Below are 112,780 nucleotides of genomic sequence, written 5' to 3' on the forward strand. Positions count from 1 at the left end.
CGGCCGTGCTGCCCTCGGTGGCGAAGAGGTCGAACTGCGTGGTGTCGTTGCCGCCGCCCATGGCCCAGCGCACATAGTCGCGCGTAATGAGCTCGGTATAGGGCAGGATGCGGTCCGGCGTGGGATAGTGGTCGCCCGTGATGCCGTCCACGAGCTCCCAGGCGAAGTCGTCTTCGTCCACGCTGTAGGTGTTCACCATGTAGCTGAAGAACTCCACCAGCACGCGCGCGCCCACGTCGTCTTTATGGGCGGTGAGGAACTGGTGCAGCCGCTCGCCGCAGCCTTTCTTGACCGGCGAGGCCGCGATGCCGATGGCCGTGTCGTAAGAGATGCGCTCGCACTCGTCCATGGCGAACTGGCCGAGCAAAAAGAAGGCGCGGCGCGGCCACGAGAGCAGCCAGTTGGGATTGCCGCGTCCGGCGTTGAGGAAGGTCTGGCTCGAAACCTTGGCCTCCTCTTCGGCCATGTCGATGAGCGTGTTCTTGATCTCGAAGGGGCTCATCTTGTCCAGTTCCTGCTCGAACTTGCGCGTTTGCTGGGGGGTCTTTGCGTTCATTGTCTGCTCCTGCGCCATGTGCGCGGGTATATGGTTGTGAAGGAAGTTTGGCCGTCCTTCCGCACGATCAAAGGAAGAGGAGCACCATGGCCACGCCCATGAGGATGAGCACCGTGTTGCCCACCGCATAGGTGACGGTATAGCCGAGCGCCGGGATGGAGCTGTCAAGGGCGGAAGTGATGGCGCCGAGCGCCGCCGTGGTGGTGCGGCCGCCGGCGCAGCAGCCGAGGTTGATGGCCGGGTGGAACTTGAACACCTTGTCGCCGAGCCACATGCCGATGAGCAGAGGCACCGACGTGGAGATCATGCCCATGAAGAAGAGCATGATGCCCACCTTTTCGATGCCGGGGATGAACACCGGGCCGCACTGGATGCCGATGACGGCGATGAACATGTTGAGCCCGAGATTGTTCATGAACCAGATCACGGCATTGGGGATATAGCCCACGGAAGGCCGCTTGGTGCGCCACCAGCCGAAGAAGATGCCGGCGATGAGCGCGCCGCCCGCCGTGGACAGGCTGATGGGCACGTCCTTGATGGTCAGGGTCATGGCGCCCACGAGCGCGCCCAGGAAGATGCACAGCGCGAGGAAGACCACGTCCGTCTGGTCACTGGGCTTTTCCTCATAGCCGATCTCGGGGCAGGCCGCCTGCACTTCCTGCGGCAGGCCCTCGATGGTGAGCATGTCGCCCTCCATGAGCTTGGTCTGCGCGAGCACCGGGATCTCGATGCCGCCCGAGCGGTCGATGGCACCGATCATGATGCCGTACATCCACGGCTTGGCGCGCAGCTCGTCCACCGTGAGGCCCGCGGCCTTCTTGGAGACCATGACGCGCGTCTTTTCCACGGCGAAGGTCATGAGCTTGGCGTCGTCGATTTCCGGCCCGATCCAGCTCTCGTCCTGGATGATGTATTCATGCCGGCCGCTCAGGACCACCTCGTCGCCCAGCTTGACCACCATGTCCGGCGTACTTTCCTGGATCTTGCCGTTGGTGTCGCGCACGCGCTCCACGAAGATGCGGCGCCCGAGCGTCTGGAAGTGGGCCTGGATCTGCGTGACTGTCTGCGGGATGGAGAAATGCTCCGCCGTGACCTTGTAAGCGCGGAAGACGATGGGCTGGTTGCCGTCCACAAAGGCAGGGTCATTGGGCAGGCTGGAGTGGTCGAGCTGCTGTTCGAGCTCCTTGGCCTGGGCGCGCACCTTGTCGAGCCCGCCGAGCAGCATGGGGCCGAGGTTGCCCAAGATCCACGCCGAGCCGATGGTGCCGAACACATAGGTAACGGCGTAGCACACGGGCATCATCTCGTCCCAGCTCTTGGCCTCCTCGGGAGTGATGGAGCCCGCGTTGAGCACGGACTGGATGGTGTCCGCGCCGATGCCGATGACCGCCGAGATGGTCTGCGCGCCGGAGAAGAGCCCTGTGGCGATGCCGGCATTATAGCCCATGACCTTGGCGCAGGCCCAGGTCACGACCAGGCACAGGCCGCAGAGCACCACGGCGAAGATGACCTGCTTGATGCCCTGGCCGCGGATGGCGCTCACGAACTGGGGGCCGCAACGATAGCCGATGGCGAAAAGGAAGAGGAGGAAGAAGAGGGACTTGAGCGGCGCGCCGATGGGCACATGGAAGACCGCGCCGACAACCACGCCGATGAGCAGCACGGACGTGACCACGCCGAGGCTCAGGGACTTGTAGCGGAACTTGCCGAACCAGAAGCCCAGGCCGAGGGTAAGAAAAATGGGGATCGAGGGATATTCCCTGAAGGTCGCCTGTATCCACTCCCAGAGCCAGTCCATATATTACCTCGTTGACCTGTAGGATTTTTCAGCAGGGCGCCGCCCGGGAGAGATGCAGAAGTGGGTTGACGGCGCCGGCATTTGCCGTTATGGAAGTTCCAGAAAAATTCGTCCTCCTCATTGGGGCGCCCTTTCTCGGGCTTGCCGGGCGGCAAGCCGGGCCGGGGCCGGGTCTTTCGGGCCGCTCTGCCGCAATTCCTGCGGGTCTTCTCTTGCGGCCAAATCCAGTCTGCGCTTTTTCGTCAGCGAATGCAAGGTTTCAATGCCCGGGCTTTGCGGCCGAAGGCTCTTTCGCGCGCTGCCCTGCGCCGGAGAAGCCGCGCCCCGCAAGGGAGGGAAGGGGCTTGGGCCGCACAAAAATTTCTTTTGAGAAGTTGAGGGGAAACGATCTGACCGGGGCGTCGGGGATGCGAAGGTTGTAGCCAGTGCCACTGGTGCCGGGGAAAGCGACCACCAGCAGGCGCCGGGGAAAAGGGCCGCATTCTTCCGCAGTGATTTTTATAGTTCCCGATAGTAAAAAGATTTGCGAGACAGAGCGCGCTGCGAGCCTGATGCGCAAAACCGCAGTTCAGGGAAGCTGAAACGAAGTTCCGCTGAAGTTTATGGACTGGCGTGAAAAATCCCGGGTTGGCGGTCTTGGCCTGAAAGATTCCGGGCGGTTCCGGGCTCTCCTGTGTGCGCGCACATAGCCACCCCGGCGCGGACGCGCATCAGCTTCCGTCCCGGCGCGCCCCGCGCCGTCCGTATTCCTCGTGCCGGGGAGGGGCGAAGCGCAGCCCCCTCCCGCGCAGCTCTCCATATTCAGGAGCCTTCCCGCACGGGCGTCCTCTCCCGCTTCGCCCAGAGGGCATAAACACCTCTCACAACGCCACGGCCGACATGGCCTCGGTTTTCATCCCTCCGGCCTCTCCATGGCCGCCACAGCCTTGCCCCAGTAGCCCACCTGCATGATGACCGGCACGGCCGTCTCGCCCGCCGGTGTCAGGGAATATTCCACGCGCGGCGGGATGACCGGGAAGATCTCGCGGGCGACAAGACCCTCCTTTTCGAGGGCGCGCGCCGTCTGCGTGAACATCTTGCCGGAGATGCTGCGCATCCGGCGCTGAAGCTCGGACGAGCGGAGAGCGCCGTTGCGCAGGTGATAGAGGAGCATCATCTTCCACTTGCTGCCGATAAGTTCCAGCGCGAGCTCAAGGGCGCAGAAATAGGTGCGCCCGCCAAAGACAACGCCGGTCTTGAGCTCCCTAAACTGTTCTTTCTCCATAAAAATTCCCTTTTGGTATCTATCTCACACTGAAGTCTCTAGCGCACATTTCCGTCAATACTTGTGAGCGTAGTGAAAAGAGTAATAGGAGGCAAGTAGAATCCTCTCCGAATCGGCTCCACTGTGACCTCATGCCTGTGGCGGAAGAGGTCCGCTGCATTGGAGTGTGCCTTGGTGGTTAGGGGCAGGCGCCCGGGCGGGCATGGGGGCCCGGCGTCCTTTTTCCGTTCGGCGGCAGAAGAAATCTCACTCTTTCAGGAGCTACCACCGTGAAAGAACTTTTCCAGCCCTTCGAGGCCCGCAACCTGAAAGCAAAAAACCGCCTCGTGCGCCTGCGTGTTTACCCCAACCCCGAAATGGCTATGCGAAAACTGATCAAGGTGCAGACACGTCGCGGCGTCCAGCTCGACGGCGTGCTCTTCAGCAACGGCGGGGAGCAAGGCGTGGTCATCGTCATCACCGGCATCCACGGCAACTTTTACTCCAATCCTATGTACTACAATATCGGCGACACGCTCTCCGACAACGGTATCGCCTTCGTCTACGCCCAGACCAACGATGCCTTCAATAAAATGGAGACCTTCAACACCAAAACCGGCGGCACGGAGATCATCGGCTCCTACAACGAGTGTTTCGATGACATCTGCGATGATATTTCCGCCTATGTGGGCGCCGCGAAAAAGGCGGGCTACGCGCACATCCTCCTCGCCGGGCATTCGCTCGGGGCCAACAAGGTGATCCTCTATCTCGCCAATGCCAAGGAAACACCTGTGGAGCACTATATCCTGGTGAGCCCGGCGAACATGAAATACATGCTCGCCAACGTGCCCAAGGAGGAGCGCGCCATCATCCGCGCCTATGTGGAGGCCGGCCGCGCGGGCGAGATGCTGCCCTTTCCCTTCATGGGCTGGGCGCCCATGGTGGCCGGGACGGCGTGGCAGTGGCTCTTCAAAAACCCGCTGGACAATGTTCACTCCGACCCGGAAGGCGATTTTTCGGAGGTGGCGCGCATCCGGCAGAGCGGCGCCCTCATCATCGGCACCTATGACCGCTTTTCTTACGGCGAGCCGCGGGCCTTCATCGAGCTCATCAACGCCCACACACAAGCCCCGGAAAAAACGCGGTCATCTTCGTGGAAGGCACGGGCCATGTCTACTCGCAGCGCGAACAGGTGCTGGCCGACATCGTGCTCCGCCTCGCGCGGAAATGGCAGGCAGAAGAAGACCTCGGGCACGGATAAAAGGCGACTGGAATGCCACATGGCCAGCCGCGCTGCGTATCCGCGCAAGAATGAGTGGCAGCCGCACAGCCCCACAAGGCATGTTGTCCTGGCGGGGCTTTCTTCTGCCTGCGAATGGGGGAGCAGGGAGGCTGTGCCGGGCCCGAATTTTACCCGGCACAATGGGAGCTGGCCAGAGCCATCAGCCACGGACCATCTGCTGCATCACCTTGCTCCTCGCTGCTCGCCACATGATGCGCGCGGCCGTGATGTTACGGCCGCACTCCTCGGGCCCATATACCGGCCCTTCAAGTGAAGAGCGCCGGATGTCATCAGCGTCGCATACGCAGTTTTTGGAGGGATGATAATACCCCTTATTTCTTGACTTCGCAGCATTTGGGAGTTTATGTATTAATGTATATTTATGTTCATTTTCGACTTCCCTTCAATGGGTTTAAAAAAGGGGAGAGGCATGAAAAAAATTTCAGGAAAGTTGCAAAAATGGGCTGAAATATGCTATCATCTTGCTGCTGCATTTGCGCTTATATATGGTGCTTATGCTGTGAATAGCCTTGTGACAAAAGATAAACAAGTGGATATTGCCCAAAAGATACGTTTGGATAGAATAGAATTGTACAAGGAAGCATCGAATTTGGTGACAAGGCGTATGTACGATCAGCAGCGTCTTGTGTGGAAAATTCAAGACGCAAGTAATGCGGTTGAAAATACTTCTAAAAAGGATGAACTTGACAGAATGTTCAATAGTTATATGGAATCTGTACGTGAATATAATATCAATGTAAGGATAGTTCTCAACCAAATCAAGCATATTTTTAATGGGGATCTTTCGAAGATATTTTGTAATGATGATCCCAAGGATACTTCAAATATTACCGCTTCATTTCTCCAAATTCATAGAAAAATACTCAAATTGAGGGAAAACTCCTGGAGCAAGCTCGACAAAAATTTTGTAAATGCAACGGTAAACGAGAGTGATAAGTTATTCAAAAAAATCGATCTCTATCTCAAAGAGATGGCGGAGATCACCTTTTCAAAAGATAAGGATCTGGAAAAGCATGCGATATAGGAGGAGCGAGCCCCTCATGTCCCTGAGCTGCCCGCGGGGAGCGTGTCGTTCCTTTACTTCCCGAACCCCGTAAACCGTTTTGTGGGCCGTACCGCCCACTCCGTGTTCCACTTGTTTCGTTCCGTTGGCGCGCGAACCTGTCCGCTATCGGCGGGAAGAAGGGCAGGGAGAGCGCCTGACCGCTATTGCCGGGCTGAAGCGCGGCCAGAAAGGGGGAGGATCGGGGCCGCATCATGGCGGTCATAAGGGGACTTTCTTTTGCAATACCTGTTTTCTCCTCCACTTCTGGAAGAATGCGAGTATGCCCGTCAGTAGGTGTGCCCAAAAGCCATCGATAGAGGGGGTGGGGGCGCAGGCTTTGAAAAAATACATTTGGCAAAGGACCTCGTTCTTTTGACAGTTGAGAACAGCAGGAAGCGTCTTCGATTGGAGCCGTCGGTTCTGCGCGGACGGGCGAGGGCGGCACCGGGAACAAAATCTGTCTCACAAATGGAGCTAAACGAATGCCACCGGAACCCTATTCTCTTACGCGGATATTCCATCCCATTGGTCAGGGAGCTTTTTATTCGGAAACACATCGTATCGGGGATGGACCCAAGATCACTGTCGTCTATGATTGTGGGTCAAAAACATGTAAACCGAAGATTAAAGAATCCATTGATGAATATCTCCAGGATAACAGAGTCACCATCCTTTTTATCTCTCATTTTCATTCTGATCACTGTAATGGTATTGATTTTTTGAATCCAAAATATATTGTACTGCCCATGCTAAGTGAATATGAAAAAGTACTCTTATGGATTGAAAATACTCTGAATGAGTCCGAATTAGATATGAATTATGAAAGAACCCTAAGGGATAGATTTCCAGAATCAAGATTTATATTTGTCAGGAAAATAAACGATGAGGATGAGGGAGAGAGTGAGCCCCTAAACCTTGAGAATTTCCCGGGTGAAAACATAGCAAGTGGTACTCCACTGCGCATAGGGCATACTTCGTCATGGGACTATATTCCAGTCAATCCAAAACTTGATCCAGCATTAATTAAAGAGTTCAAACAGCGTTTGGCGGGTAAAAATATCGACTATGCGAAGTTGTGCGCCTTTGACTATGCCTATTTTAACACCTGCAAGGAAGAACTTCAAAAAATATATAGAGAAATACGAAGCCCAAACGAATATTACATGGCTGTGTACTCGGGGCCTGGCATACCGTATCATGACTTCTGGGAAAGAACTTTGCGATATTGGAACGAAAGTTGTTTTAGTTTCACTCATATTGGGTGGTATCCTCAACGAGGGGATGGTCCGTTTTGCGGATGCCTCTATCTTGGAGACCTGAATCTTAAAGAGAAAGGCAATGCTAAATCAAAGATACTAAAGAAAATATATAGTTTACTTCCAGCCACAGTTTTTGACTGTTTATCCACCATTCAGGTTCCGCATCATGGTTCCTTTAAGAATTTTAACAATGCCCTGCTTTCATGGTATGATAAGAGCAGAGACAGTTGGAATCCTTGGTATGCACCCATGCTGTACGTCATTTCCGCGGGAGATCCTAGCCCATATCACCACCCATCCCCGAGAGTACTGGAAAAGCTGGTTCATCACCGTATTGTCACCCAACAGCCGGAATCACGATTAGTAGAAAGTTTTAGATTTTTTTGAGTGTTCAATACTTGACTGGAATGGGCTTTTTCTCTCGTGAGACCGCCCGGATTCGGCGGTTGCTGACACTAAACCCTGACTTTGGGCCCAAGCACGGGAGGCAACCCCGTGTTTCACGCATGGAACGCCAGCCCTCCAAAAGCCGGAGGCGCCTCTCGTTGTTTTTGCACAGCTGTCATGCGCCACGGCACGAACCCTGGGGAGCTGCGCTTGTCCCGCTTATTCAAGGTTGAAAACTCTTTTTCGCAACCGATTGAGCAGAGGTGCTCCAACAGTTTATCCAACAAAAAGCGGGCTCTCCCGGCGCCCACCCGAGTCCTCACAGGACGCTCGATGTCCCCAAAAGCGAAGCCCCGCAAGGCTTTTTTACCTTGCGGGGCTTCGCGGGATATTTGGCTGGTGCCGAGGGACAGAATTGAACTGCCGACACGGGGATTTTCAGTCCCCTGCTCTACCAACTGAGCTACCTCGGCCCGCGTGAGGGCATTCATATGCCTCCGCCGTGAAATTGGCAAGCACTTTTTCGCGCCGCCACGGGGACCGCGCGCGGGCGCCCCCTATTCCTGCGTGAAGCGGTAGAGGCGCACGGCGAGCGGCTGGGAATTCTCGCTTTCCATGGCCGAGACCACATAGGCGTAATCGAGGGCCTTGGTGCCGGGCGGGCAGGGGCCGCGATAGTGGCGGGTGAGCGCGCCTTCGGGGATGACGCCTGTGCCGTCTTCCACCCAGGTGCCCCCGCCGAAGAAGCGTTCTTCCTCGGTGCCGTATTCGATGAGCCTGATGTCGTAGAATTTCGTGCCTTTGGGCGCATAGGCCACCGTGATCTCCGGCGAGACGCGCGAGCAGCGGTGGATCTCGCTCAGGTCGACAGTGATGGTCATGCCTTCCTCGGGCGGCGTAGTTTCGTCCCTGGCCGCGCAGGCCGCCAGGAGGAGCGTGGCGAAGAGGAGCGGCAGGAGCAGGGTCGGGGCGTGGTGCGCGAGCTTCATCATATCCTCCAAAACAGAACTGCCGGCGCGTCTGTACGGCCGCGGGGCGGGCGCGGGGCTGTGATTGCAATCCGGCCCTTTTCGGGACTATACTGCGTTTCTCCATCAAAGACAATCATCTGGAGTTTCCCATGTCTGTCCTTGCGAAGAATGTGGCCGCCGACCTCGCCAACGCCTCCTGGGTGCGCCGGATGTTCGAGGCCGGCATCCAGCTCAAGGCCAAGTACGGCCCGGAAAACGTCTATGACTTCAGCCTCGGCAATCCCGACCTGCCCGCGCCCCCGACCGTGCAGCAGGGCCTGCGCGACTTCGCCGAGCACGCCGGCGAGCCCTTCGCCTTCGGCTACATGCCGAATGGCGGCTTCCCCTGGCTGCGCGAGAAGCTGGCCGTCCAGCTTTCGGGCGAGCAGGGCGTGAAGCTGGGCGCCGAGGATGTGATCCTCACCTGCGGCGCGGCGGGCGGGCTCAACGCCTTTTTGCGCGCCGTGCTCGAGCCGGGCGAAAAGGTGCTCACCTTCGCGCCCTATTTTGTGGAATACGGCTTCTATGTGTCCAACCACGGCGGCACGCTCGAGGCCGTGCCGAGCAAGCCCCAGGACTTCGCGCCCGACCTCGCCGCGCTGGAGCGCGCCATTGACGAAAAAACGCGCGTGGTGCTCATCAATTCGCCGCACAATCCCACCGGCGCCATCTACAGCCGCGCCGACCTTACGGCGCTGGCGGCGCTGCTCGAAAACAAGAGCCAGCAATACGGCGGGCCCATCTGGCTCGTGGCGGACGAGCCCTACCGTTTTCTCGCCTATGACGGCGCCGAGGTGCCCTCGGTGCTGCCGCTCTATCCCTACGCCGTGGCGGTGAGCTCGCTTTCCAAGAACCTGTCGCTGCCCGGGGAGCGCGTGGGCTATGTGGTGCTCGCGCCGCAGATGCCGGAAAAGGGCGAGCTCATGGCCGCGCTCACCTTCACCAACCGCATCCTCGGCTTCGTGAACCCGCCGGTGGTGGGCCAGCACATCATGGCCGCCGCCCTCGGCAGCGCCGTGGAGCGCGAGGTCTATGCGGCCCGGCGCACGGCCATGGCCGAAGTGCTGAGCGAAGCGGGCTATGAGTTCTTCATGCCGCGCGGAGCGTTCTACTTCTTCCCCAAGGCGCCCGGCGGCGACGACGTGGCCTTTGTGGGCCGGCTCATGGAAGAGCGCGTGCTGGCCGTGCCGGGCTCGGGCTTCGGCTGGCCCGGGCATTTCCGCCTCGCCTTTTGCGTGGATGAAAAGGTCATCCGCGACGCGGCGCCCGGTTTTGCCAAGGCCGCCCAGGCCGTGCGCGAAGGGAAGGACGAGGGGGCGAAGGCATGACGGGCTTGCGCAGATGTGGGCGGCCGGCGCCGCTCTTCGTTCTGGCTTTGGCCGTGCTCGCGCTTGCCCTGTGGGGCCCCGCCCCCGCCTGCGCGCGCGACGCGGCCCCCATGGCCGCGGATCCCGCGGCCATCAAGTGCCTGCCCGCCCCGGGCGACATCAGCGTGGGGCAGGCGAAGGATCTGCTCGCCGCTCCTCCGGCCGGCCTTGTCATCCTCGATGTGCGCACCCCGCAGGAGTTCCGCCAGGGGCATCTCCCCGGGGCGCGCAACATGGATTTTTTCGGCGGCAGTTTTGAGCGCCAGACCGAGGCGCTTCCCAAGGACGCGCCGGTGCTCCTCTATTGCCGCACCGGCAAGCGCTCGGCCGCTGCCGCCGAGACCCTGGGCGAGGCGGGCGTAAAACACATCTACCATATGCACCAGGGCATCGAGGCCTGGCAGCAGGCCGGTCTGCCGCTGGAGAAATAGGAAGCGGGGGCGGGCGCCCGCCAACGACCCGGAACAGCCCGACTGCCCGGATACGCTGGCACGAATGCTGCTTTATATGCGGCGGTGAGGAAAAATTTTCCCCGCCGCCGCATTTTTTCCCGGAGGCAGCAGCGTGAACTCGTCGCTCTATATCGGCGCCACCGGCATGAAGGGCCTGGCCCAGGGCATGCAGGTAACGACCAACAACCTCGCCAATGTCAGCACCATCGGCTACAAGCAGCAGGGCATCCTCTTTTCGGACATGCTCTCGCAGGGCCAGGCCTGCATGGGCAACTGGTGGAACGCCCAGGAGGACTCGCGCGTTGCGCTCGGGCAGGTGGGCATGGGGCTCCAGGTGGAGTCCATCCGCACCATGTTCCAGCAGGGCGGCCTCGAGTCGAGCAATACCGTCACGGACATGGCCATCAACGGCAAGGGCTTCTTCCAGGTGACGGACGACAAGGGCGGCACGTTCTACACGCGCGCGGGCGACTTCAGGCCCGACAACGAGGGTGTCTGGCGCACGCCCACGGGGCTTGCGCTCATGGGCTACCAGATTGGCGCGGACGGCAGCCGCGGCGAGCTTTCCGCCGTGCAGGTGGACAGCTTCGCCACCATCCCGGCCAAGACCACCAGCAAGGTGGAGCTGACCCTCAACCTCAATTCCAAGGCGGACAAGAGCACAGGCGGCGAAAATCCGTATTTCTCCCTGCTCGACCAGTATGACGGCCGGGGCAGCAAGGTGCTCGCCAACGATGCCTACACCTACAGCCAGCCCATGACCGTCTATGACGCTGAGGGCAATGCCCGCACGGTCACGGCCTATTTTGACGGCGCGCCTTCCGATTCGCCCAACCGCTACATGGAATTCATCATCGCGGCCGACACCGAGCTCCAGTACGACGCGGACGGCAACGCCATCATGCCCAAGCCGGGCGACGGGCTGCTCATGAGCGGCGTGCTCCAGTTCGATTCGGCGGGCAATCTCAAGAGCATGGCCGCCTTCACCCCCACCACCGAGGGCAGCAAGGATCTCAAGGACTGGGTGCCGGCCAGTCTTTCCGGGGGCCTGCCGCAATTCACGCTCGACGGTGCGCCCATGACCCTCGACCTCGGCATCCGCGCATCCGGCGGCTGGCAGAACGCGCCGGCCACCGCGGCGGATGTGGGGAGGGACATGCACCTTCTGCCCACCATGGGCGAAAGCGCCATTTTGTCCCAGTATCCCACCACGGCCTTCGCGAGCAGCGGGCCCACCAGCACCTACACGCAGGACGGCTACAGCGAGGGCTTTTTGAGCAATGTGAGCATCCGCAACGACGGCACGGTGGTGGGGCTCTTCTCCAACAGCCAGAGCATCGATCTGTGGCAGATACCCATCGCCCGCTTCACCAGCGAGGACGGCCTGCGCCGCGAGGGCAGCAACCTCTTTTCCGCCACGCCCGAGTCGGGGCAGATGGAGCTCGGCATGGCCGGCACCGAGAATTACGGCACCGTCCAGGCCTACAATATCGAGCTCTCCAACGTGGACATGGCCACCGAGATGGTCAACATGATCGTCACGCAGCGCGGCTTCCAGTCCAACAGCAAGGTCGTGACCACGGCGGACCAGATGCTGCAGAAGGCCATGGAGCTCAAGCGGCAGTAGGGCGCCCGCCTGAAACGCGGCGCCGGCGCTTTTGCCCGGGGAGAAAAATTTTCCTCCCCAGGGGCGCGTGGTGCGTGCCGCGCTTTCGCGCGGGCCGCGCATGTTTGCCTCGCCTGCGGGCGCCCTTTCCCCCGGGCGTGCTCGCGGGCTGCAAAATCTTCCCTTTCGCCTTTCCCCATCCCCTTTTTTCCCCCTTCGGCGGCGCCGCGGGCGCCCTTTGGCGTGCCCTGGGGATTTCCCGGAGCCGATTGACGCATTGCCTTGCCCGTGCTAGAGTGCGCGGGAAAGGCACACATGCGGACGGCCTTGTGCCGGGCTTTTCCGGGCGCACCTCCGCCATGCCGGGAGCGCGGGTGTCCTTCAGGGATATTTTGGGCCAGCAGCGGGACGGCATGCGCGCCATGGCCACCACGGGCGTCATGGGGCTGCACCTCGTGAGCGGGCCGCTGGTGGGCTTCGCCATCGGCTACGGGCTGGATGCCTGGCTCGGCACGAGCCCCTGGTGCAAGATCATTTTTCTGCTGGTGGGCATTGGCGCGGGCTTTCTCAATGTCTACCGCGACACGCAGGAGCTCTTGCGCAAGCTCGAGAAGGAAAGCCGCCGCGGGCGCCCGGGGGCGCCGTTGGCGGCTCCGGGAGGCGATCCCGCCGGAGCCCGGGCCGCGCCCAAAGGCGCGCATGAGGCCCCGGCGAAGGCCGGGTCCAAGGGCACGGACGGAGGGAAATGAGCCGCACCAAGTTCCAGCCCCTCGCAGCCCTCCATGCGGCGCTGGACGCGTGGCTCTGGCGCCGGGGCATCCGCCAGCCGGCCATCCGCGGCCTGTTGTGCTTCGAGGCCGCTGCCTGCGCCCTCGCGCTGGCGGCCGGGGCAGCGCTTCTGGTGGTGACGCCGCTGCTCTTGTGGTTCGGCGCGGGGCTGGCCGGCATGGCCTGGGTGTTTTGGGGCTGGGCGCGCTTTTTCTCTCGCGGCGCCGGGAGCGTGCAGCCCGGGGCGCTCATGGGCGCGCTGTTGCGCTGGGGCTGCCGGATGCTGGTGTTCGCCCTGGCCCTGTACGGGGCGCTGCGCCTGGGCGCTTCGCCCATCGCTCTCGCGGCGGGCGTGGCCTTCGGGGTGGCGGTCGGCTTTGCCGGCTATGCGCTCCTTACGCGCAGCCCCGGGGCTCGCGGCAGCGGGGCAGGCGGCACGGGGGCCTGAGAACCCCGGCGCACAGATTTTTCAGGCATGGTCACGGGCGCGGGCGCTTCCGCGCTGTTCCAGGAATGGCCGCACAGGCCGACGAGGAGGCTCATCATGGCAGGCAGTTTGCCGGAACCGGTATTGCTCTCCACCTTTCTCGGGATGGATGAAATCACCATCGGCGGCCAGCTCGTACCCTTCAAGCACGTCTTTTATTCCTGGCTGTGCATGGCCGTGCTCTTCGGCGTGGCCCTCATCCTGCGCCGGCGCCTGACCCTGGTGCCCGGGGGCCTGCAAAACTTCTTCGAGGCGGTCATCGACACCACGGAGCGATTTATCTGCTCCTCCATGGGCGAGGTGGGCAAGAAATATGTGCCCCTGCTCGCCGGCATGCTCATCTACATCTTCGGCATGAACATCCTGGGGCTCATCCCGGGCTGCGACGCGCCCACCGCCAACCTGAACACCACGGCGTGCATGGCGATCTTCGTCTTCTTCTACTACAACTGGGTGGGCCTCGCGCGCTGGAAGGCGCACTATATCAACCAGTTCCTCGGGCCCTCCAAGTTCCTCATCCCGCTCATGTTCCCGCTCGAGATCGTCTCGCACCTCTCGCGGCCGGTGTCGCTTTCCCTGCGACTTTTCGGCAACATCCGCGGCGAGGAGATCGTCATCATCCTGTTCTTCATCATGGCGCCGCTGCTCGGCACCCTGCCCATCTACGGGCTCTTCCTGCTCGGCAAGTGCATGCAGGCCTTCGTGTTCTTCATGCTGACCATGTTCTACATCGCAAGCGCCCTTGAAGGGCCCGAGCACTAGGCCGCACCAGCGCAATATCGGGGGAATGGTCGCACGCGACCCAACAATACAACGTGGAAGGAGTGTTCCATGCGCAAGATTCTGCTGATTGCCCTCAACACCGTCGCCCTGCTCGGCATGGCCGGCATGGCCTTCGCCGCCGAAACGCTCAATTCCGACTCGCTCGGCTTCACCTGCCTTGCGGCGGCGCTGGGCATCGGTATCGCGGCCTGCGGCTGCGGCATCGGCATGGGCTTGGGCCTCAAGGGCGCCAGCGAGGGCGTGGCCCGCAATCCTGAGGTGAGCGGCAAGATCACGGGTACCATGATCCTGGCCTTCGCCTTCATCGAATCGCTGGCCATTTACGCGCTTGTCATCAGCTTCATCCTGCTCTACGCCAACCCCTACGCGTAGCCGTTTCCGCCGCCATGCGGGGCCGGGCCATCCGGCCTCGCGGCGGCATGGGGGCCGTGGCCCGCGTACGCGCACGCCCGGCCGCTTCCCGCCTTGGGCCGGGGCGCGCCTCCCCGCGGGCTCCGGGTAGAGATTGCCCCCCATGCGGAGGCGCAATGCCTGAATTTTCCCTCCTCATCGCCCTGCTTGCCCTGTGGCTCGCGGCTGCCTGTGCGGCGGCCGGGGCCATCAACTTCTTTTGGGAGACGGGCTTCCGCCGCGCCTTCGGCTACGGCGCCTTCATTTCCGGCGTGTTCCTGCTGTTCTGGGCGAGCGGCCTGTGGGAGGGCGCCTCGCGCCATTCGTGGGGCGTGCTCGGGCCGGCCTTTTTGCTCATGCTGGTGCTGGCGTGGCTCGCCATACAGGTGGGCTTGCGCCTCTGGCGCTGGCGGGAGCGTCGGCGGAGCCCTCGGGAGTGAAAGCCCGGGCGTCCGCTGCAGCGTTCACGTGCAAACCCGGTGCAAAAGGATGTTTTGTAAAAGGCATCTTTGGAAGAATGCCCTTCTGGCCGGGTATTGCCCGGGAAAGTTAATGAAAATCCCCGTTTTCAGCATATCATAGAAAATCAGGACAGTATAAATATTCGTGAACCACTGGCGCTTATCTTAGAAATCTGCCATGCAGCCGGAAGTGTTCCTCCAGGGGCTGATGCTTGGCCTGGCGTATGCGGCCCCCATCGGAATCCAGAATATGTTTGTCATCAACGCTGCGATGACCATGCAGCGGCGCAGGGCATTCGTATGCAGCCTGATAGTTGCATTCTTCGATTGCACGTTGGCTTTGGCATGTTTTTTCGGCGTTGGAACTTTCATTGACATATACCCGGCCGTAAAAACCTCAATAATGATCGTCGGGGGAATAGTACTGGTTTACATGGGCGGCAAAATGCTGTTCACAGCACATGTGCACGGCAGTACAACAGAGATTTTTGCCCCAAAGTTTATAACCCTGATATGGACCGCATTTGTGTTGACCTGGTTCAATCCGCAGGCGGTCATCGACGGAACAATGATGTTGGGCGCAATGTATGCAAGCTTTGCGGCAAATCAGCGTTTTCCATTTATTATCGGGATGTGTGCCGCGTCCTTGTTGTGGTTTGCAGTGCTCGTAACAATAATATCGATATTTAAATCTCATATTTCCGGGAAGGTTCTTCGGTATATTAATGTCCTCTGCGGCGGTATTATCCTGCTTTTTGGGGCAAGATTGATTTTCAGGGCAATATGACCCGCCCATGGCGGGGCATCGGGCGTGAAAGGCGCCGGCTATGGTTTTTCCGGCGCCAGCGGTGATTTTGTCAGGCGCGCTCCAAAGCCTCGCACTTACATCTGGTACAGGAAGGCCGGCGCGAGGCCCCGTTCCACCAGATGCGCGGCGCCCGCAAGCTCCAGCGCATCCGAAAGGCCCAGGGCTTCCGTTGCGGCGCCGAGCAGGCGCCTGAGCAGCGAGGCCGGGGCCTGATCCTTCTTGCGCAGCAGAGGCCGCGTGGCCGGGACGCCAGTTTTCTCCGCCAGCCAGTCGAGGGCCGCGTCCTGGCCGCCCATGGCGTCCACAAGGCCCAGCGTTTTCGCCTCCTGCCCGGTGAAGATCTTGCCGTCCGCGAGCTTCAGGGCCTGTTCGCGCTCCATGTGCCGCCCCTTGGCCACGATGGCCACGAACTGCTCGTGCATGTCCATGAGCACATGCTCGAGATAGGCACGGTCCTTGGGCGTGAGCGGATGCAGGTAGGAGGCCGCGTCCTTGTAGGGCGCCGTCACCAGGGTTTCCTGCCCCACGCCCACCTTGTCCATGAGGCCCTGAAGTTGCGGGATGTCCATGCGCACGCCGATGGAGCCCGTGACCGTGGACGGGTTGGCGTAGATGCGCGCCCCGGCCATGCTGACCATGAGGCCGCCCGAGGCCGCGGTGGCGCCCATGCTCACAACAACGGGGACCTTGCGGGCAAGGCGCTCCAGCGCGGCGTAGATTTCCTGCGAGGCCGCGGCCCCACCGCCGGGCGAGTCCACGCGCAAGAGCACGCCCTTCACCCGCTCGTCCTGCTCCAGCTGGCGCACCCAGGCGAGAGTGGGCGCCGGGTCGAGGATGGGGCCGCGCACGGTGACGAGGGCCAGGCGTTCGCCCGGTGCGGGCAGCGCGGCAAGCCGCCCGACGGCGGCGGCAACCACCAGCGCGAGCACCAGAAGGCCCCAGAAGAGCACGGGATGCCGCTTGCGAAAGGGCGGCCGCAGGAAGGCGCGCCATACGGATGCCGGGATGCGGCTAAGCGGGCAGCCGCCACAACCACTGTCAGCCTCACGCCGGGGGCCGGCGGCTTCGAGGGTGAAGTCAGGCGAGCCGCCGGGCGCGCCACTGGTCTGGCCGCCGGGCGTTGGGGCAGCGTCGTGAGGTGCGGTATCAGCCATCCTGGCCTCCCGGTGATGTTTCGGCGTTGGTGGCCGCTTTGGGGGCGCCCTTTGCAGAGTCCGGCGCTTCCGGCGGCGCCTCGGGCCAGCGCTTGGCCGCCTCCTCGCGCAAGAGGTATTTCTGGATCTTGCCGCTGGCCGTGAGCGGGAATTTCTCCACCACGGCCACATGGCGGGGGATCTTGTGCCAGGCGATCTTCCCGCGGCACCACTGGCGCACGGCCTTGGCGTCCGGCGCCGCGCCGGGCCTGGGGAGGATGAAGGCCGCCACTTCCTCGCCGTATTTGCGGCTGGGCACGCCCACCACCTGCACGTCCATGACCCCGGGCATGCCGAGGAGGAATTCCTCTATCTCGCGCGGATAGATGTTTTCGCCGCCGCGGATGATCATGTCCTTGATGCGGCCGGTGATGGTGAGGTAGCCGGCCTCATCCATAACCCCGAGGTCGCCCGAGCGCAGCCAGCCCTCGGGCGTCACGGCCCGCGCCGTCTCCTCGGGCATTTTGTAATAACCCTGCATCACATTGTAGCCCCGGCACAGGATCTCGCCGGGCGTGCCGCGCGTAAGCTCCTCCACACCGTCCGGCGCGGCCACGCGCACCTCGATGCCCGGGAGCGCCCGGCCCACGGTCGTGCAGCGGGAGGGGAGCGGGTCATGGATGTCGGACTGGGTCATCACCGGCGAGGCCTCGGTGAGGCCGTAGCAGATGGTGATCTCGCGCATGTGCATGTCCTCCACCACGCGGCGCATGAGCGGTTCCGGGCAGACGGAGCCCGCCATGATGCCCGTGCGCAGGGAGGAGAGGTCGAACTGGTGAAAGCGCTTGTGCTCCAGCTCGGCGATGAACATGGTGGGCACGCCGTAGAGGGCCGTGCATTTTTCGCGCTCCACGGCCTCGAGCACATGCAGGGGGTTGAAGCTCTCGAGCATCACCATGGCCGCGCCGTGGTTGACGCAGGCCATGACCCCGAGCACGCAGCCGAAACAGTGGAAGAGCGGCACGGGCAGGCACACGCGGTCGCGCTCGGTGAAGCGCTGGCGCCGGCCGATCCAGTAGCCGTTGAGGCCCACGCCCAGATGCGTGAGCATGACCCCGCGCGGGAAGCCCGTGGTGCCCGAGGTGTACTGCATGTTGATGGCGTCCTGCGGGGAAAGCTCGGCCTGGCGCGCCCTGTAGGCGCCTTCGTCGGTCATGGCCGAGAGCGCCAGGATCTCGGGCATGGAGAACATGCCGCGGTGCTTTTCCGCGCCGAGAAAGCCCACGCGCCGCAAGTGGGGCAGCGCCTTGCTGCGCAGGCCGCCGGCGCGGGGCTGGGCGCGCAGCTCCGGCGCGATGGCGTAGAGGGTGTCGAGAAAGCTGTGGTCGCGCAGGCTGTCGATAAGGAAGATGTTTTCGCATTCCGACTGGCCGAGCAGGTAGGTAAGCTCGAGCTCGCGGTAATTGGTGTTCACCGTGAGCAGCACGGCGCCGATGCGCGCCGTGGCGAACTGGAGCGCCACCCACCATGGCACGTTGGTGGCCCACACGGCCACTTTTTCGCCCTTTTTGATGCCGAGCGCCATGAGGCCCCGGGCGAGGCGGTCCACCAGGGCGCCGAACTCGCGCCAGGTGAGGCGAAAGCCGCGGTCGGGATACACCAGGGCGTCGTTGTCCGGGAAGCGGGCGACGGTTTCATCCAAAATCTGCCCGAGCGTGCGCTCGCGCAGCTCAAAGGTCTCGTCATCGGGGAGAGGGGTGGCGCGGCTCATGGATTGTAGGCCACCCCGAGGATGCGCACCGGCTCCCCGTCCAGCGCGGTGAGCGCGTGGGGGACGATGGAATTGTAATAGACGGTCTCGCCGGGGGAGAGCTCGTAGCTTTCGCGGCCGTAGCGCAGCCTGAGGCGGCCGGCCAGCACGAGGATGAATTCCTCGCCCTGATGCGAGGAGAGGTGCGGCTCCTCGCCTTCCGCCGGCGGGAAGAATTCCACGCAAAAAGGCTCCATGTTGCGGTCGCTCTTGCCCTTGCCCAGCACCTGATAGATGTAGCCGGGCCGGCGCATGTCCGCGGCCGGTTCCGCGCTGCCGTCAGCGTGCGGGGCGCTCGCGGCTTCCTGCGGCGCCGCCATGTGGCGCCCGTCGGGAAAACCCTCGATGCGGGCTCTGACAGGATCGGCCGATTCCTCGCCGTCGAGAAAGGTGCCGAGGCGCACGTCAAGGGCGCGGGCCACCTTTTGCAGGGTGCCGATGGGCGGATACACGGCGCCGTTTTCGAGGCCTTCCAGAAAGGCCGGGGAGAGGTTGGTGGTCTCGGCGAGGGCGGAAAGATCCATGCCGCGCGCTTCCCTGAAGGCGCGGACGCGGCCGCCGACGGCATTGTCCCGCCTGGGCGGGGGGGCTGTGCCGGGCATTCGGTCTCCTTGGAAAAAGGGGAAAAGCGGGAACCGGCTTCGTGCCCGAAACCGGAGTATCGGGCACTATAGCGGCAAGCGCGCGGCGAGGCAAGCGCGGGCGGGGGAGGGCGCCCGGACCACGGGGAGCCCCCGGGCGCACATCCCGGCCATTTCCGGCGGGCGCCCCTTGCCATCCACGCAAGACAATGCCACTCTCTGCGGAGCGGGCGCACGCCCCGCATCCCCACGCCCCGCACCGCCATGCAAAAACCAACGCCCACGCTGGCGCGCCGTTACGGCTTCAAACTTTTGGCCAACATGGCCTCCGTTCCGGTCTACCTCGCCATGGAGGCCATCCTGCCGCGCGCCCTCGGGCCGCAGATGTACGGCAACTACAGCTTTGCCACCAATCTTTTCCAGCAGCTCTCGGGCTTTCTCGACATGGGCACCTCCACCTGTTTTTACAATGCCCTGTCGCGCCGCCGGGACGAGACGGCACTGGCCGGCTTTTACCTGCGCGTGAGCCTCGCCGTGGCCGTGGTGAGCGGCCTCTGCGCCCTGCTCATGCTCTGGCCGCCCGTGGGGGGCCTGCTCATGCCCGGGGTGCCGCTCTGGCTCGCGCCGCTGGCCGCGCTCTGGGCTTTTCTGACATGGTGGGGGCGCGTTTTGCGCTCCATGAACGACGCCCTCGGCGCCACCATCCCGTCGGAGCTCGCGCGCACCGTTATCTCGCTCCTCGCCGTGGGCCTGCTCGGCGTGCTCTTCTGGGGCAACTGGCTCACCATCGGGAGCCTCTTCGCGCAGCAATACCTCATGCTCGGCGCCACGGCTCTGGCCTTCTGGCTGGTGAGCCGCCGCCACTGGGAGGAGCGCGGCGTGCCCCTGCGCCTCAGGCCCGACAAGGCCCAGATGCGCGCCTATGGCCGCGAATTTTTCGATTACAGCCACCCGCTCTTCGTGCAGGCCCTGCTCTCCTTTTTCATGCTCACGGCCGAGCGCTGGCTGCTCCAGTGGTTCGACGGCAGCGCCCAGCAGGGCTTTTTTGCGCTGTCGCAAAAGGTGAGCATGGCCTGCTTCCTCTTTGTCTCGGCCATGACGCCGCTCGTCATGCGCGAGCTCTCCATCGCCTGGGGCGAGAAGGATGTCAGGGCCATGGGGCGCCTGCTTACGCGCTTCGCGCCGCTGCTCTATGCAGTGGCCGCCTATTTCTCCTGCTTTACCCTCGCCGAGGGCGCGGCGCTGGTGGATTTTTTTGGGGGCGCGGAATTTGCGGCCGCGCTCTTGCCGGTGCAGATCATGGCGCTCTATCCGCTGCACCAGGCCTATGGCCAGCTTGCGGGCTCGGTGTTCCACGCCACGGGGCGCACGCGCGTTTTGCGCAACATGGCGGCGCTGGAGTGCGTCTACGGCTTCGCGACCGCGTGGTTCCTGCTGGCCCCGTCGCATCTCGGCGGCCTCAACCTCGGGGCCACGGGCCTCGCCGTCAAGACCGTGGCCGTGCAGTGCGTGACCGTGAATGTCTATCTCTGGCTGGCCTCGCGCTTCATCCCCTTTGATTTCTGGCGCAACGCCGCCCATCAGGTGCTGTGCGTGGCCGCCCTGCTGGCGCTGGCCTTCGGCGCGCGCGAGGCCACGTCTTCGCTGGCGGCGCTGCTCGGTGGCACCGGGAGCGGCCCGCTGGACGGCATCGCCCGCTTCGTCCTCTCCGGGGTGGTCTATACCTTTCTCACCGGCGGGCTCTGCCTCTTGGCGCCCGGCCTGCTCGGCCTCACGCGGCGCGAGCTCGCCGAGCTCGTGGTGCGCTTCCGCATAGCCGTGCTCAGGCGTTGAGGCCGGCCTTTCCGGGATGCCGGCCGCTTGCAATCCCCCCTGCCAAGGCTTAGGATGCGGGTTCGGGCAGCGCTTGCGGCGTGGCCCCGGAACCCGGGAGACAGCATGGAACTCATCATCAACGGCACGGCCGAAAAAGGGGACTTTTCCACCGTGCTCGCCCTGCTCGAGGCGCGCGGCCACGCCCCCAAGGCCGTGGTCGTGGAGCTCAACGGCGAGATCGTCCCCGCGGCGGAGTTCGCCGGCCGCGCCCTCGCCGACGGCGATACGGTCGAGATCGTCCAGTTCGTGGGCGGCGGCTAGGTTCGCGCCCCGGCCCCCGCGCGGGCCGCTTTCCCCTCTGGCATCCGGCTCCTTTTCTTCCCTCCCCCAACGCACACTCTGGAGGCGCCGCCTCGGGCGGCGGAGGCACTATGCGGGACGATCCCCTGGTCATCGGCGGCGTGACCCTGAAAAGCCGCCTGTTCATCGGCACCGGCAAATACGGTGACGACGCCCTCATCCCCGCCGTGGCCGAGGCCAGCGGCGCGGAGGTCATCACCGTGGCCATGCGCCGCGTGGAGCCGGGCCAGAAGGGCGTCATGGGGCACATCCCGCCGCACATGCGCCTTCTGCCCAACACCTCGGGCGCCCGCACCGCGGAAGAGGCCGTGCGCCTCGCGCGCCTCGCCCGGGCCGCGGGCTGCGGCGACTGGATCAAGATCGAGGTCATCTCGGACACGCGCCACCTGCTCCCCGACGGCTACGGCACGGCCAAGGCCACGGAACTGCTCGTCGCCGAGGGCTTCACGGTGCTGCCCTACATCAACCCGGACCTCTATGTGGCCCGGGCCTGCGTGGACGCCGGCGCCGCGGCCGTCATGCCGCTCGGCGCACCCATCGGCACCAACCGGGGCCTCCAGACCCGGGAGATGATCGCCATCCTCATCGAGGAGCTGGACATCCCCATCGTGGTGGATGCGGGCATCGGCCTGCCCTCCCAGGCCTGCGAGGCCATGGAGATGGGCGCGGCCGCGTGCCTTGTGAACACGGCCATCGCCTCCTCGGGCGACCCGGTGCGCATGGCGCGGGCCTTTGGCGCGGCTGTGGCGGCAGGGCGCGACGCGTGGCTGGCCGGCCCGGGCGCGGTGAAGAAGCGCGGCGAGGGCGCCGAAGCCTCGTCCCCGCTCACCGGCTTTTTGCGCTGAGTTTTTCAGGCCCCGGCGAGAAGCCGGGGCGACCTTTTTTCCAGTCCAGGTGCATGATGGAAACGTTTCAGGAATTTTTGCAGAACTGGCCGGCCGGCCGGCGCAGCGAAACGGCCGCCCGCGCCACCTCGGCGGATGTCACGGCCGTGCTCGACAAGCTCGCGCGGCACTGGCTCTCGCCTGAGGACTTCCTCGTCCTCCTCTCGTCGGCGGCGGCCAAACACCTCGAGGCCATGGCGCAAAAGGCGCACGAGCTCACCCTGCGCTATTTCGGGCGCGCGGTGAGCATCTTCACGCCGCTCTATATTTCGGATGTCTGCACCAACCAGTGCCGTTACTGCGGCTTCAACGCGAAGAACAAGCAGCCCCGCCGGCACCTCAGCGTGGACGAGGCCGCGGCCGAGGCCTTCGCCATCGCCGATTCGGGCTTCCAGCACATCCTCCTGCTCACGGGGGACGCGCCGAAAATTTCCTCCCCGGAATATATCGCCGACGTGGTGCGCCGCATCAAGCCTCGCTTCGCCTCGGTGGGCATCGAGGTCTATTCCCAGACCGAGGAAGAGTACCGCATGCTGGTGAAAGCGGGCGTGGACTCCATGACCATGTTCCAGGAGACGTACAACCCGGAGCTTTATGCCTGGCTGCACCCGGCGGGCCCCAAGCGCGACTACGCCTTCCGGCTGGCCGCGCCGGAGCGGGCCGCGCGCGCGGGCATGCGCTCGCTCGGCGTGGGCGCGCTGCTCGGGCTGGACGCCTTCGAGCAGGACGCCTTCGCCACCGGCCTCCACGCCTGGTGGCTCCAGCGGCACTTCCCCGGGGTGGAGGTGAGCGTGTCCATCCCGCGCATCTGCCCGCACGAGGGAGAATTCGAGGTCACGCACGGCGTCACCGACCGGGAGCTCGCCCAGTATGTGACGGCCCTGCGCTGCTTTTTGCCGCGCGCGGGCATCATCTGCTCGAGCCGCGAGAGCGCCTTCATGCGCGACCACCTGGTGCCGCTCGGCGTCACGCGCGTCTCGGCGGGCGTGTCCACGGCCGTGGGCGGCCGCGCCACCGAGGACCTGCACAATCCCGGCCAGTTCGAGATCACCGACCACCGCAGCCTCGAGCAGATGATGGCCGACCTCGCGGCCCACGGCTACCAGCCCGTGCTCAAGGACTGGGAAGACCCGGCGGCATGAGCGGAGGCGAGGCGCGGGCACCTGCGGCGGCCAATCCCGACACCCTGCGCGAAGGGCTTGCCCGCTATTTCACTGCGGACGAGCTCGCCCGGCTCCGCGCCGCGCGCGTGGGCATCGCCGGCGCCGGGGGCCTCGGCTCCAACGTGGCGCTCATGCTCGCGCGCTCGGGCGTGGAGGACATGCTCATCATCGACCACGACGTGGTGGACGCCTCCAACCTCAACCGCCAGCAGTTCTGGCCGCGCCATGTGGGCCGGCCCAAGGTGGAGGCCCTTGGCGAACTCCTGCGCGAGCTGAATCCGCACATCCGCCTCGAGCTTGTCAACGCGCGCCTGGACGAGACCAACCTGCCGGCGCTTTTGCCCGCGTGTCCCCTCTGGGTGGAGGCGCTGGACGCTGCGGACACCAAGACCCTGCTCGTGGAGCAGGCCCTGCTCGCCGGGCGGCGCATCGCCTCGGCCTCGGGCGTGGCCGGCGTGGGCGGGGCGCCCATGCGGCGCCGGCGCCTCGGTGATCTCGTCCTGGTGGGAGATTTTGCAACGGATGTGGCCGACGCGCCGCCGCTGGCCCCGCGCGTTACCCAGGCCGCGTCACTTTTGGCCGACGCCGTGCTGGAGTGGATCCTTAACTGAGCGGGGGCGCAACGGCCGCTGCGGTGCCCTCCGGCTTCTGCAATTCCCGCACAATATCCGCATCCGCCGGAAGGAAGGCCATGGTGGCGGCTTCTTCGGGAGTCACCCAGGCGAGCGCCTGCCCCTCGCGGGCCACGGGCTCGCCGTCAAATTCCGTCACATGGAAGAAGTGGAGCCGCACGCGCATGCCCCGCGCAGGATAAGCGTGCTCCGCCACGCGCCAGAACGTGGCCTCGCGCACCGTGACGCCCAGCTCTTCGGCAAGCTCGCGGGTAAGCGCCGCTTCCGCGCTTTCCCCGGCTTCGAGTTTGCCGCCGGGCAGTTCCCAGAAGCCCGCCAGCGGCTTGCCCTCGGGCCTTTGCGCGGCGAGCAGGCGCCCCCCGCGCCAGAGGATGCCCGCGGCCACGTCAATGAGCGGCAGGTCGTCGCACGCGGACTTGACGCCCCCGCTCATGCGTCCTTCTCCGCGGCCGCGGCGCCGTGACGGGCGCGGACCTCATCCAGCTTTGCCTCCAGCTCGGCCATTTCTTCCACCAGGGTCTCGCCGCGGCTGCGGCACTCCTCGAAGCGCTTGAGCAGTTCGCCGGAGCGGGCGTGGTCGGCATAGACCTCGGGGTCGGCGAGCTGGGCTTCCGCCGCGCCCTGCTCCTCGAGCACGCGGGCGAGCTCGGCCTCCAGCTTTTCGTATTTCTCCTGCAGGGGCTTGAGCGCCTTGTGCAGGGCGTTGCGCTGGGCCGCCTCCTCGCGCTTGCGTTTTTTCTGGTCCTCACGGGAGAGGGCCGCCATGCGCGGCGCAGGCTGCGCGGCTTCCGCCGGGGCGTCACCGCCGTCGAGGGTGAGCAGGGCGCTCGCCGAAACCCCGGCCAGCCGGGCCTTGCGCGCCGCGTCATAGGCCGCGAAATCGGGGTAGACCGTGATGCCCCGGCTGTCCAGCTCCCACGCCTCGGCGCCCACCTGCGAGAGCAGCCAGCGGTCATGCGCCACCATGAGCAGGGTGCCGTCGAACTTTTGCAGCGCCCGCGCCAGGGCCTCGCGGCTTTCAAGGTCGAGGTGGTTGGTGGGTTCGTCCAGGAGGAGGAAATTGCAGCGCTTCAAGAAGAGGCTCGCCAGCACGAGGCGGCTTTTTTCGCCGCCGGAGAGCGCGCTCACCTGCCTGTCGAAATACTGCTGCCCCAGGAGGAAGAGCCCGAGCACGCTCATGAGCTCCTCCTCGGTGGTGCGCGGGTCGGCAAGGCGCCGGAGCTCGGCCAGCACCGTGGTGTCGGGCCTGAGCGTCTCCATCTGGTGCTGCGTGTAGTAGCCGAGGCGCGTGAGCGAGCCCGTGACCAGCGAGCCTCCCGTGCGCTCGAGGCTGCCGGCCAGGAGCTTGAGCAAGGTGGACTTGCCGCAGCCGTTGTGGCCCACGAGCGCGATGCGCGCCCCCCGGTACAGGGTGAAGGTGAGCGGCGGCCACATCGTCTTGCCGTCCGGGAAGTGGAAGGCCAGCTCCGCCGCCGAGAGGACGACCTTTTCCGAATGCGGGGCCTCGGGCCAGACGAAGTTGAGCTCGCGGCGCTTGGGCTCCGGGCGGTAATCCTCCAGCTCTTTTTCCAGCTTTTTCGCCATCTTCTGCCGCGATCCGGCCTGCCGGGCCTTGGTGGCCTTGGCGCGGAAGCGCTCCACAAAGGCCATCTTGCGGTCGAGCTCGTCCTGCAGGGCCTTGGCCTCGCGCTCGCGCTGGGCGTTGTATTCCTCCTGGAGGCGCAAAAACTGGCTGTAGGTGGCCTTGCGGTAGACAGGCCTGGAAAGCCCCAGATAGAGGACATGCGTGCCCACATTGTCCATGAACACGCGGTCATGGGCCACAAAGACGAGGGCGCCCGAGAAGTCGCGCAAAAAGCCCTCCAGCCACTCCACGGCCTCCATGTCGAGGTGGTTGGTGGGCTCGTCGAGCAGGAGCACGTCCGCCCCGGCCACGAGCACGCGCGCGAGCTTGGCGCGCTCGCGCCAGCCGCCGGAAAGCTCGCGCAGGGTGCGGCCCCACTTGGCCTCGGAAAAGCCGAGGCCCGAGAGCACGGCCTTGGCGCGGTGCTCCGGGTTGTAGCCGTAGACGGCCTCGAGCTCGGCCTGGCGCTCCATGAGGCGGCCGAGGCGCGCCTCGTCGCCGGCCTTGGCGGCTTCCTCCCACTGGGCCCAAAAGTCGTTCCAGTCGTGGAGCACGTCGAGCACATAGGTGAGCAAGGGCGTATCCAGCGCCTCGTCGGAAAGCTCCTGCTCCACATAGCCCAGGCGGCAGCCTTTGGGCAAAAGCACGCGGCCGCCGTCCGGCGCCTCCACGCCCGCGAGCAGCCGCAACAGGGTGGACTTGCCCGTGCCGTTGGGCCCGCAGACGCAGAGCCGCACGCCGGAATCCACCTCCAGCGAGAAATTGTTGAAGATGTCCCGGCCGCCAAAGGCCTTGGAGAGTTCCTGAACGGCGATCTTCACAGCCAGCCCTCGCGGCGGTAGCCGGCCACGGCCTCGGCCATGCCGGCCTCAAGGTCCATGCGCGGCGCGAAACCGAGCTCGTCGCGGATGCGCCGGGCGTCGCAGAGCCAGCCGGGCGCCCGCGCCTCGCGGTATTTGTCGAAGTTCCAGTTGGGGGCGCGCCGGGGCGCCCCGACGCCGCAAAGGCGCGCAAGGCGCGCGATGGCCGCCCCTGCGAGGCTTGCGAGGGCCGCGGTCACGGCCATGAGCGGCAGGGGGAGGTGCAGGATATGCACGCGCTCCCGCCCGAGGGCCTTGCCCATGGCCCGGCAGAAGGAGGCCATGTCGTGGCTTGCGCCGTCATCGAGATAATAGGTGCCCCGCGCCGCCGGGTCGCAGGCGAGGAGGATGGCCTGCGCCGCGTCGTCTGCATGGATGACGGAAACGGGAAAGCTGCGGAAGAGTCCCGGGCTTACGGCCACGCCCCGGGCGACACCCTTGAACACCGGCAAAAGGCCCTTGTCGCCAGAACCGTAGATGATGGGCGGCCGGAGCACCACCAGGCGCCCGCCGAGGGCGCGGCCGAGGATCTCCTCGCTCAGGAGCTTGGACCAGCCATAGGCCGAGACCGGGCGGCAGGGGATGTCCGGGGAGCCGGGGCTGCCCGGGGCTTTCGCCGGGTCAGCCGCCGGGCCGGCCGCGGCAAGGCTGGAGACGAGCACGAAGCGCCGAAGCGCGGGGGAATCTTGCGCGGCCCGGGCCAGTTGGGCGGCCGCGCGGCCATTGGCGCGCAGGTAGTCCTGCCAGCCGAGCCCAAAGAGCAGGGCGGCCATGTGGATGCAGATTTCCTGCCCGGCCATGGCTTCCGCAAGTCCCTCGCCAGTGCCGCAGTCTCCCCGGGCCACGGCCACGCCGGCGGGCAGGCGGCTCACGTCCGAACCGTGCCGCGCGAGGCAGGTCACCTCGGCGCCGGTCGCGAGGAGCTGCGGCAAAAGGTGGCCGCCCAGAAAGCCGGTGCCGCCGGTGAGGAGCACGCGCTTGCCCGCGAGCTGCGCGGGGGCGTGATGGGGGGAGGGTGCCGCGGCGTCCGTCATGGCTCGTTGATCTCCCGGCGGTAGATGCGGTAGCGCTTGACGATGCGGCCGGAAAAATCCTCGATGAGGTCGTCGATGGCCACATTGTCCTCCAGCACCCAGGAGCCCTCCACCCACTGGAAGTCGGGGCGCCGGCGCGCCGTCTCGAGCATGGCGTCGAGCAGCAGCAGCGGCAGCCCGAGCAGGCGGTATTCGGGCCGGATGCCGAAGAGCATGATGCGGTAGCCGCCGCGGATCTCCGCGCGGGCGCGCCACCAGTGCCACGGCGCCGAGAGGCCGATCTTGCCGTTCAGGCGCTTCAAGAGCGGGTTCATGTCCGGCAGGGCCACCATGCCCGCGGCCGGCTCGCCCTTGTGGAAGAAAAGCAGGAAGAAATCCGGGTCGAGGATGGTCTTGAGCTCCTTCACGTGGCGCTCGGCCTCGCCGGGCGAGAGCGGCGAAAAGCCCCAGTTGTCCGCCCAGGACTCGCGGTAGATCTCGAGCATGGCGCGGATGTCCTCCGCCATGGTGGCCTTGCTCGAGGTGCGCGCCGTGAAGCGGCCTTCGGCCTTGAGCCGCGCCACCTCTTCGGTGAGCCAGTCGGGCAGCACGAGGCTCTTGCGCTCGATGAGGTAGGCGAAGAGGTCTTCCTCCTTGCGCAAGTGCCAGCTTTCCAGAAGGCGGGTGTACCACGGCGGGTTCCACGGCATCATGATGGCCGGCGGCCGGTCGAAGCCGTCCACCAGGAGGCCGCAGGTGTAGTTGGTGGAGGGGTTGAGCGGCCCGCGAAGGTAGGTCATGCCCTCTCCGCCAAGCCAGTCCCGCGCGGCGGCGAGCAGGCCGTGCGCGGCCTCGGGGTCGTCCTCGCAGTCGAAAAAGCCGAAGGCCCCGCAGGTCTGGCCGGCATAGGCATTGTATTTCTCGTCCACGATGGCGGCGATACGGCCCACGGGGCGCCCGTCGCGCCATGCGAGGAAAAGCTCGCGCCGCGCGGTCTCCCAGAAGGGGTGCTTGCCGGGGGTGAGCAGGGCGCGGTCCTCGCTTTTCAGCGGTGGCACCCAGAGCGGGAAGCCGCCGAGGATGCGCCACGGCAGGTCGATGAAGGCGGAGAATTCCTCGCTCGTGCTGACGGGCCGGATGCGCGGGGCCATGCTAGTCCGTCACCAGCGCGCCCGTGAGCTCGCGCGGGGAAGCGGCGCCCGCGCGCTCGCAGGCGGCGGGAAGCTCCGCCACGAGGGCGAAGGCCGCGTCGGGACGAAGGAAGTTGGCCGTACCCACCTGGATGGCGCTCGCGCCCACGAGGAGGAACTCCAGCGCGTCGTCGGCCGTGATGATTCCGCCGAGCCCCACCACGGGGATGCTGACGGCCCGCGCCACCTGCCACACGCAGCGCAATGCCACGGGCTTGATGGCAGGCCCGGAGAGCCCGCCCACGATATTGGCGAGCGCCGGGCGGCGCCTTGTGAGGTCCACGGCCATGCCGAGCAGGGTGTTGATGCACGAGACGCTGTCCGCCCCGGCGTCCTCCACGCTCTTCGCCATGAGGGCGATGTCCGTCACGTTGGGCGAGAGCTTGACCATCACGTGCTTGTCCGGGGCGCCCTCGCGCACGGCGCGGGTGACGGCGTGGGCGAGTTTCGGGTCCTGCCCGAAGAGGGCGCCGCCCGCGGCCACATTGGGGCAGGAGACATTGACCTCGAGGGCGGCGATGCCCGGCTCTCCATTGAGGCGGCTCGCGAGCTCGCGGAATTCCTCCGGGCTGGTGGCGTAGAGGTTGGCGACGATGGCCGTCTCGCGCCAGGGCAGGTGCGGGAGCTTGAAGTTGAGGAAGGCCTCCACCCCGTCGTTCTGCAGGCCCACGGCGTTGAGCATGCCGGCCGTGGTCTCCACGATGCGCGGCTGCGGGTTGCCCTGGCGCGGCTTGAGTGAGAGCCCCTTGACCACGATGCCGCCGAGGGAGGCGAGGTCGCCGTAGGGCGCGAATTCAAGGCCGCTCCCGAAGGTGCCCGAGGCCGTGAGCACGGGGTTTTTCAGCGTGAGGTCGCGGCATTGCCCCTTGAGGGTGACGGAAAGGTCCATATCAGAGCTCTACCTGGTTGGCCCAGAACACCGGCCCCTGGGTGCAGACCTGCACGGGCGTTTCGCGTGTGGCGGCCACGGGCCACGCGGCCGTGGTGCGCGTCACGCAGCCGAGGCAGGCGCCCACGCCGCAGGCCATGCGGTTTTCGAGCGAGAGTTGGGCGCGCGCGCCGAATCTGGCGGCCAGCTGCTGCACGGTCAGGAGAAAGGGCCGCGGCCCGCAGGCGAGCACGAGGCCGTGCTGCTCCGCATTGTCGCGGATGCGCTCCTGCAGGGAAAAGAGGAAATCGTCGAGGTCGCCGGATTCGGGCTCGCGCAGGGTGTCCACGGGGATGCGCTCGTTGATGCTGTCCACGGGGTAGCAGCCCAGGGGCTCGCGGTGGCCGAAGAGCATGGTGAGGTTCCACGGCTGCGGGTGCCGGTTCACATAGCCCACGAAAGGCACGATACCCATGCCGCCGGCGAGCAGCAGGGTGGGGGTGTCCTCCTCCATGGCGAAGCCGTTGCCGAGCGGGCCCCAGACGCGCACTTCGTCGCCGGGGACGAGCTTGGCCATGCGCTGCGTGCCGCGGCCGTGGACCTGGAAAAAGCAGATGAGGTGCCGGGCCGTCATGTGGCAGATGCCGAAGGGCCTGGCCCACGGGATCTCAAGGCCGAAGGAGAGCGGCCGCACCATGACGAACTGGCCGGGGCGCCAGCGGTTCCAGTCGGGCCAGTCGGGGCGGGAAAGGCGCAGGGCGAAGAAGCGGTGCTCCGGCCCGGTCTGGCCGAAGGGCACCAGATCGAGGACCGTGAGCAGGCTCGAGGATGGAGTGGACATGGCGTTGCTATACTCCGGGAGGGGCGGCACGGTCAACCGAGGGCCGGCCGGGGCCTGCGGGCCGGGGCTTTCCCCCGGGGGCTTTGCGCGCTAGCATGCGCAAGCAGAGGAGGGGAACATGGAAACACTGGCAGGCGAGGAAAGGGAGAACGGCATCACGCCCGAGGCGCGCGCGAACTACGCGGCCCGGCGCGACAGGCTGCGCGGCCTCATGGCCGAACGCGGGCTGGACGCCCTTCTGGTGAGCCGGGCGCCCAACCGCTTCTATCTCTCCGGCTTCGAGCTGCATGACCCGCAATGCAACGAGAGCGCGGGCTCGCTCGTCATCACGGCCGACGGGCGCGACTGGCTGGCCACGGACGCGCGCTACACCGACGCGGCCGCGCGCCTCTGGGATGAGGACCGCATCTTCCGCTACGGCGGCGACGCCGCGCGCGACCTCGTGGGCCTTTTGCGGCGCTCGGGGGCGCGCGCGGGCTTCGAGGCCAAGGGTGTGAGCTTTGCCTTCGGGCGGGAGCTCATGGCCCATGCCGGGCGCTTCCCCGCGCTTGAGGGGGCCGACGGCCTGGTGGAGCGGCTTCGTCGCTGCAAGGAGCCGGCCGAGATCGCGGCCATGGAAAAGAGTTTCGCCCTCAACCACAGGCTCATGCGCCATGTGGAGGAGGGCCTTGCCCGCGGCGAGTGGCGCGGGCGCGAAGAACGGGAACTGGCGTGGGAGATCGAGCGCTTCTTCCGCGAGAACGGGGCCGAAGGCCTCGCCTTTGCGAGCATCGTGGCAGCGGGGCCCAACGGGGCGCTCCCGCACGCCATCCCCGGGAGGACGCGCATCCCGGCCGAGGGGCCGGTATTGGTGGATGTGGGCTGCCGGGTGGACAGCTACTGTTCTGACCAGACGCGCACGTTCTGGGCCGGGGACGCGCCGGGCAAGGAATTTTCGCGCACGCTTTCGCTGGTGCGCGAGGCGCAGTCCGCGGCCATGGCCGTCATGAAGCCGGGTGCGGCCTTCGCCGAGGTCTATGCGGCGGCCGCGGCCGTGTTCGCCGCCGCCGGGGTGGAAAAGCGCTTCACCCACGGCCTCGGGCACGGCGTGGGCCTCGAGACGCACGAGGCGCCGAGCCTGTCGCCGCGCGCCACGGGCGCGCTCTTGCCCGGCATGACCGTCACCGTGGAGCCGGGCCTCTACTACCCCGAGTGGGGCGGCGTGCGCTGGGAGCACACGGTGCTCGTCACCGAAGACGGCATCCGGCCTTTCTGAGGCCGCAACCCTCCCAACCCGGTCCCGGGGACGGCCCTACTGTTTCAGGCAGTGCACGGAGGCCGGGGGCAGCGGCAGCACGGGCGAGCGCAGATCCTCGCGGAATTCGCGCCAGCTGCGGCTCACGTTGAGCGCGTCTTCGGCCACGTCGCGCAGGGCCACATAACTTTCCGCCAGGGTGAGGCGGTCGGTGTCGATAACGGCGTCGGCGCGCAGCGGTTCGTCAAAGGCGTCGGCCACGCCGGTGAGGCGCTCGAGCTCGCCGCGGGCGGCGCGGGCGTAGAGGCCCTTGGTGTCGCGGTCGACGAGGGTCTTGAGGGCGCAACGCACCCAGATTTCGCGGTAAAGCGGGATCTGCTCGCGGTTTTTGCGGCGCATGCACTCATAGGGCGTGATGGCGGTCACGATGCAGACCTTGCCCTGGGCGTGCAGCTGGAGCGCATGCTCGCGCATGGCGTCGATATTGCGGATGCGGTCGGCGGGCGTGAAGCCGGTGAAGCCGAACTGCCGCCTGAAGGCGTCGCCGTCCACATGAGCCACATTGTGGCCCTGGCTTTCAAGATGCAGCCGAAGCAGGGAGCCGAGCGTGGTCTTGCCGCTGCCGGAGAGTCCAAGCAACCAGATAACGGGCATGATGCGAACCTCGTTTGCCGTCGGCGGCGGGGCCGCCGGGCCATGGCTTTGCGCCGTTGATGTTTGCCCGGACATCTGCAAGAAGCCGGCCAACCCTTGCGGCACAAGGCTTTTGCGCGCCCCGCGTGAGCTTTTTGACGCCGGCGCCCCGGCGCCGGGCGCTGTACAGGCGCGTCAAAGCGGGATAGGCTCGCCTTCCGCCCTCAGCCTGGGGGCGCGAGTGAAGGCCGGGAGGGACGATGCTCGCCATTGTGGATTACGGAGCCGGAAATCTGACCAGCGTGCGCCGCGCGCTCGAGCATTGCGGTATCCCCAGTGTCGTGACCGCGAACCCGGATGAATTGCTCGCGGCGGAGGGCGTCATCTTCCCCGGGGTGGGCGCGGCCGGGCAGGCCATGAAAGCCCTGGCGGACGCAGGCCTCGAGGCGCCGCTGCGCGAGATCGTTGCGGCCGGGCGCCCCTTTCTCGGCATCTGCCTCGGCTGCCAGATATTGCTTGAAAAAAGCGAGGAGGGCGATGTCACGACGCTCGGCCTCGCGCCCGGCGTGTGCCGCCGCTTCCCGCCCGCCATGCTGGAGGAGGACGGCACGCCCGCCCCGGTGCCGCACATGGGCTGGAACCGCCTCGAGGTGGTGCGGCCCACGCGCCTTTTGGCGGGCATAGCCCCGGAGGCGGAATTTTATTTCGTCCACAGCTATTATGTGGATACCGAGCCGGCCCTCGAGATCGCGCGCACGCGCTACGGCCGCGAGTTTTGCTCGGTCTACGGGCGCGACGGCTTCTGGGCCGTGCAATTCCACCCCGAAAAGAGCGGCCGGCCGGGGCTTCGGCTGCTGGAAAATTTTTACGCCTATTGCCGGGAGGCCGCATGCTCTCGAAACGGGTCATAGTCTGCCTCGACGTGCGCGACGGGCGCCTCACCAAGGGCGTGCGCTTCACCGGCAACGAGGACATCGGCGACCCCGTGGAAAGCGCGCGCCGCTATTATGAGGAAGGCGCGGACGAGATCGTCTTTTACGACATTACGGCCTCGGCCGAGCGGCGCGGCATCTTTCTTGATGTTGTGAGGCGCGTGGCGCGCGAGATCTTCATTCCCTTTTCCGTGGGCGGGGGCGTGGCCAGTGTGGCCGACATGCGCGCGGTGCTGCTGGCCGGGGCGGAGAAAGTCTCGGTCAATTCCGCGGCTGTGCGCGACCCGGAACTGGTGGCGCGCGGGGCGGACGCCTTCGGCTCGCAGGCCATGGTGGTCGGGATGGACGTGCTTGCCGTGCCGCCCAGCGAGGCGATCCCTTCCGGCTATGAGATCGTGGTCCATGGCGGCCGCAAGCGCACCGGCCTCGACGCGCTGGCCTGGGCGCGCCGCTGCGAGGGCCTGGGCGCGGGCGAACTTTGCGTCAATTCCATCGACGCCGACGGCACGCGCGACGGCTACGAGCTCAGGCTCACCCGCGCCATCGCCGACGCCGTGAACATCCCGGTCATCGCCTCGGGCGGCGCCGGCGAGCCCCGGCACCTCTTGGAGGCCGTCACCGAGGGGCGGGCCTCGGCGGCGCTCGTGGCGTCCATCGTGCATTTCGGGCAGTACAGCATCCGCGCGTGCAAGGAATGTCTCGCCGAGGGCGGCGTGCGCACACGGCTCACATGGTAGGGGCTCACCTGACAGGGACTCGCATGGCAGGGGCTCGCGTGGCAGGGGGGCTCGAGGCGAAGGCCGCGCGCCTGCGCGAAGTGCTTTCCGGCATCCCGCGCATGGCCGTGGCGTTTTCCGGCGGGCTGGACAGCCGCTTTCTCTGCCACGCGGCGCAAGGGGCCGGTTGCGACCTCCTGCTCATCCATGGCGCGGGCCCGCATGTGCCGCCGGAGGAAAGCGCCGAAGCCGAAGCCTGGGCGCGCGCCCGCGACATCCCCATCGCCGTGGAGCGGCATGACCCCTTGCTGCTCCCCGAGGTGGCGGCCAACAGCCGCGAGCGCTGCTATGCCTGCAAGCGGGCGCTCATCGCCAGCGTGCGCGCGGCGCTCGAGTCCTGCGAGGAGGAGAATCTCGTCCTCTGCGATGGTGGAAATCTTGACGACCTCAAGGCTTTCCGCCCGGGGCTCAGGGCCGTGGCCGAGGCCGGCGTGCGCTCGCCGCTGGCCGAGGCCGGCCTTGCCAAGGCGGATATCCGCGCGCTTGCGGCCGCCACGGGCCTTGACCGCCCCGACCAGCCGGCGCGGCCCTGCCTGCTCACGCGGCTCGCCTACGGCATGGAACCCACGGCGGGGCTTTTGGCGCGCGTGGCCCGTGCCGAGGCCGCCCTCGCCGCGCTGGACGCCGCCGACAGGGAGGCCCAGGGGCAGGACGGCGGTTTCGGGGATTTTCGCCTGCGTCTCAAGCCAGCGCCGGTCTTTCAGTGCAGCCGCCTGCCCGCGCGGCTCACGGCAGCCCTTGAGGAAATCATGGCCGCGCACGGCTTCGCGCCGTTCACCTTGGTCACGGGCGAGAAGGTGAGCGGCTTTTTTGACGCGGGAACACGCTGATATGCGGCCTCGCGGGCTGGACTTTCCCGCGGGGATGTCCTATTCATAAGCACTTCTGCTGCGACCGCACCGCGGGCGGCACAGAAGACCATTTCTGGAGGAGAAAAGACCCATGGCCCACAAGAAGATCGAGCGCAAGAAAGAGCTGGACCGCCGCCGCAAACGCCGCGCCGAGCGCATGAAGCTCCGTTTCCGCGAAGCGCGCAGCGGCCTCAAGGCCTGAGTGCGTCCGCGCCGGCTGCGGGTGAGCCCGGGGCAGGCGCGGCACGGGTTTTCCGCCGTGGAGGGCGGCGGTTTAGCGTCAGTGGTCGAGAAGGACGGCCGGCGCGCGCTTTTGCGTGCCCGGCGTTCTGTGCGTTTTTCAGGCCGCGGGCCGAGAGCGTGGCCGGCGGCATAACCTCAAGGGAGACGGCTTCGGCGTGCCGCCGGGCCGCAGTTCTTCGCCATGCCGATTTACGAATATCAATGCCCCAAGTGCGGCAACATCTTTGAGGAATGGGCCAAGGCTTCCGAATCGCACAAGGAGGAGCCCTGCCCCCAGTGCGGCACGCCCTCGCCGCGCATCATCTCGCGCACGTCCTTCGTGCTCAAGGGCGACGGCTGGTATGTGAGCGATTACGGCTACCGCAAGGGCATCACCGAGGACGGCGGCGGGGGCGCGGCGGTGCCGGCCCCGAGCACGCCCACCACGCCGGCCAAGCAGGGCGAGAAGGCCCTTGCCACGACGGACGCCAAGCCCGCCAAGGCCGAAGCCCCCGCGCCCAAGGCCGAAAAGGCCGCCAAGCCCGCCAAGGCCAAGGCCGCGGCCAAGCCCGCCAAGAAGGCGTGACCCGCCCCGCGAGGAAGGCATGATCGAACGCTATACCCGGCCGGAAATGGGCCGTATCTGGACTCTGGAAAACCGCTACCGGGCATGGCTCGCCGTGGAGCTCGCCGTGTGCGAGGCCTGGGCCGAGCTTGGCCGCGTGCCGGCCGAGGCCGTGGCCGTCATCCGCGAAAAGGCGGATATCGACGTTGACCGCATCCTCGCCATCGAGGAAGTGACGCGCCACGATGTCATCGCCTTTTTGACCTCGCTGGAAGAAAAAGTCGGCCCGGAGGCGCGCTTCATCCACCTTGGCTGCACCTCGTCCGACATTGTGGACACGGCCAATGCCCTGCTCCTCCAGCAGGCCGGGGCGCTCATCCTCGAGGACATCGACGCCCTGCTCGCCACGCTGAAGGACCTCGCCGGGCGGCACAAGGGCGTGCTCTGCATGGGCCGCACCCACGGCATCCACGCCGAGCCCACGAGCTTCGGGCTCAAGATGGCCGGCTTTTACGCCGAATTTTCCCGCCATCGCCGCCGCGTGCGCGAGGCGCTCGAAAATGTGCGCGTGGGCAAGCTCTCCGGCGCCGTGGGCACCTACGCCTTCGTGACCCCCGAGGTGGAAAGGCTGGCCCTCGAGCGCCTGGGCCTGCGCGTGGACCCGCATTCCACCCAGATCGTCCAGCGCGACCGCTATTCGCAGTTTTTCTGCGCGCTCGCCATCCTCGGGGGCGGCATTGAGCGCCTTGCCGTGGAGCTCAGGCACCTCCAGCGCACCGAGGTGCTGGAAGCGGAAGAGGGCTTCGGCAAGGGGCAGAAAGGCTCTTCGGCCATGCCGCACAAGAAGAACCCCATCTCGGCCGAAAACCTCTGCGGCCTCTCGCGCCTTCTGCGCGGCAACGCCCTCGCCGCCCTGGAGGACCAGGCCCTGTGGCACGAGCGCGACATCAGCCATTCCTCGGTGGAGCGTGTCATCATGCCCGATTCCACCATCATGGCCGACTACGCGCTGGCGCGCCTCAACCGGGTGCTTACGGGCCTCGTGACGCACCCGGAGCGCATGCGGGAAAATATGGACCGCTCCTTCGGGCTCTATTTCTCGCAGCGGGTGCTCACCGCGCTCATCGCCACAGGCATGCCCCGGCAGGAGGCGTACGAGGCCGTGCAGCGCCTCGCCATGGAAAGCTGGCAGAGCCGCCGCCCCTTCCCGGAACTGGTAAAGGCGGACGCGGCCATCGGCGGGCGCCTCGGCGCGGAACTCGACGGCCTTTTCGACCCAGCCTATTACCTGCGCCACGAAGACGCCATTTTCGCCCGCGTCTTCGGCCCGGACGCGGAAAACTAGCGGAGGCCCCATGCAGCAGGAGCAAAAGCGCCGCCTCGCCCGCATCCTCAAGGAAAAATCCTACCGCGAGGGGGATTTCGTCCTCGCCTCGGGCCGCAGGAGCGACTATTACTTCGATTGCCGCGTCACCGCGCTCTCGGCCGAGGGCTCGTGGCTCATCGGTTCGCTCTTCAACGACCTTCTTGCCGACCTCGCCATCCGCGGCGTGGGCGGCATGACCCTGGGCGCCGACCCCTTGGTCACGGCCACCACGGTCATCTCGTGGGAGCGCGGCCGGCCGCTGCACGGGCTCATCGTGCGCAAGGAGGCCAAGGGCCACGGCACGGGCCAGTTCGTGGAGGGGCTCGGCAATTTCGCGCCCGGCGACGCCGTGGCCATGCTCGAGGACGTGGTGACGACAGGCGGCTCCCTGCTCAAGGCCTGCGAGCGCGTGCGCGACGCGGGCCTCGAGATCGCGGCGGTCTGCGCCATCCTCGACCGGGAGGAGGGCGGCCGCGAGGCCATCGCCGAGGCCGGCTACAACCTGCTCTCGCTCTTCACCCGCAAGGAGCTTGTGGACCTTGCCCGCTGAACGCGCCAGAGGGCCGCGTGCGCGCATGCTCATGGCGTGCGCCCTGGCGGCGTGCCTCCTTTTCGGGGGCGCCCTGACTGCGCCGCCCGTGCTGGCCGACAACTGGCAGGCCACCCTGCGCAACGAGGGCCTGCCCGGGAAGCTCGTGGGCGTGGACAAGAAGCACAAGACTTTCCATTATTTTGAAAAAAAGAGCCCGCTCAAGCTGCGCTATTCCTACCCTTGCGTGACGGGCCAGCTTGACGGCGACAAGCAGCAGGTGAACGACCTGAAGACGCCCGAGGGCGTGTACTTTGTGGAATACAAGATCGCGGGCGGCCTGGACTTTCGCGAATACGGCGGTATCGCCTATACCCTCAACTACCCGAACCCGGTGGACCGCCTGCGCGGCAAGACCGGCCACGGCATCTGGATCCACAGCAAGGGCTTCGACCTCGTGCCCACCAAGGGCTGCGTGGCCATCGGCCTCAAGGACATCGCCGAAGTGGGCCCCCTGCTCACGCCGGGTACGGCCGTGGTGCTCGCCGAGGAATTCGACGCCGCCCGCCAGCCCGCGCCGGACGACGGCACCGCGGCGGAGCTGCGCGGCCTCATGCGCGACTGGAGCGACGCCTGGGCCGCGCGCTCCGACGCGCTCTTCGATTTTTACGACGCCCCGGCCTATTCCCGCGCCACCGAGGACTTCGGGGCCTTCCGCCGCAACAAGGAACGGCTCTTCAAGATTCTGAGCTTCATCAAGATCTACAACCGCGAGATCCATGCCCTCGAAGGCCCCGGCTACTGGGTCACGTGGTCGGAGCAGTTCTACACGGCCTCCAACCTCTCCACCGAGGGCATCCGGCGCCTCTACTGGCAAAAGGGCGACGACGGGAAGTTCCGCATCGTAGGCATGGAGTGGACGCCGCGCGACGTGGGCATGCAGGCGGATTTCAAGCAGGGCCGGCTCGTGGCCGAGGCGCCGCGCAATGTGCGCACGGACGCCGGCGGCGCGGACCCGGAAATGCCGGTGGCCCCCAGGCTCGACATGCCCGAGGCCCCGGCCGTCGGCGCCGTGGCCGCTTCGGCAAAACCCGTTGCGGCGGCCTCGGAACAGCAGCCCAAGGCCGGCCCGGCCATCGCGGCGGCTGCGGGCGAACAGCTCGTCGCCATCAGCGACCCGCTCGTGCCGCGCAAGACGCCCGTGGCGCCGCCGGCGGAGATCACCTGGGGCAGCGGCAGGAGCATGGACGCGCGCCAGGGCGCGCCCGGCGCGGAGAATGCGGCCCCGGCCGTTCCGGCGCCCCCCGCGCCTGCCGAGACGCCCGCGACCCCGCCGCAGGAGCCGGCACCCGCTGCCGCAACCCCGCAGGCCCTGACACCGGCCCCGCAAGCCGCCCCGGTACAGGAAGCGCCCCCCGCGCAGGAAGCGGCGCCCGAAGCCTTCACCGCCGAGGACAAGGCCGCGCTCGCCCGGGATGTGCGCGCCTGGAACAAGGCCTTTGCCGAGCGCTCGGCCGACATCGCCGATTTTTATGACCGCAAGGAATATAACCGCCTGCCGCATGCGCTGGGCGTGCCGCGCGGGCCATCCTATGACAGCACCATGCGCGCCCTCCAGCGGGAGTTCCGACAGCCGTGGATGCGGGTGGTGGAGCGCGAGCCCGTGCTCGAATACCACTACCCGGTAGCAGTGAGCCGCTGCGAGCAGATGGTCGTGGGGCCCGAGGGCGCGGTGCAGGGCCTGCGCACGCTCTGGTGGTGCAAAGATGCCGACGGTGAGTTCCGCATCGTGGGCTCGGAGTTCAAGCACGGCGAATACGGGCTCGCTGCCGATTATCTGGAGCTCGTGAGCGGCGAGGTGAGCCGGGCCGTCGAGGCCTGGCGCAAGGCCTGGGAAGGCGCCCGCGTGGACGACTACATGGCCTATTACACGCCGGACGCCGTGCAGGGAGGCCGCGCGGGCAGCCGCACCATCCGCAGCCAGAAGGAAGGCCTGTGGAGCCGGGTCAAGCCGACCATGGTCAACCTTTCGGGCCTGCGTCTCGCCATGGACAGGCGCGGCATCCGCGCGGACATGACCCAGGCCTATGCGGACAGCGCCGGCCGCAGCGACCGCGGCGTGAAGACGCTGCTTCTGCGCTATGACGGCCAGGGCTGGCGCATCCAGCGCGAGGACTGGGCCCCCGAGGCTCCGGCGAGGTAGGCCGTGCGCTACCGCGAACAGCTCGGCATCATCCTCATGCGCGACAATGGGCCGCGCCGCAGCTTCCGCTTGAGGCGGAGCCACTTTTTCGCGCTCGTCATTTTTTTCGGCTGCATGCCCGTGGTGTGCGCCGTGCTCGCGTGGCAGTGCTGGCAGCTCTGGCAGGAAAACGCCAGCCTGCGCGCCAACATGCAGCGTTTCGAGATGGACTGCCAGACCGCTCAGGCCACGGCCGAGCGCTTGCAGAATTTTGAGGAACTCTTGCGCGAGGAGGGCGTGCAGGGCCGGGAGCTCCTGCTCCGGCGCCTCGCGCGCACGGGCGGGGACGCCCAGGCGCAGGAGGGGGCGGCGAGCGCCGAATCCTCCCAGGCTGCGGCCGCGTCATCACCGCTGGGCGACGGCCCAGGTCACGAAGACTTCCCCGAAGTGGACACGGGCCGCGTGAAGGTGGCCAATGTGCAGGCGCGGGCGCTCAGGGGCAATGGCCTGCGTATCGGCCTCGACCTGCGCAACACGGAGACGCAGAAGCTCCTCGCGGGCACGGTTTCCGCCACGCTCGTGACGGCCTCCGGGCAGAAGTGCCCGCTTTCCTTCGACCCCGAAGACGTGGGCAATTTCCGCATCAGCCGCTTCAAGCGCGCGGTCATGGTGGCCCGCGTGCCCGACCAGTACAGCCTCGTCAACGCCCAGGTCATCCTCGAGGTGACGGAGCAGGACTCGGGCCTCATCTACCGCAATATCTTCGCCGTGGAACGGTAAAGGAAACACGCGCATGAACCTTTTAGCGAAACCCCAAGCGAACTCATTATCCGTGTCCCATTCCTCGCTCACGTTCATTCTGCCTGCGTTAGCTATTCTTGTCCCTTCAATTCTTACAGCTTTCAAACAAGCACAATTTATTCATTCTGATATTATCCTTTTTCAAATCATGTCATTACATAATCCTACGTTATTTTACTGGGGCCAGAATAGGCTTCTTAATGTAATTCCATTTCTTTTGCAATTTATTACTTCGCCTAAATTAAATATGTTTTTCGTAGCCTTCTCATGCGCAGCATCTTTTTTTGTTCTTCTCTGGGTTATAAGTTGTGTTTCACAACGTATTATTTCAGGTGGATCTAATAAAATGATAACTTTTATTATATATACATTTAATTTTTTGATATGTATCTGTTTATTTGTTCGAGGTTGCTGGAATGAGACGACACTATCTCATCCTGAATATAGTCTTGCCCTAAATTTTGGAATTTTGGCTGTCTATTTCTTTTACTATTTTCCACATAAATATAGCATTTTCGCTCTTGTATGCGGATTCATTGCAATTGGCATCAACCCAAGTGTTATTCTTCTCTTTGCTTTTTTTATGTTTTTCAAGTGTCTCTATATGCATAAAATTTCAAGAGGTGATGCGTTTCTTTCAATTTTAATGACGATTTTTTTTCTTGTATGGCTTGCTATAAGCATGCAATATGGGATTGTTGAGACTTACTATGATTTAGATTTTTCCATGATATTGCAAGGTATTAAATCATTTTTTACACAATTTATAATGAGGTATTTTTTTAGTTATTCTCTATGCTTCATTGGGATACTTTTTTTTATATTCATGATTGTAGTCATCACATCTACAAAATTAACAACGGCTCAAAGAAAAAAAATAATATATATCTCTCTGACGACACTCGTTTCAATTTTTATATACGCGTTAATAATTTCAAGCGTACCACATTTTCATGCTAATCTCTGTGCTTCGAGATATTTTATATTTGTAGTATTTATGATTATATTTATTATGTCTATTAATTTTACCGCCTATATTGCCTATTTTATTAATATTCCAAATAAGCTATTCATGCTCTTCCTGTTTATTTTTTGTTGCGTTCTGCCATTTCGTTTTCCAAATGATTTTAATATTCGTCATGCTAATGTGTACAAAAGCTGCGATGAGATCATTCCTTCCGGGACGCATGTCTATGCCGGAGATTATTGGAAAATCTGGTCGTGTATGAGCCGGGACTTGATTGACGGTTATGATTCTCGTTCGTTGGGTTTCAGGTCGATCTCCGATAAGCAAAATATCCAGAAAAAGCTGCGCTCCTCCTCACACTCGGGTGTTCTTGACATCTCATGTCTTAATGCGGAAATAGAAATGTGCAAAAGTCAAATAGGTGACTTTTATTCAAAATATAATATCAAAGAAATTCAACAAATTAATCCCCAACATATCAATCTGGTAATAGACGATCTGGTGGAAAATTTGTGAATGGCATCTTTATAGAAAGCCAGGAACAAGTATTTCCGAGCGGAACCAAGGATACCAAGCGTGGCGATGCCTGCACAGGTGATAACGGCTGCTATGAGCGAGTTCCCAGTCCTTGCCCGCGGCGTCACCCTTGGGCTAGTCCAATATGGACTTCACTAAAGTGGGCAACGGCGCCTCAGGAGGGCCAGCGCACTGGCCTGGCGTTAAGAGAAAATGGCGTTGCCCATCGACCTAACCTAAGCGATGTGGCTCCCCAGACGCTGCTTTCCGACGTGGTTTACGCCACTCTCAGGGCAGCCACTGACCAGAAGTTCCAGCTCACCTTTGTGTCCAAGAGTGAGCAATTTCCGTATCGGCTGTTTCAAGCGTCCGGTCATGGTGGCCCATTTCCCGACCGGTACGACCTGGTCAACGGCCCTGCATCATGGGGTTCACTGCACAGGTTTCGGGACACATCTGCCATATTATCTTCATTACTTAGAGACAGGAGAGACACGACATGCGCGATTTGACGATCTCCCAAAGCAAACCGTTTGTGGCATGCCTCACTTCCATCGCGCTCCCCACATTGGCTATCCTCTTTCCTGCGACACTGGCCGCCTTTAAACTGGCGGAATTTCTCCACTCAGATGGGATTCTTTTTCAAATAATGTCTTTGCATAACGCAACATTATTTTACTGGTGGCAAAATAGGCTTCTTAATGTAATTCCATTTATTCTGCAACCAGCAACATCACCTCTTTTAAACATTTTTCTCGTCATTTTTTCTTGTTCATTATCCTTTTTCTTGCTTCTATGGCTTATCAGTTGTATGGCTCAACGTATCATCATAAATACAAAAAATTCATTATTTACTTTTATTGTTTATACATTTAATGTGGTCATTTGTATTTTTTTTCTTACGGAGCGCGGATGGGTATCAATGGCTTTATCACATCCTGAATATAGCCTAGCCTTTGCATTAGGAATTTTAACCATTTTTTTATTTTATCTTTCTCCATATAAATTTAGTGTGCCAGCTCTTATCGTTGGCTTCCTTTCGCTTGGGATTAATCCTGCAGTGATTCTTATTTTTGGTTTTTTTATTTTTTTTAAATGGTCTATATTTCATAAAATTTCTCGAAAGGATATTATTTTCTCTGCATCATTGATATCTTTTTTTCTTATATGGATTTTTATAAGTATGCAGTATGGATCTGTTGATAATTACTATCATTTGAATTTATATAAAATACTACCTGGTTTTAAAAAGTTTATTATAAGATTTACAGAAAGTTTTATTTCTTCTCACCCGCTCTATATCGTTGGAATCTATATTTTATTATTCTTAATAGCTATTCTTTCTTCAAAAAGATTGCCGAATGTGCAGCGAAGCGAAATAGTTTATGTATCCATAGCCGGAATTTTATCCATCTTCATTTATTCTTTAATAATTTCATGTGTACCTCATTATAACGAAGGTGGTTTTTATCCAGATTACTTTATATTTGATTGGTTTATATTTCTCTTTGTTTTATCTTTTAATTTTGCGGTTTTTATCAACCATTCATCCACTAAAATTAATAAAATTTTTATACTTTGCTCTTTAATTTTTTGTTGTTCTTTGATATTTTTCTATCCTAAAGATTTTAACATACGTAATGCCAATGTATACAAAAATTGCGATGAGATCATCACATCTGGGACACATTTCTATGCTGGAGATTATTGGAAAATCTGGGCGTGCATGAGCCGGGACATGATTGACGGTTATGATTCTCGATCACTGGGCTTCAGGTCACTCGCTGATAAACAAAATATCCAGAAATAGCTGCGGTCCGCCTCTAATTCCGGAGTTCTTGATATCTCATGTCTTGATGCCGAAATGGAAATGTGTAAAAGCCAGATTGGGGACTATTATTCGAATTATCATGTCAAAGTAATTAAAAGAATTAATCCACATTACATTAAGCTTGAGATTGATGACTTAGTTGAAAAATTCTGAATTGAGCATTTTGGGTGTGACGGGAGCTGACAGTGGTGTCATCGGGCTGCCCATGCCTCCCGGCAAAGGGCCACATCCCTTGATTCCTTGCTTATGAAGGGCTATACTTCCGGCTAAGGAGAGACTGTGAGGAGATGGCATTGTCCGGCAATGTGCGCGCCTCCGCAGGACAGGCCTGTCAATCCTTTGGTAGCGCCAGCCCAAGACGACTATGGAATTCCTTTCAGTGGTTCACTAGGAAAGCCGACTCCGCCGTTGCGGGGCTGTGAGGCAGGGGCGCATTCGTTGTAGATGTGTGTACTTACGTACGTGGTTTCAGGAGACGGCGAGTATGAGAATATGCGTCACCGGGGGTGCCGGCTACATCGGTAGCCATGCCTGCAAGGCCCTGGCGGAAGCCGGGCATGAGGTGATAGTCTATGACAATCTCTCCACAGGGCACAGGCGTTTTGTGCGGTGGGGGCCCTTTTGTCATGGCGACATCAGGGATACTGTGCGTTTTCGCGCCTGTCTGCGCGAATTTCGCCCCGACGGCATCATCCATTTCGCCGCCAGCGCCTATGTTGGCGAATCTGTCATGGATCCTGGAAAATATTTCTCCAACAATGTGGGCGGCACGCTGAGCATTCTCGAGGCCATGCGCGATGAAGGCTGCCCGGCCATCGTCGTTTCTGGCACATGCGCCGTCTACGGGCAGCCGGGAGCAGTGCCCATCGCCGAGACTTGTCCGCCAAATCCCATCAATCCTTATGGCGCGTCCAAGCTCTTCATGGAGCGCATGCTGGCGGATTTCGCCACGGCGCACAGCTTGCGCTGGATGAGCCTGCGCTACTTCAACGCAGCAGGCAGCTCGGCGCAGGGCGAAATCGGCGAGCTGCATGAGCCGGAGACCCACCTTATCCCGCGAGTCATGTTCGCCGCGTTGGGGATCATCGACGCAATCGACATCTTCGGCACCGATTACCCCACCCCGGACGGCACCTGCGTCCGCGACTACATTCATGTGGAGGATCTGGCGCGGGCTCACATCCGGGCGCTGGAGCGCCTGCTTGCAGGCGGGGAGAACATGGCGCTCAACCTGGGTACGGAGCGGGGAGCGTCCGTGCGCGAGATCATCCAGGGCGTGGCGGAAATTGCCGGGCGCATGGTGCCCTGTCGCGACAGGGAGCGGCGTTCCGGCGACCCCGCCATCTTGGTCGCAGACGCCGCCCGCGCGCGAGAGGTGCTGGACTGGAGCGCGCAAAAGAATCTCTCATCCATGTTGCAGGACGCGTGGAGCTTTTTTGCGGCTCAAAAAGGTGCATAAGCCGTTCCGGATATTTTTGCACCAGTTTTGCCCTCCGCGCAGATATCCCGGCGATTTATTAACATCACGTGAGTTAGCGCGAAGGCTGGGCTCTCATGTTCAAGATATTTCTGTACTTACTTGCGAGCGGGGCAGCTGCGCTCGTCAACTTCGGCTCACGGTTCATGTACAATCTTTTCATGGATTTCTGGGTTTCCGTCATCGCCGCTTACTTTACCGGTATGCTGGTGAACTATGTGCTCTCGCGAAAATATGTCTTTTCCTCCTATGCTGGGGCAACCACAGCGAAAACACTGTCAAAATTCGCCATTATTGCGTTCTTGGGGCTCGGCGTCACCACAGTGGTGTCGCTTCTTGCGCTTGATCTGTTTCAGGAGCGCTTCGCAGTCGGCGAATCAATGGCCAAGCCCCTGGCGCATTGCCTGGGCATCGGCACGGCCTTTGTGGCGAGCTTTCTGGGGCATAACTTTCTGACGTTTCGGGCGACCGGGTTTTCCCGATTGTTGAAAAGGGGCTGAGTATGAAAGTGGGTATTATCGGGGCTGGCCCGGCGGGTCTTGCCTGCGCGCTGGCGCTTACGCGGGATCATGTGGATGTCACTCTGTTTGAAGCCGGGACCGGCCCCGGCGGCTTGTGCCGCAGCTTCGAGCTGTGGGGCATGGAAGTTGACCTGGGGCCGCATCGCTTTTTCAGCATGGATGCGGGGGTAACGGATTTCTGGCGCGGCCCATTGGGCGACGACTTTGTGCTCGTGGACCGGCTGACACGCATCTTCTACAAGAAGAAATTTTTTGCCTACCCCATCAAGCCCCTGGACGCCTTGACCAAGCTCGGATTTGCCGAATCAGTGCATTGCGCCGCCAGCTATCTCGCGGCGCAACTGCTCCCGGCCGGCGTCGAAGAAAAGACCTTCGCCCAATGGGTATCGCGTCGCTTTGGCAAGCGGCTGTTCGAGATTTTCTTCAAGTCCTATTCCGAAAAACTCTGGGGCATCTCCTGCGACGAACTGGACAGTTCCTTCGCCGCGCAGCGCATCAAGGGGCTGAGCCTCTATGAGGCGGTCAAGAATGCGCTCTTCACGGGCAAGACGAAGCACAAGACCCTGGTGGAGCAGTTCGCCTATCCCACTCTAGGTGCCGGGCTCCCCTATGAAAGGATGGCGGAAGAAATTACGCGCGGAGGAGGGCGGATTTTCTACAACTCAAAAGTGTTATCCGTTGAACCCGTGGATGGGGGGCATGCGGTGGAGGTGCGTACCAGCACGGGGACGGAAAGATTCGATCATGTGGTCTCGACGATGCCCCTTACGGACGTGGTGGAAGGCTGTTCCGCCTTCGGCGAAAACGTGAAAAAGGCAGCGCGAAAACTCCACTATCGCAATACGATCATCGTCTATTTGCTCATCAATCGGGAAGCCATCTTTCAGGATAACTGGATCTATGTGCACGCCCCGTTCCTTCAGACAGGCCGCATCACCAATTTCCGCAATTGGTCGAAGCACATGCTGCATGGTTCGAAGAAAACGATCCTCGCCATGGAATACTGGGCCAATGATGATGACGCGCTGTGGAAGAGTTCAGATGCAGAACTGGAAGAGCTGGCGACGCGCGAAATCGTGGAGACCGGGCTGGTCGAACCCGAAATGGTGGAGGGAGCCCGCGTTGTCCGGCTCCACCGTTCCTATCCCGTCTATGCCAACGGCTATGCAACGCATTTGCAGAAAATCCAGAATGCAGTGGACGAACTCCCCTGGCTGACCTGCATCGGCCGCAATGGCGCCTTTAAATACAACAATCAAGACCACAGCATCCTCATGGGCATGCTGGCGGCAGAGAATATTGCTAAAAACAAGCGGCACCCGCTGTGGAAAATCAATACGGATTATGACTACCATGAGGGCGAAGGCACCCTCCCCGGACAGGAATCCGTGGCCTAGCGTCTGCGTCCTGGGGTCAGGGACGCGCTCTCGGCCGCCTCAGCGCGCGGACTCGATGACCTCCACGCCGTCCATGTAGGGCACGAGCACCTTGGGCAGCACCACGCTGCCGTCCTTCTGCTGGCCGTTTTCCAGGATGGCGGCCATGGTGCGCCCGGTGGGCAGCCCGGAGCCGTTGAGCGTGTGCACCCAGGCCGCCTTGCCTCCCTTGGGTTTGAAGCGGATATTGGCGCGCCGCGCCTGGAAATCCGTGCAGTTGGAGCAGGAGGAGATCTCGCGGTAGGTGTTCTGCGAGGGCAGCCAGACCTCCACGTCATAGGTCTTGGCGGCGCTGAAGCCGAGGTCGCCCGTGCACAGGGTGATGACGCGGTACGGCAGTTCCAAAAGCTCCAGCAGGTGCCGCGCGTGGCCGGTCATGAGCTCGAGCTGGGCCATGCTGTCGTCGGGATGGGCGAAGCGCACCATCTCCACCTTGGTGAACTGGTGCATGCGGATGATGCCGCGCGTGTCCTTGCCGGCGCTGCCCGCCTCGGAGCGGAAGCAGGGCGTGGCCGCGCAGTAGGCCAGCGGCAGCTCGGCCTCGTCCAGCGTCTCGCCGGCGTGCAGGTTGGTGAGCGGCACTTCGGCGGTGGGGATGAGGTAATAGTCCCAGTCGCGCACCTTGAAGAGGTCTTCCTCGAACTTGGGGAGCTGCCCGGTGCCGGTCATGGTCACGCGGTTGACCATGTAGGGCGGCGAGATCTCGATATAGCCCTCGTGTTTCGTATGCTGGTCGAGGAAGAAGTTGGCCAGCGCCCGGTCGAGTCGGGCGGCCCAGGCGCGCTCCACCACGAAGCGGCTGCCCGTGAGCTTCGCCGCCCGGGCGAAGTCGAGACCGCCGAGGCGCGTGCCGAGCTCGCCGTGCTCCTCGGGGGTGAAGTCAAAGCTGCGCGGCGTGCCCCACCGCGCGACTTCCACATTTTCCTTTTCATCCGCGCCCTGCGGCACCGAGGCGTCCGGCAAATTGGGCACGGAGAGCAGCCAGGCCTCCTCCTCGGCCTTGACCCCGGCCACTTCGGCGTCAAGCTTTTTGATGCGCTCGGAAAGCTCGCCGAGCTCGGCGAAGCGGCCGCTGGCGTCGCCGCCGGCGCGCTTGATGGCGGCCACTTCGTCCGAGGCCGTGTTGCGCTGACCCTTCAGGCCCTCCACCTCGGCGAGGAGGGCGCGGCGCTGCTCGTCAAGGGCGCGAAATTCCCGCATATCGAGTTTGGAATGGCGCTCCCTGAGCGCTTTTTCCACCACTTCCGGCTGCTTTTGCGCCAGCTTGAGATCGATCATCGCCTGCTCCCCATGTGTGCCGGGATCTGTTCGCCGCCCGCACGCCGGGCGCCGCCCCGTAGGTAGCACGGGCGCCAGTGCCTTGCAAGATGCGGCCGTTGCGTGTATCTCTAAACAGATTCTAGAATCAACTCCACATCCCGTGAGGCAGCCATGCAACACCGCCGCTCAATGCCCGTCGTCCTGCTTGCCCTCCTTGGGGCGGTTCTCCTGCTTTCGGCCTGCGGGCCCAGCAATACCGTGCGCCTGCTGCCGCCCCCGCCGCTGGACGCCTCGGTCTTGCCCGCGCCCAACGCGCCCAGCGTGAGCGTGGTGAATTTTGAGGACAAGCGCGTGGACACCGCGTCCATTGGCGTGCGCCGCGACGGCAGCGCCTTCACCACCAGCGGCGACGTGGCCGAGTGGATCAGCCGCGCGCTGGCCGACGAGCTCGCGCGCAGCGGCTTCCAGGTGACGTTCGCCGCCAACGTGAACCAGGCCCGCAGCGGCAACCCCGACTATCTCGTCACCGGCCAGGTGGACGAGGTCTGGCTCAAGGAGAATTCCTCCATGGAGATCTCCTCCCAGATGCGGGTCAAGTGCGCGCTCGCCAACCGCAAGGGTCGCCTCTGGAGCGAGTCCACCAACGCGAGCCAGAGCCGCAGCGGCCTGCCCTCGGGGTCCACGGCGGACAACCTTTTGCTCGACACCCTGCGCGACCTCGTGAAGCCCATGGCCCAGAAGATCGTGCAGACCATCGACGCCAAAAAGAACTAGGCCGTGGGGCTCACGCCCGCAAGCGCGGCGCCCGCGCCGTGGCGCTTCTGGGCCCTGTGCGGGGCGCTCTTCTGTCTCCTCGGGGCGGCGTGCCCAGCGCTTGCGGGGGCAGCTCTCTCGGGCGCATCCCCGCCGCCCGGCGCCGTGACCGAGGTGATGGAGCGGCCCTTCCCGCTCCTCGTGCCGCTGTCCTACCGCTGGGCCAGGGGCGCGGCGTGGATGAGCGCCCTCATCACGGGCGCCCCCGCGCTTGAGGCCGGGGCGCGCCGGGGCCTCGCGGACGCGGGCCTCGCCGACCGCGGCGGCCTGCTCGCGCTCAGCGCGCGGCTGCACAGCATCGGCCACCTCACGCCCGATGATTCGCCGGAGCTCGCGGTTGCGGTGCGCCTTGCGCCCGCGCCCGACATGCCGCAGGCCCTGGCCGGCGCCCTGCGCGAGGCCGAACTGCTCGCGCTGCTCAGGGCGCTCCTGCTCGACATGGAATCGACACTCCTCGCCGTGCGGCGGTCGTGGCCTGCCACCCTCGCCGAAGCGCGCAAACACGCACCTGAGCTCGACGCGGCCTCCCAGCGCCTGGAGGCGCTCTGGCGCGGCGCCATGGCCGCGCGGGAGGCCCCCGGCGGCTGGATGTGCGCGCCCGAGGCGCTCCCCGCGCTGGAGCGTGCCGTCCGGGGCGCGCCGGACAATGCGGCCTTGTGGCTCCTGCTGGCCGAGGCGCGCCTGCAAGGCGACCTGCCGCAGGGGGCGGTGACCGCCGCCGGTGAAGCCCTGGGCCTGCTCGCCGGGGCTGCCCACCCTGCGGACGCGCGGCTGGAGGCCCGGGCGCGCTATGTGCGCGGGCTCGGGCACTGGCGCCTCGGGCAGCCGGCGCTCGCCGAGGCTGACTTGGACGCCGCCCTGCGCGACGCCCCGCCCGAGAGTGCCCCGCAGGGTGCGGAACTGACGCGCCGCCTGCGCGCGCGGGGGGCCGTGCGTCTGTTGCGGCGCAATGCGGCCGGCATGTGTGAAGATTTTGCCGCGGCCTGCGCCCTGGGCGACTGCGAGGGCCTTGCCGCCGCCCGGGCGCGCGGGCATTGCCGCGGCGGCGCCGATGGCGTGGACGGCACGGGGACCATGCCATGAGCCAGCCCGTGTTGCTCAAGGTCTACGGCAATCTTTTCCCGGCGGACGAGGCCGACCGCGAGGCAGTGGCCCAGGCCTGCGCGGGGCGCGTGCCAGCCGGGGACGGCGAGGCCGTGCTGCGCGAGGGTGACCTTGTGCGCATCTCCTTCGAGGGCCTGTACTTCCCGGTGGAGGACGTGCTGGAGACCATCGCGGCGCGGCTTCGGCCGGGCCAGCAGGGGAAGCTCGACGTGCTCGACCTCGAGGCCTGGCGGCTCACGCGCCACCTCTTCGCCGAGGGGCGCATCACGTCCCGCGCGGCGCCGCTCAACAATGTGCTGGACTTTTCCGGGCATTAAGCATTTCTTTTGCTGACGGCCGCAGGTGCCCCGCGGGCGGAAAATCTTTCACCTTCTTTAGCACGGACAGGACATCCTCATGGCGGCAACTCCCGGAAAAGGCGGCGTGGGCAACTTTCTCCTCGGCAACGGCTGCATCCTCCTGGCGACCATCTTCTGGGGCATCAACGTGCCCGCCACCAAGGTGCTCATCCCGGAATGGATGACGGCCGACGGCGTTTCGGCCGTGCGCCTCGTGGGCGGCTGCATCCTCTTCTGGCTGGCTTCGATCTTCTTCAAGTGCGAGCCCATCCAGAAGGGCGACTGGCTCAAGATCATCCTCGGCGGCGCCGTGGGCCTGTTCCTCTTCATCTTCCTCTTCGTGACCTCGCTCAAGTACGGCAACGCCATCGACATCTCCATCATCATGACCCTGCCGCCCATGTTCGTGGTGCTCATGGAAGTGATCTTCATGCACCAGCGGCCTTCGCTCGCCGAGTACCTGGGCCTTGTCATCTCCTTTGCGGGCGCGGTCATCGTCATCGTGACCGGCGCGAGCCACACCCAGTCCGGCTCCAATATCCTGCTCGGCAACGCCATCGCCGTGCTCTCCACCATCTGCTACGCCTTCTACCTCGTCATCCTGGAGAAGCCCACCCACACCTACCGGCCGCTCTCGCTCCTGCGCTGGGTCTTCCTGTTCGCGGCCATCCCGGGGCTGTGCCTTGTGCCCGGCATGCAGGACATGCCCATCGTCCACGCCGAGACCGCGCGGCCCTGGATCTGGATCGGCTTCATCCTCTTCTGCCCCACCTTCATCGCCTATTTCCTCGTGCAGCCGGCCATCAAGAAGATCGGCTCCGAGCTCGTCTCGCTGTATCAGTACCTCCTGCCTGTGTGCGCGGCCATCGCCTGCGTCGCCATCGGCATCGAGGAGCTGCACTGGACGCAGTGCGCGGCCATGGTGGTCATCGTCATCGGCATGGCCGTGACCAATCTCGGCAAGCGCAAGCGCGTGAAGAAGGCCCACGAGGCCGCCAAGGCCGCGTAACAGGAGAGAGCAATGCCACGCATCCTGCCCGGCGAGACCGACATCTACGCCCTGACGGACAGCCGCCTCTCCCTCGGGCGCCCGGTGGCCGAGGTGGCCCGCGCCCTGCTCGACGCGGGCGTGCGCCTCATCCAGTACCGGGAAAAGCGGCTCCCGGCCGGCGCCATGCTGGAGGAATGCCGCGCGCTTCGGCGCATGACCCGCGAGGCCGGGGCCTGCTTCATCGTCAACGACCATGTGGACATCGCCATGCTCGTGGACGCGGACGGGGTGCACGTGGGCCAGGACGACCTGCCCGTGCCCGAGGTGCGGCGCCTGGTGGGGCCGGAGAGGATCATCGGCCTCTCCACCCACTCGCCGGAGCAGGCGCGGGCCGCGCTTGCGGCCGGAGCGGATTATATCGGCGTGGGGCCCATCTTCGCCACGCAGACCAAGGAGGACGTGGTGGCGCCCGTGGGCTTTGCCTATCTGGACTGGGTGGGCGAACACATGCGCCTGCCCTTTGTGGCCATCGGCGGCATCAAGGCGTGGAATGCCGCCGATGTGGCGGCCCATGGCGCGGATTGCTGCGCCCTCGTGTCCGCTCTCGTGGGCGCGGAAGACATCGGCGCGGCCGTGGCCGAGGTGCGAGAGGCCATCCGGGCCGGGAAGGCCGCCCGGGGCTGCTGAGGGAAAAATCACCCACGCGAAAAACGCCCGCCATCCTCACGGATGACGGGCGTTCTGCTTCCCTCGCGGTCAAACTTGGGGGCTCATTGCAGGGCATAGCCCACCGACTGATGGTAGCCCCGCATCCGGCGCTGCTCCTGTCGGGAATGGTTCAGACTGCGGCGCACTTCGTCGCGCGCGCGGCCGGCCATGCCGGTGAGCTCTTCCTGGAGCCGGGCCTGCTCGGCGAGACGGCTGCGGTACTCCTCCGCCGAGGCCTCGTCGAGCATGCTCCAGGCCATGTCCGTGAGCTCGCCACGCCGCCCGGCGAGCTCGATGGCTTCCTCATAGTTGGCATTCTCCAGCGCGGCGCGCTCCTGACGGGCGAGCACCAGCGCCTCGTCGAGCAAGGCAATGCCCTGGCACATACAAACCTCCCGGGGCCTACTGCTGCCGAAGCCCGGCAAGCTGGCGGTGGATGGTCTCGCCGGCCACGCGCCATTCCTCGCAGAGGGGCGCGAATTCAAATTCCAGAAGGTCGGCCAGCAGCACCCAGTCCTCGCTCTCCATGACTTCGCTCATCTCGGAGATGAGGCTGGAGAGTTTTTCGGTGCGGGCCAGGAACTCCTCGTCCACGCCGCCGAGATAGCGGTCGCGCAGGTGCGTCACCATGCCCATGAAGTCGCGGGTCACGTCCAGCTCGTCCTGGAGCAGTTCCAGGGCGTCGGCGTCCTGCGCCTCGCGGAACAGGCGCGCCACGTTGCGCGCGCCGCTCTCGAGCATGCGCGCCACCTTGCCGAGCTCGCCGGCCATCTCCACCGCGAGCTCCGCGGCGGGCTGCGAGCGCACCTCCACCGAGGTGATGGAGTCGCAGCTCATGTCCTCGGCCTGGTGCGGATAGATTTCAGAAAAGCTCTCGTTGTTGACGAAAACGTCGGTCACGATGCGGCCGTCCATTTTTTCGTCGTCCATCACATTGGCGAGCACTTCCTCGAGATTGGCAAAATTGGAAATGTGCTGTTCACTGCGGCAGCCGTCAACGATGATCATATGTCCCTCCTCGTCCCCACAGGGAAGTATTTGCTTGCGCCCTACGGCGTGTCCTGAAAAATGCAATAGCCATGCCAGAAAGATGGCTCACGCGGCCGCCTCGCCGAGCCTCGCCGCGAAGCCGCGCATGTGCCGCCCGAGGATGGCGAGCGAAGGCAAAAGCTCGTCCATGCCGCCGCCGCGCGTCTCACGCAGCTCGCGCCAGAAAGCCCCGAGGGAGGCCAGCGGCGCGCAGCCGTCCAGGATCTGCTGGAGGCGTTCGCAGTTGCGGAGAAATAGTTGCCCGGCCTGCGGGCTCTTGCCGGCGAGGGCGCCGGCGGCCGCGAGGGCGTCCAGCAGGGCCGCGCCCTGCGTCAATGCGGCGGCGGCCTGCGGCGCGCCGGCCAGAGCAGCCGCGGGAAGCGGCATCGCGGCAGGAGCCGCGCCCTCAACGCCGCCGAGATCGTCAAGAAGCTGACGCCAGAAGCCGCGCAATTCATACAGCCACACGCTGCGGGCCTCCTCCCCGTGGCCGGAAAGAGAACGCACGGTTGCGAAACCGTCCGCGTCAAAGCCCGTCTGCCAGACGCGCACCTGGGCGCAAAGCTCCGGCGAAAGGCCGGCCTCCCACCTGCCCGCAGTGAGATAGCCAAGGGCGAGCCGCGCCACCGGGCCGGCCTCGGGGAGGCGCCGGCAGCGCTCGCCCTCCGTGCAGGCGCGGCCGAAGGCGCAGGGGTGGCAGGCCAGCGCCGGCTCGAGGCAGCAGCAGCCCTCAAGATACGGCCCGGTGTCCCAGGGCTGGGCCGTGGCGAAAAAGAAGGCCAGGGAGCGCACGCCGAGGCCCGCGGCAAGGTGCATGGTGCCCGTGTCATTGGTGACGAGCAAGCGCGAGCGGCGGAGCAGCGCGGCCAGTTTCGGGATGTCCGTGGCGCCCACGGCATTGGCGAAAGGGTGCTTCGCCGCGCGGGCATAGGCCTCGGCCAGCGGCGCCTCGGCGGCCGAGCCCAAAAGCAGGGGCCGGATGCCGGCCTCGCGCCAGAGGATGTCGCCAAGGGCCGCGAAGTGCTCCGCCGGCCACTGGCGCCGCGCCTCGCTGGCGCCGAGCTGGAAGGCCACATGGCCCCCGGGCGGCGTGTCGCCCGCAGCTGTAAGAAAGCTGTCGGCCCAGGCCAGGGCCTTTTGCGCGGGCTCGCGCAGGGAAAAAGGGCTTGCGGCATGTGCGCCGCCCCCCAGGAGGGGCTGGCCGGTCATGCGGAACATGTCCACCACATTAAAAGGAGCATTGAGCCGCTGGCGCGTGGCGACGCCGAGAAAGGTGGCCCAGAGGCCGTGGTTCACGCCGAAGCCCTCGGCGTCCAGCCCGAAGCCCAGCGTGTCGTCCGGGCGTGCTGCGAGGAGGCGCGTCAAAAGGCGCGCGGGCAGCGTGGGCGTGAGGTTGAGCACGCGGGGGCAGCCGGACTCCTCGCGCACCTTGCGCGCGAAACCGATGAGGTCGGCGGCGGCGCCCTGCCAGGAGCGGTCGAGGCTGGCCATGAGCCGCGCGCCCGGCAAGGTCCACACGGCGTCCACATCCCTGAGCAGCGGCGTGGCGGCCGCGAAATTTTCCAGGCACAGCAGGCCGACCCGGTGGCCGGCCGCATGAAGGGCGCTCATGAGGGGCTGGCTCTGCAGAAGATCCCCAAAGCGCGTCAGGTTGCAGACGAGAACGTCAACGCCCATGCGTCAAACCCGCTGGCCGCGCTCAGGCGAGGCTGGCGCGTTCCGAGCCGCCGTCGAGCATGTTCAGGGCGAGCTCACGCTCCTGGCGGAAGCGGTTGCGCACGGCCTGCTGCACCTGCGCGGTGGAGGAGCCGAACTGCCCGGCGCGGATCTTGTAGACATTGCTGATGAGCTTGCGCTCGTAGCCGGCCTCCTCGGGCTTGCCGCTCACGTCGTCGGCGCGGTCGAAGATGCGCGCGGCGCCCGCGGGCCCGTGCTGCACGGCCGTGCTCCAGATGACTTCGCGCATGGCGGGCGAGAGGCTGTCGGCCTCAAGGCCGGTGCGCTTGACGATGGCCTCGAGGGCCGGCCGGTAGTGGCTTTCGCGGATGAAGGATTCCTGCAATTCCTCAAAGCGCTCGGGCTGCTCGGCGGCAATGGCGCGCCAGGCGTCGGGCATGCCGCCCTTGCGGCTCCCGGTGTCGGCCGGGCCGGCCTTGCGCAGGCGCTGGGCGATGTCCGGCGCCTCGCCGTCGAGGAAGTTGAGAAAGCTCTTCATGCTGCCCACGCGCGAGGCGATCTGGTACTTGCCGTAGGAGGTGCCCCCCGTGCGGTCGTAGCCGATGGCCGCGATGCCGTCCCCGCCGGATTCAAAGCGCGCCGAGAGGCGCCCCATGCCGGTCTCGGCGGCGGCCGCGCTCTTGCGGCTGCGCTTCACGCCCTGCGCCCCGGCCGCGCCATCGGGGCGCGACACGTTGCGGGTGTGGATGAAGTCGGCCGAGGTGAGCGCGAAACCACGGCCATTGTTGGCCGCCGCGCGGGTGAGCGAGCGCAGCTGCCGGGCCGCGCCCATGTTGCGGGCCGCGTCCAGCGCGCTTCCGCCGGAAAGCCCCTGCATGAGGCCGTCCATGGCGCGCGTCTGGGCGATGTCCGCCTGGGCCTTGGTGAAATTCTGCGAGCGCAAGAGGTCGCTCGGGCTGCGCCCGGCGAGCACGGTGTTGCGCAGGGGGAGGGTGGTGTTGTCCTCGGGCAGGCGCGCCACCTGCGGCTGGAATTGCGCGGAACGCGCGGCCTTGCCGGCGGTATTCTGGGCAGCGGCGCTCTGGGCCGCGCCAGTCTTGCCGGCAGCATTCTGGCCCGCGGCCTGTGCGGCTTCGGCGCCCTTTTCCCCGGCCATAAGCGCGGCAAAGCGGGCCTTGTCGGGGCTCGCCTGGGCCTTCTTGCCGGCTACGGTGCCGCTTGCCGGGACCTGCGTCTTTTGTTCTGCGGGGGGCCGGATGAGCCATGCGGAATGTGACATCTTTCTCCTCCTGGCGGCACAGTGCCTGCCATGCGCGGAGGAATAAGCAAGGAAGATGCCAAGCGTGAAAAGGCGGCGGCGGCGCGCTCTTGCGGGCGCCGGCGAAGGGGCTGGCGCCCCTGCGCCAAAATGCCGACAGGGCGGTCTACTGGCGCCCCAGGGCCTCGTCGAGCTCGTGGGCGAGGGTACGGGCAAAGGAGGAGGGCAGCGCATTGTGCCTCGCCTCCTCATGCGGCACGAGCAGCCCGAGCCGCATCTGGCTCGAGCCCACGGCGTTGCGGCTCGTGATGTTCTTGAGCCTGGCGCGGCTCGGCCGGGCGTGGCTCGGCACCTTGCGCTGCACGAGCAGCACATCGGCGAGCAGGCCGTGCGCCCCGCGGCCCGTGAAGCGCGCCGGCGCGCCGTAGCCCGCGTTGACCATCTCCTCCAGCGCCTCCGGGCTCACCGTGCCCTCGTCGAGCAGGGAGACCTGGAGGATATAGCCGGCCTCGCTCGGGTTTTCCACAAGGGTGACGCGCGTGCGCTCGAGATTGCGGCCGGCGTTGGCGGGCAGGCGCAGGGCGCGGCCGGTCATGTCGCGCACGTCCACATACATCTTGTCGGGCACGTCGCCGTTTTCCACGGGCGCGAGCTCGCCCGAGCGGAGCACGCGGATCTCGGCGCTTTCGGCCTCGCGCTGGCGGATGCAGGAGCAGGAGAGGGCGATCGTGAGCAGGATGAGGCAGAGGAGGGGCAGTCGCGCGTGCATGGCAGTCTCCGTGAAAGGGGGCCGTCGCCGGCGCGGACGCCGCGAAACGGGATGGCCGCCCGCAAGGCGGCCGTGCGAGAGGGCCGGGGCCCGTCGCGTACTTCCTCCATAGCCCGGAAACGGCCCCGCTGTCCACCTGCCCGCATTTCCGGCCCGCGCACTTGACGCGGCGGGCGTTTGACGTATCTTGCCCCTGCGTGAGATGAGGAAACCGCAACCGCAAAGGGCAGCAGCATGGCCAGGCAACTGATCATCGTGGAGTCTCCCGCCAAGGTGAAGACCATCAAGAAGTTCCTCGGGCCGAGCTATTCGGTGCAGGCGAGCGTGGGGCACGTGCGCGACCTGCCGGCCAGTTCGCTCGGCGTGGACGAGGCCCACGATTTCGCGCCGCAATACGAGATCATCGACAAAAAAAAGGACGTGGTCAGCGCCCTGCGCGCCGCGGCCGCCAAGGCGGATACCGTCTATCTCGCGCCCGACCCGGACCGCGAGGGCGAGGCCATCGCCTGGCATGTGGCCGAGCTCATCCGCGACAAGGCCAAGGACATCAAGCGCATCCAGTTCAACGAGATCACCGAGCGCGCCGTGCGCGAGGCCCTGGCGCACCCGCGCGAGCTCAATTCGCAGCTCGTGGACGCCCAGCAGGCCCGCCGCGTGCTCGACCGGCTGGTGGGCTACAAGATTTCGCCCCTGCTCTGGAAGACCATCAAGCGCGGCATTTCGGCGGGCCGGGTGCAGTCCGTGGCCCTGCGCCTCATCGTGGAGCGCGAGGCCGAGCGCGAGGCCTTCGTGCCCGAGGAATACTGGCCCTTCCACGCGCTGCTCGCCGCGGACGAGCCGCCGCTCTTCCGCGCGGAGCTCACGAAAATTTCCGGCAAGAAGGCGCTGGTGCGCAACGCCGCCGAGGCCGAGGCCCTTGAGGCCTCCATCAAGGGCAAGCCCTTCGTGGTGGAAAAGGTGGAAGAAAAGGAGCGCGAGCGCGCGCCCCAGCCGCCCTTCATCACCTCCACCCTCCAGCAGGCCGCCAACCAGCGCCTTTCCTACGGCGCCAAGCGCACCATGAGCATCGCCCAGCGCCTCTATGAAGGCGTGGAACTGGGCGACCGCGGCCTCACCGCGCTCATCACCTACATGCGCACCGACTCCACGCGTATCGCCGACGAGGCCAGGGCCGCGGCCAAAGAGTTCATTGCAAGCACTTTCGGCAAGGACTATCTGCCGCCACGCGCCCGCATTTACCGGGCCAGAGGCGGCGCGCAGGACGCGCACGAGGCCATCCGGCCCGTGGACGTGAGCCTCACGCCCGAGATGGTGCGCGGCGAGCTGCCGCCGGAGCAATATAACCTTTACAGCCTCATCTGGTCGCGCTTCGTGGCCTCGCAGATGGCCTCGGCGCGCTTCCACGACACCACGGCCACCGTGGCCTGCGGCCACACGCACTGGCAGGCGAAGGGCGAGCGCCTGCTCTTCCCCGGCTATCTCGCGGCCTGGCCGCGCGGCAAGGAGGAGGGCGCGGCGCTTTTGCCGCCGCTCGCCAAGGGCCAGACCCTGCGCCTCGAAAAGCTGGAAAAGGAGCAGAAATTCACCCAGCCCCCGGCGCGCTACAGCGAGGCCACCCTCGTCAAGGAGCTGGAAGACCGCGGCATCGGCCGCCCCTCCACCTATGCGGCCATCATCTCCACCCTGCAGGACAGGGACTATGTGCGCCTTGAGGCGCGCCGCTTCGTCCCCACCGACCTCGGCCGCGTGGTCTGCAAGCAGCTGGTGGAGCATTTCGGCAAGCTCATGGACGTGGGCTTCACCGCGCATATGGAGGAAGGACTCGACAAGGTGGCCGAGGGCGGCGTGGACTGGGTGGACCTGTTGCGCGCCTTCGCCGCGGACTTCAACCCCACCCTGGACGCGGCCGCCAGGAACATGCGCAGCGTCAAGGGCGGGCTCCCCACCGATGTGCCCTGCCCGGAATGCGGCAAGCCGCTGGTCATCAAGTTCGGCAAGGCCGGGGCCTTCCTCGCCTGCACGGGCTACCCGGAATGCCGGTATACCAGCAATTTCGCGCGCAACGAGGACGGCAAGGTGGAAGCCGTGACACCGGAAAAGCCGCAGTATGAAAAGGTGGGCCAATGCCCGCGCTGCGGCCGCGACCTCGTCATCAAGACCTCGCGCACCGGGAGCCGCTTCATCGCCTGCACGGGCTACCCGGAATGCGACCACGCGGCGCCCTTTTCCACGGGGGTGGCGTGCCCCAAGTGCGGCAAGGGCACCCTGGTGGAAAAGAGTACGCGGCGCGGCAAGGTCTTTTATTCCTGCGACCAGTATCCCCAGTGCGATTTCGCCCTCTGGGACAGGCCGGTGCCCGGCCCCTGCCCGCGCTGCGGCTCGTCCTACCTCGTGGAGAAAAAGCGCCGCGACGGCGTGAAAGTGCTCTGCCCGGTGAAAGGTTGCGGTTATGTGCGCGATGATGATGACGAAACGGCGGATGCGGGAGGCGCGCATGGACTCCGCTGAAAAGCATTCGCTCCTGGGCGAAGCCCCGCTCACGCTCACGCCCGCCGTCGGGGATGGTGCCACGCCTGACGGCGCGGACATGCCCGTCCTGCTCCTCCTGGGCGACGGCCCCGAGGCCCGCGCCCTGGCCCGGCTTGCCGCGGAATGCGGCTTTGCGGTGGACATGGCCGTGTGGGGAGCCGGCGTGCCGCAGGGGGCGACAGACGGCGGAGAACCAGGGGAAGCCGATGCCGCGGCGCCGGACATCCCTGGCCTGCGCCGCCATATCCGGCTTTTGCCTGGCGAGAGCCCGGTGGAACGCTGCGCCGTGGGGCGGCGGCACTATGTCTGCATCTTCCCGCCGGATGAAGAAACGGCTGAGAGTGCACTGGAAGACGTACTCTCGAGCCACGCCTTCTATGTGGGCCTGTGGGCCACGCGCGCCGAGCGCGAGCTCGTGTGGGGCGCGCTCAGGGCGGCCGGCGTGCCCGATGCCGAACTTGCGGCCGTGCGCTGCCCCCTGGGCCTCGGCGACCTCGCCGACATGGGGGGCCCCATGGCCTCGGCGGTGCCCGTGCTGGCGGAACTGCTGGCCGCGCGGGCCGGCAGCCGGCAGCGCTTTCGCCTTGAGGATTGACGGCGCGGCCCTGCCGGTTTAGTGGATAGAAAATGGCCGGAGGGGCATGCGCCCTGATCTTTCCCGGCCCGGCGAGGTACGGATGGAGTACGCGCTCGGCGCCATATGCGTCATCTTTCTGATTTTTCTGCTCATGGAGTCCAAGCGCAAGGCCGCGCGCATCGTCCAGGCCGTTGCCGAGGAAAAGAGCAAGATCGCCGACGATTCCGGCATGACCGCGAGCCTCGGCGTCTTCACGCCCGACACGCAGACCACGGTCATCATCGGCGCCTCGGAAGAGCTCGGCGTCTTTTATTACCGCATGCTGCGCCAGAGCAAGGTCATCATCCGAAGCCGCATCAACCTCGCCAACCTCGCCCGCGTGGAACTGCTCGTCAACAGCCAGCCCGTCGCCATCGCCACGGGTTCGGAACAACCCACCACCTCGCTGCGCGCCACGGAGATCGCCGACAGGACCATCTCGCTCTTTTCCACCGACGCCATCCGCAACATGCAGCGCGCGGGCCTGCGCGTGGTCTTTTTTGACGAGAGCGGCACGGAAAAGAGCCTCGAGATCACCTCCCTGCGCGCCGAGGACGAGCGTCACAAGTTCGAGCGCGTGCAGCTCCTCAAGACGACCGTCTGGTGGGTGGCCTTCCTCCAGATGGCGAGCCGCCAGGCCCGGCAGGTGCGGGCGCGCCTTGCGCCTGACACGCCGGCGTAGGAGGCCGCGTCCCGGCATGCCCCGGCCCGTACGGACGCAGCCGGCGGGAAAAATTTTGTTCAGTTATTCCATAAGGTTATGTGCGGAGAATAGTGGTACGTATCCTGCTGGAATTATTTACTATTTATAAAGTTCGCTTCCGTCATCCCGCGCTTGCCTTTCCTTGCATTTTCGCCGTCGATGTGCTTAGAAAGGGGCGTTCCTTTTCAGCGCATGCCATGGAGAGCCGCCGACGGCTCCGTTGTCCTTGCTCCCCAGGGTTTTTCAGCGCGCGCAGCGCGATTTCGGAGTGACGCATGACTCGACCCCTTCCTCTTCGCACAGCCTTTCCTGCCAGCCTTGTGCTCCTGCTCGCGCTTGCGCTTGCCGGCTGTGATGACGCCAAAAAAGCCGGCCAGATGCCGCTCGTCCCTGTGGCCGTGTATGAGGTGAAAGTGGCCGACGCGCCCTGGCCCGCGGAATACCAGGCGCAGGCATCGGGCTCGCGCGCCGTTGAGGTGCGCTCGCGCGTGGAGGCCATCATCGAGAAGCGCCTTTACGATGAAGGGGACTACGTCAAGGAGGGGCAGCTGCTCTTCCAGCTCGAGCGCGACCAGTATGAGGCGCGTATGCAGCAGGCCCAGGCGCAGTACATCAATGCCGAGCGCGAGTGGCAGCGCGTGCGCCCGCTCTACCAGAAGAACGCCGTCTCCCAGAAGGAGCGCGACGCCGCCCGCGCGGCCTACGAGACCGCCAAGGCGGAACTGAGGCAGGCGCAGATCAACCTCGATTACTGCCAGGTCACGGCGCCTGTCTCCGGCTACAGCAGCAAGGAGAACTACACTCCGGGCAACCTCGTCAGCAACAACTCGCTTTTGACCTATGTGAACCAGACTGACCCCATGTATATCGACTTTTCCATCGCCGCGCCCGAGCGCATGCTGCGCCAGCAGCTCGCCGCGGCGGGGAAGCTCGAGTTCCCGCCCGACGGCCATTATACGGCGAAATTGCGCCTCCTCGACGGGCGCATGTATGACGGCGAGGGCGAAGTGACCTTCATCGACAGCCAGGTGCAGCCCACCACCGGCGTCATCCAGGCGCGCGCGGTGTTCACCAATGCGGACCGCTCCATCATGCCCGGCCAGTACGTGCGCATCTACATGTCGGGCGACGTGCTGAAGAACGCCATCCTCGTGCCGCAAAAGTGCGTCATGATCACCCAGAAGGGTGCCACGGTCATGGCGCTGGACAAGGACGACGTGGTCCAGGCGCGCCCGGTGACCATTGGCGTCACCGTGGGCGACCGCTACCTCATCGATTCCGGCCTTGAGGCCGGCGACCGCATCATCAGCGAGGGTCAGGTGAAGGCCAGGCCCGGCACCAAGGTGCGCGTGATGCCCGCCGAGGAAGTGCTCCACGCCCAACAGCAGGCGAAGCAGGCCGACGGCCAGGAACAGGCCAAGCAATAAACGGCGGACGCGCCGCCCGCCGGACATAGGTACGCGCAATGGCAGTATCAGCCAAACCGAATCTCTTTCTCCGCCGTCCCATCCTTTCTTCGGTCATTTCTATCGTCATCACGCTGGTGGGCCTGCTCGCCATGATGGCGCTGCCCATCGCGCAGTATCCTGACCTCGTGCCGCCCACGGTCAACGTGAGCGCGAGCTATCCGGGCGCCTCGGCGGCGACCATCGCCTCCACGGTGCTCGCGCCGCTGGAAGTGAACATTAACGGCGTGGAAAACATGCTCTACATGACGTCCACGGCGGCCTCGGGCTCGGGCTCCGGCACCATCAACGTGTATTTTTCGCTGGATACCGACCCGGACATGGCGCTCGTCAACGTCAACAACAAGGTCAACCTCGCCCAGACGACCCTGCCCGAGGAGGTGCGCCGCCAGGGCGTCACCGTGGTCAAGCGCTCGCCCGCCGCGCTCATGTTCTTTTCGTTCTTCTCGCCCGACGGCCGCTATGACGAGGTCTACCTGCACAACTGGATGCAGATCAACGTGGTGGACGAGCTCAAGCGCGTGTCCGGCGTGGGCGACTGCTCGGTGTTCGGCAACCGCAACTATTCCATGCGCATCTGGCTTTCGCCGGATAAGCTCGCCAAGTACGGCATTTCCACGCAGGAGGTGGCCGCCGCCATCCAGGAGCAGAACTCCCAGTTCGCGCCCGGGCGCCTCGGCGAAATGCCCGCGCCCAAGGACACGCAGCTCACCTGGCAGATCGACACCCTGGGGCGCCTCGTCACGCCCGAGCAGTTCGGCGAGATCATCGTCCGCACCGGGCCGGACAGCGCCATGCTGCGCCTGAAGGACGTGGCGGACATCAAGCTCGGCGGCCTCGACTACAGCGTGTCCTCGCGCTTTGACGGCATGCCCGCCTGCATGGGCGGCGTCTACCTGCTCCCGGGGGCCAACGCCATCGCCACGGGCGACCGCGTGTCCGCGCGCCTCGCCGAGATCGCCCAGACCATGCCCGACGGCATGGAATTCAAGCTCGTGGTGGACACCAACGACTTTGTTCTCGAATCCATCCACGAGGTCATCAGCACCCTGCTCGAGGCCATGATCCTCGTGTTCATCGTGGTCTTTGTCTTTCTCCAGAACTGGCGGGCCACGCTCATCCCCTGCATCGCCGTGCCCGTGTCCATCATCGGCACCTTCGCCGGCCTCTATGCGCTCGGCTTTTCCATCAACACGCTCACGCTCTTCGCCATGGTGCTCGCCATCGGCCTGGTGGTGGACGACGCCATCGTGGTGCTCGAAAACGTGGAGCGCATCATGAGCACCGAGCACTTGCCGCCCAAGGAAGCCACGGCCAAGAGCATGAACGAGATCACGGCGCCGGTCATCGCCATCGTGCTCGTGCTCTGCTCGGTGTTCATCCCGGTGGCCTTCATGGGCGGCCTCGCGGGCCAGATGTACAAGCAGTTCGCCATCACCATCGCTGTTTCGGTGACGCTCTCGGGCATCGTGGCGCTCACGCTCACGCCCTCGCTCTGCGCGCTTCTGCTCAAGCCGCACGCGGCCGACTACAAGCCGCCCAAGGCCTTTGTCTGGTTCGACTACACCTTCGGGCGCGTGACCCACGCCTATTTGCGCGGCGTGCGCTACCTGAAGGATCACGGCGCCAAGGCCCTCATCCTCACGGCCCTCATGTTCGTCGGCATCATCTGGCTCTTCAAGGTCATCCCCGGCGGCCTCGTGCCCAACGAGGACCAGGGCTATACCCTCGGCATGGCCATCCTCGACGACGGCGCCTCGCTGAAGCGCACGGAGACCGTGGGCGACGTGATCAACGACTACGGCCTCAAGATCCCCGGGGTGAAGCACCTCGCCAACATCAACGGCATCGACATCACCACGGTCTCGGTGAAGAGCAACTATTCCACCTTCTTCACCACCCTGGATCCGTGGAGCAAGCGCAAGAAAAAGTCGGAATCGGCCGAGGCCATTTCCGACAGGATGAAGGCCGTGACCATGATGCAGCCCGAGGCCGTGGTGCTCGGCTTCTTGCCGCCGCCCATCAGCGGCATGAGCACCACCGGCGGCTTCGAGGGCTATATCCAGATGCGCGGCGACGGCACGCTCAACGACCTCGAGAAGCAGGCCAACGCCTTCGTGGCCGAGGCCCTGAGCAGGAACGCCGACGGCACGCCCAAGTACCCAGCCATCGGCAGCGTGCAGAACCTCTTTTCCACGGGCTCGCCGCAGCTCTACGCCAACCTTGACCGCGACCGCTGCAAGGACATGGGCGTCAACATCAGTGACGTGTTCACCACCATGAGCGCCACGTTCGGCGGCATGTACGTCAACGACTTCAACTACATGGGCCGCACTTTCCAGGTGCGCCTCCAGTCCGAGTCGCAGTTCCGCCAGCTCCCCGAAGACCTCTCGGATGTCTATGTGCCCAACAACAAGGGCGAGATGATCCCGTTGACCGCGCTCATGACGCTGGAGCGGCGCACGGCCCCGCAGGTGGTGGAGCGCTACAACGTCTTCCCGGCGGCGCATGTCATGGGCAACCCTGCGGACGGCTATTCCTCGGGCCAGGCGCTCGCGGCCATGGAGGCCGTGGCCAAGACGCTGCCCAACGACTATTCACTCGGCTGGGTGGGCTCGGCCCTGCAGGAAAAGCTCGCGAGCTCGGACACCACCATGATTTTCGTGCTGGCGCTCGTCATGGTGTTCCTCATCCTGGCGGCGCAGTACGAATCGTGGTCGCTGCCGCTCTCGGTGCTCACGGCCGTGCCTTTCGGCGTGTTCGGCGCCCTGGTGGCGACGTATTTCCGCGGCCTCGAGAACGACGTGTACTTTCAGGTGGCGCTCGTGACCATCATCGGCCTCGCCGCCAAGAATGCCATCCTCATCGTGGAATTCGCGGTGGACGCCTGGCACGACGGCCGCAGCCTGGATGTCGCCGCCATGCAGGCCGCGCGCCTGCGCTTCCGGCCTATTGTCATGACCTCGCTGGCCTTCATCCTCGGCGTGGTGCCGCTCGCCATCAGCACGGGCGCGGGCGCCAACAGCCGCCACTCCATCGGCACGGCGGTCATCGGCGGCATGCTGGGCGCCACCTGCATCGCCACGGTGTTCCTGCCGTATTTCTTCAAGCTCATCATGCAGATCTCGCTCAAGCTGCGCGGCAAGACAGACCCCAATGCCGGCAAGGGCAGCCTGGACGGGGAGGTGGACGACCTATGAGTTTCAGCGCAGCCACGCCACGCACAGGGGGCCATGCCCTGAAACACCTTGCCGCAGGCATCCTTTGCTCATGCCTCGCCTGCGCCCTCGCCGCCTGCTCCTTTGCGCCGCGCTATGAAAGGCCCGAGCAGGACCTGCCCAAGGAGTGGCGCTCGGTGGACCTGGGTTCGGCCCCGCTGGACACGGACTGGTGGACGCGGTTCAACGATCCCGTGCTCACGGCCCTCATCGACGATGCGCTGACCTATAACCAGGATCTCGCCCAGTCGCTGGCGCGCATCGACTCCGCCGCCGCCCAGGTGGGCGTGGCCACCGCGGCCCTCTTCCCGCAGGTGAGCGGTACGGGCGCGGCCACGGCGCAAAGCTCCTCGGAAAAGGCGCCCAATGCCGTGCCCTTCGCGCAGAGCGGCATGTCGCGCGCGACCACGCAGTACCAGGGCGCGCTTTCCGCCGGCTGGGAGCTGGACCTCTGGGGGAAGGCCCGCAACCGGCGCACCATGCTGAGCGACGTGCTCATGAACAGCGTCATCGGCCACGAAGCCCTGCGCCTCTCCGTGGCGGCGCAGACGGCCCAGGGCTATTTCGCGCTGCTCGCGCTCGACATGCAGCTCGAAACGGCCCGGCGCACCCTCAAGAGCCGCGAGGAATCCTTCGGCATCTACACGAGCCGCTACGAGCAGGGCGACATCACCGAGCTCGACTGGCAGCGCGCCCGCGCCGAGGTGGAGATCGCCCGCGCCCAGGTGCATACGAGCACCGTGGCCGTGGACCAGGCCGAGGCCGCGCTCGCCGTGCTCATCGGCCGCTCGCCGCGCGACATCATCAACCGCGCCATGCCGCGCGGCCATGACATCGGCATCCTGCCCGCGCCGCCGGTGCTGCCCACCGGGCTCCCCTCGGAGCTGCTCATGCGCCGGCCTGACATCCGCGCGGCGGAATACCTGATTATGGCCTATAACGCCAATATCGGCGTGGCCCGTGCCCAGTTCTTCCCCTCCATCTCGCTCACGGGAGCGCTCGGCACCCTGAGCGCCGCGGTGGGCAACCTGTTCACCAACCCCGCCGGCACATGGAGCTACGGGGCCAGCGGCTCCATCCCGATTCTGGATTTCGGCAACAACTGGTACAACCTCAAGGACGCCGAGGCCCAGAAGCGCGCGGCCGAAGCCGCCTACCGCAAGACCGTGCAGACGGCCTTCGAGGACATCCGCACCTCGCTCACGGCCCAGCGCGAGGCCGGGGCCATCGTGCGCAGCATGCAGATCGAGGTGGAAAGCCTGAGGCGCGCCACGGAGATCGCCCGTCTCCAGTACGACAACGGCTATACCGACTACCTCACCGTGCTCGACGCGGAGCGGCAGCTTTTCGCCGCCGAGCTCCAGCTGGCCTCGGCCCTGCGCGACAGGCTCAACGCCGTGGTCAGCGTGTGCATGGCACTGGGCGGCGGCTGGTCGGATACGGGTGCCACGCCCGCCTTCCCCATCGTGGATACGGAAGAACTGCTGGAAGAAGAAAAGGCCGTGGGCGTGCCGGGGGCCCGTACTGGCGCGGGAACCGGAGAAGCGACCGGCGCGGGCGCGCGGCCATGAAGATGCGGAAACCCGGCCCAGGCCGGGTTTTCTTGTCTTGCGGGCGCCCGGGCGCTTGGCGCGGCATCCTGCTCCTGCTGTTCCTGCTCGGGGCGGTGCTCGTGTATGCGCCAGAGGCGCTGGCGGCCACGGCCGCACAACAGCCGTCGCAGAAGGGCAAGGCGCTGCACGGCCAGTCCTGGGCCTTCGGCCAGTCCGAAGATCGCAAGGCGGCCATCTGGCGGCGCGGCGTGCCGGCGCAGAGCCTGAAGCAAAAAGCCCTGACGGGCGCCAAGGCCCAGAGCGGCAAGACCGCGGCGAAGGGCAGCAAGAGCGCGCCTGCGGGCACGTCAGGTGCAGCCAAGGCCGCTGCGCAAAAAAGCGCCGCCAAAAAGAGCGCCGCGGGCCATGGCGCCATGGACACGGAGAGCGGCATCGACCGCGCGCTCGCCGCGGCGCAGGCCATCGCGGACGCCGAAGCGGCGGAAGCGGCCAAGGGCCAGCATGCCAAGCCCAAGGGCTCCTTAGGCATGAGCATGAAAAACTCGACCACCACCTGGAATGTCACGCCCATGCGCGAGGCCATGCGCCCGGACGAGGTGCTGGTGCGCGACAGGCACCATGTGCTGCGCGCCTTCGCTGATGTGGAGCCCACGGAAGATCTCAGCATCCGGGTCGGCCCCGAGCTCATCCTTAAAGATGAGCAGCATGGCGCCGAAAGCGCCGGCTCCAGTCAGCCGGACTCGGCCTTGGGCCTCGGCATGCAGTTCAAGCTGGATTTTTAGGCCGCGTTTTCCCGGGCAGCACGCATTTCGCCACATCCGGGCCGGGACAATGGAAAGGCGCCCACGCGGGCGCCTTTTTGTGTATTCGCCGTTTTACTTCCGTACCAGCTTGAAGGGGACGACATGGGTCTCGGCGTCCACTTCTTCCGTTGGGCCAAGTTCCCAGTCGGGTTCGCCCTGCCAGCCGAGGCGTTCGCCCACGGCGCGGGCCACGCCGCCCACATCGAGCACGGGATGGCGCTTGAACACCTGCGGCAGGCCATAAGTGAGGCTGCATTTCAGGCACTTGCCCGGACGCTGGCGAAGCTCGAAGGCGAGGCGGGCCTCCTTGTCGGTCACACTGAGGGGAACAAGGCGGATGTCATAGGCGCCTTCCTCGGCGCCGCCAAAGAGCGCGTCAAAAAAAGCGTCTGTGCGGGCCGCGGGAAAGATCTCATCCAGAAAGGGCTGGTCCAGTGCCGGCATGGGGGCTCCTTGGGGTGATGCGGTTGCGGGCGGGGCGCGGGCGGCTCAGCCGTCGTTCGGGCTCATGAGGCGCGCCATGTCTTCCTCCATAACCCGCAAATCCCCGCGCGGCAAGGCAGCGGGGGAGAAGCGGCCCACCAGCTCCCGCGGGCGCACAGGCCGCCCCCCCGGATTGATGCCGGCAAGGCGCCCGAGATAGCCGACGACAGCTTCCGGCCTGGCGCCGGCAGCCCTGAGCGCCGCGAGAGAGAGGCTGGCATGGCGCTTGGCAAGGCGCTCGCCCTCGCTATCCAGCAGGAGCGGGATATGCGCGTAGGTGGGCGGGGTGAGCCCCAAAAAGCGCATGACGAGCAACTGGCGCGGCGTGGAGGGCAAGAGGTCGCGCCCGCGCACCACTTCGGTCACGTCCATGAGTCCGTCGTCCACGGCCACGGCCAGCTGGTAGGCCACCACGCCGTCGGAGCGGCGCAGGGCGAAATCGCCGCCGAAGGCCTCGGGGCTGAACGCTTGCGGCCCCTGGAACATGTCGCTGAAGCAGACGGCCTCATCGGGGCTGCGCAGGCGCAGGGCCGCGTGCCTTCCGTCCGCAAACAGGCGCTGCCGCTCCGCCGCGGTGAGGCTGCGGCACGGGTCGGGCGCTACGGGCCCCTCCTCGCCGGCATGGGGGGCGGAGGCCAGCTGGCGCAGCTCCTTGCGGCTGCAAAAACAGGGATAGGTGAGGCCTGCCGACTCCAGCCGCGCCATGGCCCCGGCATAGATGTGGCCCCGCTGGCTCTGCACCATGGGGCCGAGTCCGGGCGCGGCATCTCCCCCTTCCGGCCCGGCGTCCCAGTCCAGCCCGAGCCAATGGAGGTCGTCCACGATGGCGGCCGCAAAGGCCGGGCGCGAGCGCTGCGGGTCCAGGTCTTCCATGCGCAGCAGGACGCGGCCTCCCTTGCTGCGCGCCGAGAGCCACGCCAGCAGGAAGGCCCAGGCGTTGCCGAGGTGGAGCAGTCCTGTGGGGCTGGGCGCGAGGCGCCCGACCACGGGCCGCGCGTCCGGGGCTCTCGTCTCTTCTGACGGTCCGCTGTCGCTCATGCTGCCGGCCTTTCGGAAGTTCGGGCAATGGTTCGATGTGGATACGAAAAAACGCGGCCTGGCCGCGTTTTTTCGCTGCTCCCCGGGGGAGGAAATTCGGGCCGCGCAAACTCAGGAACGGTTCCGGCTCTGCTTGGCGCTGAGCGAAGAAACGGTCTTGTGGCCGCTCTTGCGGGAAGCCGTGGACTTGGCCGCGGCCGGCTTGGCTGCGGCCTTGACGGGAGCCTGGCTGGCCTGGACACGGCCCTTGACCGCGTTCCTGCCGGAGGCGAGCTTCTGCGCGGAGGCCACGGCGCCGCCCTTGCCGGACTTCTTGGTGGCGGACTTCACGGACTTGCCGGATTTGGCGGACTTGGCCGTGGACTTCGACACCTTGGACTTGGCATTCTTGACGGACTTGCCCGCCTTGGCGGCCTTGCTGCCCTTGGCGGAAGCCGAAGCCACGGTGGCCGCCTTGGCGCCCTTGCGGGTCTCCCGGGCGTCGGCATAGACGGCGAGGCGGTTTTCGGCCTGGGCCACGAGATTCTCCCCGCTGCCGATGGAGACGCGGCGCGCGCCGAGCAGGGTCTTGCTGAAATAGGGGTCGGAGAGGGAATTGATACGCACGCGGGTGCGCTTGCGGGGGCTGTGGATGAACTTGCCGTCGCCCACGTAAATGCCGGTATGGTAGCCGCGCTTGGGGTGGCGGAAGGCCACGATGTCGCCCGCGCGCATGTCTTCGATATTGCGGATGCTCTCGCCCACCACGGACTGCTCGCGCGCCGTGCGCGGCAGCTTGACGCCCACGTTCCTGTAGGCCCAGTGGACGAAGCCCGAGCAGTCAAAGCCGCCCGGATTGGAGCCGCCGAGCACATAGGGCGTGCCGATGGCCGAGCGGGCGTGCTGGAGCAGCTTCTGGCCCGCCAGTTCCTGCTCTTCATTGAGGCTGGCTTCGTAGGAATGACGGAAACGCTCCACGCGCGCCTGTTCAGCGGCCTTGCCGCTTTTTTGCGCGGCGCAGCCAAAGGCCAGGCCGCAGGCGAGAATGAGCGCGCACACTTTCAATCCCTTTCCCATCCTTTTCCTTCCCCCTGTAAAAAAACAGAATGCCGCGGCCGAAGCCTGGCCGCCGCGCAAAAGGCCAATGAAGCCGAAAAGCCCCGATTTTCGCAGACAAGCCGCTCCGGCGCCATGGCGGCGCGGGCGGGCGCGAGCGAAAATCAGGCTCAGGCCTTGAGATTCAGCAAGGTGCCGAGCATTTCGTCCGCCGTGCGCACGGTCTGGGCATTGGCCTCATAGGTGCGCTGGGTGACGATCATGCCGGGCATTTCTCTAGCAAGTTCCGTTCCACTGGGGAGCGTGACGCCGGGCGGCAAATTGGCGGCCTCCCGAAAGTCGGCCGCGGTGCCGTCCGCGCCATAGCCCGCAAGCGCGCCCCCCAGGCGCGGCTCGCGGACGACCGAATCCAGCGTGACGCCCTGGCCGCCGGGGCCGGTGGCGAACAGCGCCCGCTGCGGCGCAAAGCCGTCAGTGGAGACATTGGCCACATTATGCGCGTGGACAGCCATGCCCCAAGAATGGGCCTGCATGGCACCCGCGCCCATAAAGAGGGCCGAAGTGATGCCTCCGCTGCCGGAAACGCCGTCCATGGTGTGCTCCTCGGGGAGGATGTAGCACAAATATTTCAGGGTTGCAAAGCCTTTTTCCGCATCATCGCGCGCCGGCCGGCGCGACCCCCCCCTTGCCAGTCTCATCGGCAGGCGCGGGAAAAACTTAGGCCGCTCCCGGTGGCCCGAAGAGCTTTGGGGCCACCGCCCGGAGCACCACATCGGGCCGGGCTTGCCTTCGGGCGCCCGCGGGGGTACTCATGCACAGGGCGGGCTCCACCCTGCGCCGGGCAGATGCCCGCCGGGTGGCCGCCGGCACTCCAAGCCCCGGGGGCGGCATGCAGCGTCTTCTTCTCGTGGTGGACCCGCAGCAGGATTTTATCACCGGCACCCTGCCCGTGCCCGGCGCCCGCGAGGCCATGGACGCGCTCGCGGCGGCGCTCCGCAGGGCTGACGGCGCCTATGCGGCCAAGGCCGTCACCTGCGACCGGCACCCCTATGACCATTCCTCCTTCCGCGAGAGGGGCGGCGAGTGGCCCCGGCATTGCGTGGCCGACACCGCGGGCGCTGCCCTGTGGCCCGCGCTCGTGCCGGCGCTGCATGAGACGGCCGGGCCCTGCACGGTGCTGCACAAGGGGGAGGCGCGCGAGCGCGAGGAATATTCCATTTTTCAGAACCCCGCGGCGCGGGAACGCATCCTTGCGCTGGTGGACGGGCTCGGCGTCACGCGCGTGGAGATCTGCGGGCTTGCGGGCGACATCTGCGTGCTCTCCACCCTCAGGGACGGCGTGGAGCTGCTGGGGCCCAGGCGTTTTGCGGTGCTCGCGCCCTTTGCGCCCTCGCTGGACGGCGGCGCGAAGCTCAGGGCCTATGCCACCGAGGCCGGCATCCCTCTTGCGGACGCGCCGGGGGCGCACTGACTTTTGCGGAAAACGCCATGCGACAGATCATCACCCATTTCACCGACGACGACCTCTACAAGTTCACCATGTGCTGCGCGGTCATCGACAATTACCCGCGCGCGCAGGTGAAATACTCCTTCACGGATCGCGGGGGCACCATCTACCCCCCCGGCTTCGCCCGCGAGCTCGAGCAGCAGCTCGCCATGCTCGAGGACGTGGTCATCACCGACGAGGAGATCGCCTTCATGAAGCGGCGCTGCCGCTACATCCCCTACTGGTTTTACAGCTTCCTGCGCGGCTTCCGCTATGACGCGAGACTCGCGCGCGTGCGCCAGGATGCTTCCGGGCGCCTCCAGGTGGAGTTCGAGGGCTGCTGGACCAATACCATCCTCCTCGAGGTCAAGGTGCTGGCCATCATCTCCGAGCTCTACCTCATGATGACCGGGCGCGACGGCGGCCTCGACCTCGCCGCCTTTGCGGAAAAAACGCGCCTCAAGGCCCGGCGCCTCATCGAAAACGGCTGCACCTTCAGCGATTTCGGCACGCGCCGGCGCGCCTCCTTCGCCGCGCAGGACGCGGCCATCCGCGCGCTCTGCGAGGAGGCGGGGCAGGAGAGGGGGCCGGGGCGCTTCATGGGCACGAGCAATATCTATTTCGCCATGAAGTACGACCTCCTGCCCGTGGGCACCATGGCGCACGAGATCATCGCTGCCATCGGCGGCATGTACGGCCCGCAGATGGCCAACCACATCGCCATGAAGGCCTGGTCCTCCACCTACCGCGGCTCGCTCGGGACATTCCTCTACGACACCTTCGGCTGGGAGATCTTCAGCCTCAATTTCTCGGAGGATTTCGCCAACATGTTCAAGGGCCTGCGCGTGGACAGCGGCGACAATCGCGAAGAGCTCGCCAAGATCGTCGCCAAGTACCGCTCCCTCGGCATCGAGCCCGCGACCAAGCAGGTGGTGTTCAGCAACGCGCTCACCGTGGATCAGGCCGTGGAGATCCAGGGCTTCGCCGCGCCCGTGTGCCAGCCCTCCTTCGGCATCGGCACCCACTTCACCCACGATTTCCCGGGCGCGTCGCCGCTGAACATCGTCATCAAGCTCGTGGCCGCCAAGATCACCGAGTCCTGGCCCTTCTACAACGAAACGTGCAAGCTCAGCGAGGACGCCTCCAAGCACACGGGCGACCCCGCGGTGGTGCGCCGTTTCATGGAGGCCCTGCACATGCTGCCCGAGGACGCAAAGGCCTGAGGCCGGCGCCCGGCACGCCGCTTGCAGCAGTTTCCCCATCGCCGCGCCGCGTGGCAAAATCCTGTAAGGGCCATTCCATGCTTGTATATATTCATGTTCCTTTTTGCCGTACCCGCTGTAATTATTGCGCTTTTCATTCCGTGCCCCTCGGGCGCGGTGTAGACGCCGCAGCCTCGCCTGCGGTGCGCGACTATGTGGACACCCTGCTCATGGAGCTGGCCCTGCATGCCGACACCCTGGGCGGCGCCAACATCCAGAGCGTCTTTTTCGGCGGGGGCACGCCGAGCCTGCTGCCGCCGCGCATCGTGGGCGTCATCCTCGAGCGGCTGGGGCGGCATTTTCACCTCGGCGACAAGACCGAGATCACACTGGAAGCCAATCCCGAGTCCCTTAGGGGGCGCAATGTGGTGCCCGACCTTCTGGCGGCCGGCGTTAACCGCCTGTCCATCGGCATCCAGAGCCTCGACGAGGCCATGCTGCGCACGCTCGGGCGCCCGCACAAGGCGCAGGACAGCCTCCAGGCCGTGTTCGCCGCGCGCGAGGCCGGCTGCGCCAATATCAGCATGGATCTCATGTGGGGGCTGCCCGGGCAGAGCGTGCGCCAGTGGCTCCAGACCCTCAAGGACGCGGTGCGCATGGCGCCCGACCATATCTCCGCCTACGGCCTCACCCTGGAGCCGGGCACGCCGCTGGAGCTGGAATGCGAGGAGGGGCGCCTCGCGCTGCCGCCCGAACGCGACCAGAACATCATGTTCATGGAGGGCGCGGCCTATCTGGAGGCCCAAGGCTACCTGCACTACGAAATTTCCAATTTCGCGCGCATGGGCTTCCAGTGCCGGCACAATCTGGGCTACTGGGAGGGCATGGATTATCTCGGCCTCGGGCCTTCGGCCACCTCCACCATCGCCGGGCGACGCTGGACCAACCCCGCGAGCCAGCGCGCGTGGGACAACAAGGTGCGCACCGGGGCCCTCGGCAAGGCGCCCGAAGTGCTCACGCCCACGGTGCGCGTGCTCGAGCTCATCATGCTGCGCCTGCGCACGGCGCGCGGCCTGCGCCTCAAGGCCTACCGCGACCTCACCGGCCGCGACTTTCTGCGCGACCACCAGCGCCTCGTCCAGGCCCTGCACGAGAACGGCCTCATCCGCATCCGCAACGGCTACCTGAGCCTCACGAGGAGCGGCATGCTCGTTTCCAACGCCATCATGGCCAACCTGTTCGAGCGCACGGAAGCCGTGCTCACCCGCGAGCCCATCGCTGCCGAGGGCACGCCCGTGGCGGTCGCGCCGGCCACGGAGGAGGGCGCCGCCATCCCGCTGGCGGAGAAACCCCCGCGCAAGCCGGCCACCGGCCCGGAGATCCGGCCCGTGGTCTGGCCCACGGCCTGAGGCGGCGCGGATTTTTAAAACAGCAGTTTTCTGAGGGCTGTCAGGGCGTACTGCGCGCGGGGGGATTTCACCTCGAAGGTCCGCGTGCAGAAGTCATTGAGCGCCTGCTCGACGCAGGGCACATTGGCGCTGAAACCGCCAAGGCGGACGGTGCTGCCGTCTTCGGCGATCTCCACCGAGGCGCAGGAGATGGCTATCTCCTGATTTATCCCGTTGAGGAGGAGGCCGGCCCGGACCTGCCCGTCCCTGATGGACAGGCTCGTGAGCCGGCCATACTTGGCGATGTGCTGGTTGATGAGGTTTTTTCCGGCCGAATCCGCCATCATGGACGCGAGACCGTCAAAGAATCCCATGCTCTCCCTCGCTTGAGTCCCGGAATTCCGGGGGCAGGTGGCGGAGTATCCAGCGGGCGCAGCCAACGGGCGTGCCGCGGCCGGCGTCGCAGCGCAGGGAGGCCCAGGAGGCGTAGAGCGGGGCGCGCTCGCCGTGCAGGTCGGCCACGCTCTGCCCGGGCCCGAGGGAAAGACCGCGCTGCGGGTTGCGGGCGATGCGCCGCTCGATCTCGGGGAGCGGCACATCAAGGTGTACGACAGGCCCAAGCGATGCAAGATGGCGCATGGCGGCCTCGCGGTAGACGACGCTGCCGCCCGTGGCGATGACCGTGCGCTGCGCGCGGATGGCGCAGATGACGGCGCATTCCACATCCAGAAAGGCGTCGCGGGGGAGCGCGTCGGTGAGGTCCTGCAGGCGGCAGCCGTACAGGGCCTCCATGAGCGCGTCGCTGTCGAGCAGCGCCCAGTCCATCTCCTGCGCGAGGCGCGCGCCGATGGTGCTCTTGCCGGAACCGGCCATGCCGATGAGGATGACGCAGGGCAGGGCGTCCTTTGGCGCGGAGACAAGGCTTTGGGAGTTGGGGGGCGATGACGCGGCGGGCATGGGCACTCCGAAGGCTGCACGTGCCTGCGACTGTGCCCAAGGCACCGGGCCCTGTCAAGCGCGACCGGTTGCAAGGGGCGGATGCCGCTGGCAAGGGGCGGCGCACCCTGCTAGACTGCCGGCGGAAAGACCGCAGGGGGCTTTATGGAAGCGAAAGGCGCCCGCCGCGCCATTTTTTTGGACAGGGACGGCACCCTCAACGAGGACCGGGGCTATGTGCACCGGCCTGAGGACTGGGGCTGGCTCCCCGGCGTGCCCGAGGCGCTGGCGCGCTTTCGCGCGGCGGGATGGCGGCTCGTGGTGGTGAGCAACCAGTCCGGCATCGCCCGTGGCTATTTTTCGGCGGATGACCTTGCCCGGCTGGAGCGCTGGGCGGACGCGGAACTCAGGCCCCTGAACGCGGCGCCGGACGCGTGGTATCACTGTCCGCATCTCCCGGAAATCACCGGCCCCTGCCTGTGCCGCAAGCCCATGCCCGGGCTCATTTTTCAAGCCTGCGAAGACCTGGGCATCGAGCCCGGCGCCTCATGGATGCTGGGCGACCGTGAGCGGGACGTGGCCGCGGGGCTGGCCGCGGGCTGCCGGGCCGGCCTGTTGCGGGCCGACCCTGACGACGCCGAGGCGCGCGCCACGCGCGCCGCCTTTCCGGGGACGCCGGTCTGGCCAGGTCTGGCCGCGGCCTGTGACGCCATTCTGCGAAAGAATTAAAGTTCGGCCAGAGTCTGTTCGCCCTCGGCGAGGAGGCTGTCCTGCGCGGCGCAGGGGCTCACGAGGGCCGCGCTCGCCTGCGGGATGACGCGCACCTGCCCCACATGGGGCTCGGCCACGGTAAAGCCCGGCACGGCCTGCGCCATCCCCGCGTCACGCACGGGCGCGGCGAGGAGCATGCCGTACAGGCAGGCGCAGAGCACAAGCACGGCGCCCCAGAGCCAGTAGGCAAGATCGTGGGTAAGGGTATTCATGACTACCTTCCTGCGGCCGCCGATGAGCAGGGCCGCAGAAAGGAACATGCAAGAATCATGCAGGGAATGGTTTGCCGCGCGTCTTTATTTTAGGTTTTGTTATACTGAGCAGTTGACGAATCTTCCTTAGATCCGTCTGGAGCGCAGCGGAAGACGGGTGCTCGTGCCGGAAGAATCCTAAAAAATAAGATTTTTCGGCGCTGGCAAGGAAGATAAAAATTTCCGAAGGGAGTGTACTTAAGTACTCGACCGAGGAAATTTTTATCTTCCTTGCCAGCGCCGAAAAGGCTGTTTTTGACGGATAATTTCGGCGTTACACACTCACCACAGACGCACAACCCACGCACAAGGAGAGCAAAGGCAAAGAGGCGGTTTCAACCGGGCGCCCGGAGACTGTCGCGAAGGCTCGCGCCTAAACCTCGCTGATGACCGGCACCACCACCGGGTCGCGCTCCAGGACGCGCCGGAAGAAGCGGCGCAGCGAGGTGCGGATGTTCTCGCGCAGGCGGCTCGTGCTGCCGGGCGAGTTCTCCAGCTCGTCCAGCACGAGGCACTTGGCGTCCTCGAGCACGTGGCTCAACTGCTGCTCGAACACGAAGCCGCGCGAGATCATCTCCGGCCCGTGGAGCACGCTGCCCGTCTCTGCATCCAGCACGAGCGACACGATGACCACGCCCTCGTCGCCCAGGATGCGGCGCTCGCGCAGCACCGAGGCGCCCACGTCGCCCACGCCCTTGCCGTCCACGAGGGTGCACTCCACGGGCACGGGCTCCTCGAGGCGGAAGCCGTGCTCGAGGATGGTGAGCGGCTGGCCGTCCTGGAGCAGGATGACGTTTTCCGGGCGCACGCCGCAGCTTTCGGCGAGGCGCCCGTGCATGACGAGGTGCTGGTATTCGCCGTGCACGGGCACGAAAAGCTCGGGGCGCACGGCGAGGAGCAGGTCGCGCAGTTCCTCGCGGTGGGCGTGGCCCGAGGCGTGGACGGCGTGCGAGCTTTCGTAGAGCACTTCCGCGCCCTTGCGGTACATTTCATTGATCAGCCGCGAGATGGGCCGNGCATTNCCCGGGATGACGCGCGAGCTCATGACCACGGTGTCGCCCTCGCGGATCTCGAGCTGCCGGTGCCCNCCCCAGACCATGCGCGACAGCGCGGANNGCGGCTCGCCCTGGGCGCCGGTGACGATGAGCACCACCTTGTCGTCNGGNANNTCNGGCACGCCGTTGTGGGCNTTGTNNAACTCNGGCGGCAGGGTGAGNAAGCCGAGCTCCGAGGCGATGTCGATATTGTTGGCNAGNGANTTNCCGCTGATGATNACCGCCCGGCCGTACTGGCGCGCCAGGTCGCACACTTCCTGGATGCGCTGGATGTGGCTCGAGAACAGCGTGACCACGATGCGCCCGCGCGCCGCGGCGAAGACGCGCTCCAGCGAGGCCTTGACCTCGCGCTCGGTGAGCGAGCGCCCCTCGCGCAGCACATTGGTGGAGTCGGANAGCAGAAGCCGCGCNCCTTTNGGCCCNGCGAATTCCCNGAAGGCCGCNAGCTCCGTGCCCGANCCGGCCAGCGGCATGGGGTCGATCTTGAAGTCCCCGCTGTGCACNGCCCGGCCNACGGGCGTTTCCACNCCGAGGCCGAAGCCGTGCGGGATGGAATGNCACACCGGGATGAAGTGAAAAANGAGGTCNCCCAGCGGCAGCACNGTGGCGGCGTCCACCGGGCANAGCTCCACGCGGTTGAGCAGNTCGTGCTCGCGCAGCTTGTGCTCCACGAGGGCGAGGGTGAAGCGCGAGCCGAAGATGCGGGCGTTCTTGAGCTCGGGCACGATCCANGGNAGCGCNCCGATGTGGTCCTCGTGGCCGTGGGTNAGCACGATGCCGAGCAGNCGGTCGCGCACCTCCTGCACGGCGCCNAANTGNGGGATGAGCACATCCACGCCGAGATGCGCGTCGTCCGGGAACATGAGGCCGCAGTCCACCATGACCACGCCNCCGCCGCTTTCCCACAGCTGGCAGTTGAGGCCGATTTCGCCGAGGCCCCCGAGGGGCGTGATGGTGAGGCNCGGTTCGCTCATGGGCATCCTTGTGCGCTGGAGTGGGGAGNGCGGNTTNGNCTAGCGNNCCTTNCCGGAAGTTTTGGCGCCGCCCCGGNCCTTTGCCGTGCCTTGCGCGGGGGCCGGCCCNGGCCTGAGGTCCGGGTGATATTCGCCCATGGCGACGTAGATCTGGGCGAGCGCCGTGAGNTANTCGGCCCNGGCGCCGGTNAGCGAGGCCTGGGCGCGGGTGAGGTTGGCCGAGGCGTCGAGAACNTCGAAGTTGGTGCCNACCTGCTCCTGNTAGCGGGCCAGCGCCGCGTCATAGGCCTCGCGCGCCTGGGTGACGCCCTTTTCCGCCACCACGATGCGCTTTTCCGCCTCGTGCACGGCGAGCAGCTTGGACTTGATGTCATAGCCCACATTGAGCTTGAGGTCTTCCTCCTCGTGCCGGAGCCGCGTCACCTGCCAGCCGGCCTGCTGGTCGGCGTAATAGGTGANGCCCCACTGAAANNCGTTCCACACGGCGCGGGCGCCCACCTCCCAGGTGGCCGAGCGCGAGCCGTGGTCGCCGCGGCGCTGGAGGTCGGGCGTGTTGCCNGNCTGGTTGATNTTGTAATAGGCCTCGATCTGCGGGTAGTAGTCGCTNTGCACCATGCGCCGGTCCTTGCCGGCCATNTCCACNGCTTTCGCCGCGATNNNGAGGTCGGGCCGCTGGCGGTAGGCGGCCTCCAGGCACTGCTCCAGCGAGCGGCGNAAGGGCACGTGNNCGAGCCTGCCCACATAGCGCGCNGGCGCGGTGGCCGTGAAGCCGAGCAGGGTGTTGAGCCNNGCCTGNGCGGTGTCGCGCGTGTTCTCGGCCTGGATNAGCAGGTTCTCGGCGTTGCTNACGTCCACCTCGGCCTGGAGNACNTCNAGGCGNGGCCGNAGGCCNACNTCATAAAAGGCCGTGGTGATGCGCANCTGGTCGCGCAGGCGCGCCAGCGAGTCNCNNTCGCTTTTGACATTNTCCTCGGCGCGCAGGTAGTTGAGAAATTCGGTCTGCACCTGCTCGGTCATGGCGAGCTCGGCGCGGCGCAGNGCNGCCTTGTCGCTGTCGGCCTGGAGCNCGNCANNNCNGGNNCGAATTGAGCAGCCGGAAGCCCTGGAAGACCGGCTGCGAGATCTCCACGCCCCAGGAATATGAGCCGAACTCGGGCGGCCGCGTGGTGCTGGGCTGGGCCTTGCGCTCCTGCTTGACGGCCGAATAGGTCATGCCGAGCTTGGGCCCGAAGGCGCCGCGCGCGGACTTGCGGCCTTCTTCCGAGGCGCGGCTCTGCGCCTCCTGCGCGCCGAGGGAGGGGTTGCGCTCGAGCGCGCGGGCCACGGCCGCGGGCATGTCGAGGGTGCCGGCAGGCGCGGCGTCCCCCCCGGCCTTGAGCGTGCGCCCGCCGGTATAGATGGGCGCCGGCGCCTCGCGGCTGGCGGCCGGGGCTGCCTGCGGGACGGCAAGGAGGGCGCAGAGCGCCAGCGCGGCGCAGCCAAGGCGCGCCAGCGTGAGGCATGCGGCGTCTTTGCGCCGCAGCCGGAGAGCATGGGCCATGTGCATGGCGGCATGGTATACAGGACGGGCGCCCTTGGCAAGGACGGGCGCCCGTGGCTCATGTATTTGCCGCGACACTCTAAAAAATCTCTTGAAAAAGTGCCAAAGACGGTTCATCCTCCAGCCCGGGGCTTGCCATCTTGCGGCGCGTCCGTGCGCCCCGATCTTTAGAGCGGAGACATCAATGGAATTCAGCATCTTCTCGATGGTCGCCCAGGCGAGCCTGGTGGCCAAGGCCGTGCTGGCCTTGCTCGTGCTCATGTCTGTCGCCAGCTGGGGCCTGATGATCCAGAAGTTCATCGCGCTCACGGCGGCCAACCGCAAGGCCGTTTCCGGCATCGAGCGCTTCGACAAGGCCGCCAACCTGCGCGACGCCGTGCAGTCCCTGGGCTCGGACCCGAGCTCGCCGCTCTACTATATCGCGCACCAGGGCGTGCAGGAGTTCAACCGCTCCCGCGAGCTCGGCAACGCCAGCGAAGTGGTGGTGGACAATGTGCGCCGCGCCCTGCGCCAGGGCGCGGCCAGCGAGATGGCTCGCCTTCAGCGCTCGCTCTCCCTGCTCGCCACCACGGCCAACACCGCGCCCTTCATCGGCCTCTTCGGCACGGTCTGGGGCATCATGAATTCCTTCCACTCCATCGGGCTCCTCAAGTCCGCGTCGCTCGCCACCGTGGCGCCCGGCATTTCGGAGGCGCTGGTCGCCACGGCCATCGGCCTCGCCGTGGCCGTGCCCGCCACCGTGGGCTTCAACCTCTTCATGGGCAAGCTCTCGCAGGTGGACACCCTGCTCGTGAATTTCGCCGGTTTCTTCCTCAACCGCGTCCAGCGCGAGCTCAACGCCCACCGCCCGGTGCAGCGCACCGGCGCCACGGAGCTCTGAGATGGGCGCGAACCTCGGCGGCGGCAAGTTCGTTTCGGAGATCAACGTCACGCCCTTCGTGGACGTGATGCTCGTCTTGCTCATCATCTTCATGGTGGCCACGCCCATGATGACCCAGGGCCTCGAGGTGGACCTGCCGCAGACAAAACAGGTGGAGACCCTGCCCGGCGAGGTGGACCACATGATCCTCACCGTGCGCCGGGACGGCAAGATCTTCCTTGACGAATACGCGGTGGAGGACCTGGCCGAGCTCGGCGGCTACCTTGAGCGCCTGGTCAAGGCCAAAAACAAGAGCCTCTTCCTCCAGGCCGACAAGGAAGTGCCCTACGGCCTCGTGGTGGAGGTCATGGGCGAGATCAAGGCCGCGGGCATCGAAAATCTCGGCGTCATGGCCGAGCAGCCCGAAGGCGTGGCCGCCGCCAAGGCCGCGGCGTCCGAGGCGGCGCCCGCGCGCGCCCGCACCCCCGGAGCGGCAAAGAAGAAGTAGGCACGCATGCAGCTCGCCTCCTATATCCTTTCGCTCTGCCTGCACGCGGCGCTCATCCTGCTCATCTGGTTCTGGCCGTCGTCGCCGCCGCTCAGGCTCGACCAGAGGCCGGTGATGATCAGCCTCGTGGAAGGCGCGCCCGGCGGCAACCGCACGCCCTCGCCCATCCTCGGGCACATGGGCGAGCAGGCGGAGGGGCCGCTCGCGCCCACGCCGCCGGCCCCGCAGAGCGAGATCGCCGCGCCCGCGCGCGAGGCCGCCAGGCCCGAGCCCGTGCCCGCGCCGCCCAGGGAGGCCCAGCCGGAGCAGAAAAAGCCCGAGGCCGTGCCCATCCCGCGCAAGGATGAACCCAAGCCGGAGCCGAAACCCGAGCCCAAGCCGGAACCAAAGCCCGAGCCCAAGCCCGAACCGAAAAAGGAAGAGCCCAAGAAGCCGGAGCAGAAAAAGCCCGAGCCCAAAAAGCCGGAACCCAAGAAGCCGGAACCGAAAAAGCAGGAGAAGCCCGCGCCCAAGAAGACCGACCCCGTGGCCGCGGCGCTCCAGCAGGCGCGCAAGGCCACGTCCCGCGCCCAGTCGGGCGACCGCGGCAACGCCATCGAGCAGGCGCTGGCCCAGGCGCAGCGCCGCGCGGGCGGCAATCGCGGCGGCGGCGGGGGCGAGGGCGACGGCCCCGGGGGCGGCGGCCTCGGTGATGTCTACATGGGCCAGGTGATGCTGGCCGTGCGGCCCAACTGGGGTTTCGCCTCGGCCGGGCGCCTCAACCTCGCCTGCGTGGTCAGGGTGAAGGTGGACATGCAGGGCAAGGTGCTCCAGGCGGTGGTGAGCCAGAGCTCGGGCAACGCGCAATTTGACGCCTCGGCGGTGAACGCCGTCATCCGCACCGGGCAGGCCGGGGAATTTCCGCCGCCGCCCTCGCAGGAATATACGGATCTTGACCTCGTTTTCACCTTCGACGAGCTCATGGGGCGCCACTGAGCGGATTTCTTGGGGCCTTCGAGCCCCCGGGCGGGTGAGGCGCGGAGCCGGCAGGAAGGACGAGTGAGGAAGGAGGACAAGCATGCCCCAGAATATTCGATCCATGCGACCCTCGGCGGAGTGCCGGGAGTACCGGGTGCGCCGCGGGCTGCGCCCGCTGCTCATGGCGCTCTCTCTCATGGCGGCGGTCTGCCTCATGGCTGCGATCCTGGCCGGCGCCACGGGCGCCCAGGCCGCCAGCGCGCTGGCCGTGAGCCAGAACGACGGCTATTCCGGCCATGTGATGGACAAGGTGCTCGCCGTGTGGGCGCCCCCCGCCACCAGCGAGGACAGGCAGCTTCGGCTCTGCGTCTCGCTTGACGGCGAGGGCCGCGTCACCGAATGCAAGGCCGTGCGCCCCTCGGGCCTCCCCGCGCTGGACGCCTCGGGCTGCGCCGCCGTGCGCGAGGCCGCGCCCTTCGGGACGCCGCCCTACGGCATGCCGCTGGATGTCTATTTCTCCTTCTGGACGGGGCGCCCCAAGGGCAAGAGCGCGGATACGGCCGTCACGGCAGTTGCTCCGGCCCAGGCTCCCGCACCGGCTGCGGCCCCGGGGGATTCCCACGCGCAGGCCGCGGCGCTCGCCGCCGCCACGGCCACCGGGGGCGCCACGGCGACGGCTGCCGCCGCCAAGCCCGCGGCGTCCGCATCCTCCGGCGCCAAGGCGCAGGACAAGTACGACAGCCGCTTCCAGAAATATATCAGCACCGTTGTCTGGAAGCTGCGCAATTCCATGTATATCCCGGCGCAGACCAAGCCCGGCACCTATCANGCNACNGCGCAGGTGCGCCTNAANTCCGCNGGCAAGATCCTNGACGAGAGCATCCTCAAGGGCAGCGGCGACGCNCTNCTTGACAAGTANGTGCTNCAGGGCATACGCCGGGCNGGCTCCGTNGCGCCGCCGCCNGCCGGCCTNGGCGACACGCTGGANCTCACCTTTACCCTTACCCGGCAGTNAANCCCGCGGCGCGGAATGGCGCCCCGGCGTTGCCGNAAGCCTGAANGGAAGAGCGAGCCATGAAAAAACTTTCCCTTCTCCTCGNCGTGACCGCCCTTGCGGCGCTCNCCNTGCTGGGGANGCGCGCGGGCGAGGCCNNNGCCGCCATGCGCGTGGACATCATGAATCCGGGNCAGAACATCGTCAACATGGCCCTGGCCGCGCCGCTCACAGGGCCGGACAAGCAGGCCACGGGCATGGGCGCGCAGCTNCAGAANCTGGTGGACCAGAACCTGAGCTTTTTGCCCTTCGCGCGCCTNACCGACCCCAAGGCCGTGCTCGGCGGCATCGTGCTCCAGGGCTGGGAGCCGCCGGCNCTGGANTTCAAGCGCTTCCAGCTNGCCGGNTCGGACATCGTCATCACCACCTACTGGCCNGANGGCGACAGCGGCACGAANCCCGTGCAGATCCGCGCCTTTGAGACCAANACCGGCGGNCGNCTCTTCGGNAAGGAATACACCAAGGTCANCAGCAAGGACCTCCCCGAGGTGGCCGACCGCTTCTGCGCCGACCTGCTCGAGGCNCTCACNGGNAANGGCGACTTTTTCCGCTCCACGCTCGCCTTTGTGAAAAANACCGGCAAGATGAGCGCCAATGTNTGGATCGTCAAGCCCTGGGGCCGCGANCTNNGGCAGGTNACCAACATGCCCGGCGAGGCGCTNTCGCCCGCNTGGTCGCCGGACGGNCGCTTCGTGGTGTTCAGCCACATCGACCCCAAGTCCCACGCNCTCGGCGTGTGGGACCGCTCCACGGGCAAGGTGCAGCGCATCCGCTTCCCGGGNAACGTGGTCATCGGNCCCTCCTTCATGCCGGACAACAAGGTGGCCGTGGCGCTCTCGCGCGGCAAGTACCCNGTCATCTATCTCCTCAACCATGTGTTCCAGAANGAGCGCATCCTCGAGGAGCACAATTCCATCAATGTCTCGCCCACCTTTGACAAGACGGGCAGCCGCATGGCCTTCACCTCGTCGCGCCTGGGCGGCCCGCAGATCTTCCTCAAGGANCTGGCNAGCGGCAGCGTNACCCGCGTGAGCAAGAACGGCACCTACAACACCGAGGCCAACCTCGCGCCCGACGGCACCCTCGTGGTCTACAGCCGCATGACCGAATACGGCCAGCGNATCTTCGTGCAGGANCTCGTCACCGGCGAGGAGCGNCAGATCACCTTCGGCCCGGGCAGCGACGAGCAGCCCTCCTTCTGCGCGGACAGCTACTTCATCGCCTTCAGNTCCACGCGCGGCGGNGGNCNCCATATCTANCTNACCACCCGCCACGGCGGCGACGCCAANCAGGTNCCCACNGGCGACGGGCAGGCCTTNTTCCCGCGCTGGGGCATGCCNGCNCAGCAGAAATAAGCCCGGAAANCGGGCNTGGCGCGGNCGGGTAAAAATACTTTTACGAAACCCNGCTTCGCGCCTTGACAAAACTNNANNGCCGGATACCATCTGTCTGCGCCGCATGGAGCGGNGCATGGTGCCGAAAGGAAAGGTTTTTTTGCTTGGAGCAGCTGTTCAGGAGGACACACAANATGAAACGCTACGCTCTTNTTCTGACCCTGGTCATGGCCCTGGCCGCCGGCTTCGGCTGCGCGAAGAAGACCACCACCGAGCCCGGCTACGATGACGGCATGAGCCCCGAAATGCGCGCCGCCATCCAGNNGATNTCCGACTCGCGCGTGTACTTCGCCTTCAACAAGTACAACATCGAAAACCAGTACGACGCGGTCCTGAAGAAGGAAGCCGAGATCCTCAAGCAGTTCCCGGCCATCCGNGTGCGCATCGAAGGCAACTGCGACGACCGCGGCACCCANGAATACAACCTCGCCCTNGGCGANCGCCGCGCCCGCGCCGCGTATGAATATCTCGTGCAGAACGGCGTGAACCCGAGCCAGCTCGAGATGATCAGCTACGGCAAGGAAAATCCGGCCGTGCTCGGCACCGGCGAAGCCGTGTGGGCCAAGAACCGCCGCGACGACTTCCGCGTCATCGCCCACTAGGTTCTTTTCGGCATCCGTTTCAAGGGCCGTTCCCGCAAGGGGGCGGCCCTTGTGCGTTGTGGCGCTTGGCGAAGGGCAGACGGGAGTTTTTCCCAAAGGCGCGTCCCCCTTGCGTTCTCCCGGCACAAGCTGCTAGTCTTGCAATAGGCGTCCCGCAGCGGGCGCTGACCCGCACACCATGCAACTGCGAGCCATCCAAGGGGCTGCCATGAAGATCGTTGTGCTCGACGGAGCCGTCCTCAACCCGGGCGATGTGGACTGGGGCCCCATCTCGGAGCTCGGGGAGCTCACCATCCACCCCGAGACCGGCCCGGCCGAGCTCCCCGAGCGGGCGCGCGGCGCCGACATCCTCCTCACCAACAAGACCGAACTCAGGCGCGCGCACATGGCCCACTTTCAGGCCGCGCGCTTCGTGGGCCTCTTGGCCACCGGCTACAACAATGTGGATCTCGACGCCTTTGCCGAGCAGGGGGTGCCGGTCTGTAACGTGACGGCCTACGGCGTGGCCGATGTGGCGCAGCACGCCATGTCGCTTTTGCTCGAGCTCTGCCACCACACCCAGGAGCACACCGAGAGCGTGCGCGACGGCGGGTGGGAGCGCGCCCGCCGCTGGTGCTACTGGCAACGCACGCCCATCTGCCTCACGGGCCTCACCATCGGCATCGTGGGCTTCGGGGACATCGGCCGGGAGATGGCGCGCCTCGCCCACGCCTTCGGGATGCGCGTGCTCGCGCACCAGCGCACCCCGCGCGACGCGCCCCCCTGGGAGGATTTCGCCTTCGTGCCGCTTGAGCGGCTCCTCGCCGAGTCCGACGTGGTTTCGCTGCACTGCCCGCTCACCCCGGAGACGGACAAGCTCATCAATGCCGAGCGGCTGGCGCTCATGCAGCCGGGCGCCATCCTCCTCAATACGGCCCGGGGCGCGCTCGTGGACGAGGAGGCGGCGGCCGCGGCCCTCAAGAGCGGGCATTTGAGCGGCATGGGCACGGATGTGCTCTCCGAGGAGCCGCCCGGGCCCGGCAATCCGCTCCTCAGGGCGCCCAATGTGCTCATCACGCCGCACATGGCCTGGGCCACGGTGCGCGCGCGCCAGAACATCATCGACCTCACGGCGCAGAATATCCGCCGCTGGCTGGCCGGCGATCCCGTCAACGTGGTCAACGGCATCACCAAGGCGAGCTGCCCGCTCTTCTGAGGCCCGCGGCGCTGGACCTTGGCGGCGCTTTTGGCTATCGTAAACGGTTGTGCGGCCGGGCGCCTTTGGTCCCGGCCCGCAAGGGGGACGCCATGAACGAGGACGCGGAAAAGAGCGGGCTCACCCGGCGCATCCAGATGCGCCGCGCCGACAGATCCCTCGCCGGGGCCAGGGTGGACGGCGAGCGCCAGCGCAAGGGCTATGCGGAGGCGGTCATCGCCCATCTGCGCGAGGGCGGCCGCATCATCTGCGTTTCTGACGACAAGGCCCTCGTCGACCTCTTGCGCGGCCTCATCCGCGACGAGCTCAAGATGCCGGCCTCCTGCCTCGTGTCGACCACCGCGGTCGACATGCTGGCGCGCCTCGCCCGGCAGGCGGCCGAGGCCAGCGTGAAGCCCCTCTTTCTGGTGGAGCGCGAACTCAAGGGCCGCGACCTCACCTTCGCCGTGCGCCTCATCAAGAACGGCTTTCCTGAGCTCAAGGTGCTCCTGCTCACGGCCGAGAGCGACCGCCAGCGCATCGCCCTCCTGCAGGAGAGCGGGATGGACGGCTGCATCCGCAAGCCCGTGGACGGTCCGGCCCTCCTCGAGCGCGTGGCGCTCGCCGTACGGCCGCAGGGCCAGGTGGAGCGCTCGCTCGACTGGGCGCGCTCCCTGTTCGGCCAGGGCGAGCACCTGCGCGCCCTCCAGGTCTGCGGTCAGGCGCTGGAGCAGAAGAGCAACGCGCCCGCCGTGCTCCTGCTCATGGGCGATATATTCAAGGCCATGGAGGAATTTGACAAGGCGGCCGACGCGTATGCCAAGGCCGCCGGCGCCTCGCCCATGTTCCTTGACCCCTTGCGGCGCCTCGCGGCCCTGCATGCGGAAAAGGGCGATGCCGCGCGCGAGCTGGAATGCCTCGAAAAGCTGGACGATCTCTCGCCGCTGGACGTGGAGCGCAAATTGCGCATGGGCGAGCTCAGCCTCCGGCTCAACAGGACGGACAAGGCGCGCACGCTTTTGGGCGACGCGGTACGCCTCTCGGCCAGACAGGCGAAGGTTGGCCCGGCGGGCGTGGCCTCGCGCGTGGCCGAGCTCTATGCCGAGTCCGACCCGGAGACGGCGGCGGCCTACCTGCGCAAAGCGCTGGACAGCCGCAAGGAATTCTGGGGCCAGGATGACCTCGCGGCCTTCAACCGCCTGGGCCTTTTGCTGCGCCGCGCCGGCCGCTGGCGCGACGCGACCGAAGAATACCAGAAGGCGCTCGGCATCGCGCCCGATGACGCGGGGCTGCATTACAATCTCGGCATGGCCTGGCTGGAGGGCAAGGATACCGAGGCGGCGCGCGCGGCCGCTCTCAAGGCACTGGCCCTTGATCCGGAGCTCCCGCGCAGCTCGGCGCGCGTGGCCATGAACCTCGCCATGGTCTTTCTGGCGACCGATGACCGCATGCACGCCTTGCCGCTTTTGCGTACCGCCCTTGAGCTGGAGCCCGGCAACGCCGAGGCGCGGGAACTTTTGGCGCGCGCGGAAAGCGCCGCCCGCTGAGGCGGGGGCTCCGCATCCCATCCTCACTGAAAAACCGTCAGACACAGCAGAAGAGTTGAGGGAAGACCCCATGGCAGACGTTGTCACCCGTTTCGCGCCCAGCCCCACCGGGCACCTGCACATCGGCGGCGCGCGCACCGCCATCTTTTCCTGGCTGCTCGCCCGGCACTTCGGCGGCCGCTTCCACCTGCGCATCGAGGATACGGACCTCCTGCGCTCCAAGAAGGAATACACGGACTCCATCCTCGCCTCCATGCGCTGGCTCGGCCTGGACTGGGACGACGACCTCACCTACCAGACCGAGCGCACCGACCTCTACAACAGCTATGTGGACAAGCTGCTCGAGAGCGGCCACGCCTACTGGTGCTCCTGCACGCCGGAAGAGGTGGAGGCCATGCGCGAGCGCGCGCGGGAGAAGGGCCTGAAACCGCGCTATGACGGCCATTGCCGCGAGCTCGGGCTGGGGCCCGGCGAGGGGCGCTGCGTGCGCCTCAAGGCGCCGCACACGGGCAAGATCGTCTTTGACGACATGGTGAAGGGCCGCATCGCCGTGGACGCCTCGGAGCTGGACGACATGGTGCTGCGCCGCGCGGACGGCATGCCTACCTACAACATGGCCGTGGTGGTGGACGACCACGAGATGGGCGTCACCCACGTCATCCGCGGCGACGACCATGTTTCCAACACGCCGCGCCAGATCCTCATTTACGAGGCGCTGGGGCTGCCCGTGCCGCGCTTCGGGCATGTGCCCATGATCCTCGGGCCGGACAGGCAGAAGCTCTCCAAGCGGCACGGCGCGCGGGCCGTGGTGGAATACCAGCAGGACGGCCTTTTGCCGCAGGCCTTGGTGAGCTATCTCGCGCGTCTCGGCTGGTCGCACGGCGACCAGGAGCTCTTCAGCATGGAAGAGCTCATCCGCTTCTTTGACGGCAAGAACCTCAACCCCGCCGCCGCGGCCTTTGACCCGGCCAAGCTGGAATGGTGCAACGCGCGCTTCATGCGCGACCTTCCGCTGAACCAGCTCGTGGAACTGGTGGAGCCCTTCGCCAAGGCCGCGGGCCTGTGGGAGCGCCTGGGGAATGATCCTTACGGGCGGCTGGAACCCTTGTGCGTCATGTTCCGCGAGCGGGCGAGCAACCTGGCGGCACTGGCCGAAAGTTTCCGGCCGCTGCTCGTGGGCGCTTCGGAGCTCGTCTATAACACCAAGGACGCCAACAAGCACTTCACGGAGCAGGGCAAGGCCCATCTCGCGGCGCTGGCTGCCATCTTCAGCAAGGTCGAGCCCTTTGACGCAGGCGCCATCGAGGCCGCGCTCAACGCCTATGTGGCGGACAACGGCCTGAAGTTCAAGGAGGTGGCGCCGCCCCTGCGCACGGCGCTCATGGGCTTCATGGGCGGCTCGCACCTCAACGAGATCATGGCCTTTCTCGGCAAGCCGGAGACCCTGGCGCGCCTCGCCCGCGCGCAGGACTACACGCCGCCGGCGGCGGAGCAGGATGCCTGACCGGCGGAACGGATTTCACGAAAAGAAAGGGGCGGCGAAATTTTCGCCGCCCCTTCTGCGTTCGGAATCGGATTTTCAGATTTGCAGGGAAATGCCCGTGCCGCCCGGGGCCAGCGCCGTGGGCATGACACCGCGCTGCGCCATGGCGGCATAGGTCTCGGCGGCGCGCATGAGCGCATGGGCGATGCCGCGGCCTTCGGAGTTCCCGCCGCCTTCGCGGCTGGCGGCGCTTTCGGTAGCGCCTTCGGGGCCATCGGCGCCCTCACGGCGCGAAAGATTTTCAGCGGGAGCGGCACCTTGCGCGGCATCCGCGTTTTGGGCGTTCTCCACGCCGCCGGCGGCTTCACCGTTCTCGTCCTGCTTCTCGCGGGCCGCGCGCGCCTCCTGGGTGGCAGCCTTGGCGGCCACGGCCCTGTCCTGCGCCGAGGGCTCGCCGGGGGCCAGCGCGGCGCGGCGCACCTGCCTGGCCTTGGCCGCGCTTGCTTCGGGATCGTCGGGGATGGAGGAGGCGTCGATGGAAACATGGCCGCCGATGGCGTATTGCCGGCCGTCCGGCCCGCGCTGGTATTCGTAGCTCGGGCCGCCCGCCACATACTGGCCGCCGGCCGCCATGTGCGCCTTTTCGTGGGCGCGCACCTCGGCGTCGCGCTGTTTGAGCTCGCGCAACTGGGCCTGGGCTTCGGGGCTCAAGCGCAACGAATCGCCGTTTTCCCCGGAGGCGCCGGCGGCGTCCGCGCCGGCCTGCTGGCCCGCTATCCCTCCATTCTTGCCCGTTTGCTGAGCCTTCGCGCCCCGGGCGCCAGCCGCATCCGCCTCGCCCTGTGCTGCGCGCCCATACTCCCCGAGGCCCGGGAAGGCCGCAAAGCCGCCAGACCGGCCTCCCGTGGGGGCGCCGGACGTGACAGGCCCCACGGGGCGGGAGGTGATGCTGTGGAGGGCGTCGAGCATGGCAAAAGGGTCGGGTTGCGGGTGAAGGGGCGCGGGACAAAATCTCTCGCTCCTCGTATCGGCCGGTCAGGCAAAAACTTAAGGCCTTTTTTTCAGGAGGGAAGAGAAAAAATGCGCGCGGGTGGTGCGGGGGGCCCGGGAGACCGCTGCCCGGGCCGGGGCAGCCCACGGGGCGGTGCGTGGCTGCGCCCGGATGCCATCGCGGGCGCCCTCCAGATGTCCGAAACCAGAGGCCGGTGCAAAAGCCCCGCGCCTGTTGACCCCGTGCTGGCATGGGTGTATCCTTGCGGACAAATGGCGCTGGCCCGCCTTGGGCCGCTTGCGGCGCGGGGGCACGCGCGTCTTGTCGCCATGCACTTTTTTGCCAGGAGTCGACTATGCGTATTTCCGTGGGTCTGGGCAAACAGAGCGGAGAGGAGCGTTTGGAACGCCATGGCGTGAGCCGCCGCGACTTCATGAAATTCTGCACCGCCGTGGCCGTCACCATGGGCATGGGGCCGGCCTTCGCCGACGACGTGGCCGCGGCCCTCACCGGGCAGCGCCCCAATGTGGTCTATCTCCACACCGCCGAATGCACGGGCTGTTCCGAGGCGCTCATGCGCATGTACAAGCCCTATATCGACAGCCTCATCCTCGATACCATCTCCCTCGACTACCAGGAGACCATCATGGCCGCCGCCGGCCAGGCCGCGGAAGATGCGCTGGAGCAGGCCGTCCATTCGCCGCAGGGCTTCATCCTCATGGTGGAAGGCGCCATCCCCACGGGCCTCAACGGCAAGTACGGCTATGTGGGCGGCCAGACCATGTATGACATCTGCAAGGACATCCTGCCCAAGTCCAAGCTCAATCTCGCCCTCGGCACCTGCGCCTCGTACGGCGGCATCCAGGCGGCGCGCCCCAACCCCACGGAAGCCGTGGGCCTCGGCGAAGCCTATGCGGACATGGGCATCAAGGTCATCAATATCCCCGGCTGCCCGCCCAACCCCATCAACATGGTGGGCACGCTCGTGGCCTATCTGAGCGGCATGGACATCGAGCTCGACGAGCTCGGCCGGCCGCTCATGTTCTACGGCCAGACCGTCCATGACCGCTGCGAGCGCCGCAAGCATTTCGACGCCGGCGAGTTCGCCCCCTCCTTCAATTCCGAAGAGGCGCGCAAGGGCTGGTGTCTCTATGACCTGGGCTGCAAGGGCCCGCAGACCTACAACAACTGTCCGGTGGTGCTCTTCAACCAGACCAACTGGCCCGTGGGCGCCGGCAGCCCCTGCATCGGCTGCAGCGAGCCGGGCTTCTGGGACGACATGACGCCATTCTACAAGAACTAGGGGGAAACCATGAGCCAGGTCATCAAAGCGCCCCAGAGCACCTATACCGGTCAGGTGGTGGTCGATCCGCTGACCCGCATCGAGGGGCATCTCCGCATCGAGGCGGAGGTGGAGAACGGCAAGATCAAGGAGGCCCGCTGCGTGGGCACCCTGTTCCGCGGCCTCGAGATCATCCTCAAGGGCCGCAACCCCTTTGACGCGCCCCACTTCACGCAGCGCACCTGCGGCGTCTGCACCTACAGCCACTCGCTCGCGTCCACACGCGCCGTGGAAGACGCCATCAACAAGCCCATCCCGGCCAACGCCACCTATCTGCGCAACCTCGTGCTGGCCATGCTCTACCTGCACGACCATCTCGTGCATTTCTACGCCCTGCACGCGCTGGACTTCGTGGATGTGGTCAACGCCCTCCAGGGCGACCCGGTCAAGGCCGCGCAGATCGCCAATTCCATCTCCAACCGCAAGGTCACGCCGGACGATTACCGCGCCGTGCAGACCAAGCTCAAGGCCTTTGTGGACAGCGGCCAGCTCGGCCCCTTCACCAATGCCTACTTCCTCGGCAACCACCCGGCCTATCATCTGAGCCCGGAGCTCAACCTCATCGGCACGGCCGACTACCTCGCCGCCCTGCGAGTGCAGGTCAAGGCGGCGCGCGCCATGGCCGTGTTCGGCGCCAAGAACCCGCACACCCAGTTCACCGTGCCCGGCGGCGTGACCAACTACGGCGCGCTGACGGCCGAGCGCATCAAGGAATTCACCGACCTCTACAAGGAGACCCTGACCTTCATCGAGGATTACTATATCCCCGACCTGCTCGCCATCGCGAGCCAGTACAAGGAATGCGCCACCTACGGCGGCACGCGCAACTTCATGGCCTTCGGCGAATTCCCCGACCCGGGCTGCGAGCGCGACCTCCAGAAGCGCTGGCTCAGGCCCGGCGTCATCCTTGACCGTAAGATCGGCAAGGTGCGCGACATGGACCCCAACAGGATCGCAGAGGGCGTGGCCCACAGCTGGTACGTGGGCGACAAGGCCCGCCATCCCTACGAGGGCGAGACCGAGCCCTACTTCACCAAGATGGGCGACAAGGACAAGTATTCCTGGCTCAAGGCCCCGCGCTACGACGGCATCGCCGTGGAGACCGGGCCGCTCGCGCAGGTGCTCGTCTCCTACGCGCAGGAGCACAGGACCATCAAGCCCATGGTGGACAAGGTGCTGGGCGCCCTCCAGATCGGGCCCGAGGCGCTCTTCTCCACGCTCGGCCGCACGGCCGCGCGCGGCATCGAGGCGCTGGCCGTGGGCCAGCAGGTGGAGACCTGGATCAAACAGTACCAACACAACATCACGAAAGACCAGCAGATCGTGGAGAACTACGAGCCGCCCAAGAGCGCCCGTGGCGTTGGCTTTGTCAACGCGCCGCGCGGCGGCCTCTCCCACTGGATCGTCACCGACGACGACGCGCGCATCGCCAACTTCCAGCTGGTGGTGCCCACCACCTGGAACCTGAGCCCGCGCGACGCCAAGAATGTGCCCAGCGCCTGCGAAGAAGCCCTCGTGGGCACGCCCGTGGCCGACCCGGCGCGCCCGGTGGAGATCCTGCGCGTGGTCCACTCCTTTGACCCCTGCATCGCCTGCGCCGTGCATGTCATCGACGGTGAGACCAACCAGGTGCACAAGTTCAAGGTGTTGTAACGGCTTTCGCACCGGCCGGCGCCGGTGCGGGCTTCATGGGGGGGCGGGCTCTGGCCCGCCCTTTCCGTATCCGGGCCATGGCGGAAGGCGAAAAAAAGGGACGGCAGATGGCAAAACCGCGGGTGCTCGTGCTCGGCGTGGGCAATATCCTCCTCAGTGACGAGGGCTTCGGCGTGGCCGCCGTGAACCGGCTGGAGCAGGGCTACAGCTGGCCGGACAACGTGCGCCTTCTGGACGGCGGCACGCTCGGCCTTTTCCTCATGCCCGACATCATGGATTCCGACCTTCTGGTGGTGCTCGACGTGGTGCTCGGCCCCGGCGCGCCCGGGACGATCTATTTGCTGGAAGGGGAAGACCTGCGCAAGAGCCTGAGCTTCCGGGATTCCACCCACCAGACCGACCTTGTGGACACGCTCATCAGTTGCGGTCTCGCCGGCCACAGGCCGGAGACCTTCATCATCGGCATCCAGCCCGGCGACTGGCAGACCCTTTCGCCGGAACTGACCCCGGAGCTTCAGGCGAAGCTGCCGGAATTCTGCGCCAAGGTGGTGGCAGAGCTGGCCCGGCGCGGCATCACGGCCACGCCCAGGGCATCCGCCTGACGGCCGGCGCCGGGGGCGCAGGGCCGCTTGCCGGCAGAGTCCGCAAGGGAGAAGGGGCACGGGGAGGCAGCATGCGCAGCCGGGTCATCAAGACAAATCTGCTGGTGGGCGTCATCCTCCTCATCGGCTTTCTCCTCACCGCCTGGTTCAGTCACCGCGCCAATTATCGCGTTTCGCTGACCGCGCTGGAGCAGGTCTCGGCGCTCACCGCGGACAGCATCTATTTCCGGCTCTCCTCGATACTGAACCGGCCCGTGACCATCGCCCTGACCATGGCCGGGGATACCTTCCTCGCTGACTGGCTCCTGCGCGAGGGCGCGCATCTGGACGAGGCGGAGTTCGCGCGCGCCATCCAGTCCTATCTCGCGGCCTATCAGGAAAGGGACCATTTCGATTCGGTCTTCCTGGTGTCGGCTGCGAGCCGGCGCTACTACAGCGCGGGCGGCATCGACCGCGTGCTCGCCCCGGGCGCCCCGGAAAACGCCTGGTATGCCGCGCTCCTGGCCTCGAAACGCCAGTATTCGCTCAATGTGGATACGGACAAAACGGCGGGCGCGGGCAAGGCCCCGGCGGTCTTCGTGAACTGCAAGATCATGGACCCCTGGGGCGAAGTGCTCGGCGTGGTGGGCATCGGCATCCGAACCGATGTCCTCAAGCGCATCCTCAAGGAATATGAGGAGCGCTACGGGGTCGAGGTCTTCCTGCTCGACCGCGGCGGCACTGTCGAAGTCTCGCAGGGGCATACCGGCGAGGAGCACAAGGACTGGTTCACGCTCTCAGGCCGCGAGCAGCTCCGCGGCGCCATCCTCGACAGGCGCAACAGTGACGCCAATTTCGGTGTCTGGGCAGGCGGCGGCGGAGAGAACGGGGAAACGGATGGGCCAGCGGGGCCCGGGTCTTCCTATCTCGTCACGCGCTACATGCCCGAGCTCTCGTGGTATCTGGTGGTGGAGCAGGACGCGGCGCCGCTCATCGCCAAGATGCGGTCGCAGATCAGCACTTCCATCCTTGTGCTCCTGCTCATCCTCGCCAGCGTCTTCACCGTCATCACCCTGGTCATCAGGGGCTTCAACAAAAAGATCACCGGCATCATCGAGCAGCGGCTCGGCCTGTTCAAGCAGGCCACGGAACAGCTCTATGACGATATTTACGAGTGGAACATCACGCATAACCGCTGCGTGGGCGCGAACACGGAAGAATATTTCGCGCGCATCGGCGCAAGCCGCCGCTCCTTTGACGAGGGGCTGCGCATCATCGCCGAAAAGCAGATCAAGCCCGAGTTCCGCGAGGGCTATGTGGCGCGCTTCTGCACCAAGAACGCGCTCGCCGAATTCCGCAAGGGCAATCATCACCTGCGCTATGACTTCATGATCACGCAGGACGGCAAGTCCTACCACTGGATGCGCATCGACGCCCATGTGTTCTACTCGCCGGACGACGACTCCCTGCACATGTTCACCTACAGGAAGAACATCGACGCGGAAAAGCAGAAGGAGGGACTGGCCAATATCGACGAGATGACGGGCTGCTCCACCAAGAAGGCCACGGAGCGCATGATCGACGACGCGCTCCTCCACCATCCAGACGCTCCGGCCGCCTTTTTCATCTTCGACATCGACGATTTCAAACAGGCCAACGACACTTTCGGGCACGCCTTCGGCGACCGCTGCATCCGGGAATTTTCGGCCGTCATCAGGAAGCACTTTCGCGAGCAGGACATCGTGGGGCGCCTCGGGGGCGACGAATTCGCGGCCTTCATCCCCATCCCGAGCCACGCCTGGGCCGAGCAGAAGGCCCGCGAACTCGTGGAAGCACTGCATTTTGTCTGCACGGACGGCGAGGACAGCTGGCAGGTCTCGGCCAGTATCGGCGTGGCCTTCGCCCCGGAGGACGGCACGCGCTTCATCGACCTCTACCAGGCGGCTGACGCGGCCCTCTACGAGACCAAGCAGAACGGCAAAAACGGCTTCACCATCCACCGGCCGGAGAGCCGGGAGGGAGAGGGGAACGCCGGAGCGGGAAGAAGCGGTATCGGATAAAACAAGGGCCCGAGACTCGTGGCCCGGCCTCAGGGCGTGGGGGTATCGTCGGTCATGTCCGGCGGAAGACTGTCTTCAGTCCAGAGCCTGAAACCGGCCTCGCGCAGGCGTTTTGCCCAGAGGCCGTCGCCAGGCCTGAGTGTGTGGCTGAAGCTCCCGTCATAGACCTCGCCCACCCCGCAGGAAGGGGAGCGCGCCTTGAGGATGGCCTCGCGGGCGCCGCTCGCAAGGGCCGCGGAAAGGGCGCGGTCGGCCCCGCGCTCAAAGGCCGCCGTCACGTCCGCGCCATCACGGGAAAGCACGCGGATCTCGTTCTTTTCGGGGCCGGCCAGCACCTGCTCGCACGGGGGCCGGGGCACGGGAAGGCCCGAAAGGCTCTCGGGGCACACGGGCACGGCAAGGCCCGCTTCGACGAGCGCCACCACCTGCGGGCAGGGATTGCTTGCGCCGTCATAGCGGCAGCAGAGGCCAGCCAGGCAGCCGCTCACCACAAAGCGGGGCCGCGGCGCCGCGCCGGCAGCATCCTTAATGGCTTTTGCCATCCGCCCCACCACCGGCCTGCGCGGCCTTGCGTTCCTCAAGGCGGCGCTGCATGCGGTTCGCCATGCCTTCGCGCACGGCCTTGCGCGTGGCCTCTTCCGATTCCTGCGTCACCGGCACGTCGCTGTAATAGATGGCGCCGCTGTGGATGTTGTGCTCTTCCTGCACGGCGTCATAGCGCTGCCATGCCGGCGAGAGCGAAAACAGCCACGGGCCGATGACGCAGAAGAAGAGCAAAAGGACGCCTATCCAGCAGCAGAGGCGGAAGACGGTGCGCGTGGCAGGCGGCATGGCGGACTCATGAAAAAAAGCCGCCGCGGCCTGAGGGCCGCGGCGGCTTTTGCTGTGCGGAGCGCTAGATGCGCGCCGTGATTTCGGGGAAGACCTTGTAGAACATGATCCAGGCCATGAGCAGGGTCAGGGCGAGGTTCAGGGACTGGCCGCACACATAGAGGATGACCGGCTTGCCGCCCTTGAAGTACTTGGCAAGAGCGCGGAAGTCGGTGGTGAGGCCGATGGAGATGAAGGCCAGGCAGAAGAACCAGCCGCGCAGCGGGTTGGCCACCTTGTTGACGCCGTTGTCAACGAGCATCTTGGCAAAGTCGCCGCCAAGCTGGGCGCTGATGATGGACATGATGACCGAGACCGCGAGGAAGCCGATGACGAACTTCGGGAAGCGGTTCCAGATCTCGCCCGCGCCCACCTTCTCNCCGGTGTTGTCCACCTTGGTGGTGAAGTAGATGGCCACGCAGAAGGCGGTCACGCCGATGAGCACGTTCTGGATCATCTTGACGGTGGCGGCAACCTGCAGGGCCTTGGGGCCNATCCACGCGCCGGCGGCGGCCACGGCGCCCGTGGCGTCGACCGTNCCGCCGATCCACGCGCCGCCCAGGATCTCGGGCATGCCCACGGCCTTGATGAAGGCCGGCATGGCGATCATCATGATGGCGGTGAAGGTCATGGAGAGGCCGAGGGAGAGGGTGAGCTCTTCCTTCTTGGCGCGGGCNGCGGCCGCGGTGGCGATGGCGGCGGAGGTGCCGCACACNGACATGTCGGCCGAGATGACGATGTTCAGGGTGCGCGAGGGCATCTTGAGCACCTTCTGGCCGAAGATGAAGGTGGTGATGAGCACGATGGGCGTCACCACCCAGGCCACGAAGATGCCGGGGATGCCGATGGCCATGATCTTGTGGAAGAGCACGTCAGCACCAAGCAGAACCAGGCCGATCTTGATATAGTACTCGACCTGCGAGCCNTCCTGCAGCCATTTNGGCGTGCCGATGGTGTTGGCNATGATCATGCCGATGGCGATGGACCAGATNTCGGCGTTGGCGCCGTAACGGCGCATGGTCACCTGGTTGCCGAGGATGTTGGCGAGAATGCAGAGCAGATACACGACGATGAANGCCACGAAGAAGCGGCCGGCGTTGAAGCCCATGACCACGGCGCCGATNGTGACGAGCACGCCGAGGCAGAGCCCGAGCACGATGAGCGTGGGGATGCGGTTGAAGGGCTTGACGATCTTCTTGGAGGCGTCGGCGGTGGCCTTCTTGGCCTTCTGCCAGGCGCCGATGGCGCCGGCGGCCGCGTCGTTCAGCGAATTGTCCTGAAAGCCGGCGTCGGCGGCCATGGCCTGCGCGGCCTTGGCGGCGTCGAGCGCGGCGGCTTCGGCGGCCTTGGCCTCGTCCACCTTGGGCAGCACGGAGGCGTTCATCCTGTCGGCGTCAGCCTTGCTCAGGATGAGCGAATCCAGCGGATTGGAGCTCCACCGGGCCGGCGTCTTGATGTAGTTGATGAGCGCGGCCACGGCGGGGAGCTTCTGGCCCTGAAGCCCCTTCTGGGCGGCGGAAGCGTCGTACCACTCGATGGTCTTGAAGGGCTTGGCGGCCTCGGCCTTGAGGGTGGCCGCGTACTGGTCGTACTTGCTTTCCAGATCGGAGCGGCCGCCGAACACGAGGCAGACAGCCACGATGATCAGGAAGAGGCCGATCCAGATGGCCCAGTAGTCTTCCTTCTTCCAGAGATCAGAGAACTGCGATTTCCCCCGATCAATAACGATATCGGAGTTTNCCTGAGACATCCCTTTCCCTCCTGTGGAGATCCTGGTTATGACCCGGCGCGAAAACCGGGCCTGACTTCAACCATCAGCCCCCATCCTTCCCGGCGGATGGTGTATCGGATGGAACGATACACCAAAAAAATCCGGCTTTCAAGCCGTCAGCGGGCGCATATGCCATTTTCTTCACAGCTTNGGCGNNGAAGGGGCGNCCAAACNTCGTGCGCGGGGAGNGGNNGGNNCCTTCCCGGCACGGTGCGCGCGGGCGCGCTTGGACATTTTCCAAAAAAATGTGTAGAATTTTTCTTGATTGCCGGGCGCCGGCGGCAGCCGCCCCGAACACTGTCCGAACCCGGCGCCCCATCTCCAGCCAGCGAGGAAACCATGCACGCCACCCGTCCGCTTTTCCTGCTTTCCGCCGCCCTCCTGCTGGCGGCCTTCTGTCTCTCCCCGGCGCCGCTTTTCGCGGCNCAGCCCGCGGTGCCCCAGGCGGGCAAACCCGTGCAGGACGCGCCCGAGAAAAGCGCGGACCGCACCACCGTGGTCAATGTCCAGCTCGACGGCACGGACAGCCTNGGCGCGCGCCTGTCGACCCGCCTCAAGGAGCGCTTCAACCAGAGCAGCCTCTTCCGCCTCAATGCCGATGAGGAGCGCGACGCGCCCGAGCTGCGCGTGCTGCTCAACACCGCGCCGGAATTTCCCGGGCGCCCGGCCGTGGGCTCCGTCTACGGGGTCTGCTGGGTGTTCAGCCAGGGCAAGGGCTATCTCGGCTANCTGCTCGCCCGCGAGGTGGGCACGGTCAANGCCGANGACCTCGACGCGCTGGTGGACAAGCTCGTGGAGCGCACNGACGGCATCGCCGCCAAGTACGGCAACCTCTGGAAATAAGCGGGGNAGCNCCCATGCACCCGGGCGTCACCGTGCGCCTNNCGCCGGCCGCGGGNCCTGANGCGCNCCGGCGACGCCTCGCCGCGCGCGGTCTCGTTCACCGCGCAGCCGGGCGAGGAGCTTGCCCGCGCCATCTGGCTTTCCGGCGCGGTGCCGCCGCGGCCGCTCTGCATGGGCCTCGGCCGCTGCGGGCGCTGCCGCGTGCGCTATGTGGGGGAGGCGCCGCCGCCCCTCCCCGAAGACGAGGTCGTGCTGCCGACGCAGGCGGTCGCGGCCGGCTGGCGCCTCGCCTGCCGGCGCTGCGTGCCGGACATGGCCCCGGGCAGCGTGCTCGAGCTTGAACTCCCCCCCGCTGCGCTTGCCCCCTCTCTTTCAGCGGATGCCCCCACGGGAGCGGGGGCGCAAGAATTGGCCGCGCAGGGGGAGGAGGTCGTTCTTGGCGTGGATCTCGGCACCACCTCCCTCCAGTGGCGCGCCGTGGCCGCGGGATCTGGAGGCGAGGCGTGCACCGCCGGCCGCGTCCTCGCCGAGGGGAGCCAACTCAATCCGCAGGCCGGCGCCGGGGCGGATGTCATGTCGCGCCTGGCCTTTGCCCGCACGGAAGCGGGGCTCGCCACGCTCGGGGGCCTCGCGCGCGCGGCCGTGGCCGGCATCGTGGGGCGGCTCGCGGCCACGGGCCTCCCGCCCGGGCGCATCTGCCTTGCGGCAAACACCGCCATGACGGATATTTTTCTTGGGGTGAGCGTGGAGGGGCTGTGCGCCGCGCCCTACCGGCGCGAGCACCCGGGGGGCGCTTTCGTGGAAGTCCCGGGCCTCCCGCCCGTGCTTGTGCCACCGCTGCCCGCGCCCTTCGTGGGCGGCGATGTGGGCGCCGGACTGGCCGCCCTTTTGGCGGCGGACACGCCGCGCCCCTTTGTGCTGGCGGATCTCGGCACCAATGGCGAGCTCGCCCTGTGTACGGAAGACGATCACCTCTTTCTTGCGAGCGTCCCTCTCGGGCCGGCGCTGGAAGGCATCGGCCCGGAGCGCGGCGCCATGGCCGCCCCCGGCGTGGTCACGGAGTTCCGCCACAGCCCCAGGGGGCTTGAGCCGCTGTTCTTCGGCCAAGGCCACGGCGGAGCGGCTCCCGCCGAAGCGGCGGGCATCAGCGCCACCGGCTATCTTTCGCTTTTGGCTCTGCTGTTCCGGCTGGGCGTGCTGGACAGGGACGGCCATTTTGTGCCCCCCGATGCCACGGCCCTGCCGCTGGCCCGCGCGCTTGCGCAGAAGGTGACGCCGGCGCCCGGCGGGGCGCGCCTCCCCCTGCCGCTCGGGCTCTGGCTTTCCGCCGCCGATGTGGAGCTGCTGCTCAAGGTCAAGGCCGCGTTCGCCGTGGCGCTGGAGGCCGTCTGCGCGGCCGCGGGCGTGGCGCCTGTGCGCCTGCAAAAGCTGGCGCTGGCCGGGGCTCTCGGCGGGCACGTGCGCCTTGCCGACCTGAAGGACCTGGGCTTCGCGCCGGGCGTGCCGCTCGGCCGCATGGCCGCAGCGGGCAATACGGCGCTTGCCGGGGCCTGTCTGCTAGCGGCCTGCCCGGAGCGCATGGGGCCGCTGGCCGCGCTCTGCGAAGGCGCCGCCGTGCTCGAGCTCACCGAAGGGCCGGGATTCCAGCAGGCCTATCTTGCGCATATGCGCCTGGGAGAATAAATGTCACGCAGACCCCCTGCCATCACGCCGTCCCGCCCCGTCCCCAAGGGCCGTACAAAAGGCGCGAAATCCACAGCAAAGGCTCCCGAAAGGCCCTCTGCAAAGCCACGGCCACAGGGGGTGCCCGCTGAGGGCAACGCGCCCCGGCGCGCTGTGCGGCCAGCGCCCAGGCCCTCCGCCGCATGGGAAGTGATGGCCGAGCTCTTCCCGCCGCTGGACGCGGCCGCACAGGCGGCACTCAATCGTCTCCCCGAAGCGCTCGCCCGCGTCAGGCCGCTCACGGGCGCGCACCGCCGCTCCCTGCCGGAAGACATTGCCGCACTTTCCCGCGCGCTCACGGCCGAAAGGGCGGAGTTGCGCCGCCCCTACTGGAGCCGACCGGCCTTTGTGAGCGCCTACTTGCACTATTTTTTGCCCTGGAACCTCGTGCGCCTCACGCGGCTCTTCCGCGGGCTGCCCCTGCCGCCGCCCGAAGGCGGCCACGGCCCGGCCCTCCTGTTGGATGCGGGCTCGGGGCCGCTCACTGTGCCGCTGGCCCTGTGGCTGGCGCGGCCCGAATGGCGTGCAGCGCCGGTGCAGGTGCTGGCGCTGGACAGCGCGAGCCAGCCGCTGGAACTGGGGCGGGCGCTGTTCGCCGCCTGGGGGGAAGAGACAGGCGAACCCGTGTGGCCCGTGCGCCTCGAGCGCGGGCCGCTGGAAAGCCTCGCCTCCCGCGCTTTGCCCCTGCTGCGCCAGGGCTGGCGCCCATGGCTCGTCACCGCGGCCAATGTGCTCAACGAGGTGCGCCCGGCGCGGCGCGGGCACGGCTCGGCCCGCGATGATGAAGATGACCCTGATGCCGCCGGGCCGCTGGACGAACTGGAAGCCGGCCCCGAAGATGCCCTGGGCGAACGTCTCGACCGGCTGCTCGCCGCCTGGGCGCCGCTGCTTGCGCCCGGGCCGGCCGACATGCCGAGCGCGGAGGGCGCCGCAAACAGGGTTCCGGCGCCCCCGGCCCTGCTTTTTGTGGAGCCGGGGACGAGGCTTGGGGGAACAACCCTCATGCGTCTGCGCGAGCTGGCTCTGGAGGGCGGCCTCCATGCCGTCGCACCCTGCACGGCCGACACGCCGTGCCCGCTCTCGCGCGGCGCCTGGTGCCATTTCACCTTTTCCCCGCAGGGGGCGCCGCGCTGGCTGGCCGAGCTCACGGCGGCGGCCGGTCTCACCAAGCGCAGCCTGTCGCTCTCGCCGCTCCTGCTGACCGCGGCGCCTGAAGGGGAGGAAGGCGAAAGCCACTCGCCGCAGCCTTCCGCGCGGGAAGCCCGCGTCCTGTCCTCCCCCTTTGCCGTTCCGGGCGTGGACGGTCTTGCGCGCTATGGCTGCGCCCCTTGCGGTCTCGCCCTGCTGGAGGATGCCGGGGCCGTGGCGTCCGGCTCCCTGGTGCGCCTCGGCCGTGAGGCGCCCCGCCGCGACGCCCGCAGCGGCGCGCGCATCTTCGCGCCCGGCGGCAAGCGGGCTCCCGCCGGACTCAAGAAAAAATCATAAAAATTTTCTCCGTAAATCTGCGCGGTTATCCGTGGCAAGCGGGCTTGCGGGCCTTTTGTTTCGGGCTCGTGTGGCGTATACAGCCCGCTTGGTTTCGGTTTTTTCTCTTTTTACAGACATCAGCCAACGGATCGCGCGCCATGATGCCCATGCCAAGGAACTTGCCCCGGCCCTCCCTTAAGCCCAATACCGAAGTGGTGCTCGAAAAGCGCTATTTGCGCAAGGATCTGGACGGCATCCTGGCCGAAGACCCGCGCGGGCTCTTCTGGCGCGTGGCCACGGCCGTGGCCGCGGAGGAGGCCAGGTATCCCGGCTCGCCCTATGCGCCCGAGGCGCTGGCGGCCGAGTTTTACGACCTCATGACGAGCTGGAAGTTCCTGCCCAATTCGCCCACGCTCATGAACGCGGGCACGGATCTGGGCCAGCTTTCCGCCTGCTTCGTGTTGCCCGTGGGCGACTCCATCGAGGAGATCTTCGACGCCGTGAAATACGCGGCCATGATCCACAAGTCCGGCGGCGGCACGGGCTTTTCCTTCTCGCGCCTGCGCCCGAAGGAGAGCCGCGTGGGCTCCACGGGCGGCGTGGCCTCGGGGCCGGTGTCCTTTTTGCGCATTTTCAATACCGCCACCGAGCAGATCAAGCAGGGCGGCACGCGCCGCGGCGCCAACATGGGCATTTTGCGCGTGGACCATCCCGACATCGTGGACTTCATCCGCGCCAAGGAGCGCGAGGGCGAGTTCAACAACTTCAATCTTTCCGTGGGTCTCACCGAGGCCTTCATGCAGGCCGTGGAGCGCGGCGAGGACTATGAGCTCAGGCTTCCCGGCACGGGCGAAGTGGCCGGGCGCCTGCCCGCGCGCGAGATTTTTGACCTTTTGGTGAAAAAGGCGTGGCAGTCCGGCGACCCGGGCATCGTCTTCCTCGACCGCATCAACCGCGACAACCCCACGCCCGACCAGGGCGAGATCGAGTCCACCAACCCCTGCGGCGAGCAGCCGCTGCTGCCCTTTGAGGCGTGCAACCTGGGGTCCATCAACCTTTCCTGCTTCTATGTGCCCGGCCACAATGACGACGCCGACCCGGCCGAGAAGGGCGTGGACTGGGAGGGCCTTGGCCGCACCGTGCGCCTTGCCGTGCGCTTTCTCGACAATGTTATCGACGCCTCGCGCTTCCCGCTGCCCATGATCGACGAGACCGTGCGCCGCAACCGCAAGATCGGCCTCGGCGTCATGGGCTTCGCCGACCTGCTCTATGAGCTCGGCGTGCCCTATGACTCGCCCGAGGGCGTGGCCCTCGGCGAACGGCTCATGGCCTTCGTGCAGGAGGAGGGACACAAGGCCTCGGCCGAGCTTGCGCGCGAGCGCGGGCCCTTCCCGGCCTATCCCGCATCCGTCTATGCGCAGCGCGGCGAAGGCCCCTACCGCAACGCCACGGTCACCACCATCGCGCCCACGGGCACGCTCTCCATCATCGCGGGGTGCTCGTCCGGCGTGGAACCGCTGTTCGCGCTCTGCTTCACGCGCAACATCCTCGACGGCGAGCGCCTGGTGGAGGTCAATCCTTATTTCGAGGCCGCGCTGGCCGATGCGGGCCTCGCCAGCGCCGAACTCATGGAGAGCGTGGCGGCGACCGGCTCCATCCGGGACATGAAGTTCCTGCCGGAGAAGCTGCGCAAGACCTTCGTGACCGCCATGGACATCGCGCCGGTGTGGCATCTGCGCATGCAGGCGGCCTTCCAGCGGCACACGGACAACGCGGTCTCGAAAACGGTCAACCTGCCCAATTCCGCCACGGAAAAGGACATCCACGACATCTACTGGCTCGCCTACAAGGAGGGCTGCAAGGGCGTGACCGTCTATCGGGACGGCTGCAAGAGCGTCCAGGTGCTCGCCACGGGCGAGGGCCAGAAAAAGATGGACGGCGGCAACGCGGCCGCGGCGCCGGCCCCCGCGGCCTCGGGCGTGCGCAAGCGGCCCGACGTGGTGCAGGGCTTCACCCAGAAGGTGCAGACCGGCCTCGGCGCCATGTATCTCACGGTCAACGAGGTGGACGGCCAGCCCTTCGAGGTGTTCGCCACCATCGGCAAGTCGGGCCGCTCCATCACGGCCAAGGCCGAGGCCATCGGCCGGCTCGTCTCGCTGGCCTTGCGCTCCGGCGTGGCCGTGCGCGACGTGGTGGCGCAGATCAAGGGCATCGGCGGCGAGCACCCGGTGTTCCGCGGCAAGGGGCTTTTGCTCTCCATCCCGGACGCCATCGCCTGGGTGCTGGAAAAGCGCTACCTCAAGGACGAGCATCTGGGGCAGGTCACCGACATCGAGGCCCAAAAGTGCCCGGAATGCGGCGAGGCCCTGCTCTTCCAGGAGGGCTGCCTCATCTGCCCGGCCTGCGGCTTCTCCCGCTGCGGCTAGATTTTTTGTCGTACTGCGGGACGGATGCGGCACGCTCAAACCACCTGCCCCGGGGCGGGTGGTTTGGCGTTTAATCGACGGTCTCCAGCCACGCGCGGACGCGCCGGCGCGCCTCCGGGGGGAGATTGTCCTCCAGCCAGGGCCAGGGCGGCGCTATGGAGCATCGCTGGCCCGGCAAGGCGAGCAGCCCGTGGTGGAGGAAGAACTGCCCGGCGGTGCCGGCAGGCGCGCCCGGGGGCGCATAGCGGCCGTCCCCGAACAGGGGGTGGCCGAGGCTTGCGGCATGGGCGCGGATCTGGTGGCGGGCGCCGCGCCTGATACGGCAGGCCGCAAGAGTGAGCGCGGGGGGCGCCTCCGCAGCGTCGGGCGCCAGCAGGGCAGAGAGCCGGGCGCATGCTTCGCCCTCAAAGCCATGGAGCGGCAGGAATTCCGTGCGCCGCAGCGGCCCGGCGTCCTCGTCCAGCAGGCGCGTGGTGCGGCGGTCATTGGTGTCGAGCCGCCGGCGAGCGGTCACGGGGCCTGCGAGCGCGCCTGTGAGCAGGGCGAGATAGCGCTTTTCACACTGGCCGGCAGCTTCGGCGGCGCGGAAGGCGCAGGCCGCCTCTGGCGTCAGGGCCGCGCAGACGAGGCCCGAGGTGCCCTGATCCAGCCGCTGGAGGAGTTCCGGCTGCTCGCCTGGCGCGAGCACGGGGGCGCAGAGCGCGGGGAGGCACGCCTCGAGGCTGTCCCCCGGCTTGCCGGGGAGGGCCGCGCTGTGCAGGCCGGCGCCCTTGAACAGGAAGCAAAAATCGCCCTGGCGCCCGAGCAGGCGCGCCACATCTTGCGGGGGTTCGCTCGGCGGCTCGGCGCGCACGAGGGCAACAACATCACCGGCCCTGACGCGCCGCGCCGGCTCGCGGCAGGCCGCGCCGTTGAGCAGCACGCCGCCCTCCTCGATGCGCCGGCGCCGCCCGCGCACTCCCTCGGAGACGAGAGGCGCCAGCGCCTTGTCGAGGCGCATGCCCGCGCTTTCGGCATCGATGGTGAGCGCGGGGCCTTGCGCCGCCTCTTCTTCGGCCGGGGCCCGGCTCACGCCGTCCCCCGGGCGCAGATCTCGAGCAGGGCCTGTGCCACGGCCTCGGGATCATGGCGCCCCGGCTCGGCTTCCATCACCATGTCCCTGTCTTCCACCCGCACGCCCATGGCCTCGAGCGCGCGTACAGTCTCGGGCGCAAGGCCGCCTTCATAGCGGCCGTGGCGGCTGTCCACCAGCACCACTTGCAGCAGCTCTTCGGTGCGCGCCCAGGGCGCGTCCGCCCGCAAGGTGCGCAAAATGGCCGCCACCTGGCCGGCCACGCCGAGGCCGGCCAGTTCCGCGTCCGTGCCGGTATTGGGGATGAAGACCTTGGGGCAGGCGCGCCGTGCCACGGCCCGGCCCACGCCGCTGGGCAAAAGATTGGCGAGCACGCTGGAATAAAAGCTGCCCATGGGATAGCAGATGGCGCTCGCCGTGCGCACATGCTCCGCCGCCACGGAGGAGAGCCGCGGGCGGCAGGGCGTGGGGGCGCCGGGGCCTGCGCCGTCATCCGCGCCGCGGCCGGGCTCGTGCACGGTGAGCATCAGCCGCGTCACCGGCGCGGCAAGCGCCTTGAATTCATGCTGGCCCACCACGAGGCTGCCGTCGGCGAGTTCCGCCGCGAGGTGCAGGCTTTCCTCCACGGTGGGGAGCACGGTGCCGCGCACATGGAGCAGTTGGCTGAAGAGCGCGATGGGCGGGGTGAGGTCGCGCTTGTGGCGCAGGTAGCCGCCGGCGAGGAGCAGGTTGCCCAGAGAGGCGAGGCGCGGGTCGAAACTTGCGGGCATGCGGCGCAGGAAATGGCCGAGATGGAGCCGGAAGGCCCGGGCCCAGGTTTCCGGCATGGTGCGCCAGACGGGGTGGGCCGCCTGGCCCATGGCGCTGAGGCGGCCGCGCAGTTCTTCGGGGTCGCCCTCGGCAGGGAGGCGCGCGGTGAAGAAGTCCAGCGCCGCGGGGGGCACCGCGTCGGCGTCGGCGAGGGCGACCAGGCGGTTGCGGATGTCGCCCACGGCGGGCATGGCGAAGGCCCGGCGCAGGGCCGCGGAACTGCCGCCCGAATCAAAGGTGGTGAGCAGGTGCACGGAATGGCGCGTACGGGAGGCAAGGGCGCGGCTCGTGGCGCGCAGGGCCGTGCCGCCGGAAAAGAAGAGCGGCCGCGCGTCGGCAAAGTCGGCGCTTAGGGCCGCGGCAGGGGGAGGGGCGTCCGTCCCTAGCGCCATCACGCGCCGCCTTTCCGCTTTTTGCGCGTGGCCAGCGGCTCGTTGGGGCTGCCGTCGGTGAGGCCCAGTTCTTTCAGCTTCAGGTAGATGAGCCGCCCGATCCAGGCGTCTGTGGCGGCGTATTCGATCTGGCGTTGCGAAAGATCCATGAGGCTCCAGTTGGAGCATTGCGAGCCCTTGGAGATGCGCCAGCCGAAGAGGCTCGCCGCGAGCGTGCGCAGGCCCTGGTTGGGCAGCTTGTGCGCCCGGGCCACCTGCCCCAGGTCCACGAGGCCCGCGGGCGTGAAGGGATGGATGCGGGCCAGCGCCAGCATGTCGTCGCCGATGCTCACCCCGGTCTTGATGATCTCCGGCGAGGCGAGCAGCTTCGCGCAGGCTTCGCCGAAGGGCAGCCAGCCGAGCTGGACGAGATAGACCGTCTTCGCCGTGGCGATCTGGATGAGCGAGGGCGCGTTGAGCTTGCCCTTGCGAAAGGTGGGCCGCGTCTCGGTGTCGAAGCCCAGGATGCCGTCGGCGCGCATGTCCGCCTCGGCGCGCGCCCAGGCCTCGGGGGTGCGCACCACCTCCACCGGTCCCTCGTAATGGCGCAGGGGCATGGCGTTGATCTCTTCGCTCGTGGGGCGGCGGGAAAGTTCCGTGAGGTCCATGTCACTTGCCGATGCAAAAATGCGCGAAAATGCGGTCCAGTACTTCCGCGGCGGTGCCCAGGCCCGTGACCTCGCCGAGCGCCGCCGCGGCCGTGTCCAGCCTGGCGAGGCAGCAGTCATGGGGCTGGCCGGCCTGGATGTCGGCGGCAAGGGCCGTCAGCTCCTCAAGGGCGCGCTCGAGCGCCAGCGCCTGACGCGCATTGGGCGCCAGCGTGCCTTCGGCCGGGGGCGCGGTGTCCAGCAGTTGCGCGCGGGCGAGCGCCGCCAGATCCTCCACGTGGGCGCCCGTGGCCGCGCTCACCTTGAGCGCCGGGAGGCCGCCTGCCCAGGCCGGGGGCCACGCGCCGGCGCCTTCGGGCGCGCAGACATCGCACTTGTTCCACACGAGGAGCGCGGGCACGCCCGCGTCCGCGGCCAGGGCGAGTATCTCCGCGGTCACAGGGTCCGGGCAGCTCACGGCGCGGGCGCCGCCCTCGCCAAGGCGCGCGCCGTCGACGACCACGAGCACGAGGTCGGCCGCGGCCAGGCGCTCGCGGGTCAGGGCCATGCCCAGGGCCTCCACCGTATCGGCCCCGGCTTCGTCATTGCGCAGGCCCGCGGTATCCACAAGGCGCACAGGGAGGCCCCTGAAATCGCACGGCTCTTCCAGAAAATCGCGCGTGGTGCCGGGTATGTCCGTGACGAGCGCCCTGTCGCGCCCCAAAAGCGCGTTGAGCAGGCTGGACTTACCGGCATTGGGCGCGCCCCCGAGCACCACCTGCGCGCCGTCCTGCATGAGGCGCCCGCGGCGCTTGCCCGCGAGCAGGCGCCGCACGGACGCGGCCACAGCGTCCACGGCCGCGGCGAAGGCCGCAGGCCCAAGCGAGGGCACCTCGTCGTCGGGAAAGTCCACGCCAAGGGCCGCATGGGCGCGCAGGTCCTCCAGCTCTTCGCGCAAGCTCGCGGTCTGACGGCCGAGCTGGCCGTCGAGGCGGTTGAGGCCATGGCGCGCGGCCTCGCGCGAGGGCGCGGCGATGAGCTCGGCCACGGCCTCGGCCTGGGAGAGGTCGAGCCGGCCGTTCTCGAAGGCGCGCCGCGAGAATTCGCCGCGTTCGGCCTGGCGCGCGCCGAGGGAGAGCACGCTGGTGAGCGCTTCCTCGAGGAGGAAGGGCCCGCCGTGGCAGTGGATCTCCGCCATGTCTTCGCCGGTGAAGGTGCGCGGGCCGGGCATGAATACGGCGAGCACGTCGTCGAGCTCTTCCCCGTGCCTGTCCAGCATGCGGCCGCGGTGCAACCGCCAGGGCTCGAAATTCTCAAAGCCCGGCGCGAGGGAGAGGAAGACGCGCGCCAGCACCTCCTTGGCCCTGGGGCCGGAAATGCGCACGATGCCGATACCCCCGGCGCCCGGCGGCGTGGCTATGGCGGCGATGGTGCTCATGCGCCCTCCCGGAATGGGGTCGCTAGGCGCCCTCGGGCCGGCGCCGCGAAATGACCACCCGTTTCAGGGGGCCATCCCCGGAGCTCCGGGTCTGCAGGTCGTCCGCATCCTGAAGCGCAAGGTGGATGATGCGCCGATGGTAGGAGGAAAGCGGCCGCGTGGAATAGGGGCGCCCGGTGGCGCGGGCCTTTTCGGCCAGGCTCAGGGCCACGGCGCGCAATTTCTCGTCCTGGCGCAGGCGGTAATCGCCAATGTCGAGCTGTACGCGGACGGCCGCGTTCATGCCGTGCGAGACCATGCGCGAGGCGAGATACTGCAAGGCCGCAAGCGTCTGCCCCTCGCGGCCGATGAGCAGGCCGGCCTCGCCGCTCCAGTCCACATTGGCGCGCACGCGTCCGTCCTCCACGCGCACGGTCACGGGCACACGGCCGCCGGTGATGGGCCGCACCAGCTCCTTGACCGTCTCTTCGGTGAGGCTCTGGAGGTGTTCCGCGTCCAGCTCTTCCAGCGGGGTGCGCGGCAGCCCCTCGGGCGCGTCGTCGGCGTCGAGGTCAGGCGCCGGGGCCGCGTGGGAAGTGTGGGTGACAGACGAAGCGTGGGGGACAGACGCGGGGGCCGGGCTTTCCTCCGACGCTTCCTCGGGGGGCGCGGTGCGGGGTGCTGCCCGGGAAGCAGCGGCGCGCCTTGGCTGCGGGCGCCCTGCGGGGCGAGCGGGGCTTGGGCTCGCCGGCTCTTCCGCCGCGTGGTGTGCCTGAGGGGCCTGCTCCTCCGGCTGAGGCTCGGCGCGCGCGGCTTCGGGCGCCGGCGCTGCCTTTTCCGCTGGTTGCGTTTCAGGCGCGTCGTTTGTTTCGGCCTTGGGCGGGCGGCGCTCGCCGCGAGGTTTTTTGGCCTGGCCGCGGGGGGCGCGGCCCTCCTCCTCGCTGGTGGCACCGCGCTGGCCGCCCCGGGGGCCGAGCACGCTTTCAACCGCTTCGCGCAACTGCACGCGGCGGGCGCGCACCTTGGCCTTGCGCGCGCCCACGATGCCGAAAATGCCGGTCTTGGCATCCTGCACGATCTCGATCTCGAGCCGCTCCCGCGGCGAGTCGAAATAGGCGCAGGCTTCCGCTATGGCGCTGTCGAGATCCTTGCCCTGGAACTCCTTGAATCCGTCCATATGTATAAGCCTCGCCGGAGCGGCCGCGCGGGCCGCCCCGTTTTCGCTATTTTGCGGCGGGCGCCTTCTGGGGCGTCTTGCCGCCGTGTTTGAGCTTCCGCATCATGAGCCACTGCTGGAAGATGGAGAGGATGTTGTTCACCAGCCAGTAGAGCACGAGGCCCGACGGGAAGTTGAGGAAGAGCACGGTGAAGATGAGCGGCAGGAAGAGCATGATCTTCTGCTGCATGGGGTCGGCCGGGGGCGGGCTCATGCGCTGCTGGAGGAACATGGTGATACCCATGATGATGGGCGTGATGTAGAGCGGGTCCTTGGCCGAGAGGTCAGCGAGCCAGATGATGTCCGTGCCCGGCAGATAGGTGATGAAGGAGGCGTGCCGAAGCGCGATGGACGTGAGGAGCGCCTGGTACAGGCCGAAGAACACCGGGAGCTGGATGAGGATGGGCACGCAGCCGCTGGCGGGGTTGACGCCGTAGGTCTTGTAGAGCGCCATGACCTCCTTGTTCATCTCCTCGCGGTTGCCCTTGTACTTTTCGCGGATGGCCAGCATCATGGGCTGGAGCTGCTTCATCTTTTCCATGGAGGCGTAGCTCTTGGCCGTGAGCGGCCAGAACACCGCCTTGATGAACAGCGTGAGGAAGATGATGGCCACGCCCCAGTTGTGGACGAAGCTGTGGAAGAATTCCAGCAGCCAGAGCAGGCCCTTGGCGATGATGCTGAAAAAGCCGAGCTGGATGCTCCGCGCGAGCTGGTCGGAGACGGCCTCGAGCTCCGAGCGCACCTTGGGGCCGAACCAGTAGGAATAGGAGAGCTCGCGTTCCTCGCCCGGGTTGAGCAGAAGCTCCGGCTCCTCCACGGCTGCGCGGAAGACCGTGTTCTGCGCGACGCCCTTGACCGTCACCGCATCCGGGTCGCCGGGGAGCACAGCGGCGAGGAAATAGGTGCTCATGGGGCCGGCCCACCAGATCTTGCCGGTGGCCTGCACGCCGGTGGTGCCCAGCGTCTTGCCGGAGGATTCCTCGTCCACGCTGCCGTTTTCGTCCCAGGCCACGCGCATGGAGTCGTACTGGCTGCCCGTGGCGATGCTGGAATCGAGCGCCGCCGTGGCGCCCACGCGCACGCTGCGGGGCTGGTCGCCCGTGTTGATGAGCCGGATCTTTTCCTTGATGAGGTAGGTATCGCCGCTGAAGCTGAGCTCGCGCACGACGCGCAGATTGTCCACCATGCCGGTGAGGCGCAGGGTGCCCTGCTGGCCCTCGCTGAGCGTGAGGGCGTCCGTGCCGTCCAGCGCCCATTGCCCGGTGCTCCACGAGGGCTGGCCGTTGATGACGAGCCCGAGCGGCGCCACGGCGGCCGTGCGCTCGTCCACCAGGTTGACCAGGGGCGAATCCGGCGCGAGGCCGGCCTGGTACTTCTTGAGCTCATAGGAGCGCAGCGGACCGCCGCCGGAATAGAGCACCGCTTTGTACAGCGGCGAATCCACGGTCACGTCGCGCCCGGCCGAGGGGGTGAAGGTGGGGAGCGTCGCCGTGCGCTCCGCCTCGGCCTTGCGTGCTTCGGCCTTTTCGGCCTCCTTGCGGGCCGCTTCCTGCTTTTCCGCCACCTGGGCCGGGTCGGGCTTGGCCACCCAGCCCATGTATTCGGCCACATGG

The 112,780-nt window shown here is 66.1% G+C and carries 103 protein-coding genes, 1 tRNA gene and 2 pseudogenes (1 of these 106 cut by a window edge); 65 read left to right on the top strand and 41 right to left on the bottom strand.

The annotated features are described in order from the left end of the window. The 3 genes and pseudogenes from HDR50_RS09625 to HDR50_RS09635 all read right to left on the bottom strand — a co-directional run. A pseudogene (locus HDR50_RS09625) lies at positions 1–556 on the bottom strand (bifunctional aspartate transaminase/aspartate 4-decarboxylase); the annotation flags it as partial. Positions 557–623: 67 nt separating this feature from the next. Further along, on the bottom strand, positions 624–2,354 hold the full coding sequence (gene aspT, locus HDR50_RS09630) for an aspartate-alanine antiporter (protein ID WP_291357909.1): 1,731 nt from the start codon (positions 2,352–2,354) through the stop codon (positions 624–626). 892 nt (positions 2,355–3,246) lie between these two features. Beyond that, entirely contained in the window at positions 3,247–3,618 is a 372-nt protein-coding gene (locus tag HDR50_RS09635; protein ID WP_291357910.1) for a helix-turn-helix domain-containing protein, read from the bottom strand. 269 nt (positions 3,619–3,887) lie between these two features. On the opposite strand from HDR50_RS09635, the gene HDR50_RS09640 reads away from it, so the two are divergent. The 3 genes from HDR50_RS09640 (at position 3,888) to HDR50_RS09650 (ending at position 7,591) form a co-directional block, all read left to right on the top strand. Beyond that, positions 3,888–5,153, top strand: a complete 1,266-nt coding sequence (locus tag HDR50_RS09640) for a hypothetical protein (RefSeq protein ID WP_291357911.1) — start codon at positions 3,888–3,890, stop codon at positions 5,151–5,153. 156 nt (positions 5,154–5,309) lie between these two features. Next, on the top strand, positions 5,310–5,924 hold the full coding sequence (locus HDR50_RS09645; protein WP_291357912.1) for a hypothetical protein: 615 nt from the start codon (positions 5,310–5,312) through the stop codon (positions 5,922–5,924). A gap of 503 nt (positions 5,925–6,427) precedes the next feature. Next, positions 6,428–7,591 carry an MBL fold metallo-hydrolase gene (locus HDR50_RS09650; protein WP_291357913.1) on the top strand — a complete coding sequence of 388 codons (1,164 nt, stop codon included), beginning with the start codon at positions 6,428–6,430 and terminating at the stop codon, positions 7,589–7,591. A 397-nt stretch (positions 7,592–7,988) separates the two neighbouring features. Here HDR50_RS09650 and HDR50_RS09655 read toward each other — a convergent pair. Both HDR50_RS09655 and HDR50_RS09660 read right to left on the bottom strand, forming a co-directional pair. Then, a tRNA-Phe gene (locus tag HDR50_RS09655) sits at positions 7,989–8,064 on the bottom strand. Between the two features lie 84 nt (positions 8,065–8,148). Then, on the bottom strand, positions 8,149–8,580 hold the full coding sequence (locus HDR50_RS09660) for an MbtF (protein WP_291357914.1): 432 nt from the start codon (positions 8,578–8,580) through the stop codon (positions 8,149–8,151). A 131-nt stretch (positions 8,581–8,711) separates the two neighbouring features. Between HDR50_RS09660 and HDR50_RS09665 the strand changes: the two genes are divergently transcribed. From HDR50_RS09665 to HDR50_RS09705, 9 genes are all read left to right on the top strand, one after another. Further along, on the top strand, positions 8,712–9,929 hold the full coding sequence (locus tag HDR50_RS09665) for a pyridoxal phosphate-dependent aminotransferase (protein WP_291357915.1): 1,218 nt from the start codon (positions 8,712–8,714) through the stop codon (positions 9,927–9,929). Continuing rightward, positions 9,926–10,399: a rhodanese-like domain-containing protein gene (locus HDR50_RS09670; protein ID WP_291357916.1), complete on the top strand. Its 474-nt coding sequence runs from the start codon at positions 9,926–9,928 to the stop codon at positions 10,397–10,399. Before HDR50_RS09665 ends, HDR50_RS09670 begins: the two co-directional genes overlap by 4 nt. Before the next feature lie 133 nt (positions 10,400–10,532). Next, the gene (locus tag HDR50_RS09675) at positions 10,533–12,047 is read left to right on the top strand and encodes a flagellar hook protein FlgE (protein WP_291357917.1); all 1,515 of its coding nucleotides are present in this window, start codon (positions 10,533–10,535) and stop codon (positions 12,045–12,047) included. A gap of 353 nt (positions 12,048–12,400) precedes the next feature. Next, the gene (locus tag HDR50_RS09680) at positions 12,401–12,775 is read left to right on the top strand and encodes an AtpZ/AtpI family protein (protein ID WP_291357918.1); all 375 of its coding nucleotides are present in this window, start codon (positions 12,401–12,403) and stop codon (positions 12,773–12,775) included. Further along, on the top strand, positions 12,772–13,242 hold the full coding sequence (locus HDR50_RS09685) for a hypothetical protein (RefSeq protein WP_291357919.1): 471 nt from the start codon (positions 12,772–12,774) through the stop codon (positions 13,240–13,242). Before HDR50_RS09680 ends, HDR50_RS09685 begins: the two co-directional genes overlap by 4 nt. 96 nt (positions 13,243–13,338) lie before the next feature. After that, positions 13,339–14,043: a F0F1 ATP synthase subunit A gene (gene atpB / locus HDR50_RS09690; RefSeq protein WP_165078118.1), complete on the top strand. Its 705-nt coding sequence runs from the start codon at positions 13,339–13,341 to the stop codon at positions 14,041–14,043. Between the two features lie 69 nt (positions 14,044–14,112). Continuing rightward, positions 14,113–14,436, top strand: a complete 324-nt coding sequence (gene atpE / locus HDR50_RS09695; RefSeq protein WP_291357920.1) for an ATP synthase F0 subunit C — start codon at positions 14,113–14,115, stop codon at positions 14,434–14,436. 155 nt (positions 14,437–14,591) lie between these two features. Next, entirely contained in the window at positions 14,592–14,894 is a 303-nt protein-coding gene (locus HDR50_RS09700) for a hypothetical protein (protein ID WP_291357921.1), read from the top strand. Between the two features lie 199 nt (positions 14,895–15,093). Then, a complete protein-coding gene (locus HDR50_RS09705) occupies positions 15,094–15,702 on the top strand; it encodes a LysE family transporter (RefSeq protein ID WP_291357922.1) in 609 nt (202 codons plus the stop codon). A gap of 95 nt (positions 15,703–15,797) precedes the next feature. On the opposite strand, the gene sppA is transcribed toward HDR50_RS09705, so the two are convergent. From sppA to HDR50_RS09720, 3 genes are read right to left on the bottom strand one after another with little or no spacing between them, the layout of a single operon-like run. Beyond that, positions 15,798–16,877 carry a signal peptide peptidase SppA gene (sppA, locus tag HDR50_RS09710; RefSeq protein WP_291357923.1) on the bottom strand — a complete coding sequence of 360 codons (1,080 nt, stop codon included), beginning with the start codon at positions 16,875–16,877 and terminating at the stop codon, positions 15,798–15,800. After that, positions 16,870–18,627, bottom strand: a complete 1,758-nt coding sequence (locus HDR50_RS09715) for an AMP-binding protein (RefSeq protein ID WP_291357924.1) — start codon at positions 18,625–18,627, stop codon at positions 16,870–16,872. The genes sppA and HDR50_RS09715 overlap by 8 nt, the downstream gene beginning before the upstream one ends. Further along, on the bottom strand, positions 18,624–19,268 hold the full coding sequence (locus tag HDR50_RS09720) for a cupin domain-containing protein (RefSeq protein ID WP_291357925.1): 645 nt from the start codon (positions 19,266–19,268) through the stop codon (positions 18,624–18,626). The genes HDR50_RS09715 and HDR50_RS09720 overlap by 4 nt, the downstream gene beginning before the upstream one ends. A gap of 243 nt (positions 19,269–19,511) precedes the next feature. Between HDR50_RS09720 and HDR50_RS09725 the strand changes: the two genes are divergently transcribed. The 5 genes from HDR50_RS09725 (at position 19,512) to thiF (ending at position 24,080) form a co-directional block, all read left to right on the top strand. Continuing rightward, a complete protein-coding gene (locus tag HDR50_RS09725; RefSeq protein WP_291357926.1) occupies positions 19,512–21,080 on the top strand; it encodes a lipopolysaccharide biosynthesis protein in 1,569 nt (522 codons plus the stop codon). A 105-nt stretch (positions 21,081–21,185) separates the two neighbouring features. Beyond that, positions 21,186–21,383, top strand: coding sequence for a sulfur carrier protein ThiS (gene thiS, locus HDR50_RS09730; protein ID WP_291357927.1), 198 nt, complete (start codon positions 21,186–21,188; stop codon positions 21,381–21,383). A 110-nt stretch (positions 21,384–21,493) separates the two neighbouring features. Further along, on the top strand, positions 21,494–22,267 hold the full coding sequence (locus tag HDR50_RS09735) for a thiazole synthase (RefSeq protein ID WP_291357928.1): 774 nt from the start codon (positions 21,494–21,496) through the stop codon (positions 22,265–22,267). A gap of 56 nt (positions 22,268–22,323) precedes the next feature. Further along, positions 22,324–23,448: a 2-iminoacetate synthase ThiH gene (gene thiH, locus HDR50_RS09740; RefSeq protein ID WP_291357929.1), complete on the top strand. Its 1,125-nt coding sequence runs from the start codon at positions 22,324–22,326 to the stop codon at positions 23,446–23,448. Next, entirely contained in the window at positions 23,445–24,080 is a 636-nt protein-coding gene (gene thiF, locus HDR50_RS09745; RefSeq protein WP_291357930.1) for a sulfur carrier protein ThiS adenylyltransferase ThiF, read from the top strand. The genes thiH and thiF overlap by 4 nt, the downstream gene beginning before the upstream one ends. Here thiF and HDR50_RS09750 read toward each other — a convergent pair. Genes HDR50_RS09750 through HDR50_RS09775 form a run of 6 tightly spaced genes read right to left on the bottom strand, consistent with a single transcriptional unit; the run spans position 24,073 to position 30,497 of the window. After that, the gene (locus HDR50_RS09750; RefSeq protein ID WP_291357931.1) at positions 24,073–24,534 is read right to left on the bottom strand and encodes a (deoxy)nucleoside triphosphate pyrophosphohydrolase; all 462 of its coding nucleotides are present in this window, start codon (positions 24,532–24,534) and stop codon (positions 24,073–24,075) included. The two genes, thiF and HDR50_RS09750, sit on opposite strands and share 8 nt — an antisense overlap. After that, on the bottom strand, positions 24,531–26,546 hold the full coding sequence (locus tag HDR50_RS09755) for an ABC-F family ATP-binding cassette domain-containing protein (RefSeq protein ID WP_291357932.1): 2,016 nt from the start codon (positions 26,544–26,546) through the stop codon (positions 24,531–24,533). The genes HDR50_RS09750 and HDR50_RS09755 overlap by 4 nt, the downstream gene beginning before the upstream one ends. Continuing rightward, positions 26,543–27,619 (bottom strand): NAD(P)-dependent oxidoreductase, encoded by a 1,077-nt coding sequence (locus HDR50_RS09760; RefSeq protein WP_291357933.1) that lies wholly within the window; start codon positions 27,617–27,619, stop codon positions 26,543–26,545. Before HDR50_RS09760 ends, HDR50_RS09755 begins: the two co-directional genes overlap by 4 nt. Beyond that, a complete protein-coding gene (locus HDR50_RS09765) occupies positions 27,616–28,749 on the bottom strand; it encodes a hypothetical protein (RefSeq protein ID WP_291357934.1) in 1,134 nt (377 codons plus the stop codon). Before HDR50_RS09765 ends, HDR50_RS09760 begins: the two co-directional genes overlap by 4 nt. Position 28,750: 1 nt before the next feature. Next, the gene (locus HDR50_RS09770) at positions 28,751–29,677 is read right to left on the bottom strand and encodes a dihydroorotate dehydrogenase (protein WP_291357935.1); all 927 of its coding nucleotides are present in this window, start codon (positions 29,675–29,677) and stop codon (positions 28,751–28,753) included. Position 29,678: 1 nt separating this feature from the next. Next, positions 29,679–30,497, bottom strand: a complete 819-nt coding sequence (locus HDR50_RS09775; protein WP_291357936.1) for a dihydroorotate dehydrogenase electron transfer subunit — start codon at positions 30,495–30,497, stop codon at positions 29,679–29,681. Between the two features lie 118 nt (positions 30,498–30,615). Between HDR50_RS09775 and HDR50_RS09780 the strand changes: the two genes are divergently transcribed. Beyond that, positions 30,616–31,752, top strand: coding sequence for a Xaa-Pro peptidase family protein (locus tag HDR50_RS09780; RefSeq protein WP_291357937.1), 1,137 nt, complete (start codon positions 30,616–30,618; stop codon positions 31,750–31,752). Positions 31,753–31,788: 36 nt separating this feature from the next. Here the strand turns inward: HDR50_RS09780 and HDR50_RS09785 are convergent, their stop codons facing one another. Beyond that, positions 31,789–32,385, bottom strand: a complete 597-nt coding sequence (locus HDR50_RS09785) for an adenylyl-sulfate kinase (RefSeq protein WP_241159306.1) — start codon at positions 32,383–32,385, stop codon at positions 31,789–31,791. Positions 32,386–32,624: 239 nt separating this feature from the next. Here HDR50_RS09785 and hisH point away from each other — a divergent pair, with 239 nt between their 5' ends. From hisH to HDR50_RS09850, 13 genes are all read left to right on the top strand, one after another. Next, on the top strand, positions 32,625–33,275 hold the full coding sequence (gene hisH, locus HDR50_RS09790) for an imidazole glycerol phosphate synthase subunit HisH (RefSeq protein ID WP_291357938.1): 651 nt from the start codon (positions 32,625–32,627) through the stop codon (positions 33,273–33,275). Further along, positions 33,254–34,033, top strand: coding sequence for an imidazole glycerol phosphate synthase subunit HisF (gene hisF / locus HDR50_RS09795; RefSeq protein ID WP_291357939.1), 780 nt, complete (start codon positions 33,254–33,256; stop codon positions 34,031–34,033). Before hisH ends, hisF begins: the two co-directional genes overlap by 22 nt. Before the next feature lie 23 nt (positions 34,034–34,056). After that, positions 34,057–34,902 (top strand): PP-loop family protein, encoded by an 846-nt coding sequence (locus tag HDR50_RS09800; protein WP_291357940.1) that lies wholly within the window; start codon positions 34,057–34,059, stop codon positions 34,900–34,902. A 445-nt stretch (positions 34,903–35,347) separates the two neighbouring features. Beyond that, the gene (locus HDR50_RS09805) at positions 35,348–35,731 is read left to right on the top strand and encodes a zinc ribbon domain-containing protein (RefSeq protein ID WP_291357941.1); all 384 of its coding nucleotides are present in this window, start codon (positions 35,348–35,350) and stop codon (positions 35,729–35,731) included. Positions 35,732–35,750: 19 nt separating this feature from the next. Beyond that, on the top strand, positions 35,751–37,055 hold the full coding sequence (gene purB, locus HDR50_RS09810) for an adenylosuccinate lyase (RefSeq protein WP_291357942.1): 1,305 nt from the start codon (positions 35,751–35,753) through the stop codon (positions 37,053–37,055). Positions 37,056–37,065: 10 nt separating this feature from the next. Further along, entirely contained in the window at positions 37,066–37,626 is a 561-nt protein-coding gene (gene pyrE / locus HDR50_RS09815) for an orotate phosphoribosyltransferase (protein ID WP_291357943.1), read from the top strand. After that, the gene (locus tag HDR50_RS09820; protein WP_291357944.1) at positions 37,616–39,808 is read left to right on the top strand and encodes a L,D-transpeptidase family protein; all 2,193 of its coding nucleotides are present in this window, start codon (positions 37,616–37,618) and stop codon (positions 39,806–39,808) included. The genes pyrE and HDR50_RS09820 overlap by 11 nt, the downstream gene beginning before the upstream one ends. A 3-nt stretch (positions 39,809–39,811) precedes the next feature. Then, complete coding sequence (locus tag HDR50_RS09825; RefSeq protein ID WP_291357945.1) at positions 39,812–40,567, top strand: hypothetical protein; 756 nt, start codon at positions 39,812–39,814, stop codon at positions 40,565–40,567. A gap of 13 nt (positions 40,568–40,580) precedes the next feature. Then, complete coding sequence (locus HDR50_RS09830) at positions 40,581–42,071, top strand: hypothetical protein (RefSeq protein ID WP_291357946.1); 1,491 nt, start codon at positions 40,581–40,583, stop codon at positions 42,069–42,071. A gap of 499 nt (positions 42,072–42,570) precedes the next feature. Then, complete coding sequence (locus HDR50_RS09835; RefSeq protein WP_291357947.1) at positions 42,571–43,881, top strand: hypothetical protein; 1,311 nt, start codon at positions 42,571–42,573, stop codon at positions 43,879–43,881. A 505-nt stretch (positions 43,882–44,386) separates the two neighbouring features. Beyond that, on the top strand, positions 44,387–45,361 hold the full coding sequence (gene galE / locus HDR50_RS09840) for a UDP-glucose 4-epimerase GalE (protein ID WP_291357948.1): 975 nt from the start codon (positions 44,387–44,389) through the stop codon (positions 45,359–45,361). A 95-nt stretch (positions 45,362–45,456) separates the two neighbouring features. After that, a complete protein-coding gene (locus tag HDR50_RS09845; RefSeq protein ID WP_291357949.1) occupies positions 45,457–45,879 on the top strand; it encodes a GtrA family protein in 423 nt (140 codons plus the stop codon). A gap of 2 nt (positions 45,880–45,881) precedes the next feature. Then, positions 45,882–47,297 carry an FAD-dependent oxidoreductase gene (locus tag HDR50_RS09850; protein ID WP_291357950.1) on the top strand — a complete coding sequence of 472 codons (1,416 nt, stop codon included), beginning with the start codon at positions 45,882–45,884 and terminating at the stop codon, positions 47,295–47,297. A 39-nt stretch (positions 47,298–47,336) separates the two neighbouring features. Here HDR50_RS09850 and serS read toward each other — a convergent pair whose 3' ends face one another. Beyond that, on the bottom strand, positions 47,337–48,614 hold the full coding sequence (gene serS / locus HDR50_RS09855) for a serine--tRNA ligase (RefSeq protein WP_291357951.1): 1,278 nt from the start codon (positions 48,612–48,614) through the stop codon (positions 47,337–47,339). 153 nt (positions 48,615–48,767) lie between these two features. Between serS and HDR50_RS09860 the strand changes: the two genes are divergently transcribed. The 5 genes from HDR50_RS09860 to thiE all read left to right on the top strand — a co-directional run bounded on the left by HDR50_RS09860 (position 48,768) and on the right by thiE (position 52,529). Continuing rightward, a complete protein-coding gene (locus tag HDR50_RS09860; protein ID WP_291357952.1) occupies positions 48,768–49,370 on the top strand; it encodes a hypothetical protein in 603 nt (200 codons plus the stop codon). A gap of 3 nt (positions 49,371–49,373) precedes the next feature. Continuing rightward, positions 49,374–50,492, top strand: coding sequence for a translation initiation factor IF-2 (locus HDR50_RS09865; protein WP_291357953.1), 1,119 nt, complete (start codon positions 49,374–49,376; stop codon positions 50,490–50,492). Further along, positions 50,489–50,830, top strand: a complete 342-nt coding sequence (locus HDR50_RS09870) for a hypothetical protein (protein ID WP_291357954.1) — start codon at positions 50,489–50,491, stop codon at positions 50,828–50,830. The genes HDR50_RS09865 and HDR50_RS09870 overlap by 4 nt, the downstream gene beginning before the upstream one ends. A 79-nt stretch (positions 50,831–50,909) precedes the next feature. Beyond that, entirely contained in the window at positions 50,910–51,860 is a 951-nt protein-coding gene (locus HDR50_RS09875; protein ID WP_291357955.1) for an EamA family transporter, read from the top strand. A gap of 12 nt (positions 51,861–51,872) precedes the next feature. Beyond that, positions 51,873–52,529 (top strand): thiamine phosphate synthase, encoded by a 657-nt coding sequence (thiE, locus tag HDR50_RS09880; protein WP_291357956.1) that lies wholly within the window; start codon positions 51,873–51,875, stop codon positions 52,527–52,529. Positions 52,530–52,612: 83 nt separating this feature from the next. On the opposite strand, the gene HDR50_RS09885 is transcribed toward thiE, so the two are convergent. The 5 genes from HDR50_RS09885 to traT all read right to left on the bottom strand — a co-directional run bounded on the left by HDR50_RS09885 (position 52,613) and on the right by traT (position 57,283). Further along, positions 52,613–52,936, bottom strand: coding sequence for a hypothetical protein (locus HDR50_RS09885; RefSeq protein ID WP_291357957.1), 324 nt, complete (start codon positions 52,934–52,936; stop codon positions 52,613–52,615). A gap of 16 nt (positions 52,937–52,952) precedes the next feature. Then, positions 52,953–53,558, bottom strand: a complete 606-nt coding sequence (locus HDR50_RS09890; protein WP_291357958.1) for a hypothetical protein — start codon at positions 53,556–53,558, stop codon at positions 52,953–52,955. A gap of 87 nt (positions 53,559–53,645) precedes the next feature. Further along, complete coding sequence (locus tag HDR50_RS09895; RefSeq protein ID WP_291357959.1) at positions 53,646–55,256, bottom strand: glycosyltransferase family 9 protein; 1,611 nt, start codon at positions 55,254–55,256, stop codon at positions 53,646–53,648. A 22-nt stretch (positions 55,257–55,278) separates the two neighbouring features. Then, positions 55,279–56,535: a hypothetical protein gene (locus HDR50_RS09900; RefSeq protein ID WP_291357960.1), complete on the bottom strand. Its 1,257-nt coding sequence runs from the start codon at positions 56,533–56,535 to the stop codon at positions 55,279–55,281. 145 nt (positions 56,536–56,680) lie between these two features. Then, positions 56,681–57,283 (bottom strand): complement resistance protein TraT, encoded by a 603-nt coding sequence (traT, locus tag HDR50_RS09905; protein ID WP_291357961.1) that lies wholly within the window; start codon positions 57,281–57,283, stop codon positions 56,681–56,683. Between the two features lie 234 nt (positions 57,284–57,517). On the opposite strand from traT, the gene topA reads away from it, so the two are divergent. The 7 genes from topA (at position 57,518) to HDR50_RS09940 (ending at position 68,150) form a co-directional block, all read left to right on the top strand. Beyond that, entirely contained in the window at positions 57,518–59,791 is a 2,274-nt protein-coding gene (topA, locus tag HDR50_RS09910; protein WP_291357962.1) for a type I DNA topoisomerase, read from the top strand. After that, on the top strand, positions 59,778–60,407 hold the full coding sequence (locus HDR50_RS09915; protein WP_291357963.1) for an XdhC family protein: 630 nt from the start codon (positions 59,778–59,780) through the stop codon (positions 60,405–60,407). Before topA ends, HDR50_RS09915 begins: the two co-directional genes overlap by 14 nt. Before the next feature lie 46 nt (positions 60,408–60,453). Next, entirely contained in the window at positions 60,454–61,110 is a 657-nt protein-coding gene (locus tag HDR50_RS09920) for a thioredoxin (protein WP_291357964.1), read from the top strand. Between the two features lie 296 nt (positions 61,111–61,406). Further along, complete coding sequence (locus HDR50_RS09925) at positions 61,407–62,558, top strand: efflux RND transporter periplasmic adaptor subunit (RefSeq protein WP_291357965.1); 1,152 nt, start codon at positions 61,407–61,409, stop codon at positions 62,556–62,558. Positions 62,559–62,596: 38 nt separating this feature from the next. Further along, entirely contained in the window at positions 62,597–65,797 is a 3,201-nt protein-coding gene (locus HDR50_RS09930; RefSeq protein WP_291357966.1) for a multidrug efflux RND transporter permease subunit, read from the top strand. Further along, complete coding sequence (locus HDR50_RS09935; protein ID WP_291357967.1) at positions 65,794–67,386, top strand: TolC family protein; 1,593 nt, start codon at positions 65,794–65,796, stop codon at positions 67,384–67,386. Before HDR50_RS09930 ends, HDR50_RS09935 begins: the two co-directional genes overlap by 4 nt. Before the next feature lie 32 nt (positions 67,387–67,418). Further along, positions 67,419–68,150, top strand: coding sequence for a hypothetical protein (locus HDR50_RS09940; RefSeq protein WP_291357968.1), 732 nt, complete (start codon positions 67,419–67,421; stop codon positions 68,148–68,150). Positions 68,151–68,243: 93 nt separating this feature from the next. On the opposite strand, the gene HDR50_RS09945 is transcribed toward HDR50_RS09940, so the two are convergent. From HDR50_RS09945 to HDR50_RS09960, 4 genes are all read right to left on the bottom strand, one after another. Then, the gene (locus HDR50_RS09945; RefSeq protein WP_291357969.1) at positions 68,244–68,615 is read right to left on the bottom strand and encodes a hypothetical protein; all 372 of its coding nucleotides are present in this window, start codon (positions 68,613–68,615) and stop codon (positions 68,244–68,246) included. A 45-nt stretch (positions 68,616–68,660) separates the two neighbouring features. Beyond that, a complete protein-coding gene (gene gluQRS / locus HDR50_RS09950) occupies positions 68,661–69,692 on the bottom strand; it encodes a tRNA glutamyl-Q(34) synthetase GluQRS (protein WP_291357970.1) in 1,032 nt (343 codons plus the stop codon). A 111-nt stretch (positions 69,693–69,803) separates the two neighbouring features. Then, positions 69,804–70,730 carry an NlpC/P60 family protein gene (locus tag HDR50_RS09955; protein WP_291357971.1) on the bottom strand — a complete coding sequence of 309 codons (927 nt, stop codon included), beginning with the start codon at positions 70,728–70,730 and terminating at the stop codon, positions 69,804–69,806. Between the two features lie 167 nt (positions 70,731–70,897). Then, positions 70,898–71,320 carry a flagellar basal body rod C-terminal domain-containing protein gene (locus HDR50_RS09960; protein ID WP_291357972.1) on the bottom strand — a complete coding sequence of 141 codons (423 nt, stop codon included), beginning with the start codon at positions 71,318–71,320 and terminating at the stop codon, positions 70,898–70,900. A 296-nt stretch (positions 71,321–71,616) separates the two neighbouring features. Here HDR50_RS09960 and HDR50_RS09965 point away from each other — a divergent pair, with 296 nt between their 5' ends. The 3 genes from HDR50_RS09965 to hemW all read left to right on the top strand — a co-directional run bounded on the left by HDR50_RS09965 (position 71,617) and on the right by hemW (position 74,824). After that, the gene (locus tag HDR50_RS09965) at positions 71,617–72,198 is read left to right on the top strand and encodes an isochorismatase family protein (RefSeq protein ID WP_291357973.1); all 582 of its coding nucleotides are present in this window, start codon (positions 71,617–71,619) and stop codon (positions 72,196–72,198) included. Positions 72,199–72,215: 17 nt separating this feature from the next. Further along, entirely contained in the window at positions 72,216–73,436 is a 1,221-nt protein-coding gene (gene pncB / locus HDR50_RS09970; RefSeq protein ID WP_291357974.1) for a nicotinate phosphoribosyltransferase, read from the top strand. A 77-nt stretch (positions 73,437–73,513) separates the two neighbouring features. Further along, positions 73,514–74,824 carry a radical SAM family heme chaperone HemW gene (gene hemW, locus HDR50_RS09975; RefSeq protein WP_291357975.1) on the top strand — a complete coding sequence of 437 codons (1,311 nt, stop codon included), beginning with the start codon at positions 73,514–73,516 and terminating at the stop codon, positions 74,822–74,824. A gap of 14 nt (positions 74,825–74,838) precedes the next feature. Here hemW and HDR50_RS09980 read toward each other — a convergent pair whose 3' ends face one another. Together HDR50_RS09980 and thrB are read right to left on the bottom strand one after the other, a co-directional pair. Next, complete coding sequence (locus HDR50_RS09980) at positions 74,839–75,177, bottom strand: hypothetical protein (RefSeq protein WP_291357976.1); 339 nt, start codon at positions 75,175–75,177, stop codon at positions 74,839–74,841. Next, positions 75,164–75,760, bottom strand: coding sequence for a homoserine kinase (thrB, locus tag HDR50_RS09985; RefSeq protein WP_291357977.1), 597 nt, complete (start codon positions 75,758–75,760; stop codon positions 75,164–75,166). The genes HDR50_RS09980 and thrB overlap by 14 nt, the downstream gene beginning before the upstream one ends. 144 nt (positions 75,761–75,904) lie before the next feature. Here thrB and HDR50_RS09990 point away from each other — a divergent pair, with 144 nt between their 5' ends. Beyond that, positions 75,905–76,468: an HAD family hydrolase gene (locus HDR50_RS09990; RefSeq protein ID WP_291357978.1), complete on the top strand. Its 564-nt coding sequence runs from the start codon at positions 75,905–75,907 to the stop codon at positions 76,466–76,468. On the opposite strand, the gene HDR50_RS09995 is transcribed toward HDR50_RS09990, so the two are convergent. From HDR50_RS09995 to HDR50_RS10005, 3 genes are all read right to left on the bottom strand, one after another. Beyond that, positions 76,465–76,722 carry a hypothetical protein gene (locus HDR50_RS09995; RefSeq protein WP_291357979.1) on the bottom strand — a complete coding sequence of 86 codons (258 nt, stop codon included), beginning with the start codon at positions 76,720–76,722 and terminating at the stop codon, positions 76,465–76,467. The two genes, HDR50_RS09990 and HDR50_RS09995, sit on opposite strands and share 4 nt — an antisense overlap. A 412-nt stretch (positions 76,723–77,134) precedes the next feature. Then, positions 77,135–78,790, bottom strand: a complete 1,656-nt coding sequence (locus HDR50_RS10000; RefSeq protein WP_291357980.1) for a ribonuclease J — start codon at positions 78,788–78,790, stop codon at positions 77,135–77,137. Between the two features lie 39 nt (positions 78,791–78,829). Further along, positions 78,830–79,807: a TolC family protein gene (locus HDR50_RS10005; RefSeq protein ID WP_291357981.1), complete on the bottom strand. Its 978-nt coding sequence runs from the start codon at positions 79,805–79,807 to the stop codon at positions 78,830–78,832. A gap of 68 nt (positions 79,808–79,875) precedes the next feature. Here HDR50_RS10005 and HDR50_RS10010 point away from each other — a divergent pair, with 68 nt between their 5' ends. Further along, positions 79,876–79,998 (top strand): hypothetical protein, encoded by a 123-nt coding sequence (locus tag HDR50_RS10010; RefSeq protein ID WP_291358044.1) that lies wholly within the window; start codon positions 79,876–79,878, stop codon positions 79,996–79,998. Here HDR50_RS10010 and HDR50_RS12500 read toward each other — a convergent pair. After that, positions 79,941–80,630: pseudogene (locus tag HDR50_RS12500) on the bottom strand (TolC family protein); the annotation flags it as partial. The gene HDR50_RS10010 and the pseudogene HDR50_RS12500 overlap by 58 nt on opposite strands. Here HDR50_RS12500 and tolQ point away from each other — a divergent pair. The 9 genes from tolQ to gltX all read left to right on the top strand — a co-directional run bounded on the left by tolQ (position 80,515) and on the right by gltX (position 89,929). Continuing rightward, a complete protein-coding gene (gene tolQ, locus HDR50_RS10020; protein ID WP_165075179.1) occupies positions 80,515–81,210 on the top strand; it encodes a protein TolQ in 696 nt (231 codons plus the stop codon). The pseudogene HDR50_RS12500 and the gene tolQ sit on opposite strands and share 116 nt — an antisense overlap. A gap of 1 nt (position 81,211) precedes the next feature. Further along, complete coding sequence (locus HDR50_RS10025; RefSeq protein WP_291357982.1) at positions 81,212–81,697, top strand: ExbD/TolR family protein; 486 nt, start codon at positions 81,212–81,214, stop codon at positions 81,695–81,697. Positions 81,698–81,703: 6 nt separating this feature from the next. Next, on the top strand, positions 81,704–82,672 hold the full coding sequence (locus HDR50_RS10030) for an energy transducer TonB (protein ID WP_291357983.1): 969 nt from the start codon (positions 81,704–81,706) through the stop codon (positions 82,670–82,672). 82 nt (positions 82,673–82,754) lie between these two features. Continuing rightward, positions 82,755–83,732, top strand: coding sequence for a TonB C-terminal domain-containing protein (locus tag HDR50_RS10035; protein WP_291357984.1), 978 nt, complete (start codon positions 82,755–82,757; stop codon positions 83,730–83,732). After that, positions 83,729–85,063 (top strand): translocation protein TolB, encoded by a 1,335-nt coding sequence (locus HDR50_RS10040; protein WP_291357985.1) that lies wholly within the window; start codon positions 83,729–83,731, stop codon positions 85,061–85,063. Before HDR50_RS10035 ends, HDR50_RS10040 begins: the two co-directional genes overlap by 4 nt. Positions 85,064–85,236: 173 nt before the next feature. After that, on the top strand, positions 85,237–85,704 hold the full coding sequence (gene pal / locus HDR50_RS10045) for a peptidoglycan-associated lipoprotein Pal (RefSeq protein WP_291357986.1): 468 nt from the start codon (positions 85,237–85,239) through the stop codon (positions 85,702–85,704). Between the two features lie 208 nt (positions 85,705–85,912). Continuing rightward, positions 85,913–86,899 carry a D-2-hydroxyacid dehydrogenase gene (locus HDR50_RS10050; protein ID WP_291357987.1) on the top strand — a complete coding sequence of 329 codons (987 nt, stop codon included), beginning with the start codon at positions 85,913–85,915 and terminating at the stop codon, positions 86,897–86,899. 92 nt (positions 86,900–86,991) lie between these two features. Continuing rightward, on the top strand, positions 86,992–88,425 hold the full coding sequence (locus tag HDR50_RS10055) for a response regulator (RefSeq protein ID WP_291357988.1): 1,434 nt from the start codon (positions 86,992–86,994) through the stop codon (positions 88,423–88,425). 70 nt (positions 88,426–88,495) lie between these two features. Beyond that, positions 88,496–89,929 carry a glutamate--tRNA ligase gene (gene gltX / locus HDR50_RS10060; protein WP_291357989.1) on the top strand — a complete coding sequence of 478 codons (1,434 nt, stop codon included), beginning with the start codon at positions 88,496–88,498 and terminating at the stop codon, positions 89,927–89,929. A gap of 75 nt (positions 89,930–90,004) precedes the next feature. Here gltX and HDR50_RS10065 read toward each other — a convergent pair whose 3' ends face one another. Beyond that, positions 90,005–90,877 (bottom strand): putative metalloprotease CJM1_0395 family protein, encoded by an 873-nt coding sequence (locus HDR50_RS10065; protein WP_291357990.1) that lies wholly within the window; start codon positions 90,875–90,877, stop codon positions 90,005–90,007. Positions 90,878–91,254: 377 nt separating this feature from the next. Here HDR50_RS10065 and HDR50_RS10070 point away from each other — a divergent pair, with 377 nt between their 5' ends. The 4 genes from HDR50_RS10070 to HDR50_RS10085 all read left to right on the top strand — a co-directional run bounded on the left by HDR50_RS10070 (position 91,255) and on the right by HDR50_RS10085 (position 96,535). Beyond that, positions 91,255–92,202, top strand: coding sequence for a hydrogenase small subunit (locus tag HDR50_RS10070; RefSeq protein ID WP_291357991.1), 948 nt, complete (start codon positions 91,255–91,257; stop codon positions 92,200–92,202). Between the two features lie 9 nt (positions 92,203–92,211). Next, positions 92,212–93,894 carry a nickel-dependent hydrogenase large subunit gene (locus HDR50_RS10075; RefSeq protein WP_291357992.1) on the top strand — a complete coding sequence of 561 codons (1,683 nt, stop codon included), beginning with the start codon at positions 92,212–92,214 and terminating at the stop codon, positions 93,892–93,894. A gap of 107 nt (positions 93,895–94,001) precedes the next feature. Beyond that, positions 94,002–94,496: a HyaD/HybD family hydrogenase maturation endopeptidase gene (locus HDR50_RS10080; RefSeq protein ID WP_291357993.1), complete on the top strand. Its 495-nt coding sequence runs from the start codon at positions 94,002–94,004 to the stop codon at positions 94,494–94,496. A 71-nt stretch (positions 94,497–94,567) separates the two neighbouring features. Then, positions 94,568–96,535, top strand: a complete 1,968-nt coding sequence (locus tag HDR50_RS10085) for a sensor domain-containing diguanylate cyclase (RefSeq protein WP_291357994.1) — start codon at positions 94,568–94,570, stop codon at positions 96,533–96,535. Positions 96,536–96,564: 29 nt separating this feature from the next. Here HDR50_RS10085 and HDR50_RS10090 read toward each other — a convergent pair whose 3' ends face one another. The 3 genes from HDR50_RS10090 to HDR50_RS10100 form a co-directional block, all read right to left on the bottom strand. Further along, a complete protein-coding gene (locus HDR50_RS10090) occupies positions 96,565–97,077 on the bottom strand; it encodes a DUF523 domain-containing protein (protein WP_291357995.1) in 513 nt (170 codons plus the stop codon). Next, positions 97,061–97,366, bottom strand: coding sequence for a hypothetical protein (locus HDR50_RS10095; RefSeq protein WP_291357996.1), 306 nt, complete (start codon positions 97,364–97,366; stop codon positions 97,061–97,063). Before HDR50_RS10095 ends, HDR50_RS10090 begins: the two co-directional genes overlap by 17 nt. Positions 97,367–97,430: 64 nt before the next feature. After that, positions 97,431–99,155 carry a putative sulfate exporter family transporter gene (locus HDR50_RS10100; protein ID WP_291357997.1) on the bottom strand — a complete coding sequence of 575 codons (1,725 nt, stop codon included), beginning with the start codon at positions 99,153–99,155 and terminating at the stop codon, positions 97,431–97,433. Positions 99,156–99,515: 360 nt separating this feature from the next. Between HDR50_RS10100 and HDR50_RS10105 the strand changes: the two genes are divergently transcribed. From HDR50_RS10105 to HDR50_RS10120, 4 genes are all read left to right on the top strand, one after another. Continuing rightward, positions 99,516–100,019, top strand: a complete 504-nt coding sequence (locus HDR50_RS10105) for a hypothetical protein (protein ID WP_291357998.1) — start codon at positions 99,516–99,518, stop codon at positions 100,017–100,019. 171 nt (positions 100,020–100,190) lie between these two features. Beyond that, positions 100,191–101,702: an ASKHA domain-containing protein gene (locus tag HDR50_RS10110; RefSeq protein WP_291357999.1), complete on the top strand. Its 1,512-nt coding sequence runs from the start codon at positions 100,191–100,193 to the stop codon at positions 101,700–101,702. A 192-nt stretch (positions 101,703–101,894) separates the two neighbouring features. Next, positions 101,895–103,226, top strand: a complete 1,332-nt coding sequence (locus HDR50_RS10115; RefSeq protein ID WP_291358000.1) for a small ribosomal subunit Rsm22 family protein — start codon at positions 101,895–101,897, stop codon at positions 103,224–103,226. Between the two features lie 140 nt (positions 103,227–103,366). Then, positions 103,367–105,634, top strand: a complete 2,268-nt coding sequence (locus tag HDR50_RS10120; RefSeq protein ID WP_291358001.1) for a vitamin B12-dependent ribonucleotide reductase — start codon at positions 103,367–103,369, stop codon at positions 105,632–105,634. 70 nt (positions 105,635–105,704) lie between these two features. Here the strand turns inward: HDR50_RS10120 and HDR50_RS10125 are convergent, their stop codons facing one another. The 6 genes in view from HDR50_RS10125 to yidC are tightly spaced (at most 46 nt apart) and all read right to left on the bottom strand, a layout consistent with a single transcriptional unit that may run on beyond the window. Next, positions 105,705–106,706: a pseudouridine synthase gene (locus tag HDR50_RS10125; RefSeq protein ID WP_291358002.1), complete on the bottom strand. Its 1,002-nt coding sequence runs from the start codon at positions 106,704–106,706 to the stop codon at positions 105,705–105,707. Continuing rightward, positions 106,703–107,908, bottom strand: a complete 1,206-nt coding sequence (locus tag HDR50_RS10130; RefSeq protein WP_291358003.1) for a GAK system CofD-like protein — start codon at positions 107,906–107,908, stop codon at positions 106,703–106,705. Before HDR50_RS10130 ends, HDR50_RS10125 begins: the two co-directional genes overlap by 4 nt. After that, positions 107,908–108,555, bottom strand: a complete 648-nt coding sequence (locus HDR50_RS10135; protein WP_291358004.1) for a 3'-5' exonuclease — start codon at positions 108,553–108,555, stop codon at positions 107,908–107,910. Before HDR50_RS10135 ends, HDR50_RS10130 begins: the two co-directional genes overlap by 1 nt. Before the next feature lies 1 nt (position 108,556). Then, a complete protein-coding gene (mnmE, locus tag HDR50_RS10140; protein WP_291358005.1) occupies positions 108,557–109,972 on the bottom strand; it encodes a tRNA uridine-5-carboxymethylaminomethyl(34) synthesis GTPase MnmE in 1,416 nt (471 codons plus the stop codon). 22 nt (positions 109,973–109,994) lie between these two features. Then, a complete protein-coding gene (locus tag HDR50_RS10145; protein WP_291358006.1) occupies positions 109,995–111,128 on the bottom strand; it encodes a R3H domain-containing nucleic acid-binding protein in 1,134 nt (377 codons plus the stop codon). 46 nt (positions 111,129–111,174) lie between these two features. Continuing rightward, positions 111,175–112,780: the 3' portion of a membrane protein insertase YidC gene (yidC, locus tag HDR50_RS10150; protein WP_291358007.1), read on the bottom strand. The gene runs 65 nt beyond the window's last position; 1,606 of the gene's 1,671 nt are visible here — the last part of the coding sequence; its start codon lies beyond the right edge, outside the window — the gene reads right to left on this strand; it ends in the stop codon at positions 111,175–111,177.

Source organism: Desulfovibrio sp., from assembly GCF_014803725.1.
GTDB lineage: Bacteria > Desulfobacterota > Desulfovibrionia > Desulfovibrionales > Desulfovibrionaceae > Desulfovibrio.

Bases quoted from the DNA above. Each gene is read 5' to 3' on its own strand.
- aspT (WP_291357909.1), bottom strand. From the start codon at position 2,354: ATGGACTGGCTCTGGGAGTGGATACAGGCGACCTTCAGGGAATATCCC.
- HDR50_RS09635 (WP_291357910.1), bottom strand. From the start codon at position 3,618: ATGGAGAAAGAACAGTTTAGGGAGCTCAAGACCGGCGTTGTCTTTGGC.
- HDR50_RS09645 (WP_291357912.1), top strand. From the start codon at position 5,310: ATGAAAAAAATTTCAGGAAAGTTGCAAAAATGGGCTGAAATATGCTAT.
- HDR50_RS09650 (WP_291357913.1), top strand. From the start codon at position 6,428: ATGCCACCGGAACCCTATTCTCTTACGCGGATATTCCATCCCATTGGT.
- HDR50_RS09660 (WP_291357914.1), bottom strand. From the start codon at position 8,580: ATGAAGCTCGCGCACCACGCCCCGACCCTGCTCCTGCCGCTCCTCTTC.
- HDR50_RS09665 (WP_291357915.1), top strand. From the start codon at position 8,712: ATGTCTGTCCTTGCGAAGAATGTGGCCGCCGACCTCGCCAACGCCTCC.
- HDR50_RS09670 (WP_291357916.1), top strand. From the start codon at position 9,926: ATGACGGGCTTGCGCAGATGTGGGCGGCCGGCGCCGCTCTTCGTTCTG.
- HDR50_RS09685 (WP_291357919.1), top strand. From the start codon at position 12,772: ATGAGCCGCACCAAGTTCCAGCCCCTCGCAGCCCTCCATGCGGCGCTG.
- atpB (WP_165078118.1), top strand. From the start codon at position 13,339: ATGGCAGGCAGTTTGCCGGAACCGGTATTGCTCTCCACCTTTCTCGGG.
- atpE (WP_291357920.1), top strand. From the start codon at position 14,113: ATGCGCAAGATTCTGCTGATTGCCCTCAACACCGTCGCCCTGCTCGGC.
- HDR50_RS09700 (WP_291357921.1), top strand. From the start codon at position 14,592: ATGCCTGAATTTTCCCTCCTCATCGCCCTGCTTGCCCTGTGGCTCGCG.
- HDR50_RS09705 (WP_291357922.1), top strand. From the start codon at position 15,094: ATGCAGCCGGAAGTGTTCCTCCAGGGGCTGATGCTTGGCCTGGCGTAT.
- sppA (WP_291357923.1), bottom strand. From the start codon at position 16,877: ATGGCTGATACCGCACCTCACGACGCTGCCCCAACGCCCGGCGGCCAG.
- HDR50_RS09715 (WP_291357924.1), bottom strand. From the start codon at position 18,627: ATGAGCCGCGCCACCCCTCTCCCCGATGACGAGACCTTTGAGCTGCGC.
- HDR50_RS09720 (WP_291357925.1), bottom strand. From the start codon at position 19,268: ATGCCCGGCACAGCCCCCCCGCCCAGGCGGGACAATGCCGTCGGCGGC.
- HDR50_RS09725 (WP_291357926.1), top strand. From the start codon at position 19,512: ATGCAAAAACCAACGCCCACGCTGGCGCGCCGTTACGGCTTCAAACTT.
- thiS (WP_291357927.1), top strand. From the start codon at position 21,186: ATGGAACTCATCATCAACGGCACGGCCGAAAAAGGGGACTTTTCCACC.
- HDR50_RS09735 (WP_291357928.1), top strand. From the start codon at position 21,494: ATGCGGGACGATCCCCTGGTCATCGGCGGCGTGACCCTGAAAAGCCGC.
- thiH (WP_291357929.1), top strand. From the start codon at position 22,324: ATGGAAACGTTTCAGGAATTTTTGCAGAACTGGCCGGCCGGCCGGCGC.
- thiF (WP_291357930.1), top strand. From the start codon at position 23,445: ATGAGCGGAGGCGAGGCGCGGGCACCTGCGGCGGCCAATCCCGACACC.
- HDR50_RS09750 (WP_291357931.1), bottom strand. From the start codon at position 24,534: ATGAGCGGGGGCGTCAAGTCCGCGTGCGACGACCTGCCGCTCATTGAC.
- HDR50_RS09760 (WP_291357933.1), bottom strand. From the start codon at position 27,619: ATGACGGACGCCGCGGCACCCTCCCCCCATCACGCCCCCGCGCAGCTC.
- HDR50_RS09765 (WP_291357934.1), bottom strand. From the start codon at position 28,749: ATGGCCCCGCGCATCCGGCCCGTCAGCACGAGCGAGGAATTCTCCGCC.
- HDR50_RS09770 (WP_291357935.1), bottom strand. From the start codon at position 29,677: ATGGACCTTTCCGTCACCCTCAAGGGGCAATGCCGCGACCTCACGCTG.
- HDR50_RS09775 (WP_291357936.1), bottom strand. From the start codon at position 30,497: ATGTCCACTCCATCCTCGAGCCTGCTCACGGTCCTCGATCTGGTGCCC.
- HDR50_RS09780 (WP_291357937.1), top strand. From the start codon at position 30,616: ATGGAAACACTGGCAGGCGAGGAAAGGGAGAACGGCATCACGCCCGAG.
- HDR50_RS09785 (WP_241159306.1), bottom strand. From the start codon at position 32,385: ATGCCCGTTATCTGGTTGCTTGGACTCTCCGGCAGCGGCAAGACCACG.
- hisH (WP_291357938.1), top strand. From the start codon at position 32,625: ATGCTCGCCATTGTGGATTACGGAGCCGGAAATCTGACCAGCGTGCGC.
- hisF (WP_291357939.1), top strand. From the start codon at position 33,254: ATGCTCTCGAAACGGGTCATAGTCTGCCTCGACGTGCGCGACGGGCGC.
- HDR50_RS09800 (WP_291357940.1), top strand. From the start codon at position 34,057: ATGGCAGGGGCTCGCGTGGCAGGGGGGCTCGAGGCGAAGGCCGCGCGC.
- HDR50_RS09805 (WP_291357941.1), top strand. From the start codon at position 35,348: ATGCCGATTTACGAATATCAATGCCCCAAGTGCGGCAACATCTTTGAG.
- purB (WP_291357942.1), top strand. From the start codon at position 35,751: ATGATCGAACGCTATACCCGGCCGGAAATGGGCCGTATCTGGACTCTG.
- pyrE (WP_291357943.1), top strand. From the start codon at position 37,066: ATGCAGCAGGAGCAAAAGCGCCGCCTCGCCCGCATCCTCAAGGAAAAA.
- HDR50_RS09830 (WP_291357946.1), top strand. From the start codon at position 40,581: ATGAACCTTTTAGCGAAACCCCAAGCGAACTCATTATCCGTGTCCCAT.
- HDR50_RS09835 (WP_291357947.1), top strand. From the start codon at position 42,571: ATGCGCGATTTGACGATCTCCCAAAGCAAACCGTTTGTGGCATGCCTC.
- galE (WP_291357948.1), top strand. From the start codon at position 44,387: ATGAGAATATGCGTCACCGGGGGTGCCGGCTACATCGGTAGCCATGCC.
- HDR50_RS09845 (WP_291357949.1), top strand. From the start codon at position 45,457: ATGTTCAAGATATTTCTGTACTTACTTGCGAGCGGGGCAGCTGCGCTC.
- HDR50_RS09850 (WP_291357950.1), top strand. From the start codon at position 45,882: ATGAAAGTGGGTATTATCGGGGCTGGCCCGGCGGGTCTTGCCTGCGCG.
- serS (WP_291357951.1), bottom strand. From the start codon at position 48,614: ATGATCGATCTCAAGCTGGCGCAAAAGCAGCCGGAAGTGGTGGAAAAA.
- HDR50_RS09860 (WP_291357952.1), top strand. From the start codon at position 48,768: ATGCAACACCGCCGCTCAATGCCCGTCGTCCTGCTTGCCCTCCTTGGG.
- HDR50_RS09870 (WP_291357954.1), top strand. From the start codon at position 50,489: ATGAGCCAGCCCGTGTTGCTCAAGGTCTACGGCAATCTTTTCCCGGCG.
- HDR50_RS09875 (WP_291357955.1), top strand. From the start codon at position 50,910: ATGGCGGCAACTCCCGGAAAAGGCGGCGTGGGCAACTTTCTCCTCGGC.
- thiE (WP_291357956.1), top strand. From the start codon at position 51,873: ATGCCACGCATCCTGCCCGGCGAGACCGACATCTACGCCCTGACGGAC.
- HDR50_RS09885 (WP_291357957.1), bottom strand. From the start codon at position 52,936: ATGTGCCAGGGCATTGCCTTGCTCGACGAGGCGCTGGTGCTCGCCCGT.
- HDR50_RS09890 (WP_291357958.1), bottom strand. From the start codon at position 53,558: ATGATCATCGTTGACGGCTGCCGCAGTGAACAGCACATTTCCAATTTT.
- HDR50_RS09895 (WP_291357959.1), bottom strand. From the start codon at position 55,256: ATGGGCGTTGACGTTCTCGTCTGCAACCTGACGCGCTTTGGGGATCTT.
- HDR50_RS09900 (WP_291357960.1), bottom strand. From the start codon at position 56,535: ATGTCACATTCCGCATGGCTCATCCGGCCCCCCGCAGAACAAAAGACG.
- traT (WP_291357961.1), bottom strand. From the start codon at position 57,283: ATGCACGCGCGACTGCCCCTCCTCTGCCTCATCCTGCTCACGATCGCC.
- topA (WP_291357962.1), top strand. From the start codon at position 57,518: ATGGCCAGGCAACTGATCATCGTGGAGTCTCCCGCCAAGGTGAAGACC.
- HDR50_RS09915 (WP_291357963.1), top strand. From the start codon at position 59,778: ATGGACTCCGCTGAAAAGCATTCGCTCCTGGGCGAAGCCCCGCTCACG.
- HDR50_RS09920 (WP_291357964.1), top strand. From the start codon at position 60,454: ATGCGCCCTGATCTTTCCCGGCCCGGCGAGGTACGGATGGAGTACGCG.
- HDR50_RS09925 (WP_291357965.1), top strand. From the start codon at position 61,407: ATGACTCGACCCCTTCCTCTTCGCACAGCCTTTCCTGCCAGCCTTGTG.
- HDR50_RS09930 (WP_291357966.1), top strand. From the start codon at position 62,597: ATGGCAGTATCAGCCAAACCGAATCTCTTTCTCCGCCGTCCCATCCTT.
- HDR50_RS09935 (WP_291357967.1), top strand. From the start codon at position 65,794: ATGAGTTTCAGCGCAGCCACGCCACGCACAGGGGGCCATGCCCTGAAA.
- HDR50_RS09945 (WP_291357969.1), bottom strand. From the start codon at position 68,615: ATGCCGGCACTGGACCAGCCCTTTCTGGATGAGATCTTTCCCGCGGCC.
- gluQRS (WP_291357970.1), bottom strand. From the start codon at position 69,692: ATGAGCGACAGCGGACCGTCAGAAGAGACGAGAGCCCCGGACGCGCGG.
- HDR50_RS09960 (WP_291357972.1), bottom strand. From the start codon at position 71,320: ATGGACGGCGTTTCCGGCAGCGGAGGCATCACTTCGGCCCTCTTTATG.
- HDR50_RS09965 (WP_291357973.1), top strand. From the start codon at position 71,617: ATGCAGCGTCTTCTTCTCGTGGTGGACCCGCAGCAGGATTTTATCACC.
- pncB (WP_291357974.1), top strand. From the start codon at position 72,216: ATGCGACAGATCATCACCCATTTCACCGACGACGACCTCTACAAGTTC.
- hemW (WP_291357975.1), top strand. From the start codon at position 73,514: ATGCTTGTATATATTCATGTTCCTTTTTGCCGTACCCGCTGTAATTAT.
- HDR50_RS09980 (WP_291357976.1), bottom strand. From the start codon at position 75,177: ATGGGATTCTTTGACGGTCTCGCGTCCATGATGGCGGATTCGGCCGGA.
- thrB (WP_291357977.1), bottom strand. From the start codon at position 75,760: ATGCCCGCCGCGTCATCGCCCCCCAACTCCCAAAGCCTTGTCTCCGCG.
- HDR50_RS09990 (WP_291357978.1), top strand. From the start codon at position 75,905: ATGGAAGCGAAAGGCGCCCGCCGCGCCATTTTTTTGGACAGGGACGGC.
- HDR50_RS09995 (WP_291357979.1), bottom strand. From the start codon at position 76,722: ATGAATACCCTTACCCACGATCTTGCCTACTGGCTCTGGGGCGCCGTG.
- tolQ (WP_165075179.1), top strand. From the start codon at position 80,515: ATGGAATTCAGCATCTTCTCGATGGTCGCCCAGGCGAGCCTGGTGGCC.
- HDR50_RS10025 (WP_291357982.1), top strand. From the start codon at position 81,212: ATGGGCGCGAACCTCGGCGGCGGCAAGTTCGTTTCGGAGATCAACGTC.
- HDR50_RS10030 (WP_291357983.1), top strand. From the start codon at position 81,704: ATGCAGCTCGCCTCCTATATCCTTTCGCTCTGCCTGCACGCGGCGCTC.
- HDR50_RS10050 (WP_291357987.1), top strand. From the start codon at position 85,913: ATGAAGATCGTTGTGCTCGACGGAGCCGTCCTCAACCCGGGCGATGTG.
- HDR50_RS10055 (WP_291357988.1), top strand. From the start codon at position 86,992: ATGAACGAGGACGCGGAAAAGAGCGGGCTCACCCGGCGCATCCAGATG.
- gltX (WP_291357989.1), top strand. From the start codon at position 88,496: ATGGCAGACGTTGTCACCCGTTTCGCGCCCAGCCCCACCGGGCACCTG.
- HDR50_RS10065 (WP_291357990.1), bottom strand. From the start codon at position 90,877: ATGCTCGACGCCCTCCACAGCATCACCTCCCGCCCCGTGGGGCCTGTC.
- HDR50_RS10070 (WP_291357991.1), top strand. From the start codon at position 91,255: ATGCGTATTTCCGTGGGTCTGGGCAAACAGAGCGGAGAGGAGCGTTTG.
- HDR50_RS10075 (WP_291357992.1), top strand. From the start codon at position 92,212: ATGAGCCAGGTCATCAAAGCGCCCCAGAGCACCTATACCGGTCAGGTG.
- HDR50_RS10080 (WP_291357993.1), top strand. From the start codon at position 94,002: ATGGCAAAACCGCGGGTGCTCGTGCTCGGCGTGGGCAATATCCTCCTC.
- HDR50_RS10085 (WP_291357994.1), top strand. From the start codon at position 94,568: ATGCGCAGCCGGGTCATCAAGACAAATCTGCTGGTGGGCGTCATCCTC.
- HDR50_RS10090 (WP_291357995.1), bottom strand. From the start codon at position 97,077: ATGGCAAAAGCCATTAAGGATGCTGCCGGCGCGGCGCCGCGGCCCCGC.
- HDR50_RS10095 (WP_291357996.1), bottom strand. From the start codon at position 97,366: ATGCCGCCTGCCACGCGCACCGTCTTCCGCCTCTGCTGCTGGATAGGC.
- HDR50_RS10110 (WP_291357999.1), top strand. From the start codon at position 100,191: ATGGGCCTCGGCCGCTGCGGGCGCTGCCGCGTGCGCTATGTGGGGGAG.
- HDR50_RS10115 (WP_291358000.1), top strand. From the start codon at position 101,895: ATGGCCGAGCTCTTCCCGCCGCTGGACGCGGCCGCACAGGCGGCACTC.
- HDR50_RS10120 (WP_291358001.1), top strand. From the start codon at position 103,367: ATGATGCCCATGCCAAGGAACTTGCCCCGGCCCTCCCTTAAGCCCAAT.
- HDR50_RS10130 (WP_291358003.1), bottom strand. From the start codon at position 107,908: ATGGCGCTAGGGACGGACGCCCCTCCCCCTGCCGCGGCCCTAAGCGCC.
- HDR50_RS10135 (WP_291358004.1), bottom strand. From the start codon at position 108,555: ATGGACCTCACGGAACTTTCCCGCCGCCCCACGAGCGAAGAGATCAAC.
- mnmE (WP_291358005.1), bottom strand. From the start codon at position 109,972: ATGAGCACCATCGCCGCCATAGCCACGCCGCCGGGCGCCGGGGGTATC.
- HDR50_RS10145 (WP_291358006.1), bottom strand. From the start codon at position 111,128: ATGGACGGATTCAAGGAGTTCCAGGGCAAGGATCTCGACAGCGCCATA.